Genomic DNA, 97,430 nt, shown 5'->3' on the forward strand with positions numbered 1-97,430 from the left:
GCTCCCGCTTACGCCCGGCCCAGGACTCGGCGCTGTGCTTCAGACCGTCCGCACACCGGGCCTTCAGATCCTGGGACGCGAGAGCACCCTGATGGGCGCCGATCGCCCGCAGCACGTGCTCGTCCTGCCCGGTGAGGTGCTTGAGACGGCCCCGGACCGCCACCCCCGAAGGGCCCGGGGCCACGAACGACGTAGCCAATTCGCGTACACCACTCACCGCCACACCCCACCCCGGAACCACCGAACAACCCGTCACCCATCACAACGAACCACCACGATCAAGGTCACCCATTTGATCCCGAAACATCCGTTCCCACCCTCACCCAACGCACCGCCCGACTCACACACAGGCGCTACAACTCACTCACGCACACTTTGAAGACAACGGCTCACAACCCCCACCGGCCGCCGGGTCCCGCCACGACTTACTGATCCGGCGAGGACAGGCCCCCGATGGCGGACGCAGCCGGCCGTTCCCGGTCGGTGAGCAGGAGGCGCGGGGGTTGGGACGCACCAGCCAGTAGCGGAACGGCCCCGAGCTCATCCGAACGAGGGCGGCTACTTCGTCTGGTTCGGATGGCTCGTGTGTACCTGCTCCAGGAACACCGTGCGCCCGTCCACGAAGTACCAGATGCGGGCGGTGCCCTTCGCTGTCGGCTTGTGCTGCCAGCGATCGTGGGTCGCGCTGCCGCGCTGGATCGCTCCCAGCTCTCCCTTCAGCCGGTAGTTCGTGGGCGTCGTGGACAAGGGGGTACGCGTGAGGAAGTCCCACGTCTCCGTCATCGGATTGCGGATCGTCGCGACGAGGTCCCGCCACCCCTTCAGCGCGTCGGCGGTGGCGAAGCGGATCTCGTACTCGGTCCTCCTCGGAGGCCGGGGGGCCAGTTCCCCCTTCTTTGCGGCGGCCACGGTCAGGGACGCTCCACGGTCTCGTCCTCGTCGAGCCACTCAAGGTCGGCGCTGCCCAGCCCCGCCGCCAGCGCTGTGGCCGTTTCCTTCCAGGACGTCAGTTCAGCGATCGCGAGATGCGGCTGGTTGGTGGAGAACGACGCCCGCGCGGCGTCGACGAGGTCCTGTGCGCAGGACTCTCTGTCGGACGCCGACAGCGCGAGCATCCAGGGGAAGACCTTGGCCATACGCGCGGCGAGCGTGCCGTTCTCGTCGAGGGTCACGGTGATGAGCTGCGCGGCGAAGTCCAGCAGGCGGGCGCGGCCCTCCGCCTCGCGCTGGGACATCAGGACCAGCGCTTCGCCGTCGCGGCGGGTCACCGTGACGGGGTGGTCCTCGGCCTCGGCGAAGACCTCGGCCGAGTGTTTGCTCAGGTCCGAGGAGCGCCGGGTGGCGACAGGGAGGTCAGCTGGCAAGGTCATGCGTCGATGGTATTCGGAACGTGTTCGGAAGTCCAGGGAGGGTGTCCTGACCCCTCACACCCCCGGCGCCCCCCACACCGGAAACCACCGCGACAGGTCCTGCTCCACCCGCAGGTCGTCGCCCAGCGCGGCCCTGACCTGCAACTCCAGCTGGTTGTCGCGCTTCTCGGCGCCGCCCGCGACCGGGGCGAACGGATAGAACGTGCCGCGCTTGTAGAGGTAGACCAGCGCGAGCGAACGGTCCCGGTCGTCCCGGAAGGCGACCAGGGAGCACAGCAGCTGGGGGCCGAAGCCGCCGTCCTGGAGCAGGGTGTTCACCGCGTGCAGGTCGTTGACCAGGGCGGCCGTGTCCTCGGGCGGTTGGCGGGAGAGCAGCCAGGTGTAGCCGTAGGTGTCGCGGCTGAACTCCACCGGGATGCCGCCGCGCCCGGTGTCCGCGTCGAGCAGTTCGCGTACGTCCTGCTGGACGCGGGCGAAGGTGGCGCCCTCGACGCCCGCGAAGCACACCGAGCCCAGACCGGTGGGTGTGAAGCCGGTGGCGGCCTGGAGGGTGAGGGCGGCGGAGGGGACGGCGAAGAGCTGGTCGAGGTCGGGGCGGACCGGTTTGCTGCGGCCCAGGATCGTGTCGAGCAGGCCCACGGGGTCTCCTTACGGACGGGACAGGTCGGCCGAGATACGGGCCAGCTGGTCGAGGCGCTGTTCCAGGGTCGGGTGCGAGGAGAGCAGCCGGGCGAAGCTCTCCTTGGAGGCGAAGGCCGGGACGAAGTAGAAGGCGTTGTACGGCTCCGCCTTCCGCAGGTCCTCCGTGGGAATCCGGGCCATCTGGCCGCTCACCTTGGTGAGGGCGGAGGCCAGGGCCGAGGGGCGGCCGGTGAGGAGGGCGGCCGTGCGGTCGGCGGAGAGTTCGCGGTAGCGGGAGAGCAGGCGGGTGAGCAGGAAGCTGACCGCGTAGACGACCGCGCTGATCAGCGGGATCAGCATGATCGCGATGCCGATGGGGTCGTTGTTGCGGCTGCCCCGGGAGAAGCCGCCCCACAGGGCGACGCGGGTGATGATGCCGGCGAGGACGCCGAGGAACGAGGCGATCGTCATGACGGCGACGTCCCGGTGGGCGACGTGCGACATCTCATGGGCGAGGACGCCCTCCAGCTCCTCCGGCTCCAGTCTGCGCAGCAGACCCGTCGTGGCGCAGACGAGGGCGGTCTTCTCGCTGCGGCCGGTGGCGAACGCGTTCGGCACGTCGCTCTCGGCGATGGCGACCCTCGGTTTGTCCATATCGGCAAGAGCGCAGATCCGGTCGATCGCGCCGTGCAGTTCGGGCGCCTGCTCGGGGGTGACCTCACGCGCGCCCATGCTGAACGCGGCGATCCGGTCGCTGAACCAGAACTGCGCGATGAACATGCCGCCGGTGATGATCAGGATGATCGGCCAGGCCCCGCGCAGCGCGGCCAGCAGCACGCCCACCAGGACCACGTACAGCAGCCCGATCAGGAACATCGTGGTCACCATGCGCGTGGTCAGACCACGGTCCGGCGCATACCGGCTACGGGTTCGGCTCATCGGGTCGACCTCCAGTCCTCACCTGTCCAGGCTGTCCCACCTGTCTCCCATGGTGCTCCTCACCGGCCGAAAATGGAGGAAACGGGGGCGGACGGGAGATGTGGCCGAAGACCGACTGGACCGGATAGGTGCCTGAGGCATCTAGTGAGGGTGATCGGTAAGCAGGACACACCCCCCTCGCTGCGAGGTCCGCATGACAGAGACCCAGTCCGAGACCCAGCCCGGCACCCAGTCCGAGACCATCGCCTTTCCGCAGGACCGCACCTGTCCCTACCACCCGCCCACCGGCTACCCGAGCGAGAGCCGGGGGCAGCGGTCGGTGTCCCGCGTCCGCCTCTACGACGGCCGTACGGTCTGGCTGGTCACCGGGCACGCCGAGGCGCGGGCGCTCCTGGTCGACCCCAGGCTGTCGTCCGACCGGGAGAACCCGGCGTTCCCCTTCTTCGCGCCCAGGCTGGCCACGCTCGCACAGCGGCGCGTCGAGCTGATCGGCGTCGACGACCCGGAGCACAACGCGCAGCGCCGGATGCTGATCCCCAGCTTCACGGTCCGGCGGGCGGCGGCGCTGCGGCCGCGCATCCAGGAGACCGTGGACCGGCTGCTCGACGCGATGGCCGAGCAGGGCCCGCCGGCCGAGCTGGTGAACGCCTTCGCACTCCCGGTGCCGTCCATCGTCATCTGCGCGCTGCTCGGCGTGCCCTACGCGGACCACGACTTCTTCGAGGCCCAGTCGCGCAAGTTGTTGCGCGGGCCGGCGCCGTCGGACGTCGTGGCGGCGCGGGATGAGCTGGACGAGTACTTCCGCGTCCTGATCGAGCGCAAGCGGCGCGAGCCGGGCGACGGGCTGCTCGACGAGCTGATCGCCAAGCAGCTGGAGACCGGGGTGGTGGAGCGCGACGAGCTGGTACGGCTCGCCGAGATCCTGCTCGTGGCGGGCCACGAGACGACCGCGAACATGATCTCGCTCGGCACCTTGACCCTTCTCCAGCACCCGGACCAGCTGGCCCGGCTGACGGAGGGCGACGGGAGCGGGGTACCGGCCGCCGTGGAGGAGCTGCTGCGCTTCCTGTCCATCGCGGACGGGCTCTCCCGGGTGGCGGTGGAGGACATCGAGATCGGCGGGGAGACCCTGCGGGCGGGGGACGGGGTGCTGCTGTCCACCGCCGTGGTCAACCGGGACGCGTCCGTCTACCCGGCCCCCGACGAGCTGGACCTCGGACGCGGTGCGCGCAACCATGTGGCCTTCGGCTTCGGCATCCACCAGTGCCTGGGCCAGAACCTCGCCCGCGCCGAACTGGAGATCGCCCTGCCCGCGCTCTTCCACCGCTTCCCCGGGCTGCGCCTCGCGGTCCCGCCCGAGGAGATCCCGTTCAAGCCGGGCGACACGGTGCAGGGGCTGCTCGAACTGCCGGTGACCTGGTGAAGGGGGCGCGGGGCGTCATGCGGATCGACATCGACAAGGACGTGTGCATCGGCGCGGGTCAGTGCGCGCTCGCCGCGCCGAAGGTGTTCACCCAGGACGACGACGGGCTCAGCGAGCTCCTGCCGGAGGCCGAGCCGGGCCCCATGGTCGGCGAGGCCGCCCGCGCCTGCCCGGTGCAGGCGATCACGGTGGGCTGAGGGCGGGGCGGCCGGGGCGGGGCGGGCGGCGGGCGGTCAGGGCCGGAGCAGAGGTCAGGGCCAGAGCAGTTCCCGCTCCCAGGCGCCCGCCCCCGTCCGCACGTCGGCCGTGCGGCGGTACCGCAGGCGTACGTGCCGCCGCCGCGCGTCGCCCTGGAAGAACTCGGCCTCGCGCGGCTCGACCACGTACCGGGTCCAGGTCGCCACCTCCGCGTCGGGCTCGGCGCGCGCCCGCTCCCAGGCGGCGTCGGACGCGCGGTCGAGCGTGCCGGTCGAGTCCAGGATCTCGCTCTGCCGGCCCACCAGGGCCGAGGCCAGCGCCCCGGTCGAGCGGGCCCGCAGATCGGCGGCGCTCTCGGCGGTGGAGCAGGCGGTGACGGGGCCCCGGACGCGTACCTGGCGGCCCTGCGCCGGCCAGTAGAAGCCGAGCGCGGCATACGGGCGGGCGGCCAGCTGGCGGCCCTTCGCGCTGCCGGAGTGCGTGGCGAAGTGCCAGCCGCGCTCGTCCGCGTCGTGCAGCATCAGGGTGCGTACGTCGGGCAGGCCGTCGGCGTCCGCGGTGGCCAGGGTCATCGTGTGCGGCTCGGCCTGCCCGGCGGCCACCGCCTCGGCGAACCAGGCCAGGAAGAGGCCGAGGGGGGTGGGCGGCGCGGTGTCCGGGTCGAAGGCCGGAAGCCCGGTGTCCCGGACGCGCTGGGCGTGCAGCAGATCGAGGAAGGACTGCCGGGCGGCGGGATCAGGTGCGTCGCCCGTGGGGGCGGATGCGTCGGTCATACGGCCATTGGACCGCACGGCCGGGGCCTAAGGGCTGTCCCCTCACCCCCGCCCCAGCACCACCGTCCCAGACGAGCAGAACCAGCCGCCCGTGCCCGAGGCCACCGCCAGCTCCGGGAGCCGGCCCCCCGCCTTGCGGACCTGGCGGTCCCCCGCCTCGCCGCGCAGCTGGCGTACCGCCTCCACCAGCAGGAACAGTCCGCGCATCCCCGGGTGGCAGGCGGACAGGCCGCCGCCGTCCGTGTTGACCGGGAGTTCCCCCGTGAGGCCCGTACGGCCGCCCTCCAGGTACGGGCCGCCCTCCCCCTTCGCGCAGAAGCCCAGGTCCTCCAGCGTCACCAGCGTCATGTACGTGAACGCGTCGTAGATCTCCGCCAGGTCGATGTCGGCCGGCCGCACCCCCGCCCGTTCGAACGCCAGGCGGCCGGAGACGGCGGCGGGGGAGACCGTGAAGTCGTCCCACTCGGACATCGTGGAGTGCGAGACGTGCTCGCCGGTCCCGAGGACCCAGACGGGCGCCTTCGCCGTGCCGGGGACGTACTCCTCGGCCGCCAGCAGCACCGCGCAGCCGCCGTCGCTGCGGATGCAGCAGTGCAGCTTGGTGAACGGGTCGGCGATCATCGGGCCCGACAGCACCTCGTCCACCGTGACCGGGGTGCGGAACATCGCGTCCGGGTTGGCCGCCGCGTTCGCCCGCGCCCGCACCGCCACCTCGGCCAGCTGCTCCAGGGTCGTGCCGTACTCGTGCATGTGGCGGCGGGCGGCCATCGCGTACTTGGCGATCAGCGAGTGCCCGTACGGCACCTCGAACTGGAGCGGGCCCCTCGCCCCGAACGACAGGTTCGAGGTGCGGCGGCCCGCCTTGATGTCCGCGCGGGCCGTCGACCCGTAGACCAGCAGGACGGCCTCGGCCCGGCCCGCCGCGATGGCGTCCGCCGCGTGCGCCGCCATCACCTCCCACGTCGAGCCGCCCACCGAAGTGGAGTCCACCCACGTCGGTTTCAGGCCCAGATACTCGGCGACCTCCACCGGGGCGAGCGTCCCGAGCCCCGCCGAAGCGAAGCCGTCGACCACCGAGCGCTCCAGCCCCGAGTCGGCGAGCGCGCGACGGGCGGCCTGGGCGTGCAGGGCGTACGGCGTGGCCGCGTCGACGCGCCCGCAGTCGGCGAGGGATATGCCGACGACGGCGACCCGGCGGGGCGAAGAAGGCGTAGGGGGCATGGATCTGACGGTACATCAGATAGTAGGGAGCGGGAGTGTTCGTGTGATGTGGGCACCGTCGCTCCGCGCGGCTCTGGGAATCTCGCCGCCGCACCTCTAGCATGACGGGCCGTCAGTTCAGGGGCCGTCGGCCCCTGAGGGGAAGGAGTCCCGCCGATGGATGCCGCCTTCACCGCGGAACAGGACGAGATCCGCCGCACCCTGCGCACCCTGCTCGACGCCGACGACGGGCCCGGGGACGCCTACGACCCCGGCCTGTGGGGCCGGATCGCCCGGGACCACCGGCTGCCCGGACTCACCGTCCCGCAGGAGTACGGGGGCGCCGGCCGGGGCACCGCCGAGCAGGCCGTTGTCCTGGAGGAGACCGGCCGCGCCCTGCTGCCGTCCCCGCTGCTCGCCACCGCCGTGCTCGCCGCGCCCCTGATCCTGGCCCTCGGCACCGCGGAGCAGCGCGCCGCCCTGCTGCCGGCCGTGGCCACGGGCGAGCTGACCGCTTGCCTGGCCGTGCCCGGCGGATTCCTGGCCACGGCCCTCGGCCTCGCCGGTGACCCGACCGGCGGTTCCTGGGCGGGCGGCGGCCGGGCGGGCGGGGTGCAGGCCCGGCCGGCCCGTGGCGGGGGCGGCGGGTGGCGGCTGTACGGGGAGGCCGACCGGGTGCCGGACGGGGAGCGGGCCGGGCTGCTCCTGGTCGCCGCCCACGCGGGCGGCTTCCCGCGCAGCCGGACCCTGCTCTTCCTGGTCCGCGCGGACGGGCCCGAGCCGCCCGCCGGACTCGCCCGCACCCCGCAGTCCTCGCCGGACCCCACCCGCCCGCTCGCCCGGGTCCAGCTCCGCGACACGGCGGCGGAACTCCTGGGCGCCGACGACACCGCGGACACGGGCCCGGCCCTGGCGGCGGCCGGGCGCACGGCCGCCGCCGTGCTCGCCGCCGAGGCGGTGGGGGCGGCGGCGGGCGCGCTGGAACGGACGGCCGCGTACCTGGCGGCGCGCGAACGGCCCGGCGGCCCCGCCCCCGCGCCCCACGCCTTCGAGGCCGAGAGGCACCGGATCGCGGAGCTGTACGTACGCGTAAGGGCGGCGCGCTCCGCCGCGTACTTCGCGGCCTGGGACCAGGAGAGTGCCGGGCTCGCCCTCGCCCAGGCGCTGGAGGCGCTGCGGGCCGTGACGGCGGAGGCGGTGCGGCTGCCGGGGGACGCCGGGCCGCCGGACCGGGAGCACGAGGCGCACCCGTACGCCCGGCGGGCCGCCGTGCTGGAGCGGCTCCTCGGCCCCGCCCACCGCCTGCGCGACCACGCGGCCCGGGGCTCCGGGCTCTTCGCGGCGGCCGGGGACGGGCAGGTGGCGGTCTGATGGCGGCGGCCGGGGTCCGGCTCGTCCAGAAGGTGTCGTCGACGCGGGTCTTCGCCCGGATCGCCCCGCATGTGGTGCCCGCCATGGACCGCGCGGTCCACCGGCTCACCCGGGGCCGGGTGCTGCTCAGCGCGCGGATGCTGCCGGGGCTCGTCCTGACGGTGCCGGGGGCGCGCAGCGGGCAGCCGAGGACCACCCCGCTGGCCTGCATGCCGCAGCCGGGTGACGCGGGCGCGGGGGACGGAGGCGTGGGGCGCGGGGAACCCGGCGGCGGCTGGGTGCTGGTCGGCAGCAACTTCGGCCGCCCCGGGCACCCGGCCTGGACGGCGAACCTGCTGGCGCACCCGGAGGAGGCGGTCGTCAGCTGGAACGGCCGCGACATCCCCGTACGGGCGCGGCTGCTCGCGGGGGAGGAGCGGGCGGTGGTGTGGAAGGCGGCGCTGGCGTTCTGGCCGCCCTATGCCGCGTACCAGGCGCGGATCGACCGGGAGATACGGCTGTTCCGGCTGGACCGGCGGGAGGCCTCTCCGTAGCGACCGGGCCGTAGCGACCGGGTCCCGGTCCGGGTACGCCGACGGCGGACCACCTGCGTGGTCCGCCGTCGGTGAGACAGGACCTGAGGGCGCCCGGGATCACCGCGCGTCACCCAGTGGAGGGGAGTCCGGGCGCGGGCGCTACTTCGCCGGCTTCTTGCCGGTGATGCCCAGATGCACCAACAGCGCGAGGTTCGGCTTGAGTTCGGCCTGCTTGACGCCCCAGGTGGTGAAACCCTTCTGGTGCGAGGCGACGGCGGCCAGCATCGCGACCAGCGAGCCGGCCATCGCGGCGGCGCTGACGTCCTTGTCGACCTTGCCCTTGGCCTGGAGTTCCTTCACGGACTCCGTGAGGGAGTTGGTGACCGAGTTCAGGATCTTCATGCGGATCTTGTAGAACCGCTTGTCGCCCTCGGCGGCGCCCAGGTCGACCACGCGCAGGATCGCGTCGTTGCGCCGCCAGAAGTCGAGGAAGCCCTCGACGAGTTGTTCGGCGGTCTGCCGGCCCGACTTGCCGACCCAGGAACGCCCGGCGACCAGTTCGGTCAGACCGGCGCCCTCCTTGGCCATTTCTTCGGCGATTTCGAGGACGGCGCCCTCGACGTCGGGGAAGTACTGGTAGAAGGTCGCGGGTGAAGTCCCCGCCTTCCGGGCGACGTCGATGACTTTGACGTCCCGGTACGGCGAGGAGCTGAGCATCTCGCTGAGGCAGTCGAGCAGCTTCTGCCGCGTCGCCTGTCCGCGTCGACCGGCCACGCGGCCGTCGACGGTGCGTACTTGTCCTGTCATGCCGTCAGCTTACCGACGGGTGATCGGAGCGCGATTCGGCCGAGTGCAAATGGGGAACGCGGCCGTCGGTACCGGTGGATACCCACAGTCTGATCAATGTTATTAACAGCCTGTGGATAACTTCGGTGGATAACTTTCGAAAGTGCGTTCGCTTCGGGGGGTGCGGGGCGGGTCCGGACGCGGGGGACACGCCGCGCGGTTACGTTGGATGTGACGAGCGTCACCATGATGGAGGGCCGTCACCATGAAGGACGGCCGCCACCGAGACGGACGGCCGCCACCGAGACGGACGGCCGTCACCGTGCCGACGGAAGGATTCGGGCCCATGGCCGCATTCGCGCAGTCCGCACCGTGCTGGGTGGATGTGCAGCTCCCGGACCTGGAGGCGGGCAAGCGCTTCTACGGCGAGCTGTTCGGCTGGACCTTCCGGGCGGGCGAGGGTCCCCGCGCCGACGCCCTCAGTGAAGGCAGGCTCGTCGCCGCGCTGGCCGCGAAGAAGGACGGCCGGATGCCGACCGCCTGGGGCGTCTACTTCGCCACCGACGACATCGAGGCGTCCGTCGCCCGCGTCCGCGCGGCCGGCGGCCAGGTCATCACCGAACCGGTACCGGCCGGCCGCGCCGGAGTCCTCGCCCAGGCCGCCGACCCGGGCGGCGCGGTCTTCGGCCTCTGGCAGGCCGGCGAGCGCGCGGGCTTCCAGAAGCAGAACGAGCCCGGCTCCTTCTGCTGGACCGAGGTCCACACCCGGCGCAAGGACCGCGTCGACCCCTTCTACGAGGAGGTCTTCGGCTTCCGCTCCGCCGACATCGCCGACCTGGTCACCGACACCCCGGACACGGACGAGACCCGCATCGACTTCCGCACCTGGTCCCCGCCCGGCACCGAGCCCGGCCCCGACACAGCGGTCGGCGGGCGCAGCGTCATCACCGACGCCTTCCCGGCCGAGCTGCCCAGCCACTTCCTCAGCTACTTCAACGTCACGGACTGCGACGCCACCGCGCGCACCGTCCAGCGGCTCGGCGGCCGGGTGACCGAACCCCCGCTGGACATCCCGTACGGGCGGATGGCGGTCCTCCAGGACGACCAGGGTGCCGTGTTCGCCGTACTTCAGGAACCTGCGTCCTGATAAGGGCGGAGTGACACAGGACACCCCGATCCGCCCCCGGGTTCGCAACCGGGGCCTTCGCCAGGAACAATCGGGGTGCGCACCGCCGGGTGGTGCCCAGTGATGAGACGCTGCACACGGCGGGTTTTTCGCGGACCTCTGTTCCCTGAGGTCCGTACGGGGAGGTGGCAAGTGGTGGAGCAGCTGACGCAGCACGACCCGAGGCGGATCGGCCCATTCGAGGTGCTGGGACGGCTCGGCGCCGGCGGCATGGGGCTGGTCTATCTCGCCCGGTCGGCATCCGGCCGGCGGGTGGCGATCAAGACGGTCCGTACGGAACTGGCCGAGGACCAGCTGTTCCGGGTGCGCTTCACGCGTGAGGTGGAGGCCGCGCGCGCCGTCAGCGGCTTCTACACGGCCGCGGTGGTGGACGCCGACCCGCGCGCCGCCGTGCCCTGGCTCGCCACCGCGTACGTGCCCGCCCCCTCGCTCGAAGAGATCGTGAACGAGTGCGGGCCGATGCCGACCCAGGCGGTGCGGTGGCTGGCGGCAGGCATCGCGGAGGCGTTGCAGTCCATCCACGGCGCGCAGCTCGTCCACCGCGACATGAAGCCGTCCAACGTGCTCGTCGTCGAGGACGGTCCCCGGGTCATCGACTTCGGCATCGCGTCCGGCGTCTCCAACACCCGGCTCACCATGACCAACGTGGCCGTCGGCACGCCCGCCTACATGTCGCCCGAGCAGGCCCGGGACTCGCGCAGCGTGACGGGGGCCAGCGACATCTTCTCGCTCGGCTCGACGCTCGTCTTCGCCGCGACCGGCCATGCGCCGTACCGGGGGGCCAACCCCGTCGAGACGGTGTTCATGCTGCTGCGCGAGGGTCCCGACCTCGCCGGGCTCCCCGATGACCTGCGCTCGCTCATCGACTCCTGCATGCAGATGGACGCCACGCTGCGGCCCACGCCCGCCGACCTCCAGGCGCAGCTCGCCCCGCACCTCTTCGCCTCCGGCGGCGGTGACGACAGCGGTACGGCTTCGGCCTGGCTGCCGGCCGCCGCCACCGCGATGATCGAGCAGCGCCGGGGCGGTGGCCGTGCGCCCGCCCCCGCCCCGCCCGCACCGCCGGCCCCCGTGCCGCCCGCGCCCCAGCGCCCGCCGGGCTCCGACTGGGACGGCCCCTGGCACAGCGGGGCCCCCGCCACCCGCCCGACCGCCCCGGTGCCGGACGCCGGGGGGCCGGTCCGGCTGACCGGGGCGCAGGTGCCGATCGGGCCCGGCCCGCGCGCCCAGGACGTCCGGGCCTCGGCGGCCGGTGCCGACGCCGGTCCTGCGACCGACTGGGTCCGCCCGCCCGCCGGGGTCAACGGCTCCGCCCCGGCCGCCCCGCCCGTGCCCGCCCCGGCCCCGGCCCCGGACAACGACCCGTCCGGCCCCGAGCGGTGGCGGCCCTGGCGTTTCCGCATGTCCAACGACGTGTGGGGCACCCCGGTCGTCGTCGGTGACCTCCTCTACGTGACGTCCTTCGAGGTCCACGCGCTGGACACCGGCAACGGGCGGCGCCAGTTCAAGACCCGCGACGTGGCCTGGGCGATGGCCGTGGAGGGCGGTCGCATCCACGCGTCCGACGGGCCCTCGCTCTACGCCCTGGACGCGGCGTCCGGCGCCGAGCGGTGGCGCGTGCGGACCGACGCGTGGGTGTACGCGCTCAAGGCCGACCGCGGCACGGTCGTCACCGGCACCCGGGGCGGCGGCGTCCAGGCGTGGGAGGCGGCGACCGGCGAGAAGCTGTGGGACATCAGCGGCGCGCAGACGGACTTCGAGACGCCGGAGGGCGGGCCGGCGATCCACGACGGCACGGTCTACGTGTGGCAGGACGCCCGCCTGCGCGCGCTCGACGCCCGGACCGGCGTCGAGCGCTGGAGCTATCCGGTGGGCGACGCGGCCTCCTGCGGCGGTGTTCCGGTCCGGGTGACCCCGGCGCCCGACGGCTACGCGTACGTCTCGGCCGGGACCCGGGTCCTCGCGGTGGACAACGCCTCCGGTCACGTCCGCTGGCACTTCGAGTGCCCGGCGGTCTTCCTCTCACCGCCCGCGTTCGCACCGGGCCCGGCGGTCACCGGCGGCGGGGTCTACCTCGCGGACTACCTCGGTACGGTGTACGCCCTGGACGCCGCGACCGGCAAGGACCGCTGGCGCATCGCCACGGAGGCCCGCCAGTCCACGGAACCGGTGCTCGTGGTGGCGGGCAACGTCCACGTGGGCAGCGGCAGCGCGCTCTACACCCTCGACGCGGTCACCGGCACCCCGAAGTGGCGCTTCGCCGCGGGCGGCGAGGTGGTCGGCGCGCCGGTCGTCGCCGACGGCCGCGTCCACTTCGGCTCCGCGGACCACGTCCTCTACACCCTCGACGCGGCCGGCGGCCAACTCCGCTGGAAGCTCGCGACGGGCGGCGAGATCACGGGTACGCCGGTGGCGGAGGGCGGCGTGGTGTACGCGTGCAGCAAGGACCGCTGCGTGTACGCGCTGGACGCGCTGAAGGGCACGGGCACAGGGAGCAGACCAAGGCCGTAACCGGACCGCCCCTTCCGTGCTGCCCTTCCCCGGGCTACGCCCGCCCGTGCCGCCTCGGTCCGGGCCGCCTTTCCCCGGGCTGCGCCCATCCGGGCTGCCTCCGTCCGGGCTGCGCCCGCCACTCCCAGCCCGCCGGGCGCCCGCCCCAGCCCGTCCGGCGTTTGAGGACGGAACCGTTGCCGTGGTGGGCGGCGCCCAAACCGGTGGGGCGGGGCCGTCATTCCCAGCCCGTCCGGCGTTTGAGGACGGAACCCTCCCGGTGGTGACCGGCGCACAAAGGGTTCGGGCCCGCCCGATGACGGGTTCCGTCCTCAAGCGCCGGACGGGCTTGATCGGCCGCCCTGGACGCACCCGCACCGCCCCCCCGGGCACCGGTTCCGTCCTCAATCGCCGGACGGGCTGGGTTTCCCGCCGGACGGCCCAGGCGGTTCGTCCGGTGGGTTCGAAGGCGGCCGGCCGGGGCGCCCGGCCCCAGGCGCACCATCCTCGGGCCCCACATAAGGCGCATCCCCCTCCGGTTCCGGCCACGGCGTCGTCTGGACGGACGGCCCCGGCTCCCGCGTGGGCGGCCACGTGTCGGGGTCCGCGGACCCCGGCGCCTCGTACGGCCGCCCCCGCCCCGCACCGGCACCCGCACCCGCACCCGCACCCCGCCCCCGCCCGGACATCAGCGCCGCCCCCAGCAACAGCAGCACCCCTCCGGCGGCGGCCGACGCGACACCCATCTGAAGACCGGAACCGTCGCTCGCGACGGCAAGGCTTCCGTTCACCTGCCCCTGGCGCACCATCCACAGCACCGTGAACCCGAGCACCACCACGCCCGCCAGGGCGACGAGGAGCCGGGAGCGGAGGACCACACCCACCACGGCCACCACCGCGGCGCAGAGGAACGGCAGCCAGAGGGACGTGAACAGCCCGCCGGGATGCGCACCGCTCACCCCGGTGCCGGTGAACAGGTCGCCGAGACGGTAATGCCGCCCGAGGCGGCCGTCGTACCAGTCACGGAAGGGGCTCAGTACGGCGGCCGCCGCTCCGACGAGAGCGACGATCGCACCGAGGACGTTGCGGATCATTTCCGTACCTTCCAGTACCCCCGGGTACATTTCAGCGCTCTCTCTCCGACGCTACGCCGCACGTGTGACGCCTGCGACCGGACAATGACGAGATCGTGACAGGGCCATGACCGGGCGACCGGCTCCACGGGGCCATGCTGTGCGTTACGGTGTCGCGCGCCCGGCCGCCCGGCCGGCCCGGCACCGAAACGGCAGAACACCACACAATCGGGGGCGGAATCGATGACACGGCAGCATCTGAAACTGACGGTGGTCCTGGTCGCGGTGGTACTCGCGCTCACCGGCTTCTCCAGCTCCAGCCACGGCGGCAAGAGCGGCAAGAGCCGGAAGTCCAGCAGCCACAGCGGCGGCGGCGGGTGCTCCAACTCCAAGAAGAGCAACGGCACGTACCACGACACCGACTCCGGCACCCGCTACCGCAGCTCCACCGGTACCTCGGGTTCCACCCGGTCCACCCCGTCCGCCACCGCGACGGCCGCCCCGAAGGCGTACGTGTTCCGCTGCGCCGAGCCCGCCAAGGGCGCGGTCAAGGCCGTCACCGCCTCGACCGTCCGCCTCACCGCGAACGCGAGCGGCACCCACACCTATGAGGTCGACGTCGCCTTCCTCGACGCGTCCGGCGTCACCATCGACACGGGTGAGGCGACCGTGAAGGCGGCCCGCGGCGAGACGAAGACCGTGTCCGTGCCGATGGACCGCCCGAGCGAGGTCTCCCGGGTGGACAGGTGCACGGTCACGTCCACGCTCACCTACTGAGCCCCACGGGTACCGGCCCTCACCGCAGCCGGTACCCGCCGCCCCCGCCCCGCCCCCCGAACAGCTCCGCCTGGAGCGCGGGCGCCAGGTTGCCGAGCGCGATCAGGTGCGGGGCATGGGCGAGCGCCTGCGCCCGCGCCGCCTCCCCGGCGGACCAGACGGCCCGTACCGTGCCCTGCACCGCGTCGGTCGGGTAGGAGGCGATGACCTCCGCGGCCCGCAGCGCGGCGGCCACCGCGCCGCCGGGCGGGGCGAGTTCGCTGACGAGGCCCGTCTCGTACGCCCGCCGGGCCGAGACCCGCTCGGCGGTCCCCATCAGCGCCATCCGCGCGACCTCCCCGTACGGCATCCGCTGCGCCATGAAGACCGCCTCGTACGCGCTGACCATGCCGTACGTGGTGTGCGGGTCGAAGAACGTGGCCTCATCGGAGGCGACGACGAACTCCGCCTCGCCCAGCAGGTAGAACGCCCCGCCGCAGGCCATCCCCTCCACGGCCGCGATCACCGGCTTCCACAGGTCGTTGGCCTTCGGCCCGATCGCGAGCAGCGGATCGTCGATCGTGTACGGGGACGAGGGCTGCGGCACGTCCACGTCCCGGTCGACGCCCGTGCAGAACGCCCGGCCGCCCGCCCCGGTGACGACGGCCGCCCGCATCTCGTCGTCGTAACGCAACGCCCGCCACGCGGCGGTCAGTTCGGCGGCGGTCGCGAGGTCGATCGCGTTGTGCTTCTCGGGCCGGTCGAGGGTGAGCAGCGCGACGCCGCTCTCCCGGTCCCTCTCCACGCGCAGGGCCATGTCGCCGCCTCACCGTTCCAACTGCCAGCGCACCAGCGTCACATCGGCCGATACGGGACAGAAGACCGCCTTCACCGGCGCCCCGATCCGCAGCCGCCCCGGATCGACGGAGTCCAGCGGCGCGCCCGGCCCGCTCACCACATTGCCGACCAGCCGGATGCCCGGGGCGTCGGCCAGGGCGACCACGACGACGTTGTACGGGGCCTGCGCGGCGTACGCCGGCAGCAGCGGGGGGTGCGGCAGCACGTACGACCACACGCGACCGCGCCCGCTCATCGCCCGCCACTGGCTGTCGAACGACCGGCAGTGCGGGCAGCACGGCCGGGGCGGGAAGCGGAGCCGGCCGCAGCCGGGGGCGGCGCACGCCTGGACGCGCAGTTCGCCGCGGGCCGCGTACTCCCAGAAGGGCGCCCCGTCCTCGTCCACCTCGGGCAGCAGAAGGTCGTCCATCGCGGGTCAGCTCCTCAGCAGTACGGCGGACGTGGGGACGCACTCCCCGGCGGTGACCAGGCAGGTCGAGGCGCCGGGGACCTGGGAGGTGGAGGTGCCACGCAGCTGCTTCACGCCCTCGGTGATGAGGTTGAAGCCGTGCACGTACCCCTCGCTGAGCCCGCCGCCGCCCGTGTTGAGGGGCAGCCGCCCGCCGCTCTCCAGCGTCCCGCCCTCGGTGAAGGCGCCGCCGTCGCCGCGCCCGCAGAAGCCGTAGCCCTCCAGGGTGAGCGGGACGAGCGGGGTGAACGCGTCGTAGATCTGAGCCACGTCGACGTCCTCCGGCCCGAAGTCGGCCTGCTTCCACAGCTGTCGGGCGGCGGCCCAGGAAGGCCCGGTGAGCGGGTCGTCGGTCCAGTAGTTGACCATTCCGTGGTGCTGGGCGGGCAGGCCCTGGGCGACGGAGTGGAGGTAGACGGGCTTCTGGCGCAGGTCGCGGGCGCGTTCGGCGGAGACGACGACACAGGCGAGCGCCCCGTCCGTCTCCAGGCAGTTGTCGAAGAGGCAGAGCGGCTCGCTGATCCAGCGCGAGGTCATGTACATCTCGCGGGTCAGCGGCCGGTCGTACATCACGGCGGCGGGGTTCCGGTTGGCCCGGTTGCGGCAGGCGAGGGCCACATTGAAGAGGTGGTCGCGGGTGGACCCGTACTGGTGCATATAGCGGCGGGCGAGCATTCCGATCTCGTCGGCGGGCCGCAGCAGTCCGTAGGGCCGGGTCCACTGGGCGGGGGTCGGCAGCTGCGCGGCGGCGGCCCGCCAGGGGCGCGGCCCCGAGCCCCGTTTGCGCGCCCGCCAGGCGACCCCGACGCTCGCCTGTCCGGTCGCGATGGCGGCGGCCAGGTGCGCGAGGGTCGCGCAGGAGCCGCCGCCGCCGTACCCGGCCCTGCTGAAGAAGGTGACGTCCCCGGCCCCGATCGCCTTGGCGACCTCGACCTCGTCGGTCTCCTCCATGGTGTACGAGGCGAAGGCGTCCACCTCCGAGGCGTCGAGGCCCGCGTCGTCGAGCGCCGCGACGATCGCCCGGCAGGCGAGCGTCTTCTCCGGCTCGTCCAGCCGCTTGGCGAACTCCGTCTGCCCGATGCCGGCTATCGCCGCCTTGTCCTTGAGCGTTCTGTCCGTGAGCGTCCTGTCCCTGAGCGTCGCCACCGCCACCTCCGCGGACGTCGTGACTGCTGACAGCCGAGGAGGCTACAGCTAATCTGACGGTTAGTCAGCTCCCTGACGCAGGAGGGAACGAGATGCGCGGAGACGAGGAATGGTCCACCGTCGCCCAGCTGGTCCGGGCGGCGGCCGAGCGGTACGGCGAGAGGGAGGCCGTGGTCGAGGGCCGCACGCGCCTCACGTACGCCGGACTCGGCGCCCGCGTGGAGCGGGCCGCCGCCGCGTGCATGGCCTCCGGCGTGGAGCCGGGGGACCGGGTCGCGGTCTGGGCGCCGAACACCCTGGACTGGATCGTCTCCGCGCTGGGCGCGGTGACCGCGGGCGCGGTCCTCGTCCCGCTGAACACCCGCTTCAAGGGCGCGGAGGCGGCGTACGTCCTCGACCGGTGCCGCGCGAAGCTGCTCTTCGTCACGGGCACCTTCCTCGGCACGTCGTACGTGGCGTCCCTGCGCCGCGCGGCCACCGGGCTCCCGCACCTGGAGAAGGTGGTGGTCCTCGCCGACACCGCCCCCGAGGACTACGTCACCTGGAAGGACTTCCTGGCGGCGGGGGAGGGGGTGCCGGCGGCGGCGGTCCGCGCCCGCGCGGACGCCATCTCCCCGTCCGCCCCCTCCGACCTCATCTACACCTCGGGCACCACGGGCCGGCCCAAGGGCGCGGTCATCAGCCACGCCCAGACCCTGCGCTGCTACGCGGTCTGGAGCGAGCTGGCGGGCCTGCGCGAGGGCGACCGCTACCTCATCGTGAACCCGTTCTTCCACACCTTCGGCTACAAGGCGGGCGTCCTCGCCTGCCTGATGCGCGGGGCGACGATGATCCCGCAGCCGGTGTTCAGCGTGGACACGGTCCTCGCCAACATCGCCGCCGAACGCGTCTCGGTCCTCCCCGGCCCGCCCACCCTCCACCAGTCCCTCCTGGACCACCCGGCCCGCGCCGCCCACGACCTCTCGGCCCTGCGCCTGGTGGTGACGGGCGCGGCGGTGGTCCCGCTGCAACTGGTGAACCGGCTGCGCACCGAACTCCACATCGCCACGGTCCTGACCGCGTACGGCCTCTCCGAGGCGAGCGGCATCGTGACGATGTGCCGCCGGGGCGACCCGCCGGAGACCATCGCCGCCACCTCCGGCCGCGCGATACCCGGCACGGAGATCCGCGTCCTGGCCGCCCCCGGCGAACCCGGCGAGATCCTGGTGCGCGGCTTCCACGTCATGCGCGGCTACTTCGAGGACCCCACCGCCACGGCCGCCACGATCACCCCGGACGGCTGGCTGCGCACCGGCGACGTGGGCGTCCTGGACGAGGCGGGCAACCTGCGGATCACCGACCGGATCAAGGACATGTTCATCGTGGGCGGCTTCAACGCCTACCCCGCGGAGATCGAACAGCTCCTGGGCCTGCACCCGGACGTCGCCGACGTCGCGGTCATCGGCGTCCCCGACCCCCGCCTGGGCGAGGTCGGCAAGGCGTACGCGGTGCGCCGGCCGGGCGCCACGGTGACGGCGGACGACCTGATCGCCTGGTCCCGCCGCGAAATGGCCAACTACAAGGTGCCGAGGGCGGTGGAGTTCGTGGCGGAGCTGCCGCGCAACGCGAGCGGCAAGGTGGTGAAGGGAGAGCTGCGGAGGCGCGCGGTGAGCGGCACCTGAGCGGTCAGACCTTCTCCGCCACCACTCGGCGATGGTCCGCTGTGAGCAGTTCGATGTCCTCCACGTCGGAGGTGAGGACGGTGACTCGACCCGGGTAGGTCAGTGCGGTCGCGCAGAGCATCGCGTCGATGGCGTACTTGTGGCCGTGCAGTCCGGCGTTCTGGAGCAGCGTTGCCGCAGAGTGTGCGATCGACTGGCTGAGCGGTTCGACCCGCAGGCGGGAGAGCGTCCAGTCCAGTGCGGCGCGGTTGATCCGCGGATGGATCACCTCGACGAGGACGGCGGCGGAGGTGACCACGGGAAGGTCCGCATCGCGAGCCGCCTCCAGCCACTCCTGGACCTCCCGGCCTCGCAGGACCGCTTGCGCCAGTCCCTCGCTGTCGAGGACCAGAGCCCCGCTCACGCAGCCGTCCCCGACTCGGGTGTGCTGCTGCCGGTGAGCCTGGTGCGCTTGCCGCTCACCGCACGCGGATCTGCCGGTCCGTTGACCTTCTCGAACTCGGCGAGGAGCTCATCGAGGTTGTCCCGTTCGATCTGGCGCTGCGCGGCCATTTCCAGGTACGCGGAGACACCGCGCTTCCCGACCCGCTCGCGGATCGCGTGGAGCGTTCCGGCGGTGAGGGTCACGGAGATTCCACTGCTGGGGCCGTCGCCGAGTCGGAAGTCGGAGCTGTCATCCATGAAGTCACTATAGCATTAACAATGCTATAGAGCTGGTCGGGTGTACCAGTGAGAGGCGCATGGTGGCCGGCATGGAAACGGAGGGGCACCAGGACGCGCGGCGGCCGCGACGGCTCCCCCTCCGCGCCGCCGCGGCCGTTCCCCCCGTACCCCCGTCGAGAGAGCCTGCTAGGCCTTCTCGGACCCTGCGTGGTTCTCCTGCGGCTTCAGGATGTCCTTCGGGGCGCCGCCCGCGTGGTTCTCCAGGGTGGCGATGTTCTCGGCCACGCTGCCCGCGTGGTTCTCCAGCGGAGTGACCTTCCCGTTGCCGGGGCTGCCCGCGTGGTTCTCCTGCGTGGTGGCCTCGCCGGTCTTGGGCTTAAGTGCATCGCTCATGTTTTGTCTCCCAGAGGTCTGGCGTGTTCGGTCGGCGACGCCCGTCCGGCAGCTCCCCCGTAGGTCGCCGGACGGGCGTATCGGGGCCGTTCACCCTAGCGGTGCGGTTCCCCTTGCAACCCGCCTGCCCCCCGACGCGACGGATCGATGGGGATAAGACTGACGAGTGGCGATAAACGTTCGATGAACGCCATCGGCCACGTGCCGGTGAGGGGGACCTCATGGACCCTCAGGCTGCGGCTGCCGGAGCGAGGAGCCCGCGTACCTCGTCCGCCTCGGCGGCACCGGTCTGCTCGTAGATGGACAGGGCTTCGTGCCAGCAGGCGCGGGCCCGGTCGATCTGGCCGAGGTGCCGCAGGGCGCGTCCCAGCGTGGTCAGGACATTGCCGCGCATCCACTCGCCCCCGATGACCCGCAGGGCAAGGGCCTGCTCGGCGTGCTGGGCAGCCTGCGCCGGGCGCATGGCCGCCAAGTGGGCCTCGGCGATACGGAAATGGGTGGAGCCTTCCCACAGGCGCTGTCGATTGCCCTGGAAAACGCGCAGTGCCTCCGCCAGCTGCTCCAGTGCGTCGGCGGACCTTCCGGCGCGGGTGAGTGCGATGCCAAGTGCGAATCTGCCATTGGCAGTTCGCAGGCTCAGCCCCATGCCGTCGAAGATGGCCGTCCCCTGCTGTGCCAGTTCGACGGCGCTGGCCACGCGCCCCATGTCCACATGGATTCTGGAGAGATTGCACAACGCGGAGGCCTCGCCGACCAGGTTCCTGTCCGCGCGGTAATTGTCTATCGCCGCCTGGAGGAACTTCTCACCGTCCGTGTGCCGCCCCTGGTAGAACGCGATGATGCCCCGGTCGTTCGGGGCCCAGCAGGCGGGGATCGGATCTTCGGAGGCCCTGGCGAGTTCCATCGCGTGCATGGCCTCCTCGTCGGCCAGCGCGAAGCGGCCTGACACGAGATACACCGTGGACAACGAGGCACGGGCACGCGCCTCGGAGTGAGGGTCCCGTGCCGCTCGCGCCGCGTCACGCAGCGCCGTCCCGGTCGTTTCGTACTGACGGGAGTTGGCACCCGACTCGGCCAGGTCCTTCGCCGCGCAGAGCAGGTCCACGGCACGGCGGAGCATCCCGCTCGACGCGCACTGGTGCGCGCAGGCGAGCAGGGCATTGGCCTCGCCGTACAGCCAGTCCACCGCCTCGTGCCCGTCGGTGAATTCGAGGCCGGGCCGGTCCGGCGACACCAGATGGGCGACCGCACGGTCCCCCGGCCGCTCCAGCGCGTACACCCCCGCCGCCGTCGCCAGATAGAAGTCCAGCAGCCGCGACAACGCCTCCTCCCGCTCCCCCGGCGCCTGCTCGTCCCGCTCCGCGCAGGAGCGGGCGTACAGGCGGACCAGGTCGTGGTAGCGGTAGCGGCCCGGGGCCGCCGACTCCACCAGGGACGTGTCGACCAGGGCCTCCAGGAGGTCCTCCGCCGTGTGCGGGTCCAGGTCGAGGAGGGCGGCCGCGGCGGCCAGGGAGATGTCCGGGCCGTCCGCGAGGCCCAGGAGGCGGAAGGCGCGGGCCTGGGCCGGTTCCAGCTGGCCGTAGCCGAGTTCGAAGGTGGCCTTCACCGCGAGGTCGCCCGCCTGGAGCTCGTCCAGCCGGCGGCGTTCGTCCGCGAGCTTGGCGGCCAGGACGGAGACCGTCCAGGTGCGGCGGGAGGCCAGGCGGGACGCGGCGATGCGGATCGCCAGGGGGAGGAAGCCGCAGGCGGCGACCACGTCGAGCGCGGCCTCGCGCTCGGAGGTGATGCGTTCCTCGCCGGCGATCCGGGTGAACAGCAGCAGCGCCTCCTCCGGGGACATCACGTCCAGGTCGACCAGGTGCGCGCCCGCCAGGTCGACCATCCGGACCCGGCTGGTGACCAGCGCCGCGCACCCTTCCGTGCCGGGGAGCAGCGGGCGGATCTGGGCCGCGTCGTGCGCGTTGTCCAGGAGGATCAGGACGCGGCGGCCGTCGAGCGTGGAGCGGTAGAGCGCGGCCCGCTCGTCCAGGGTGTCCGGGATGGCGTTGTCCGCGGTGCCGAGCGCCCGCAGGAACGCGCCGAGCACCGTCTCCGGTTCGGCTGCCCGTGCGCCCGCGCCCTGGAGGTCGACGTAGAGCTGCCCGTCCGGGAAGTGCTTGCGGGCCTGGTGGGCGACGTGGACGGCGAGGGTCGTCTTGCCGACGCCGCCGATGCCGGCGAGCGCGGAGACGGCCATGACGGAGCCCTCCGCACTGGCGAGCCGGTCGCTCAGCTCGTGGACGAAGGGGACCCGGCCCGTGAAGTCGGGGACGGTGGCGGGCAGCTGGGCCGGGCGGACCGGCACGGCGGCCGGTGCCGGTTCGTCCGTCGGGCGGGCCAGTTCCTCGTCGGCGCGCAGGATGCGCTGCTGGAGCCGGCCCAGCTCAGCGCACGGGTCGACGCCCAGTTCCTCGGCGAGCAGCCGGCGGGTGTCCGCGTAGACGGCGAGCGCCTCCGCCTGCCGGCCGCTGCGGTACAGGGCCACCATCAGCAGTTCCCGCAGCCGTTCGCGCAGCGGGTGCGCGGCGGTGAGCGCGGTCAGTTCGGAGACCGCTTCCGCGTGGCAGCCGGCCTCCAGGTCCAGATCGAGACGGGTCTCGGTGAGCTGGAGCCGCCACTCCTCAAGACGCGTGCGCTGGTACTCCGCGTACGGGCCAGGCACCGAGGCCAGCGCCTCGCCGTCCCACAGGCCGAGCGCCTTGTTCAGCAGGGTCCGCGCCTCGTCGCGCTCGCCCGCCGCCCGCGCCTTCTCCGCGCCGGACGCCAGCTCCTGAGCCACGGTCAGGTCCAGGGCGTCGGGCCCGGTCCGTATCGCGTAGCCGCCGGAGTCGCTGGCCAGGGTGTCGGTGCCCAGCGACTTGCGCAGCCGGGAGGCGTACGTGCGGACGGCGGCCAGCGCCTGCGACGGCGGCTCGTCGCCCCAGATCGCGTCGATGAGTTCGGCGGCCGTCGCCGTGTGCCCGCCGCGCAGCAGCAGCGCCGTCAGCAGCGCGCGCTGCTGCGGCGAACCGGGCGGCAGCATCTCGCCGCCCCGCCGGGCCCGTACCGGACCGAGTACGGAGAAGCGCAGCACGGCCTCGTCCGCCGGCCCCCGCTCCGGGGTCCGCTGCTCCGGAACACGTACCCGTGGCCCGTCGTCACGGCCCATTGCTGCCTCCTGTCCTGCCTGCGCACGGCCCGGCATGGTCGCTTCGTCCTGATCGGTCCCAGACCGTCCGGATTGCTCCATACCGTTGATATCGCCGTCAACAGTCTGCCTTGTGAAGGGTCGACGCGTCAGCAGCGGATGACTCTCTGCACAAGCCTTCGACAACGATTGTGGAACGGGGTCGCGTCCGATTAGCTGACGGTTCGTCAGATCGGCGCTACCGTGGAACGCATGGAGACCTTCCCGAAGATCATCTCGGTGGACGACCACACGGTGGAGCCCGCTCATGTCTGGCGGGACCGGCTCCCGTCCAGGTACGCGGATTCCGGGCCGCGCGTCGTCCGCGCACCGCTCAAGGAAATGACCTTCATGGGCGGCAGGTTCGCGCCCGTGATGGGTGCGAAGGGCGACGAGGGCCCGGTCGGCGACTGGTGGGTGTACGAGGACCTGCGCCGCCCGCTCACCCGGCTCGACACCGCCGTCGGCTACGACAGGGACGAGATCAAGCTCGAAGTGATCACGTACGAGCAGATGCGTCCCGGTTCGTTCTCCGTGCCGGAGCGGCTGGCCGACATGGACGTCAACCACGTGCAGTCCGCCCTCTGCTTCCCGACGTTCCCCCGCTTCTGCGGACAGACCTTCACCGAGGCGAAGGACCGCGAACTGGGCCTGCTCGGCGTGCGGGCGTACAACGACTGGATGGTCGAGGAGTGGTGCGGGCCCGACGCGCGGGGCCGGCTCATCCCGCTGACCCTGATCCCGCTGTGGGACGCGGCCCTGGCCGCCGAGGAGGTCCGGCGCAACGCGGCCCGCGGCGTGCGCGCGGTCGCCTTCTCCGAGATACCTCCACATCTCGGCCTGCCGTCCATTCATACGGACGAATGGGATCCGTTCCTGCGGGCCTGCGACGAGACCGGCACGGTCATCGCCATGCACATCGGCTCGTCGTCACGGATGCCGTCCACATCGGCCGACGCCCCGCCGGCCGTCGGCTCCACCATCACCTTCGCCAACTGCTGCTTCTCGATGGTCGACTGGCTGATGAGCGGCAGGTTCGAACGCTTCCCGAACCTGCGGATCATGTACGCGGAGGGCCAGATCGGCTGGATCCCGTACATCCTGGAACGCGCCGACGTGGTCTGGGAGGAGAACCGCGCCTGGGGTGGGGTCGCCGACAAGGTCCACCGGCCGCCGTCGGAGCTGTTCGCCGACCACGTGTACGGCTGCTTCTTCGACGACGCCTTCGGTCTGAGGAACCTGGACGCGATCGGGGTCGGCAACGTCCTGTACGAGACGGACTACCCGCACTCCGACTCCACCTGGCCCAAGTCCCGCGAGGTCGGCGAGGCGCAGATGGGCCACCTGGACGCGGACGTCGTGGACCGGATCGTCCGGGGCAACGCGATCGACCTGCTGGGACTGACCCCGGACGGGCTCTGGGCGGGGGCGTGAGCGAGACGGGCCGGGCGGGGGCGCAGGGAGGGAGAGGAGAAGGGGGCCGCGCCTCGCGAGAGGCGCGGCCCCCGTCCGTCAGGCCGACACCCGGATCACCGGCTCCTGGAGCTCCGTCACCCACTGCTCCTGGTCCGGCGGGCACTCCAGGCTGATCTCCCGGGCGTACCCCGCCGAGCGGTATCCGTTGGCGTCGATCCAGCGGGCCAGGGTCTGGGACGTCGGCAGCACGCCGTCCATCGAGCCCCGGTGCACGACGGTCGCCGCCTCGAACGGCGGCAGCTCGACCACCGTGATCCCGGTGTCACCCAGCGGCCCCACCGGGGCCGATACCGTCACCCCGGCGTGGACGACGACCTTGCCGCCGCCGTCCGGGGCGTCCTCGTAGCGGGCGATCCCGGGGCCCGTCGGGCTGATCCCCGCCTCGCCGAGGAGGGGGAACAGCCGGTCGTACAGCGGGCTGATCACCGGAGTGATGTCCCGCGGCTCGTAGCCGCCGGCCACCCCGGTCAGCTCCGCGACCCGTACCGCCGCGAGCTTCTTGATCACGACATCGTTCGTGGACATGCGTCCCTCGCTCTCGATCGACCGGAGCCTCGCCTCGACCTGGGCCAGCCGCGCGGCTGCCGCGGCCATCGCCGCCTCCAGCTCCGTCCGGCGCAGCCGCAGCATCCCCCGCAGCTCCTCCGGCCCCACCGCGTCGTCCAGGACCGCCCCCACCTGCTGGAGCGTGAAGCCGAGGTCCTTGAGCGCGATGATCCGGTTGAGCCGGGCGAGCTGGGCGGCACCGTAGTAGCGGTAGCCGGTCGAGGGGTCGGTACGGTCGGGGTGCAGCAGCCCGATCTCGTCGTAATGACGCAGCATGCGGGCCGACACCCGCCCGTACCGGGCGAAGTCTCCGATGGTGAACATGACGCCTCCCACTGCACGGCCTCACACGGTGTGAAGGTCAAGGATCGCAGCGGCCCGGTACGGCTGTGGCGTGGGTCACGGGAACCCCGCGCCGGCTGCGGACAGGACCTGATGTGGAGCATGAGCATTCCTTGAGAGCCCGGATACGGGCGGGCGACCCGGACGCGTTCGGCGCCCTCTTCGACGACTACGCGCAGACGGTGTTCCGGTACGCGGTCCGCTCGACCGGCGACTGGTCCGGCGGCGAGGACGTCGTATCGCTGACCTTCCTGGAGGCGTGGCGGCTGCGCGGGACCCTGCGGGAGTCGGACGAGGAGCTGAAGCCGTGGCTGCTCGGCATCGCGACCAACGTCCTGCGCAACACCCGCCGCGCCGCCCGCCGCCACGAAGCGGCGCTGGCCCGGATGCCGGCCGGGGCGCCGGTGCCGGACTTCGCCGACGAGCTGGTGAGCCGCATCCATGACGCGGAACAGCTCGCCGCCGCGCAGGCAGCGCTGCGGCGGCTGAAGCCCAAGGAGCGGGAGGTGTTCCTGCTCTGCGTGTGGGACGGCCTGGACTACCGGGGCGCGGCGCGGGCCCTCGGGGTCCCCGTCGGTACCGTCCGCTCCCGGCTCTCCCGGGCCCGGAAACGGCTCAGGGGCCTCACCGAGGACGAACGGGAAAAAATCTCCGGAAACATGGAACTACCGGGATCAGCCGGACAGTACCCGAGTGACCGCGCCACAGCGGTCCGGTCGAACGAGAGGGAGGGAAACCGATGAATGCCGACGCGAAGAAGGTTGCGGGGGAGCTCAGGGCGCAACTGCCCGAGCCGCACGGACCGGTCCTGCCGGGCGACCGCCAACGGCTGCTCAGGGAGTACATGATGAACGAGATCCAGCAGGTCCAGGTCCGCGCGGACCGGGCGCCCGTGGCGGCGCGGCCGCGCCGCCACCGCGCCTGGTACGCGGTCCCGGTCGGCATGGTCGCCGCCGGAGCGCTCGCCTTCACCTTCCTGGCCGGACCCGGCAGCGGCGGCGACACCGGGTACCACCTCAGCGCGGCCCCCGTGGTCAAGGTCGAGGTCGCCTCGGCGCAGGGCGTCCCGGCACTGACGGAGAAGCTCGCCCAGCGCGCCGCGCGGGGCCCCGAGATCCGCGTCGGCAAGGACCAGTTCGTCTACGTACGGTCGCACTACTCCAACATGCAGGCCCAGGTGGGCGAGCCGCTCGAACTGAAGACGTACTACCGCGAGGCGTGGACGTCGCAGAACCCCGAGAAGGTGCAGAGCCGCCTCAAGCAGGCAGGTGACGACATCATCTGGTCGGCGCCGCGCGCCGGGGACGACGCCTATCTGGAGGAGCTGCGGAACCAGACGTACGCCGCGCTCCAGGCGCTGCCCACCGACCCGGACGCGCTGCTGGACAAGCTCCGAGAGAACGCCGCGTACTCCGGCTCGTCCGACCAGTGGCTCTTCGAGTACGTCGGCGGCCTGATCCGCGAGTCGATCCTGCCGCCGGAGACGGGCGCGGCGATCTACCGCGCCGCCGCGAAGATCCCCGGCGTCGTGATGGTGGACAAGGCGCAGGACGGCGACGGCCGGCCCGGGGTGGCGCTGGCCCGTACCGACGAGCGGACCCATGAGCGCACGGAGCTGGTCTTCGACGCCGACAGCTACGACTACCTGGGCCTGCGCGCCTACCTCGTCCAGGACACCGAGCTGGGCCGGAAGGGCACCGTCACGGAATTGCAGGCCGTGCTCGACCGGGGCGTCGTGGACAGCCGGGACGCGACTCCCGGGAAGTAGCGCACGGGCAGGAGCCCCGCTCCTCCGCCGACGCGGAGGAGCGGGGCTCCTTGGTACTGCTCTTACCGGCCGCGATCGGCCGACCCGGGCAACTAGGCCGGGGTGACGTTCTCAGCCTGCGGACCCTTGGGACCCTGAGTGACGTCGAAGTTCACGACCTGGTTCTCCTCGAGGGAGCGGAACCCGGACGCGTTGATCGCGGAGTAGTGGACGAAGACATCCGGGCCGCCGCCGTCCTGGGCGATGAAGCCGAAGCCCTTTTCAGCGTTGAACCACTTGACGGTTCCGGTAGCCATAAGCCCTCCTTGGGCCAAAGGGTTGCCCTGCTCCAGAACCTGCAATGAAGTCTGAAAACTACAAAAGCCTGCGGGGTCACATGCTCCGCAGGCTCTGTACTGCAAGGGAAACCAAACTGCAACTTGGCGACGAGCCTAGCACGCAGCATGTACGGAGGGGTAGAGGGAAAGATCACTTCACCCGGATGTTTGATTGCCGTGCCGATGAACGGTCCCGGAGCCCCTTCCGGGGGTCCGGCCGGCCATTGCGGACACACCGCCGATGGGGCGGATCGGACGACGCCGTACGCCCCCGGTGAGGCCCCTGGGCGGCGACAGGTCTAGCCTCGCGATGTGGACAATTCAACCGTTTCAAACGCCGCGGTCGACGACCGTCGCCCCCGGCCGCGCGTCGGCCACATCCAGTTCCTCAACTGCCTTCCCCTCTACTGGGGGCTGGCACGGACCGGAACCCTGCTCGACCTGGAGCTGTCGAAGGACACCCCGGAGAAGCTCAGCGAGCAACTGGTCAGGGGCGACCTGGACATCGCCCCCGTCACCCTGGTGGAGTTCCTGCGCAACGCCGACGACCTGGTCGCCTTCCCCGACATCGCGGTCGGCTGCGACGGACCCGTCATGTCCTGCGTGATCGTCTCGCAGCGCCCCCTGGAGGACCTGGACCGGGCCCGGGTGGCGCTCGGCTCGACCTCCCGCACCTCCGTACGGCTGGCACGCCTGCTGCTCGCCGAGCGGTACGGCGTCAACCCGGACTACTACACCTGCCCGCCCGACCTGGGCGTCATGATGCAGGAGGCGGACGCGGCCGTCCTCATCGGCGACGCCGCGCTGCGCGCCAACCTGCACGACGCGCCCCGCCTCGGGCTCCAGGTCCACGACCTGGGCGCGATGTGGAAGGAGTGGACGGGCCTGCCGTTCGTCTTCGCCGTCTGGGCCGCGCGCAAGGACTACCTGGCGGCCGAGCCCACCGCGGTGAAGCAGGTGCACGAGGCGTTCCTCGCCTCCCGCGACCTGTCCCTCGAAGAGGTCACCAAGGTCGCCGAGCAGGCGGCGCGCTGGGAGGCCTTCGACGCGGAGGTCCTGGAGCGCTACTTCACGACGCTCGACTTCCGCTTCGGCCCGGCGCAGCTGGCGGGCGTCGAGGAGTTCGCCCGCCGGACCGGTGCCCAGGCGGGCTTCCCGGCGGACGTGAAGGTCGAGCTGCTCGGCGGATGAGCGGGCCGCCGTGCCACTGGAATCCCTTTTCGATTCGGGTGCGGGCGCGGTGAATGGCGGATAGCGGGAGACATCGGGGATACGCCCCCGATCTCTCCCGCAATCGTCCCCGCCGCCTCCCGCAATCGGCCGCCGGGGGACCGGTGCATTCACGCCTTTCGGTGCGGGGAATGACGCTGTTCGTTCCCTTGGGGGCGAAATAGGCGGATGGTTTCTCCCGTGCCCGGACGAGACTTCACGGACACGAACTAGGCTTCGGTCCAAGGCCTGGCCGGTTCACAGGGGGAGTCCTTATATGCAGCCGCTGGAAGCCGGGGAACCGCTGAGCATCGGTGCCTACCGGCTGCTCGGCAGACTCGGTGCCGGAGGCATGGGCCGCGTCTATCTCGGGCGCAGCGCGGGCGGCCGTACCGTCGCCGTGAAGGTCGTCCATCCGCACTTCGCGCTCGACGAGCAGTTCCGCGCCCGGTTCCGGCGCGAGGTGGAGGCGGCCCGGCGGATCGGCGCCCAGTGGACCGCGCCCGTCCTGGACGCCGACCCGGACGCCCCCGTCCCGTGGGTCGCCACCGGTTACGTGGCCGGGCCGCCGCTCTCCGCCGCGGTCACCGACCACGGCCCGCTGCCCGAACACGCGGTACGGGTGCTGGGCGCCGGGCTCGCCGAGGCGCTGGCCGCCGTCCACGAGCGGGGCCTGATCCACCGGGACGTGAAGCCGTCCAACGTCCTGCTCGCCCTCGACGGCCCCCGGCTGATCGACTTCGGCATCGCCCGCGCCATCGACGCGACCGCCTCGCTGACGTCCACCGGGGTCTCCGTCGGCTCGCCCGGCTACATGGCGCCCGAGCAGATCCGGGGCGCCGACATCTCGGGGGCGGTCGACATCTTCTCGCTGGGCGCGGTCCTGGCGTACGCGGCGACCGGCTCGGCCCCCTTCCTCGGCGACTCCTCCGCCGTCCTCCTCTACAAGGTGGTCCACGAGGAGCCGGAGCTGGGCGACCTGGAGGGCGGGCTGCGCGACATGGTCGCCGCCTGCCTGGAGAAGGACCCGGCCCGGCGGCCGACCCCGGCCGAGCTGGCCCGGGAGCTGACGCCCGGCGGCGCGGCGGCCGCGGTGGCGGCGGGGTGGCTGCCCGGCCCGCTGGTGCGCGAGGTCAGCCGGTCGGCGGTCGCGCTGCTCGACCTGGAACCGCAGGAGGCGCCGGTCCAGTCCGGCCCGGTGCCCTTCAGCAACCCCTCCTTCGGTACGGCCGCCCCGGCCGCCGCCCTCGGGGTCTTCGGCCCGCCGGTCGACCCGCCGCACCCGCCCACGGCCGGGGCCGAGGGGGCCGCCGGGCTGCCGGGGCAGCGCACGGGGGAGCGCAGGTTCACCCTCGGCACGGCGGCGGGGACGGGCGGGGCCCAGGGGCGCAAGGTGAGCTGCACGGTCGCGCTCGCGGTGGCCGGGGCGCTGGCCGCGGTGACCGTGGGCAGCGCCTTCCTCCTGGACCTGATGCCCGGCGGGGGCGACCGCGGCAGCGTCGGGCACGGCGACGTCGGCCGCACCCCGTCCGCCACCTCCCCCACGGCCCCCTCCGCATCGAACGAGCCCTCCCCGCCCGCGGACTCCGCCACCACGGGCCCGAAACAGGTCGCCGAGGTGCCCGAGGAGTTCGTCGGCACCTGGAAGGGACCGCTCACCGAGAAGACGACCGGCGAACCGCACGGCACGCTCACGGCGGTGTTCGAGAAGGGCCGCAAGGGTACGGACGTGGTCCACCTGACGACCTCGGTCTCCACTCTCGGCGTGGAGATCACCTGTTACAGCGTCGCCACCCTCACCTCCGGTACCGATCAGGAGCTGAAACTGCGCGAACGGGCCGACCCCGACCGGGCGAGCACGGCCGGCTTCTGCACCACCACACCCTCCGACCTCCACTTCACCCGCGCCTCCGACGGCACCCTGCGGTTCCGCTCCGACGAGAGGGGCGCCGGGCTTCCGTACGGCACGCTGACCCGGTCCGGCGGCTGACGGCCGAGGGCGCTGGCGTACGCTGAAGCGTCCGTAGATCCGTTGAAAAACCGCCGAAAGGTGACAGCCCGGTGACCGAGAAGGCCGACCTTCAGCCCATCCTCGACCGAGCCGCCGAAGGCGGCCGGATCACTCCGGAGGAGGCGCTCGACCTCTACCGTTCGGCGCCGCTGCACGCGCTGGGCGCGGCTGCCGACGCCGTGCGCCGACGCCGGTACGCGGGTACGGAGCACATCGCGACGTACATCATCGAGCGGAACATCAACTACACGAACGTGTGTGTCACGGCATGCAAGTTCTGCGCGTTCTACGCCGCTCCGAAGGACACCGCCAAGGGCTGGTCCCGGGACCTGGACGACATCCTGCGCCGCTGCGCGGAGACGGTCGAGCTGGGCGGCACGCAGATCATGTTCCAGGGCGGNCACCACCCGGACTACGGCGTCGAGTACTACGAGGAGCACTTCTCCGCGATCAAGAAGGCGTTCCCGCAGCTGGTCATCCACTCGCTCGGCGCCTCCGAGATCGAGCACATGGCCCGGATCTCCAAGGTCTCCGCCGAGGAGGCGATCAGCCGCATCCACGCCGCCGGTCTCGACTCCTTCGCGGGCGCCGGCGCCGAGCTGCTGCCGGCCCGGCCGCGTACCGCCATCGCCCCGCTCAAGGAGTCCGGCGAGCGCTGGCTGGAGATCATGGAGACCGCGCACGGGCTCGGTCTCGAATCGACCACCACCATGCTGATGGGCACGGGCGAGACGAACGCCGAGCGCATCGAGCACCTGCGCATGATCCGCGACGTGCAGGACCGCACCGGGGGCTTCCGCGCCTTCATCCCGTACACGTACCAGCCGGAGAACAACAAGCTGAAGGGGCAGACGCAGGCCACGCTCTTCGAGTACCTGCGGATGATCGCCATCGCCCGGCTCTTCCTGGACAACGTCGCCCACATCCAGGGCTCCTGGCTGACCACCGGCAAGGAGGTCGGCCAGCTGTCGCTGCACTACGGCGCGGACGACCTCGGCTCGATCATGCTGGAGGAGAACGTCGTCTCGTCGGCCGGTGCCAAGCACCGCTCCAACCGGCTGGAGATCATCGACCTGATCCGCAAGGCGGACCGGGTCCCGGCCCAGCGCGCCACCACCTACGAGCACCTCGTCGTGCACGACGACCCGGCGAACGACCCGGTCGACGAGCGCGTCGTCTCGCACATCTCGTCCGTCGCGATCGAGGGCGGCACGGCCCACCCGGAGCTCAAGCTCCTGAACGCCAACTAGGGCCTTCCGCCTTGCTGACGATCCACGCCGCCGCCCTGCTGCTGCCGGGCGGCGGCCACGCATCCGTGCCCGGCGGCGCGGTGGCCGTGCGGGACGCGGTGGTCGCCGCCTTCGGACCGTACGAGGAGCTGGCCGCCGCCCACCCCACCGCCCGGGTCCGGCGCTGGCCGGGTGTCCTGACCCCGGGCCTGGTGCAGCGGGACGCGGTCCGGCTGCTGGAGGAGTGGTACTTCCCCGACCCGCGCGAGGCGGGCGCCCTGGGCACCGAACCCCTGACCGGCGCCGCGCTCGACGCCCTCGGGCCCGAGGACACCTGGCGGGCGGGCAGCGTGCGGCGCGGGCTGCACCGGATGCTCCGGCACGGCACGACCGCGGTGACCGCGGCCCCCACCGCGCCGCCCGCCCTGCTCACGGCAGCGCGCCGGTCCGGCCTCACGGTCCTCGGCCCGCCCGTGTCCTCGTCCCTGCCCGTGTCCCCGCCCGTGCCCCCGTCGCCGTCCACGGGCGGCGAGCCCGTCATCGACCCGCTGGCCGGGGCCGGTTCGGTGGCCGACGCGATGGCGTCTCCGCTCACCGTCGGGGGCCGGGCGGATCTCGCCGCCTTCGACGCACCCGACGAGGCGGCCCTGCTGGCGGCGGGCGCGGGGAGCTGTGTGGCGACGATCGCGGCGGGCCGGCTGGTGTACCGGGGCCGCTGACGGCAGGCCCTACGGCACCGGAGGGCCGCCGAGATACTTCCCCTTCGTGTCGTACGGCCAGGCGTTCGCGACGCACCCCTTCAGGCCGTCGATCTGCTGCATCATGGCGGGGGCTGGGCGGCCCTTGCCGGGGCAGGTCTCGTGGCCGTGGCCGAGCCAGTGGCCGACTTCGTGGTTGATGATGAGGGCGCGGTATTCGGCCAGGGGTCCGTCGAATTCGGGTGAACCGGTCTGCCAGCGCTTGAGGTTGACCATCACCACCTCGCCGACGCGGCAGTTGACCTCGCCGTGTGTGTCGAGGCCGCTCCTGCCGCAGATCCGGTCGGTGGTCTCCGGGGTGGCGATCCGTATGACCAGGCCCGCGGGCCCCTCGGCGACCTGGCGGAACGTGTGCTCCCCACGGTGCGCCCAGCCACGCGGCGCGGCGAGGATGCCCGCGATCTTGGCGGCGGCCGTGTCCGGATCGACGCCCGAACCGTCCTCCACCTCGACCCGGTAGGCGTTGCCCGGACCGTTGCCGGTCGCGGCGGCCCGTGCCACGGTGAAGGCGGCCGAGGGGGAGGAGTCGCCGTGCGCGCTGTTCCAGCGGACGCCCACGGCGGCGGCGGCCACCAGCGCGAGCGGGACGACGGCCATGACGAGCGGCCGGCTCCGCCCGCTGTCCCCCCGCTTCGCCCGGCGCCCATTCTTCTCGGGCATCCGTGCCCCTCCCCAGTGATCGGCTGATTCCGTCCCCCGCTGTAGGACCGACGACGACGCCGATTGGTTCAGTCCACATGCATATGAGCTCGGGGGAGTGCCGGTGAAGAACCGTTACGGCACGGGCGGACCACCCAGGTACGTCCCGTTTTCGTCGTAGGGCCAGGCATTGGAGACGCACCCTTTGAGCCCGTATATCTGCTGCATCATGGCGGGGGCTGGGCGGCCCTTGCCGGGGCAGGTCTCGTGGCCGTGGCCGAGCCAGTGGCCGACTTCGTGGTTGATGATGAGGGCGCGGTATTCGGCCAGGGGTCCGTCGAATTCGGGTGAACCGGTCTGCCAGCGCTTGAGGTTGACCATCACCACCTCGCCGACGCGGCAGTTGACCTCGCCACGCGTGTTGAGCCCGCCCTGTCCGCAGATCCTGTCGGTGGTGGCGGCGGTCGCGATGCGCACCACGAGCCCGGCCGGCCCCGACGCGACCCGGTGGAACGTGTGCTCCCCGCCGTGCGCCCAGCCACGCGGCGCGGCGAGGATGCCCGCGATCAGGTCGGCCGCCGCGTCCGGATCGACGCCCGAACCGTCCTCCACCTCCACCCGGTAGGCGTTCTGAGCGCCCGACGTGCCGGAGGCGCCGGCCACCGTGAACGTGCCGGGGCCGGATGCGGGGACGCGCAGGGTGGAGCGGCTGGGGGAGGGGGACGGGGGCGGCTTCGCGGCGTCGCTCGGCTTCGCCGCCGGGGAGGACGGGGCGGCGGACGGGCGGACCGACCCGGCGGTGGCGGCGACGGCGTCGGGTGCGTCGTCCCCGCCCGCCCAACGGGGGCCGAGGAGCACGGCGGCACCGATCAGCGCCCCCGTGACGGCCACGGCGGCCAGCATCCGTATGCGGCCACGGCGCCGCCGCAGCCGCCGGGCCCGCCGCCGCCCCCCTCGGCCCTGCCGGCTCTGCCGGCCCCTTCTCGTCTCAGCCGCCACGGATGGCACCGCCCTTCTCCTCCATCGGACGGCTGTCCGCGTACGCCACCAGCTCCAGGAACCGGGCGTCGGCGGCGACCGCGAGCAGTTGGTCCGCGGTGACGGGGGCCGACACCATCGTGGCGTCGTCACCCGTGACCGCGAGCCTCACGGCGCTGTCGCGGTAGTCGAAGGTGACGTCGACGCCGGTGATGGTCTGCGAGCCCCGCGAGTTCCCCACAGCGGTCACCGCGCGGGCCTTGATACCGCCCGGCAGCATCGCCTGCTCGCACTGGAAACCCTTCACCGGGTTGTCGCGGCAGGGCGGCGGCTCGGGCCCCTCGCCCCCATCGCCCCGGCGGCGCACGGAGAGGACGACCGGGAAGGTGCTGCCGTCCTCGGCCGCCTGGTACCGGCTGACGGCGAGGTCGACCGGGCGGACCGTGCCGAGGCCCCGGGGCAGCAGCTCGTCGAGCAGGCGGGCCACCTTCTGCTGGAAGCTCTCCTGCCGGGCCCGTTCGGCGGCGGGCAGGTCCGCCATGGACGACTCGCCGGGGCCCGGCTCGACGTGCACGGGAGGGCGGACGGCCCGTGGGGCGTCGGTGGCGGTGGGCGGGGCGGCCTCTGTGGCGGTGGGCGGGGTGGCCTCGGTGGCCCGTGCGGCGGCGGACCAGCTCCGTGCCGGCCGCGCGGCCCCGTCCTCGTCCGCGCCCCACAGCGGCAGGGTCGCGCCGAACACGCCCAGGGCGACCACGGCGCTCGCCCCGGCCCCGATGGCCGCCCGCGCGCGGGTCCGGCGGCTGCGGCCCTGCGCCACGGCGGCGGGCACCAGGTCGGGCAGCGGGGGCGCCCCCTCGGCCGCCCGCTCCATGGCCACCCTGACCAGCGGCACCCCGTCCTCCCCGGCGGTCTCCCCGCCCGAGGAGCTGTCCGTAAACGTGTCCACGACGTATCTCCTCAGCTTCGGGTGGTGTAGAGGTGCGCGTCGCCCAGGCGGGCGCGCAGCGTCGCCAGTGAGCGCGAGCACTGGCTCTTGACGGTGGACGGGCTGCACCGCAGCAGCCCGGCGACGGTCTCCACGCTCAGGTCCTCCCAGTACCGCAGCACGACCATCGCCCTTGCCCGGGGCGGCAGTTCGGCGAGTGCGGCCAGCAGCGTGACCGTCAGCTCGGGGACCGCGGCGGGCGCGGGCGCGGCTATCGGCGTGTGGGCGAGGAGGTCGCGCAGCCGGCGGCGGCGCTCGGCGATGTAGGTGCGGGTCAGCACGGTCCGGGCGTAGGCGTCCGGATGGTCGGCGGCGCTCGCCCGGTGCCAGTGCTGGAACAGCTTCGCCAGCGTCGTCTGGGTCAGGTCGCGGGCGGCCTCGGCGTCACCGCAGAGCAGATACGCGGTGCGGTAGAGCCTGCGCTGACCGGCGCGGGCGAATTCCTCGAAGCCGTCGGCCCCCCGGCTGGCTCCTGCGGACATCTGCCTCCCTTTCCGGTCCTTCGGTGGTGTTCCCCCTTGAGTACTGAGTGCCGTCGCGCCGGAAAGGTTGAAGCCGGGCCGGCATGGGCGTCCGCCGCGAGGACGCCGGGACCGGGCTGCTTGAATGGGTGGCGTGACCCGAGCCTCCCTGGACAAGCAGCCGCACGAAGTCGCCTCGATGTTCGACGACGTGGCGGCGAACTACGACCTCACCAACGACGTGCTCTCGCTCGGCCAGGCCAGGCTGTGGCGCAAGGAGGTCGCCAGGGCGGTGGACGCGCGGCCCGCGCAGAAGGTGCTCGACCTGGCGGCCGGGACGGCGACGTCCTCGCTGCCGTTCGCCGCGACCGGTGCGTACGTCGTGCCGTGCGACTTCTCCATCGGGATGCTCCGCGAGGGCAAGAGGCGCAATTCCTGGCTGCCCTTCACCGCCGGCGACGCCACGAAACTCCCGTTCCGCGACGAGACCTTCGACGCGGTGACGATCTCCTTCGGGCTGCGCAACGTCCAGGACACGGACGCGGCGCTGCGCGAGCTGTACCGGGTGACGAAGCCGGGCGGCCGGGTCGTCATCTGTGAGTTCTCCCAGCCGGTCTGGACGCCGTTCAGGACCGTCTACACCGAGTACCTGATGCGCGCCCTGCCGCCGGTCGCGCGCGCGGTGTCGTCCAACCCCGACGCGTACGTCTACCTCGCCGAGTCGATCCGCGCCTGGCCCGACCAGCCCGGACTGGCCAGGAAGCTCCAGCGGGCCGGCTGGTCCCAGGTCGCCTGGCGCAACCTCACCGGGGGCGTGGTGGCCCTGCACCGGGGCGTGCGCGACTGACGCTCCGGGCGCGGTCGCGGGCGCCCGCGGAAGCGGTGGTACGCATTCCGCACGGGGCGCTCCGAGGAGGGCACGCGGCGCTCCGAGGAGGGCGCGGGCCGGCTCTCCGAGGGGGCGGAGGGCGGCTCTCCGAGGGGGCGCGGGGGTACCGAAAGCGGTTGCGCGTATTCCGAGTTGACGGGAACCGGTGGGCGGGGAAGATGTGTCGTTGATACGGCACGCGTCTTCCCCGTTCCCGTGTGTCACCGTTTCGCTCGCCACCGTCCCCGTTGCGGAGCCCTCATGCCGTCGTACTGCCCGTTTTGTGGAACCCAGGCGCCGGACACGGCGCTCTTCTGCATGAAATGCGGGCGCGAGCGCCCGCAGGCCCCGGCAGCGCCGCCCCCGCAGCCCGCCGCACCCCCGCCGCCGGCCGCCGCACCGCCCGCCGGCTCCCCGCCGCCCGGTGCGCCGCAGTTCGCGGCGGGGCCCGGTTCCCCACCGCCGCCCGGGTACGCGCCGGTACCGGCCGCTCCGCCGGGCCCCTCGCCGCTCGGGCTCTTCTTCGGCCGGGTGGTGCGCGGTGACTGGGCGGGGTCGGTGCGGGCCGCCCTCTGGCCGACCGGGCTGATCCTGGGCCTCGGGGTGGCGCTGGCCATTCCGAAATACGGGCAGGGCGAGGAGGACTACGTCGGCCTCGTCGACCGGCTGCGCATCGCGCTCGCCATGCTGCTCCAGGCGGTCGGCGGCGGCTTCGAGGTACGGGCCGCCACGCGGGGCGGCATGAACACCGGCGGCTACGGGGGCGGTTCGGCGTACGGCGACACCTACGGCGACTTCGACCCGGGCGGCGGCCAGGGCCACGTCACGCTCTCCCTGATCCCGCTCACCGTCACCGTCCTGTGGATCGGCGCGCTGATCCTCGGCGCCCGAGCCGTCCGAAGACAGGGCGCCGGCCTGGAAGCGGCGGTACGCATCAGCGCGGTGACCGCCGCGGCCGTCCTGGTCCTCGGGCTCTACGCCCAGCCCGAGATCGAGGGTGTCGAGGTGCACTCCTCACCGGTCCTGGCCGCCCTCGGCGCCTTCCTCATCGCCCTCGTGACAACCGCCGCCGTCCTGCAACGCGACGTCGCGGCGCGCTGGCTGGCCGCCCGCCCGGCCGCGCAGGGCCTCGTACGCGCCGCCGGAACCGCGGTCCGCGCGCTCGCCGTCGTCCTGCTGCTGTGCGCCCTGGTCGGGTTCATCAGCTACGCCAACATGGACGGCGTCCACGGCAAGGGCCTGCTGGTCGCCCTGCCGCTGCTGCCCAACATCGCGCTGCTGGTGCTCTCGGTGAGCTGGGGCGGGACCGTGGACTACGACCTGAGCGGGCAGGCGGACTACTTCGGCTCCGGCGGGGACCACGGCGCCTTCGGCCTCGGTGAACTCGGCGACGGCGTGGGCGGCTGGGCCGTGACGGGGGCCCTGGCCACCGGCCTCGTCAGCGCCCTCGTCGTCGGCCTGCTCGCCGCCCGCCGCTCGGCCGACCGGCGCGAACAGTTCACCGCGGGCGGCCTGTTCCTGCTCGGGTTCCTGGTGCTGACCGGGATGTGCGGCCTCTCGTCGGAGGTCTCCGGCGGTGTCTCCGACCTCGGCGGCCGGGGCACGATGGAGATCGCCCCGGCCGTCGCGGACGCCCTGCTGTTCGGGCTGCTGTGGGTGGGCGGCGCGGTGCTCGTCGGGCCGTACCTGCTGCGGATGACGGGGCGCGGCGGCCCGGGTGGCGGTCTCACCCAGGGCGGCGCGTACCCGAAGCCGAGCCCGTACGGCCTCCAGACCCCGTACGGCCCGCCGCCGGGCACGCCGTACACCCCGCCGCCCGGCGCCACGCCCCCTCCGGGCACGCCGTACAACCCGCCGCCCGGCGCCACGCCCCCGCCGGGCACGCCGTACAACCCGCCGCAGGGCTGACCGCGGCCCCGCTCACGTGCCGAGGTCCAGGCGGAAGCACCGCACCTCCTGGCCCGGCACGTTCGTGGTGAAGGTCTCCGCCGGTTCCATCCCGAGCCGGCGGGCCACCGCCACGGACCGCTCGTTCAGCACATCGACGGCCGCGACGACCCGTTCGACCCCCGCCGCGCGCAGCCGCTCCAGTGTGAGGCGCGCGGCCGCTGTCGCGTAACCACGGCCCCAGGCCGCCCGGGTCAGCCGCCAGCCGATCTCTATCTCGCCCACCGGGCCGTACGCGCTCTGCGCCCACGGCTGGGCCCCGGTGAAGCCGACGACCTCGCCCTCCCCGTCGAGCACGGTCCACAGGCAGTAGCCGAGTTCGGCGTCGTGTCTGCGCTGGCGGGCGGTCCACTCCTCGTACAACGACAGTTCGTCCGGCCGTCCGCCGAAGAACCGCATCACCTCCGGATCGTCGAAGGCGCGGTGCCAGGCCACCGCGTCCTCGTCGGTCGGGACACGCAGCTGTACGACGGGAGGTGCGGCAGGCGCGATCGACATCAGGCAGCCCTTCGGGAGGATGATCAGCAGGCCCCCATAGACTGCCTTGGACCTGTGCCGCGCGGCACGTGAATTCGAGTTCTTCGGGAGAGCCGACCGTGACCGAGCCCCTGTCCGAACACAGCGCGGACGTCATCGTCGTCGGGGCGGGCCCAGCCGGCTCCACGACTGCCTACTACCTCGCCAAGGCCGGGCTCGACGTCCTCCTTCTGGAGAAGACCGCGTTCCCCCGCGAGAAGGTCTGCGGCGACGGCCTCACGCCGCGCGCCACCAAGCAGCTCGTCTCCATGGGGATCGACATCTCCGAAGAGGCCGGCTGGCTGCGCAACAAGGGCCTGCGCATCATCGGCGGCGGAGTCCGGCTCCAGCTGGACTGGCCGGATCTCGCCTCCTACCCGGACTACGGACTCGTCCGCAAGCGCGACGACTTCGACGAACAGCTGGCCCGCCAGGCGCAGAAGGCCGGCGCGCGACTGCACGAGCGGTGCAACGTCGGCGCGCCGATCACCGACGAGCGCACCGGCCGGATCACCGGGGTGCACGCGAAGCTCGGCGAGGAGAAGACCCCGGTCACCTTCCACGCCCCGCTCGTCGTCGCCGCCGACGGCAACTCCACCCGGCTCTCCCTCGCGATGGGCCTGCACCGCCGCGAGGACCGCCCGATGGGCGTCGCGGTCCGCACGTACTTCACCTCGCCCCGGCACGACGACGACTACCTGGAATCCTGGCTGGAGCTGTGGGACCGCAGGGGCCCGCAGGAGAAGCTGCTGCCCGGCTACGGCTGGATCTTCGGCATGGGCGACGGCACCTCCAACGTCGGCCTCGGCATCCTCAACTCCTCGTCCGCCTTCAAGGAGCTGGACTGGCGTGAGGTCCTCAAGGCGTGGTGCGCGTCCATGCCGGCGGACTGGGGCTACACCCCGGAGAACATGACGATGCCGATCCGCGGCGCCGCCCTCCCGATGGCCTTCAACCGCCAGCCGCACTACACCAAGGGCCTGCTGCTGGTCGGCGACGCGGGCGGCATGGTCAACCCGTTCAACGGCGAGGGCATCGCGTACGCCATGGAGTCCGGCCAGATCGCGGCCGACGTCATCGTCCAGGCACACGCCCGCGCGACCCCGGCCCAGCGGGAACTGGCGCTGAGCAACTACCCGAAGGTGCTCAAGGAGACCTACGGCGGCTACTACACGATGGGCCGCGCCTTCGTGAAGCTGATCGGCAACCCGAAGGTCATGAAGGTCGCCACCCAGCGCGGCCTCACCCACCCGCTGCTGATGAAGTTCACCCTGAAGATGCTCGCCAACCTCACCGACCCGTCGGGCGGCGACGCGATGGACCGCATCATCAACGGCCTGGCGAAGGTGGCACCCAGCTCCTAACGTCCGTTCACGAGCCGACCCCGCCACCCCTGCCGGGGCGGCGGGGTCCTGCCTGATACGTGCGGCCGGTTACGTGCAGGAGTCTGGCGTGGCGTCCGTCGCCGACCGCGTGTCGGCGCGCATGCCTTCCGGGGGGAGGGGGGCTCGGTCAGACCTGGCATGCGGGAAGCCAGCCGAGTTCGCGTGCGGCTTGCAGATCCTGGTATGCCTGCGTACGCCCCACACATGTCTGGGGGCAGACGTCCTCCTCGATCACTCTGCGCATCGACTTCTCGGCCTGCGCCTCCCTTACGATGTCGGCCGTGTAGTGGATACGGGGGAGGTATTCGATACACCACTTCCTCCCGGTCCGGCGCCGAAGCTCCTTGAGCAGGGTCAGTTGATCACCGGGCAAATGGTCTCCGACCTTGAAGAGCGGAGGAGTGGACCACCCTTCCGCCGTCCACTCCCAGCCCTTTTCAGTCTTCCGAACGGCGAGGGGCACCATTGTGAGTGCAAGGGGCAGGGCCAGCTTTCGAACGGAGGTGCGGACTTGGTCCCGGTCCAGGTCGGAGGTCACCCCGTGGACCGTGGTGCCGCCTACCTGCTCCGTGAAACCCCCGTCGCAGATCTCCAGGCCAATACACAGCTCGACCTGGCTGGCGTCGCACCTTATGGAGATGCGGAAGCGGGGCGGGTACAAGTGCCCGGCTACCGTCACCATCTCGTCCTCGAACCAGGATTCGTCGCCCTCGTGCTCCCAGGTCGGTTCAACGTACATTCCTTGGTTCCAGTAGCCGGTCACTGCGCTCCCCCGTCCCCGTCGCCCTTGAGCGCGCTCATCATGAGCAGGCACAAAGTAGTGGCACCGACGAACGCAACCGCGGCCTCGCGGATGGCCGCCGTGACGGGGTTTTGGTCGAGTACTGCGAGGGTCACGGCCACGGACGTCGCGAGGAGACCCACGAGGACGGCCACCAATAGGCGGTAGTGAGTAGCGTTCACAGCGCCACTCTTACTCTCCATAGCGGAGCCGATCCAGCGTTTCGCGGTCCGCAAAAGCAGCGCCAGAAAAGTGGACAGCCTCTGAACTGGGCAGGTTCCGTCGCCCCCGGCTGATCAGGACAGAAGCTCACCGGAGTTGGATTGTTCCGGGCAGGCCGTGGGAGATCGTGCAGACCGTGCGCGCCCTGGGGAGCAACACGTGGCCCTACGGAACTGGATCCGCGCCGGCCGCACCCGCGGCGGCAGCGTCGGCCGGTCTGTCGTCTCGGCCCCGGCCGGCCGCCATGCGTGCCGTCAGGATCGCGGGCAACTTCGCGGTCCCGAAGGCGTGAGCGTCAGGTGGCGCACGGGGCGCACGTGCCACTCGATGTGGCGTCCCTTGCGGAGTAGGAGGGTGAATCCGCACGATTCGCCGCGATGGAGCGCCCCGAGAGCCTGCACCCAGCCACCCTGGCCGGCCCAGTGGAGAGCCCTTGTCGTCTCGCGAGGTGTCAGCCCCAGGACATGGCTCGTACGGAGCTGTACGCGGATGATCCGGATCGCGTCGCGGGGGCCGGGCAAGATACGGAGGTCGATGGGTTCCGGGACGAATCCGGTGGCGGGGCCGTACCGGAGCACTTCGAACCGGAAGCCGTGCGCTACGAGTGCCGATACGGGAGTGGCTCGGGGGGATGTACGCAAGGTCGACCGTCCGATCGAGGCGTGCCCATGGGGCGGGCAGCGTGAAGCCTTCAATGGGCTTGAGACAAAGGGAAGTTGCGCCGATGAAGAGCACGGCCGAGTGATGCGCCCGACTGCGTTCACGACGTACGGTGACGACAGCGTCACCGGCCTGTGCGGTGCAACAGTGGGACGTCCCTAAGTTGTGCCGCCCGATATGGACGCCCTCCGCCTGCCGTCTTCCGTGCAGGTGGAGGGCGCTCGGCGCGAGTCGGTCAGATCAAGTGGTCGAACTCACCAGCCTTGACACCCAGGACGAAGGCACGGAGTTTGGCCACGCTCGTCGTGACGACCACATCGGGGTCGTCGCTTTCGCGCATCCTGATCGAGCCGTCCACAGGGGCCAGCTCGATGCAGCTCTGGTTGTTGTCCGCTCCCGAGTACGAGGACTTCTGCCAGTTGATTGCGTCGGTCATGTCGCGTTGACTCACATTTCCTGTGCGATGAGTTGGATGAATTCAGCCGACTCCTCCGGAGTGAGGGAGATCGACTCGATGGAGCCAAGGAGTTCTCGATACCTGGCGAGCTGGGCTTCGGCATCCAGGAACCCTGCGTCGAAAGCGCTGTCGATCTGTACGGTATCGAGCGCTGGGATGCCGGCCCCGGCGTACAGCATCGAGTGCACCGAGCCGGTGATCCGTGCCGCGAACGGGATGACGCGGATCGTCACGGAAGGCCATGCGGACACGGTGTGAAGAAGACCGAGCTGTTCTCTCATGGTGTCGCCGTCGCAATACCGCATGCGCAGGGCTGCCTCGTGGATGAAGGCTTCGAACAGCGTGGGCGCGGGCCGGTCGAAAATCTCGCGGCGTCTTGCGCGGTGCTCTACGCGGGCGTTCAGCTCTGCGGTCGGGAGATCGGAAACGCCGCTTCGGATCAGATCCCGTGCGTACGCCTCTGTTTGGAAGATTCCCGGAACGTTCAGCATCTGAATGGCACGGATATAGGTGGCGTGATGCTCCAGTTCGGCCAGGTCCAGGAATCCCGGTGAGAGTATTCCTCGGTAGTCGTCCCACCAGCCCTTGGTGCGCTCCTCGGCCATACGTGCGAGCGCGTCGACCAGATGCTTGTCGCCGGCCGAGTAGTGAGCCGCGAGGCGGCGGACGCGCTGGTCGCTCACTCCGTAGCGGCCGGACTCGATGTGACTGATCTGGGCGCGCTCGCCGCCCAGGTAGGCGGCGGCTTCACTTCCGGACATTCCGGCGCGCTCGCGCAGCTTGCGAAGCTCCGCGCCCAACCGCTTCTGCCTGGCGGTCGGATAGCTCCTCGGCGGCATGGGCCCTCCCCTTCGTACGGGTACGAGTGTGCCGCGCCACCGGGTCACTGGTCCACTCGTACGAGTGCTACAGCCGTCCCATTGTTGCACCGTCCCAATGTTGTGCCCTAGCGTCCTTCGGTGTCGGCCGGAAAACGGCTCGGTGACCCGAAGTGCAGCCCTCCACAGGTGAGTTCACCTTGCCCGGGACCGGCCGATGTCACGGCTCACCGGAACGGGCCGGCGTACCGGAGACCCGCTCACGTAGGGAGACCGCGTCATGACCTCCGTAACCGTTCCGTCCCCGCCCGTCCCGTACCTTCCCCAGCGTGGCGAGCGTTACCGGCTCGTCGCACCGAACAGCCCCACGGCGCCCCGTGTCGCGCGGGACTTCGTGGGGACGCTGCTGCGGGCTACCGAGCACCCCGGGCTGGTCGACGACGCCCGGTTGTGCGTGAGCGAGGTGGTTTCCAACGCGCACTGCCATACCGGGTCGGCACGCATCCGGGTCGATGTGACGGTGAACCGGCGTCAGGTGATGGTCTATGTGACCGACGACGAGCCGAACCGGCTGCCGAAGCCGGGGACCGCGCCGGACGCGGAGAGTGGACGCGGGCTCCTCATCGTGGAGAGCCTGACCGATCGTTGGGGGACCACGACGCGCGGCGGGCGGGCAGGGCACGCCAAGACGGTCTGGTTCGTCCTGCTCGAACCGGGGCCGTGTGCCGGGGGCGCGTCACGTACGACGGGATGAACGCCTGGGCCGTCGGGCGCGTGGCTTGGCCGTCCCGCGCTCGGTGAAACGGGCGCTGTTCGCCCCGTTTCACGGCCGTACGCGGTCGGCGTCCGGCAGGTTCGCGATGTCATCGGGGCAGACTCGATCGTTCCGAGATCAGGTGCGGTGCCTGTTGGTCTGGAAAGTTGAGGTCCTCCGGAGCTGTTTATGCAATGACGCGCATAGTCGCGTTCCTGCATGGACGTACTCCCGCCCCGCTCCTACTGTCGTGACAAGTGGCCCGCAGGGGGCCGCCGGCAGGGGGTTCGTAGCCATGGCTCGCGAGGAACTGACCCGACTCACCGGCAACGCGAACGGGAACTGCAACAACGACGACTGCCCGAACGTCTACCGAGCCTCTGACGGCTCCATCGTGGTTCAGGGAGACGCTGACCCCACCTTCCGGCCTCCGGCCGGTGAAGGTCTCGTTCGCATCCCTGAGAGCGTCCTGAGGGAGGCTGTTCGTGCTCTTGGATGGTGAGGACTGGACCGCCAAGGTTCAGGGTTTCAAACAGGAAGCATGGCGGCTTGAGACGCTTCCCTGGTACCGGGTTCCGGGCGAGGACGGAGATATCCGGGACTTCCTGGCAGGGCAGCGGATCGACCCTCGGAACTATTGTTCCGGCTACACGGAGGGCTTGAAGAAGATCAGGGCGGAAGGACGGTCCAAGGGGCGCGTTCACATCGTCAGGCAGCCACTCACGGACTATCTCCGCTTCGAGTTCATGTACTACGAGGTTCACTCCCTGGCCGGGGATGACATCCGGATCCTGGACGTGACCGATCACCCCGACCCCCTTGAGGGGGTTCAGGACTTCTGGCTGTTCGATAGGTCGGAAGTGGTCCTCATGAACTACGCGGATGACGGCACGCAGATCAGTCGGGAGCTGTACGAGGGCGACCCGACTCCGTACATCGAATACCAGCGGATCGCCCTCGCGGAATCAGTGCCGTTCAGGGAGTACGTCAGCGGTGGCTATCGAGCCTGATGAGCTGGACCGGTCGGGACGTGAACTCGCGGCCATGCTCAAGCACCTTCGCAAGCAAGCCGGACTCTCAGGGGACCGGCTTGCCGCGCGTTGCAACATGTCTCAATCCAAGATCAGTCGAATTGAGAGTAACAAGGGACGCCCATCCCTCCTGGATGTCGAGCAGATCCTTCGGGGTCTCGACGCTCCCCCAGCTGTCTCGGCCGAAGCGATGGCTATAGCCCGAATCGCACAGACGGAGTGGCAGAACGGAAGGACGCTCCGAAGGAAGGGTCTGGACAAGAAACAGTTGCAGCTGGCCGGACTTGAGGAGTCCTCCAAGAGGTTCCGATACTTCCTTCTCTCCATGGTTACCGGACTCCTGGCCACGCCTGAATACGTTCGCGCCAGTCTGGCCCAGGCGCCCCCGGAGCAGCAGGCCAAAGCCGTAGCAATGAAACTGGACCGACAAAAGGTTCTGTTTGATCGCTCCAAAAAGTTCACGTTCATCCTCACCGAGCAAGCTGTTAGATACCCGCTCGTTCCCCCTCACGAGTTGGCCATGCAGATTGACCGGCTTGCATCCTTCACTCGCCAGCCAAATATTCAACTGGGCATAATCCCGATGGGAGTTCACTTCACTTCCGGATCCTTGAATACGTTCACCATCTATGACGACACCCTGGCGACGGCTGAACTGGATCTGGGTGCTATTGTTTTCCGCGACAACCGGGATGTCCAGGACCTGATTATTCGGTTCACCTCGTATGAGGAACACGCCATATTCGGGGATGACGCCAGGGAGCGTCTGCAAGCCTGGGCCGAAGACTGCCGCAGGTGATCTTTAATCAACAACATGAATATTTCGTCGGATCGCTCCGTAACTCGGGGATCATCTCTCCCACCACGAATCACCGGAGGCGCGACGGCATGGCAGCACTGGCGAGATCGCGGGAGCACGTAGCCCCCTGAGACCCGCGCCTCCATCACCCGAGCACGACCACGTGAAGGGAACCACTGATGGCAACTGCGGTACAGGTCCGAGACCCTCGGAACTGCGTCCCCACCCAGGTGTGGGACCGGGAAGTCCGACTCATCATGCGGGACCACGCCATGGAGCGTGAACTCGCTGAGCGCACCTTCGGCCAGGCCGTCGCCTACTTGGTGACCTCGGCCGAGCGCCCCGAGACCCGCATGGGCCCCTCCCCTGCCGTGGATCTGGGTGTCCACTCGTTCGTGCTCGACTCGATGAACTACATGGCGTTCTGCGACCAGCACGCGGGACGCTACATCCACCATGTTCCGCACCTGCCCGGAGAGGGTACGCAGGGGCCACCCGCACTGGGGGACACAACCAAGGCCATCAGGACCACCGGCTTCGAGATCGACCCGGAGCTGTGGACCATGGAGGACGCCGCCGACTGCTCCCAGTGTCACGCCGGGTGCACGGACAGCCCCAACAGCGGGAAGTAACACCGCACGGACTGGGACAACTCCCCTCGGAGACGAGGGGAGTTGTCACCATGAGGAAAGGTTCTGCATGGAGGTCGTCGAAGCCTGGGAGCGGTACGCCCAAGGGCGGATGCCACGAAGGGAAACCAATGCCTCCGGGGCCGCGACGTGGCTGAACTGGACGCAGTACCCCGACCACGGCCCCGACGAATCGATCCTCGGAGAGTTGCAGGGCCGGACCGTTCTGGAACTGGGCTGCGGTACGGGCTGCAACCTCGCCCACCTCACCACGCTCGGGGCCGACTGCACCGGCGTGGACATCGCACCCAGCCAGCACAGGAAGGCCGTGGCCCGATGGGGCCGCCTCCCCGGTCTGGCCTTTCACACGGCAGAGGTGACCGACTACCTGACCCACACCGAGGGCTCCTTCGATGTGGTCCTGTCCATCTTCGGGCCCGTCTGGTTCACGGACCCCGAACAACTCCTTCCTCTGATCCACAAGAGGCTTTCCCCTGGTGGCGTACTGGTCTTCTCCCACAAGCCCCCAACGGCCGGCACTCGGCCTGTCGGCACTCTGAGAGAGGCCAGGGCAGTGACGAGGTGGGACTACAGCCCGGAGGAATGGTCGAGGCTTCTGGCCTCTTCCGGATACTCGAACCTCAAAGCCGAGGTCATCCCTCCCCCTGAAGGAGAAGACGTAGGAACCCTGCTGATGAGGGCCTATGCCCATTGATCAGGGCCTCGTGAGTCTCTGATCAACGGGAGCGCCTTCACGGGAGCGGGTCGGGACGAGCGACTGGGGCCGTCGGGTGTACGGCACGGCCGTCCTGCGCTCAGTGCGTGGTACGGGGGCTGTTCGCGCCCCGGTTCACAAGCGCACGCGGACGGTGTCCGGCAGGTGTGCGATGTCCGTGGCGGCCGGCGGGGTGGTGGCGCTTTTGGGTTGTTCCGCTGGAAGCGGGCCACGGCGGCGGGTACTGCGGGAAACACCGCAGGGCCGTCGCTCCCGAGCGGGGGAGCGGCGGCCCTGCGAAGTGCGCCGAGGCGCTTGTGAATCCGTGAACGCGGCTGGTGCTTCTCAGCAGCCGGCGCTTCTCAGAGGACGCGGACCGCGCCCGTCGGCATGTCGTAGCTCAGCGGGCGCTGCACCACACCGGTCGAGGAGTTCTGCGCACCGACGAACTGGCCGCCGCCCACGTAGATCCCGACGTGGTACGCGCTGCCCGCGCTGCCCCAGTACAGGATGTCGCCCGGCTGGAGGTTGCTCAGCGAGACCTGGGTGCCGGCGGTCGACTGGCCCTGCGAGACGCGCGGCAGGTCGATGCCCACCGTGCGGAACGCGGCCTGGACGAGGCCGGAGCAGTCCCAGGAGTTGGGGCCGGTGCCGCCGGGCACGTACGCGTCGCCGACCTGCGCCTGCGCGAACGAGACGATGGAGGCGGCGGAGCCGGTGGCGTTGGAGGAGTACGACGTCGTGGTGGCGGCCGTGGAGCCGGACGACGAGGTGCTCGTGGTGGTCTGGAGCGTGGTGCGCGCGGCGGCGCGGGAGGCGCGCTCGGCGGCCTCCGCCTTGGCCTTCGCGGCGGCTTCGGCCTTCTTCTTGGCCTCGGCCTTGCGGACCGCCTCGGCCTTGGCCTTCTTGGCGTCCTTGGCGGCGGTGGTGGCCGCGGCTTCCTCGTGGGCCTGCGTCTCCAGGTCCAGGGCGACCTGCTGCGTGGCCTCGGCGGAGGCCGCGACGGTGGTGGAGAGTCCCGCCGTGATGGTGGGCATCTCGATCGTCTGGGTCACCGGCTCGGCGTTGGCCGGCCCGGCGGCACCCGCGACCGCGATGGTGCTGAGGACGCCACCGGCAACTCCGGCACGCAGCGCCGACGTGGAGGCGTTTCGGCGGGGCTTCCGGTGGCTGGGTATGAGAGCGGTGTGGGACATGGGTACTAGCGCTATCAGGGCTCCCGGGGATCCATCAAGAAACGTGTGTTGCGACACAGTTACGTCCGGAATCTGTGAATCCGCTTTCTGAGGGCCTTTATTGACGCCGTAACGGGCAAAACGGTCACTCGCGATCATGGCTGTGATCACGGGTTTTCTGCAATACGCCCGAATTGCCCGTCACTTACCATCCGTTCACACGGTTGGCCAAGCCCGCTTGTATAACGGCTGATGCCGAGTGACGCAGGTCACAGCATGGTCTCGCCGTGACGGGCATACGAGCGCCCCGCGCGAGCGGTGGGGCGCCTGCACCGAACTCGCCGCAGGCGATGGGCGATTAGCGGGATAAGCGGCGTATGTCGGAGTGCGTCCACTTCGTTCCGTGCGGACCCTCTCGCGGGTGACACCCTCGGTCCACGCTCCGGGCGCAGAGTGGGGCAGATCCCTTTATCACCCCATCGTGTCCATCTCCAATTTTGCGCGTGCCGCCGCGGCTTGATAGGGCGACACCCCTTTGACCAGCGATAACGGCAGCGGATGTCACGTCTCGTGATCACTCGGCCGCTTCGTGTACGAAGATCACCGCTCATCCGACTTCATGATCGTTCGTCAGGTGGTGGAGATCACAAAGACGTTGTCGTACCCCGTGTCGCAGATCACAGGACGGCGGGCATAGGATGCGGGGCAGTCGGGCTTGTGAACTGCCTCACATGTGCACGATCTTGGTGAGGTGGCGAGCCAGATCGCCCGATGCGGTCCAACGGTCAAGGACGACTGGAAGGAGCGAGGAGCGTGAATGCCTACGCGCCCATCCTCGTGCTCGGCGCCCTCGGGGCAGGGTTTGCGATCTTTTCCGTGGTCATGGCCACGCTTATCGGCCCCAAGCGGTACAACCGGGCAAAGCTCGAAGCGTACGAGTGCGGTATCGAACCGACACCCACTCCGGCCGGAGGCGGCCGCTTTCCGATCAAGTACTACCTGACGGCGATGCTCTTCATCGTCTTCGACATCGAGATCGTCTTCCTCTATCCCTGGGCGGTCACCTTCGACGCCCTGGGGATCTTCGGGCTCGTGGAGATGCTGCTCTTCGTGCTCACCGTCTTCGTCGCCTACGCGTATGTGTGGCGTCGCGGCGGCCTGGAATGGGACTGAGGGGCTGAGGGGCACACCATGGGACTCGAAGAGAAGCTGCCGAGCGGCTTCGTTCTGACCACTGTCGAGCAGGCGGCCGGCTGGGTGCGGAAGTCCTCCGTCTTCCCGGCCACCTTCGGCCTCGCCTGCTGCGCCATCGAGATGATGACGACCGGGGCGGGCCGCTACGACCTGGCCCGGTTCGGCATGGAGGTCTTCCGCGGCTCGCCGCGGCAGGCGGACCTGATGATCGTGGCCGGGCGGGTGAGCCAGAAGATGGCGCCCGTCCTGCGGCAGGTCTACGACCAGATGCCCAACCCCAAGTGGGTCATCTCCATGGGCGTCTGCGCGTCATCGGGCGGAATGTTCAACAATTACGCCATTGTTCAGGGTGTTGATCATATTGTCCCGGTTGATATTTATTTGCCGGGCTGCCCGCCGCGGCCCGAGATGCTGATGGACGCGATCCTCAAGCTGCACCAGAAGATCCAGGGCTCCAAGCTCGGGGTCAACGCGCAGGAGGCCGCCCGCGAGGCGGAGGAGGCGGCCCTCAACGCACTGCCCCTGATCGAGATGAAGGGGCTGCTGCGATGAGCGACGAGCACAACGGCTCCGCCGTTCCCGCCCCGCGCGACGAGCACGGCGAGGTCATCGGCGTACGCCGGGGGATGTTCGGCGCCGACAACGGCGGCGACACCTCCGGCTACGGCGGCCTCGTCCGTACCGTGGCCCTGCCCGGCTCCTCCTCGCGGCCGTACGGCGGCTGGTTCGACGAGGTCGCCGACGAACTCGAAGGCGCCCTGGAGGAACAGGGCCTCGTCCCCGAGAACACCATCGAGAAGACCGTCGTCGACCGGGGCGAACTCACCTTCCACATCGCCCGCGAGCACCTGCCGACCGTCGCCAGGACCCTGCGCGACGACCCGGCCCTGCGCTTCGAGCTCTGTACGGGGGTGAGTGGCGTCCACTTCCCCGGCGACAAGGGCCGCGAGCTGCACGCCGTCTACCACCTGCGCTCGATCACCCACGGCCGGCTCATCCGGCTGGAGGTCTCCACGCCGGACGACGACCGGCACATCCCGTCCCTGGTCGCGGTGTACCCGACCAACGACTGGCACGAGCGCGAGGCGTACGACTTCTTCGGGCTCGTCTTCGACGGGCACCCCGCCCTCACCCGGATCATGATGCCGGACGACTGGCAGGGCTTCCCGCAGCGCAAGGACTACCCGCTCGGCGGCATCCCCGTCGAGTACAAGGGCGCCCAGATCCCGGCTCCGGACCAGCGGAGGTCGTACTCCTGATGACCACTCCCCGTGCAACACCTCGTGCGACCACCGAGGGGACTGTATATACGGTCACCGGAGGCGACTGGGACGAGGTCGTCGAGACCGCGGCCAAGTCCGACGACGAGCGCATCATCGTCAACATGGGCCCCCAGCACCCGTCCACGCACGGCGTGCTCCGGCTGATCCTGGAGATCGACGGCGAGACCGTCACCGAGGCCCGCTGCGGCATCGGCTACCTCCACACCGGCATCGAGAAGAACCTCGAATACCGCAGCTGGACGCAGGGCACCACCTTCGTCACGCGCATGGACTACCTGACGCCGTTCTTCAACGAGACGGCCTACTGCCTGGGCGTCGAGAAGCTCCTCGGCATCGAGGACCAGATCCCCGACCGGGCCACCGTCCTGCGCGTGCTCCTGATGGAGCTCAACCGGCTCTCCTCGCACCTGGTGTGCATCGCCACCGGCGGCATGGAGCTCGGCGCCACCACGATCATGATCTACGGCTTCCGCGACCGGGAGCTGGTGCTCGACCTCTTCGAGCTGATCACCGGCCTGCGCATGAACCACGCGTTCGTCCGCCCCGGCGGCCTCGCCCAGGACCTGCCCCCGGGCGCGGTCGACCAGCTGCGCGAGTTCGTGAAGACCATGAAGAAGAACCTGCCGGAGTACGACAAGCTCGCCACCGGCAACCCCATCTTCAAGGCCCGCATGCAGGACGTCGGCTACCTCGACCTCACCGGCTGCATGGCGCTCGGCGCCACCGGCCCGATCCTGCGCTCCGCCGGACTCCCGCACGACCTGCGCAAGACCGATCCCTACTGCGGGTACGAGAACTACGAGTTCGACGTCCCCACGGCGGACAGCTGCGACTCCTACGGCCGCTTCCTCATCCGCCTGGAGGAGATGCGCCAGTCGCTGCGCATCATCGAGCAGTGCATCGACCGGCTCGAACCCGGTCCGGTCATGGTCGCCGACAAGAAGATCGCCTGGCCCGCGCAGCTCGCGCTCGGCCCGGACGGCCTCGGCAACTCGCTGGACCACATCAAGAAGATCATGGGTACCTCCATGGAGGCCCTGATCCACCACTTCAAGCTGGTGACCGAGGGCTTCCGGGTCCCCGCCGGACAGGCGTACACCGCCGTCGAGTCCCCCAAGGGCGAACTCGGCGTGCACGTCGTCTCCGACGGCGGGACCCGCCCCTACCGGGTCCACTTCCGCGACCCGTCCTTCACCAACCTCCAGGCCATGGCGGCGATGTGCGAGGGCGGCCAGGTCGCCGACGTCATCGTCGCCGTCGCATCCATCGACCCCGTGATGGGAGGCGTCGACCGGTGACCGAAGCACGTAGCGAAGTCAGTCTGGGGATGCCGCAGCTCCCCGCCCCCGCCTACCCGGCCGAGGTGCGCGCCAGGCTCGAAGCGGATGCGAAGGAGGTGATCGCCCGCTACCCCGGCAGCCGCTCCGCGCTCCTGCCGCTGCTGCACCTCGTGCAGTCCGAGGAGGGGTACGTCTCCCGTACGGGCATGGCGTTCTGCGCCGAGCTGCTCGGCCTCACCACCGCCGAGGTCACCGCGGTCGCCACCTTCTACACGATGTACCGGCGCAAGCCGAGCGGCGACTACCAGGTCGGCGTCTGCACCAACACGCTCTGCGCGGTGATGGGCGGCGACGCGATCTTCGACCGGCTCAAGGAGCACCTCGGCGTCGGCAACGACGAGACGACCGAGGACGGCAAGGTCACCCTCGAACACATCGAGTGCAACGCCGCCTGCGACTTCGCGCCCGTCGTGATGGTCAACTGGGAGTTCTTCGACAACCAGACGCCCGAGAGCGCCACGCGCCTCGTCGACGACCTGATCGCCGGCCGCACCGTCGAACCCACCCGTGGCGCCCCGCTCTGCACGTACAAGGAGACCGCCCGCATCCTGGCCGGCTTCCCCGACGAGCGCCCCGGCGCCGTCGCGGCGACCGGCGGCGCGGGCCCCGCCTCGCTGATCGGCCTCAAGCTCGCCAAGGGCGAGGCCGCGCCGCAGGCCCGCGTGGTCGGCCCGCGCGGCGAGGCCCCGCGCGACGAACCGCAGAAGGGCGCCGAGCACCTCAGCTCCCATGACGCGCCGCAGCAGACCTCGGCATCCGACCCGGACAACCCGGCAGGACCCGCAGCCGAGGAGGGGGAGTGATGACGTTGGCCGCCGAAATCGACCAGAACGGGACCAGCCCCGAGAAGCTTCTCGCACCTGTCCTGTCCGCCTTCTGGGACCAGCCGGATTCCTGGACCCTGGACACCTACCGCCGCCACGACGGGTACGAGGGGCTGCGCAAGGCCCTCGCCATGTCCCCGGACGACCTCATCGCGTACGTCAAGGACTCCGGTCTGCGCGGACGCGGCGGCGCCGGCTTCCCCACCGGGATGAAGTGGCAGTTCATCCCGCAGGGCGACGGCAAGCCGCACTACCTGGTGGTCAACGCCGACGAGTCGGAGCCGGGGACCTGCAAGGACATCCCGCTCCTCTTCGCCAACCCGCACAGCCTCATCGAAGGCATCGTGATCGCCAGCTACGCGATCCGCTGCTCGCACGCCTTCATCTACCTGCGCGGCGAGGTCGTCCCCGTGCTGCGCAGGCTGCACGAGGCCGTACGCGAGGCGTACGAGGCGGGCTACCTCGGCAAGGACATCCTGGGCTCCGGGCTCGATCTGGAGCTCACCGTGCACGCGGGCGCCGGCGCGTACATCTGTGGTGAGGAGACCGCACTCCTCGACTCGCTCGAAGGACGGCGCGGCCAGCCCCGGCTGCGGCCCCCCTTCCCCGCCATCGCCGGTCTCTACGCCTGCCCCACCGTGGTGAACAACGTCGAGTCCATCGCCTCGGTTCCCGCGATCCTGAACAAGGGCAAGGACTGGTTCAAGTCGATGGGCAGCGAGAAGTCCCCGGGCTTCACGCTCTACTCGCTCAGCGGCCACGTCGCGGGCCCCGGCCAGTACGAGGCCCCGCTCGGCATCACGCTGCGCCAGCTCCTCGACATGAGCGGCGGCATCCGCCCCGGCCACCGCCTGAAGTTCTGGACCCCGGGCGGCTCCTCCACCCCGATGTTCACCGAGGAGCACCTCGACGTGCCCCTCGACTACGAGGGCGTCGGCGCGGCCGGATCCATGCTCGGCACCAAGGCGCTCCAGTGCTTCGACGAGACGACCTGCGTGGTGCGGGCCGTCACCCGCTGGACCGAGTTCTACGCGCACGAGTCCTGCGGCAAGTGCACACCCTGCCGCGAAGGGACGTACTGGCTCGTCCAGTTGCTGCGCGACATCGAGGCCGGCAAGGGCCGGATGTCCGACCTCGACAAGCTGAACGACATCGCCGACAACATCAACGGCAAGTCGTTCTGCGCCCTCGGCGACGGCGCCGCCTCGCCGATCTTCTCCTCGCTGAAGTACTTCCGCGAGGAGTACGAGCAGCACATCACCGGCAAGGGCTGCCCCTTCGATCCCGCCAGGTCGACCCTCTGGGCCGACGACAAGAACGCACCCCAGGGGGTGAACGCATGACAGTCACCACGAGTGCGCCCTCCGGGGGCGGCGAAGCGGCGATCCCGCCCGAGGACCTGGTCACGCTGACCATCGACGGCATCGAGATCAGCGTGCCCAAGGGCACCCTGGTCATCCGCGCCGCCGAACTCCTCGGCATCGAGATCCCGCGCTTCTGCGACCACCCCCTCCTCGACCCGGCCGGCGCCTGCCGCCAGTGCATCGTCGAGGTCGAGGGCCAGCGCAAGCCGATGGCGTCCTGCACCATCACCTGCACCGACGGCATGGTCGTCAAGTCGCAGATCACCTCGCCGGTCGCCGACAAGGCGCAGCGCGGCGTGATGGAGCTGCTGCTCATCAACCACCCGCTGGACTGCCCGGTCTGCGACAAGGGCGGCGAGTGCCCCCTCCAGAACCAGGCGATGTCGCACGGCGACGCGACCTCCCGCTTCGACGGGAAGAAGCGGACGTACGAGAAGCCCGTCCCGATCTCCACCCAGGTGCTGCTGGACCGCGAGCGGTGCGTGCTGTGCGCGCGCTGCACCCGGTTCTCCAACCAGGTGGCGGGCGACCCGATGATCGAGCTGATCGAGCGCGGCGCGCTCCAGCAGGTCGGTACCGGCGAGGGCGACCCGTTCGAGTCGTACTTCTCCGGCAACACCATCCAGATCTGCCCGGTCGGCGCGCTGACCTCGGCGGCGTACCGATTCCGCTCCCGCCCCTTCGACCTGGTGTCGACGCCCTCGGTGTGCGAGCACTGCGCCGGCGGCTGCGCCACCCGCACCGACCACCGGCGCGGCAAGGTCATGCGGCGCCTCGCGGCCAACGACCCCGAGGTCAACGAGGAGTGGCTCTGCGACAAGGGCCGCTTCGGCTTCCGCTACGCCCAGCAGCGCGACCGGCTCACCACCCCGCTGGTGCGGGGCGAGTCGGGCGAGCTGGAACCGGCGAGCTGGCCCGAGGCGCTGACCGCGGCGGCCGAGGGGCTGGCCGGGGCGCGCGGCAGGACCGGTGTCCTGACCGGCGGCCGGCTGACCGTCGAGGACGCCTACGCGTACGCCAAGTTCGCCCGGGTCGCCCTGGACACCAACGACATCGACTTCCGGGCCCGGGTCCACAGCAGCGAGGAGGCCGACTTCCTGGCGGCCCGGGTCGCGGGGCGCGGTAAGGATCTGGACGGCAGCGGTGTCACGTACACCTCGCTGGAGAAGGCGCCGACCGTGCTGCTGGTCGGCTTCGAGTCGGAGGAGGAGGCCCCCGGCGTCTTCCTGCGGCTGCGCAAGGCCCACCGCAAGGGCGGGCAGCGCACCTTCTCCGTCGCCTCGCACGCCACCCGCGGCCTGGAGAAGGCGGGCGGCACGCTGCTGCCCGCCGCCCCCGGTACGGAGACGGAGTGGCTGGACGCCATCGCGGGCGGTGTCGGCCTGGACGGCGACGGTGCCGTGGCGGCCGAGGCGCTGCGCGGTGAGGGCGCGCTGATCGTGGTCGGTGAGCGGCTGGCCGGAGTGCCCGGCGGGCTGACCGCCGCGGTACGGGCGGCGACCGCGACCGGGGCGCGCCTGGTGTGGATTGCGCGCCGGGCGGGCGAACGCGGCGCGGTGGAGGCGGGCGCGCTCCCGTCGCTGCTGCCCGGCGGCCGCCCCGCCACCGACCCGCGGGCCCGCGACGAGGTCGCTGCCGCCTGGGGCGTCGCCGAACTCCCGTCCCGCTTCGGCCGCGACACCGGCCAGATCATCGAGGCCGCGGCCACCGGTGAGCTGGGCGCGCTGCTCGTGGGCGGCGTCGGGACCGAGGACCTGCCCGACCCGGCGCGGGCCCTGGAGGCCCTGGACCGGGTCGGCTTCCTGGTCTCGCTGGAGCTGCGGCCCAGCGAGGTCACCGACCGCGCCGACGTGGTGCTCCCGGTCGCCGCGGTCGCCGAGAAGTCCGGCACCTTCCTCAACTGGGAGGGCCGGGCGCGGATGTTCGAGGCCGCGCTGAAGCCCGAGCAGATGACCCGCAACCTCGCCCCCGGCGACGCCCGGGTGCTGCACATGCTGGCCGATGCCATGGACGTCCACTTCGCGCTGCCGGACCTGAAGGCCGCCCGCCGCGAGCTGGACCGGCTCGGCGGCTGGCAGGGCGGATACGCGGACGAGCCGCGCGCCTCGGCGCAGCCGCTGCCCCGGCCCGGTGACGGCGAGGCGGTCCTCGCGGGCCACCGGATGCTGCTCGACCTGGGCCGGCTCCAGGAGGGCGACACCGCGCTGGCCGGGACCCGGCACGAGGCGGTGGCCCGGCTCTCCGCCACCACCGCGGCCGAGACCGGCGTCAAGGACGGCGACCTGCTGGCCGTCTCCGGCCCCGCGGGCAGCGTCGAACTCCCGCTCCGGGTCACCGACATGCCGGACCGCGTGGTCTGGGTGCCGCTGAACTCCGTCGGGCGGGGCGTGCCGGCCACGACCGGGGCCCGCCCCGGCGGCCTGGTCCGGATCGGCCCCGCCGCTCCCGGTACTCCCGACGTCACACCGGAGGTGCGGGCGTGACCGCCTTCGCTCAACTGGCCGCGGAACCGCACAGCGCGGTGCTCGCCGCCGAGGACCTGTCGATGTTCGGCAACGACCCCTGGTGGCTCGTCGTCGTCAAGGCCGTCTTCTGCTTCGCGTTCCTGATGGTGACCGTGCTGTTCTCCATCGTGTGGGAGCGCAAGGTCGTCGCCTGGATGCAGCTGCGCATCGGCCCCAACCGGCACGGCCCCTGGGGCATGCTCCAGTCGCTCGCCGACGGCATCAAGCTGATGCTGAAGGAAGACGTCATCGTCAAGCGGGCGGACAAGGTCGTCTACGTCCTCGCCCCGATCATCGCCGCGATCCCGGCGTTCATGGCGATCGCGGTGATCCCCTTCGGCCCGTCCGGCAACGAGGTCTCGATCTTCGGCCACCGTACGGCGATGCAGCTCACCGACCTGCCGATCGCGATGCTGTACATCCTCGCGGTCGCCTCGGTCGGGATCTACGGCATCGTGCTGGCCGGCTGGTCCTCCGGGTCGACGTACCCGCTGCTCGGCGGACTCCGCTCCTGCGCGCAGATGATCTCGTACGAGATCGCGATGGGTGCCGCGTTCGCCTCGGTCTTCCTCTACTCCGGGTCGATGTCGACCTCGAAGATCGTGGAGGCGCAGGAGGACCGCTGGTTCGTCATCCTGCTGCCGGTCTCCTTCATCATCTACATCGTCACGATGGTCGGCGAGACCAACCGCGCCCCGTTCGACATGCCGGAGTCCGAGGGCGACCTCGTGGGCGGCTTCAACACCGAGTACTCGTCGATCAAGTTCGCGATGTTCATGCTCGCCGAGTACGTCAACATGGTGACCGTCTCGGCGGTCTCGGTGACCCTGTTCCTGGGCGGCTGGCGGGCCCCGTGGCCGGTCAGCACCTTCTGGGAGGGCGCGAACCACGGCTGGTGGCCGATGCTCTGGTTCGTCCTCAAGGTCCAGCTGCTGCTGTTCTTCTTCATCTGGCTGCGCGGCACGCTGCCCCGTGTCCGCTACGACCAGCTGATGAAGCTGGGCTGGAAGGTCCTGATCCCGGTCTCCGTCGTCTGGCTGATGCTGGTCGCGACGGTGCGGGCGCTGCGCAACGAGGGCCACGACTTCTCGAAGATCCTGCTCTATGTGGCCGGGGCCGTGATCGCGGTCCTGCTGATCTCGTTCGTGGTCGACATCTTCCGCGACAAGAAGGAGAAGGCCGCGGCCGCCGAGGCGGGCCCGGAACCGGCGTTCGACCCGATGGCGGGCGGATTCCCGGTGCCGCCGCTGCCCGGACAGACCCTGCCGCCCGTGCCGCGGCGCAGGCCGCGCCGCGAGCGGGAGCTCGTTGTCAGTGGTGGCGTGGATACTCAGAGTGACGGAAATCCGAGTGACGGAAAGGAGGCCGACGGTGTCTGAACTGCCTGATTCGCCGGGGTCCAAGAGGCCGGCGGAGTCCACCGGGCCGACGGGGTCGACGGCGTCCTCGCAGTCCTCCCAGTCCTCGGAGGACAAGTTCCTGAATCCGGTGGCCGGCTTCGGCGTGACCTTCAAGGCCATGTTCAAGAAGCGGCTCACCGAGCAGTATCCGGAGACGCCGAAGGTGACGGCGCCCCGCTTCCACGGCCGCCACCAGCTCAACCGCCATCCGGACGGCCTGGAGAAGTGCGTCGGCTGCGAGCTGTGCGCCTGGGCCTGTCCGGCGGACGCGATCTACGTGGAGGGCGCGGACAACACCGAGGAGGAGCGCTACTCCCCGGGCGAGCGCTACGGCCGCGTCTACCAGATCAACTACGCGCGCTGCATCCTCTGCGGACTGTGCATCGAGGCGTGCCCGACCAGGGCGCTCACGATGACCAATGAGTTCGAGCTCGCCAACACCACCCGCGAGAGCCTCATCTACACCAAGGACGAGCTGCTCGCGGGCCTGGAGGAAGGCATGGTCGACAGCCCGCACGCGATCTTCCCCGGCATGGACGAACAGGACTACTACCGGGGCCTGGTCACCGAGGCCGCCCCCGGTACGGAGCGCCAGCTCGCCGTCTCCAAGGGTGAGAAGCCGTCCGACGAGGCCGGCGAGAGCAACGGCGCCACGCAGGAGGTGGACGCATGACCGGCCTGGCCGCAGCGGCCTCACAGACCTCGACCGGCGAGGCCTTCCAGTTCTGGGTGCTCGGCACGGTCGCCGTGATCGGCGCCCTGTCCACCGTGCTGATGAAGAGGGCCGTGCACAGCGCGCTGAGCCTCGCCGGGACGATGATCATCCTGGCGGTGTTCTACCTCGCCAACGGCGCCTACTTCCTCGGCATCGTGCAGATCGTCGTCTACACCGGCGCGATCATGATGCTGTTCCTCTTCGTGGTCATGCTCGTCGGCGTCACGGCGGCGGACTCGCTGAAGGAGACCATCAAGGGCCAGCGCTGGCTGGCCGCCGGATGCGGCGTCGGCTTCGGCATCCTGCTGATCGCCGGAATCGGCAACGCCTCGCTGACGAGTTTCAACGGCCTGGGCACCGCCAACGCCGTGCACGGCGGAAACGTGGAGGGGCTGGCCAGCCTCATCTTCACCAAGTACGTCTTCGCCTTCGAGATCACCGGCGCCCTGCTGATCACCGCGACCGTCGGCGCGATGGTGCTCACGCACCGCGAGCGCACCGAACGGGCCAAGACCCAGCGGGAGATGTCCGAGGAGCGCGTGCGCGGACAGCACCTCCCGCCGCTGCCCGCCCCCGGCGTCTACGCCCGGCACAACGCGGTGGACATCGCGGGCCTGCTCCCCGACGGCACCCCGTCCGAACTCACCGTCATGCAGACGCTGCGCAAGCGCGGCCAGATGCGCGACGTGTCCCACGAATCACTGGCCGGCCTCAAGGCACTGGAGCAGCGCTCCGGTGAGCGGCTCGGCCGGGACACCGAAGAAGAGGAGGTCGCCAAGTGAATCCGGTCAACTACCTCTATCTCGCCGCCCTGCTGTTCACCATCGGCGCGGCCGGGGTGCTGATCCGGCGGAACGCGATCGTGGTGTTCATGTGCGTGGAGCTGATGCTCAACGCCTGCAACCTCGCGTTCGTCACCTTCTCCCGTATGCACGGCAACCTCGACGGCCAGATCATCGCTTTCTTCACGATGGTCGTCGCTGCCGCGGAGGTCGTGGTCGGGCTCGCGATCATCGTGTCGTTGTTCCGTTCCCGCCACTCGGCCTCGGTCGACGACGCCAGCCTGATGAAGCTGTAAGGGGCGCTTGAACTGTGGAGAACCTGATTGCGCTGCTTGTCGCGGCGCCCCTGCTCGGAGCGGCGGTGCTGCTGTGCGGCGGCCGGCGCCTCGACCGTGCCGGGCACTGGCTCGGCACCGTGCTCGCCGCCGCCTCGTTCGTCGTCGCCGTGGTGCTCTTCACCGACATGCTCGGCAAGGGCGCCGAGGACCGGGCGCTGCACCAGAAGCTGTTCAGCTGGATTCCGGTCGAGGGCTTCCAGGCCGATGTGGCCTTCCAGCTCGACCAGCTGTCGATGACCTTCGTCCTGCTGATCACCGGTGTGGGCACGCTGATCCACATCTACTCGATCGGCTACATGGAGCACGACGAGCGCCGGCGCCGCTTCTTCGGCTATCTGAACCTGTTCCTCGCGGCGATGCTGATCCTGGTCATCGCCGACAACTACCTGCTGCTGTACGTCGGGTGGGAGGGCGTCGGTCTGGCGTCGTACCTGCTCATCGGCTTCTGGCAGCACAAGCCCAGCGCGGCCACCGCCGCCAAGAAGGCGTTCCTGGTCAACCGCGTCGGCGACATGGGCCTGTCGATCGCGATCATGCTGATGTTCACCACGTTCGGCACGTTCGCCTTCGGCCCCGTCCTGGAGGCGACCGGCCAGACGAGCGAGGGCAAGCTGACGGCGATCGGCCTGATGCTGCTGCTGGCCGCCTGCGGCAAGTCCGCCCAGGTGCCGTTGCAGTCCTGGCTCGGTGACGCGATGGAGGGCCCGACCCCGGTCTCGGCCCTGATCCACGCCGCCACCATGGTCACCGCCGGTGTCTACCTCATCGTCCGCTCGGGCGCGATCTTCAACGCCGCCCCCGACGCCCAGCTGGTCGTCGTGGTCGTCGGCGCGGTCACGCTGATCTTCGGTGCGATCGTCGGTTGCGCGAAGGACGACATCAAGAAGGCCCTCGCCGGCTCCACGATGTCGCAGATCGGCTACATGATCCTGGCCGCCGGGCTCGGCCCCATCGGCTACGTCTTCGCGATCATGCACCTGGTGACGCACGGCTTCTTCAAGGCGGGGCTCTTCCTCGGCGCCGGTTCGGTCATGCACGGCATGAACGACGAGGTCGACATGCGGAAGTTCGGCGGCCTCCGGAAGTACATGCCGGTCACCTTCGTCACCTTCGGGCTCGGCTACCTCGCGATCATCGGCTTCCCCGGTCTGTCCGGCTTCTTCTCCAAGGACAAGATCATCGAGGCGGCCTTCGCCAAGGGCGGCACCGAGGGCTGGATCCTCGGCGCCGTGACGCTGCTGGGCGCCGCGATCACCGCGTTCTACATGACGCGAGTGATGCTGCTGACGTTCTTCGGCGAGAAGCGCTGGCAGCCCGACGGGGAGGGCCACGAGCCCCACCCGCACGAGTCCCCGAAGTCCATGACCATCCCCATGATCGTCCTGGCCTTCGGTTCGGTCTTCGCGGGCGGCTTCTTCTCCATCGGCGACCGCTTCCTGCACTGGCTGGAGCCCGTCACCGGCCACGACCACGGGGACGCCCCGGTCGGCGCGGCCACCGTCACGGCCGCCACCATGGTGGTGCTCGTCGTCGGTGTCGCCATCGCCTGGGTGATGTACGGCCGCAAGCCGGTGCCCGTGGTCGCCCCGCGCGGCTCGCTGCTCACCCGGGCCGCGCGCCGTGATCTCCTCCAGGACGACTTCAACCACGTGGTCCTGGTCCGCGGCGGCGAGCACCTGACCCGCTCCCTGGTCTACGTCGACCACACCCTGGTCGACGGCGTCGTCAACGGCACGGCCGCCTCGATGGGCGGGCTCTCCGGCCGACTGCGCAAACTGCAGAACGGCTACGCCCGCTCCTACGCGGTCTCGATGTTCGGCGGTACGGCGGTTCTCATCGCCGCGACCCTGCTGATGAGGGCGGTCTGATCACATGTCCTTTCCCCTCCTGACAGCGACGGCGGCGCTCCCGGCCATCGGCGCGATCGCCACCGCCGCGGTCCCGGCGGCCAGGCGCACCACCGCCAAATGGCTGGCGCTGGTCTTCTCGCTGGCCACGCTCGTGCTCGCGGGCATCGCGCTCGCCCGCTTCGAGCCCGGCGGCGACCGCTTCCAGCTCACCGAATCGCACGCCTGGATCAAGGACTTCGGCGTGCGCTACGAGCTGGGCGTGGACGGCATCGGGGTGGCGCTCATGGCGCTCACCGCGCTGCTGATCCCCTTCGTCATCCTGGCCGGCTGGCACGACGCCGATCCCCTGGAGACACAGTCCTCCCGCTGGCGCCCCACCCAGGGCTTCTTCGCGCTGATCCTGATGGTCGAAGCGATGGTGATCCTCTCCTTCGAGGCCACCGATGTCTTCCTCTTCTACATCCTGTTCGAAGCCATGCTCATCCCGATGTACTTCCTCATCGGCGGCTTCGGGGACCGGGCCCACGCCGGGAGCGACGAGAACGCGGCGGCACAACGCTCGTACGCCGCGGTCAAGTTCCTCCTCTACAACCTGGTCGGCGGCCTCATCATGCTGGCCGCGGTCATCGGGCTCTACGTGGTCGCGGGCTCGTTCTCGCTCTCCGAGATCGCCGAGGCCCGCGCCAACGGCTCGTTCACCATGGCGACCAGCACCGAGCGGTGGCTGTTCCTCGGGTTCTTCTTCGCCTTCGCGGTGAAGGCCCCGCTGTGGCCGCTGCACACCTGGCTGCCCAACGCCATGGGCGAGGCGACCTCCCCGGTCGCCGTGCTGCTCACCGCCGTCGTCGACAAGGTCGGCACCTTCGCGATGCTCCGCTTCTGCCTCCAGCTCTTCCCGGAGGCCAGCAAGTGGGCGACGCCGGTGATCCTGGTCCTGGCGCTGATCAGCATCGTCTACGGGGCACTGCTCGCGGTCGGCCAGCGCGACATCAAGCGGCTGATCGCCTACGCGTCCATCTCGCACTTCGGCTTCATCGTGCTGGGCATCTTCGCGATGACCAGCCAGGGCCAGTCGGGCGCGACGCTGTACATGGTCAACCACGGCATCTCGACGGCCGCGCTGATGCTGGTGGCGGGCTTCCTGATCACCCGGCGCGGCTCGCGGCTCATCTCCGACTACGGCGGAGTGCAGAAGGTGGCCCCGGTCCTGGCCGGCACCTTCCTGATCGGCGGCCTGGCCACGCTGTCGCTGCCGGGGCTCGCCCCGTTCGTCAGCGAGTTCCTGGTCCTGGTCGGCGCGTTCGCCGCGTATCCGGTGGTCGGCATCATCGCCACCACCGGCATCGTGCTCGCCGCGATCTACGTCCTGGTCCTCTACCAGCGGACCATGACCGGGCCGGTCAAGGCGGAGGTGCAGGGCATGGCGGACCTCAAGGTCCGTGAGCTCGCGGTGGTCGTCCCGCTGATCGCGCTCCTGCTCTTCCTGGGTGTCTACCCGAAGCCGCTGACGGACATCGTCAATCCGGCGGTGCGGCACACCATGTCGGACGTACAGAAGAAGGACCCCCAGCCCGAGGTGGAGGCCGCCAAGTGAGCGCAACAGCTGTCCACAGTCTGTGGACGACGGCGGGCGGGGTGACGACTGCCGCCCCGGACGAGAAGTTCAACGCCCCGGTCATCGAGTACACCCAGCTGACCCCGGTCCTGATCGTGATCGGCGTCGCCGTCCTCGGCGTGCTCGTCGAGGCCTTCGTGCCGCGCCGGGCCCGCTACTACACACAGGTCTTCCTGACCGTCGTCGCCCTGGTCGCCGCGTTCGCCGCGGTGGTCGGCCTGGCGGCCGGCGGATACGGGACGACCAAGGCGCACATCGCCGCGATGGGCGCCATCGCCGTCGACGGACCGGCCCTGTTCCTCCAGGGAGTCATCCTGCTGACGTCCCTGGTCGCGGTCTTCACCTTCGCGGAACGGCGGCTCGACCCGGAGTCGCACGGGAACAGGGTGGACTCCTTCGCGGCGCAGGCCGCGTCCGTGCCCGGCAGCGACAGCGAGAAGGCCGCGGTCCGGGCCGGCTTCACCACCACCGAGGTCTTCCCGCTCGTCCTGTTCTCGGTGGCCGGCATGCTGGTCTTCCCGGCGGCCAACGACCTGCTGACGCTGTTCGTGGCCCTGGAGGTCTTCTCCCTCCCGCTCTACCTCCTGTGCGCCGTCGCCCGCCGCAAGCGGCTGATGTCGCAGGAGGCCGCGGTGAAGTACTTCCTGCTCGGCGCGTTCTCCTCGGCGTTCCTGCTCTTCGGGATCGCCCTCCTCTACGGGTACGCGGGCTCCGTCTCGTACGCCCAGATCGCGACCGTGGTCGACGGCTCCATCCAGAAGATCGACCCGGCGCTCGCCGACACCATGGGCAACGACGCGCTGCTGCTCATCGGCGGCGCGATGATCCTGACCGGCCTGCTCTTCAAGGTCGGCGCCGTCCCGTTCCACATGTGGACCCCGGACGTCTACCAGGGCGCCCCGACCCCGGTCACCGGCTTCATGGCCGCGGCCACCAAGGTCGCCGCGTTCGGCGCGCTGCTGCGCCTGCTGTACGTGGTGCTGCCGGGCCTCACCTGGGACCTGCGGCCGGTCATGTGGGGCATCGCGATCGTCACGATGGTGGGCGGCGCGATCGTCGCGATCACCCAGACCGACATCAAGCGGCTGCTGGCCTACTCCTCGATCGCGCACGCCGGGTTCATCCTGGCCGGTGTCATCGCGGCCACCCCCGAGGGCATCTCGTCCGTCCTCTTCTACCTCGGCACGTACTCCTTCGTGACGGTCGGCGCCTTCGCCGTCGTCACGCTGGTGCGGGACGCGGGCGGCGAGGCGACGCACCTGTCGAAGTGGGCGGGGCTCGGCCGGCGCTCGCCGCTGGTCGCCGCGGTCTTCGCGGTGTTCCTGCTGGCCTTCGCCGGTATTCCGCTCACCTCGGGCTTCTCCGGGAAGTTCGCCGTGTTCAAGGCGGCGGCGGACGGCGGCGCGGGCGGTCTGGTCGTGGTCGGTGTGATCTCCTCGGCGATCGCCGCGTTCTTCTACATCCGGGTCATCGTGCTGATGTTCTTCAGCGAGCCGAAGGCGGACGGCCCCACGGTCGCCGTCCCGTCCCCGCTGACGATGACCACGATCGCCGTCGGCGTGGCCGTCACCGTGGTGCTGGGCCTGGCCCCGCAGTACTTCCTGGACCTGGCGAGCCAGGCCGGGGTGTTCGTGAGGTAGCCGGAAGCTGTTGCCGGACGCCGCCGGACGGGCTTGACTTCCAAGCCCGTCCGGCGTTGTCGTAGGCGGCGCCTATCGTGGCAGGGGAGAGCGCTGGGACGCAGCGGGACCGGTACGGGGGACAGAGCGATGAGCGGGACGGGCGTGACGGGCATGACCACGGATGTGACCACGGGCGGGGCCGCCGGGGCGACCGAGAGCGAGGCGCGGCGGACCCTGCACCGCGTCTTCGGGTACGAGGCGTTCCGCGGCGAGCAGGAAGCGGTCGTCGACCATGTGGTGGCCGGCGGGGACGCCGTCGTGCTCATGCCGACCGGTGGCGGCAAGTCCCTCTGCTACCAGATCCCGGCCCTGGTCAGGCGGGGCACCGGCATCGTGATCTCCCCGCTGATCGCCCTCATGCAGGACCAGGTGGACGCCCTGCGCGCGCTCGGTGTGCGGGCCGGCTTCATCAACTCCACGCAGGACTTCGACGAGCGCCGCTCGATGGAGGCCCAGTTCGTCGCCGGTGAGCTGGACCTGCTCTACCTGGCCCCGGAGCGGCTGCGGCTGGACGCCACGCTGGCCCTGCTCTCCCGGGGCGAGGTCTCCGTCTTCGCCATTGACGAGGCGCACTGCGTCGCCCAGTGGGGCCACGACTTCCGCCCCGACTACCTCGCCCTGTCGGTGCTCGGCGAGCGCTGGCCCGACGTGCCGCGCATCGCCCTGACGGCCACCGCGACCGATGCCACGCACCGCGAGATCACCCAGCGCCTGGGCATGCCCGACGCCAGGCACTTCGTGGCCAGCTTCGACCGGCCCAACATCCAGTACCGCATCGTGGGCAAGGCCGACCCGAAGAAGCAGCTGCTCTCCTTCCTCAAGGAGGAGCACGCCGGGGACGCGGGCATCGTCTACTGCCTCTCCCGCGCCTCCACGGAGAAGACCGCCGAGTACCTCTGCCGCAACGGCATCGAGGCCGTCCCGTACCACGCGGGGCTCGACGCGGGGACCCGCGCGGTCCACCAGTCCCGCTTCCTGCGCGAGGAGGGCCTCGTCGTCGTCGCGACGATCGCCTTCGGCATGGGCATCGACAAGCCGGACGTCCGCTTCGTCGCCCACCTGGACCTGCCGAAGTCCGTCGAGGGCTACTACCAGGAGACCGGCCGGGCGGGCCGCGACGGAGCCCCGTCCACGGCCTGGATGGCGTACGGCCTCCAGGACGTCGTCCAGCAGCGCAAGCTCATCCAGGGCGGCGAGGGCGACGAGTCCTTCCGCCGCCGGGCCGCCTCCCACCTGGACTCCATGCTGGCCCTGTGCGAGACCGCCCAGTGCCGCCGCGCCCAGCTGCTCACCTACTTCGGCCAGGAGCCCGCCGCCGCCTCCTGCGGCAACTGCGATACGTGCCTGACCCCGCCCGAGACCTGGGACGGCACGGTGGTCTCGCAGAAGCTGCTGTCCACGGTCGTACGGCTGAAGCGGGAGCGCGGGCAGAAGTTCGGCGCCGGCCAGATCATCGACATCCTGCTCGGCCGCCGCACGGCCAAGGTCATCCAGTTCGACCATGACCAGCTCTCGGTCTTCGGCATCGGCGACGAGCTGGCCGAGGCGGAGTGGCGCGGCGTCGTGCGCCAGCTCCTCGCCCAGGGCCTGCTGGCCGTCGAGGGCGAGTACGGCACGCTGGTCCTGACCGAGGAGAGCGGAGCCGTCCTCGGCCGGGAGCGCGAGGTGCAGCTGCGCAAGGAGCCGAAGAAGCCGACGGCCTCCCGCTCGTCGTCGCGGGGCGAGCGCAAGGGCAAGGCGGCCGTGGCCGCCGACCTCCCCGAGACCGCCGTCCAGGTCTTCGAGGCCCTGCGCGCCTGGCGCGCCGCCCAGGCCAAGGAGCTGGGCCTCCCGGCGTATGTGATCTTCCACGACGCGACCCTGCGCGAGATCGCGACGGTCCGCCCGGCGACGCTCGGCGAGCTGGGCGGGATCAGCGGCCTGGGCGAGAAGAAGCTCGCGACGTACGGGGAGGGCGTGCTGGAGGTGCTGGCCGAACTGCCGGCCCCGGTGGAGACCGAGGCCCCGGCGGAGACCGAGGCCCCGGAGGCCGCGACCCCGGCCTCCGCACCCCCGGCCTCCGCGCCCCCGGCCTCCGCGACCCAGACCCCCGCAGCCCCGGCCCGGGTGCCCGCCCCGGCGCCGTCCCGTGCCCCGGCGCCGTCCCGCGCCTCCGTCAGGGCGACCGCTCCGGCCCCCGCCCCCGCCGACGACTCCGAGTTCGGCTGGGACGAGGAGCCGCCGGAGTGGGAGTGAGCCCGGCGGCCTCCCCGTGCGGGCAGCGCCTCACGCCCCGCTGACCGCCCCCGCCCCGTCCGCGTCGGGCCCGGAAACGCTCCGGCCCCGACGCGCCCCGCCCCGCCCCGCCCGGGGCGCGGCCGGGCCGTCGGGGTCAGGCCGTCAGGGTCGGGCCGTCGGGGTGATGCGGCCGGTGACCTCGCCGAGGCCGACGCGGGTGCCGTCCGGGCCGGGGGCCCAGGCGGTGATGGTCACCGTGTCGCCGTCCTCCAGGAACGTCCGCTTGCCCTCGGGCAGCTCCAGCGGGTCGCGGCCGTTCCAGGTGAGTTCGAGCAGGGAGCCGCGCTGGGCCGGTTCGGCGCCGCTGATGGTGCCGGAGCCGTAGAGGTCGCCGGTGCGCAGCGAGGCGCCGTTGACCGTCATCTGCGCGAGCTGCTGGGCGGCCGTCCAGTACATCGTGGAGAACGGGGGCTCCGCGACGACCTGGCCGTTGATCGCGACGGAGAGCCGCAGGTCGTAGCCGCCGGGCTCGTCCTCCTCGGCGTCGTCCAGGTAGGGCAGCAGCGGGAAGTCGCGGGCGGGCGGGGCGGTCCGGGCGGCGTCCAGGGCCTCCAGCGGGGTCACCCACGCCGAGACGGAGGTGGCGAAGGACTTGCCGAGGAAGGGGCCGAGCGGGACGTACTCCCAGGCCTGGATGTCGCGCGCCGACCAGTCGTTGAGCAGGGACAGGCCGAAGACGTGCTCGCGGAAGTCGGCCAGCGGCACGGGCCTGCCGTGCTCGGACGGGGTGCCGACGACGAAGCCGACCTCGGCCTCGATGTCGAGCTTGACGGACGGGCCGAAGACGGGCGCCGGGTCGGCGGGGGCCTTGCGCTGGCCCGCCGGGCGCACCACGTCCGTGCCGGAGACGACGACGGTGCCGGCCCGGCCGTGGTAACCGATCGGCAGGTGCTTCCAGTTGGGGGTGAGCGCGTCGCCGTCGGGGCGGAAGATCCGGCCGACGTTGGTGGCGTGGTGCTCGCTGGCGTAGAAGTCCACGTAGTCCGCGACCCGGTACGGCAGGTGCATGGTCACCGTGTCCAGGGGATGCAGGAGCGGCTCTATGTCGGCGCGGTGGGCGGGGACCGTCACCCAGGCGGTCAGCGCGCGGCGCACATCGCGCCAGGCGGTGCGGCCGGCCGCGAGCAGGGCCGTCAGGTCCGGCTGGGCCAGCAGTTGGGCGTACGGCGAACCGAGGGCGAGCGCGGCGGCCCCGGCGTCCAGGACGTGGTCGCCGATGCGGACACCGACGCGTCGCTCCCCGGCCCGGTCGGGGGTGGAGAACACGCCGTAGGGCAGGTTGTGCGGGCCGAAGGGATCGCCCTCGGCCAGATCGAGCGGGCTGCTCTGCTCGGGCATCTGTTGCTGCCTCGCTTTCCAGGTCGCTTGGGAGACACGTTACGTCGGGCACACCACCCGGCGGCAGTGCCCCAGCCCTCCCCGATGCCTCGGAAAGTGCGGCTGCCCGCCCGCCCTAACCTGCGGTTCTGGGGATGCTCTTCTCCCAGGTCCGGTGGAAGACGACCTCGCCGCCCTCGGTGCAGACGACCTCGTTGACGGTGTGGAAGTCGTCCGCGTCGGCGGTGATCTCCGAGCGGGTGTCGATCTGCACGTCCCACGCCATCTCCGGCCGGTGCAGCCGGATCGTCCAGTCGGACCGGGTGCGCGCGGAGAGCGGGTCGGCCTCCTGGATCGTGTACGTCTCCACCGCTTCCTCGGTGAACTCCAGCCCGTCGGGGTAGACGCGCGTGCCGCCGTAGCGCGGGTCGACCTCCATCCGCCACTGGCCCTTGGCGACATCGCGGACGATCAGCCGTTCGGGGCGTGGCGGGTCGAGAGTTTCGGGGAAGACGACGCCGAGCGGCTCGGACTGTTCGGGCTCCTCGAAGCGGATCGCCGGGTCCTCGGTGTGCCGCCGCACCGGCAGCTCCACCAGGCTGTCGTCGGCCTCCAGGGTGAAACCGGCCGAGCCGGCCTGCGGCCAGATCCACGGCCAGTACGAGGAGGAGAGGGCGAGTCTGATGCGGTGGCCGGGCGGGAAGGTGTGGCCGATGCCGTTCAGTTCGAAGGTGACGTCCTCGGTGGCCCCGGCCGGCCAGTCGTCGGTGCGGTCGCGGCCGTTGCGGGCGGCGAGGTTGAGGGCGCCGCGCGTGACGAGGGTGGAGGAGCCGTCGGGGGCGACGTCGCAGAGCCGGGCGATGGCCTGGCCGCGCGGTACGTCCATCCGGATGCGCAGCTTCACCCGGGGACGGCCCAGGATCTCGATCGGCGCGTCGGCGACCGGGAATTCGAAGCAGAGCGACTTGGCGTCCTCGTCCCGCTGGTCCGGCGGCAGGTCGGCGTCGTTGCCGAAGGGGAAGAACCGGCCCGCGTCGAGCCCGGTCTGCTGCGGCGAGTGGACGATCTGCGGCCCGCCCTGGAGGGCGTACGCCACCGGGGTGACGTCCTGCGACGGCCAGCTGGTCTCCCCGACCCAGCGGCCGGGCAGCGTCTCGTAGACCGTGGCGGGCCGGTGCGACTCGCTGATCCAGGACCGCAGCAGCGGCTCCGCCATGACGCCGGTGTCCTCGTCCTTCAGGTGCTGGTCCCACCAGCGCAGCGTCTCCTGGAGGAAGCCGATCGCGGGTCCCGGCGGCAGCCCCCGGTCGGGGTACTGGTGCGACCAGGGGCCGATGATCCCGCGCACCTTCGCCGGGTCCAGGTGCTCGACGAGCCTGAGGACGGTGTCGCGGTACGGGTCGTGCCAGCCGCCGACCGCCAGGACACTGGCCTTGATCGCGGAGTAGTCCTCGCAGACGCTGCCGTGCTTCCAGTAGGCGTCGCGGGTCTGGTGCGAGAGCCAGGTGTGGATGAAGGGGTCGACGGCCTCCAGCCGGTCCAGCCACATCCGGCGCCAGTCGTCGCCGACGTCCGCCGGGTCCGGCGGCCGGCAGACGAAGGCCAGCATGGTCGCCGCCCAGGCGTGCATGTCCACGGCGAGGACCGAGCCGCCCATGTAGTGGACGTCGTTGTCGTAGCGGTCGTCGGCCGAGCACACCGTGACGATCGCCTTCAGCGGCTCCGGGGCGAGCGCGGCGATCTGGAGCGAGTTGAAGCCGCCCCAGGAGATCCCGAACATGCCGACCCGGCCCGAGCACCACTCCTGCTGGGCCAGCCAGTGGATGACGGCGACCCCGTCGGCCAGCTCCTGCGCGTCGTACTCGTCCCCCGGCATGCCCTCGCTGTTGCCGTGGCCGCGCACGTCGACCCGGACCGAGGCGTAGCCGTGGCCCGCGTACCAGGGGTGGCGCTGCCAGTCGCGCGGCGCGGTCCAGTCGCTCAGCCGGTAGGGCAGGTACTCCAGGAGCGCGGGGACGGGTTCGTCCGTGACCGGCCGCCAGATCCGGGCGTACAGCTCGGTGCTGTCCGGCAGCGGGATGTAGAGGTCCTCGCGGGTCGTCTCGTACGGGAACGCGGTCTGGATGTGCATGGGCGTACCTCAGTGGACGGGGTGCATGGTGCGCTTGAGCCAGGGGGCGGCGGCGATGACGGCCACACCGGCCGCCACCGCGACAGCGCCATTGACACCGAAGTAGGCGGGGTTGGACACCTCGCCGTACAGCTTCACGATCTGGGCCTGGATGCCGTTGGCGAGGGCCAGTGAGAGGAACCAGAGCGCCATGGTCTGGCTGGAGAACGCCCTGGGGGCGAGCTTGGTGGTCGCGGACATCCCGGAGGTCTCCAGCAGGATGTCGCCGAGCCCGAGCAGCAGGTAGGAGCCGACGATCCACCAGGCGGCCATCTTGTACGTGTCGCCCGAGTGGCCGGAGGTGGGCAGGACCATCAGCAGGAACGAGAGGCCGCCGAGGACCACCCCGATGGCGATCTTGTTGGACGCGTGCGGCTGGCGAGGCCCCATCTTCGCCCAGACGGCCGCGACCACCGGGGCGAGCGCCACCTCGAAGGCGCCGAGCGCCGATGCGTACCAGCTGGCCGGGAAGTGGAAGCCGAAGACCTCCGTACGGGCGTTGGTCGACGCGAGCAGCATCATGGTCGAGTACGCCTGGAAGAGGATGAAGTTGAAGACGACGGAGGCCAGGAACAGCACCACGTACGGGCGCAGCCTGCCGCGTTCCTCGGCGGTGACGCGGGGGCTGCGGAACATCACCACGAAGTAGACGACCGGGGCGATCACCGAGATGAGGGTGAGCACGTCCACGAACCGGTCCATGGTCAGCCAGCCGGCCAGGGCCAGCCCGGTGGCCGCCGCGGCGACCACCACGGCCCCGCCGACGATGAGCAGGACCGCGCGGCGCATGGGTGCGGGGGCCAGCGCGTATTCGGCGGCGTGCTTTCGCCCGGCCAGGTGACGTCGGCCCGCCACGTACTGGATGAGGCCGAGCGTCATGCCGAACGCGGCGGCCGAGAAGCCCCAGTGCCAGCTCGCGTGGTCACCCAGCCAGCCGGTGATCAGCGGGCCGAGGAACGCGCCGATGTTGATGCCCATGTAGTAGAGGGCGAAGCCCGCGTCCCGGCGCTCGTCCTCGGTCCGGTAGAGCTTGCCGACCATCGTGGCCACATTGGGCTTGAGCAGCCCCGTACCGGCACTGATCAGGCCGAGGCCCACCCAGGTCATGGCATCCGTGGGCACCGCCATGGCGTAGTGCCCGCAGGCGATGAGGATGCCGCCGTACAGGACGGCCCGGTACGAGCCGAGGATGCGGTCGGCGAGCCAGCCCCCGGCCACCGACACCAGATAGACGAGCGTGCCGTACGCGGCTGAGACGGAGGCGGCGGTCCCGGGCTCCATGCCCATGCCGCCGTGCGCGACCGTGTCCGCGAAATAGAGGACCAGGATCGCCTGCATGCCGAGGAACGAGAACCGCTCCCACACCTCCAGGCCGGACAGGGTCATCAGACCCCGGGGCTGGCCGAAAAAGGCATGGTCGTCAGCCGGGGGCGGCTGCTCCGGTTCGGTCTCTGCGGCTGCGTGGGACAAAGCGGCAACTCCTGATCGTATGAGCTGATCCCGAACATACCGGCGGTGGCGGGAAGGCGCCCACGGTGATCCAAAGGGGACCGGATACGCTGACTTGAGTGATGACAACGACACATCGACATTCCGTGTGATCGTCAGCAGACAGGAGATCCCCTCGTGACCGTCGTCGGGCCGTTCGGACTGAGCGTGCGGGACCAGGCTCTTGAGGCCGGTGTCCAGGCCGGTTTGGCTGCTGTCGAGTCGGGCCTGCTCGATGCCACCAAGAGCGACGTGCCCTTCATCACGGAAGCCGCCCAGCACCTGGTGCGGGCGGGCGGCAAGAGGTTCCGGCCGCTGCTGGCGATGCTGGCCGCCCAGTTCGGGGACTCCGAGGCCCCGGGCGTGGTGCCCGCCGCCGTGGTCGTGGAGCTGACCCACCTCGCGACGCTGTACCACGACGACGTCATGGACGAGGCCGATGTGCGGCGCGGGGTCCCCAGCGCCAATTCCCGCTGGGGCAACTCGGTCGCCGTGCTGACCGGCGACTTCCTCTTCGCGCGCGCGTCGCACATCCTGGCCGACCTCGGCCCGGAGGCCGTCCGCATCCAGGCGGAGGCGTTCGAGCGCCTGGTCACCGGCCAGATCCTGGAGACGGCAGGACCGCGCGACGGCCGCGACCCCGTCGAGCACTACCTCGAAGTGATGCGCGGCAAGACCGGCTCGCTGATCGCCGTCGCCTGCCGGTTCGGCGCGATGATGTCCGGTGCGGGCGAGCCCACGACCGACATCCTCACCCAGTACGGTGAACGGCTCGGCGTGGCCTTCCAGCTCGCCGACGACGTCCTCGACATCGCGTCCGACTCCCACGAGTCCGGCAAGACCCCCGGCACGGACCTGCTGGAGGGCATCCCGACCCTCCCCGTCCTCCACCTCAGGGCGCAGGCCGAGGCCGACGGCAAGCCGGACGATCTGGCCCTGGTCGAACTGCTCGACGGCGACCTCGGCGACCCGGACACGCTCGCCGAGGCGCTGCGCCTGCTGCGCGCCCACCCGGCACTCGCCCAGGCCCGGCGCGACACCGTCCGGTACGCCCAGGAGGCGCGGGCAACGCTGAAGCCGCTGCCCGAGTGCTACGCCAAGCTCGCGCTCGAAGAGATGTGCGACGCGGTGGTCCACCGCGCGGGCTGATCGGGCCCCTGGCCCAACCCCTACTGGTCGGCGGAGAAATGGCGCCCCGGGGTCATACCGAAGAGGTACGCGCAGTTGCTCCCGGGGGTTGACGCCTGTGGCCGCCCGATTTGGTCAGATGGAGAACAACCACTCCTGACCAAAACGGGTGAGAATGGCGGCACGGAGTGGACGAGTGCATCCCGACGGAAGCCGCCGACCACGGAGGTAGGGCACACATGGCACCGAACGACAGCGCGGAGACCAACGGCACGGCCGCTCGGGGGAGCGCCGGCCGCCGCAAGGCGGCGCGCTACATCGTCCCCGTAGCGGTGGCGGGGGTGGCGGCCGCGACGATCGGCCTGGTCCCGGCGCTCGCCAGCTCGGGCGACCCCGATCTGCCGAAGATCACCGCCCAGGAACTCATCGAGAAGATCGCCGCGTCGGACACGCAGCAGCTCTCCGGCACGGTGAAGATCAGCACGGACCTCGGCATCCCGTCCCTGGGCGGCCTGGCCGGCTCCCTGATCCCGGACACGGGCGGCAAGGACGGCTCCGGCGCCGACCCGCAGGCCAAGCTCACCGAGCTGGTCTCCGGCACGCACACCCTGCGGGTCGCCGTGGACGGCCCCGACAAGCAGCGCCTCGCCATCCTGGACAAGGCGTCCGAGTACAGCCTGATCCACAACGGCGACGAGGTCTGGGCGTACGACAGCGCGTCCAACGAGGCGTACCACGCCGACGCCGAGGGCAAGCAGGGCGAGTCCGCCCACGACAAGTCCGCCCGGGGCGAGGACCAGGCCCTCCCCGACGGCATGCCCACCACCCCGAAGGCCCTGGCCGAGCAGGCGCTGAAGGCCGCCGACGGCAACACGTCCGTCACGGTCGACGGCACCGCCCGGGTCGCCGGACGCGACGCGTACCGCCTGGTCCTCAAGCCCGAGCAGAGCGGCTCCACGATCGGCTCCATCACCGTCGCCGTGGACGCGGAGAACGGCGTCCCGCTCAAGTTCACGCTCCAGCCCAGCAGCGGCGGCAAGGCGGCGGTCGACGCCGGGTTCACCTCGGTGGACTTCGCGAAGCCCGCCGCCTCCTCGTTCACCTTCACCCCGCCCAAGGGCGCGAAGGTCACCGAGGCCGACGAGGCGGAGCGGGCCGCGGGCCACGAGAAGGAGGCCCACAAGGCGATCGAGGAGGCCAAGGGCGACCTGGGCGCCTTCGAGGGGCTCAACGTGATCGGCGAGGGCTGGAACAGCATCGCCGAGATCAAGACCCCCGGCGGCGCGGCCCTTCCCTCCGAGGCGTCCGACGAGCTGCCGGCCGAGGCCCAGCAGTTCATGGACGCGCTCGGCGACAAGGTCACCGGCAAGTTCGGCTCGGGCACGGTCTTCAAGACCCGCCTGGTGAACGCCCTGATGACGGACGACGGCCGGGTCTACGTGGGCGCGGTCACCAAGGACGCGCTGGTCGAGGCCGCGAACAACGCGGGCTGACACCACGCCGTACCTCACCCGCCCCGCCGTGCGCGCCCTGCGCGGCGGGGCGGGCGCGATGGGCGACCATCGCCCGTACGAGGCGGGGCCCGTGCCCGAGAGACCGTGACCGCCGCCGCCGTCCGCACCGCGACCGAGGGGGAGCACACATGACAGGGCCCGGCGCAGAGCCCGAGACCGAGGCGCCCACCGCGGAGCCACGGGTGCCCGAGCCGGCCGCGTCCGAGGCGCCCGGCACGGAGCCACGGGTGCCCGAGCCGGCCGTGATCGAGACGCGGGGGCTGACCAAGCGCTTCCGGGACGGTCAGCTCGCCGTGGACGGGCTCGACCTCACCGTTCCCGCCGGCAGCGTCTTCGGCTTCCTCGGGCCCAACGGCTCGGGCAAGACCACCACCATCCGCATGCTCATGGGCCTGATCGCCCCGACATCCGGCACCGCGAGCGTCCTCGGCCGTCCCATGCCGGACGCGTCGCGCACGGTGCTCCCGCAGGTCGGCGCGCTGATCGAGGGCCCCGCGCTGTACGGGTTCCTGAGCGGCCGGGACAACCTCGTGCGCTACGACCGGGCCGACCCCACCGCCGACCCGCGTACCCGCACCGCCCGCGTCGGCGACGCCCTGGAACGGGTCGGGCTCGCCCCGGCGGCCGGCAAGAAGGCCCGCGCCTACTCGCTGGGCATGAAGCAGCGCCTGGGCCTGGCCGCCGCCCTGCTCAGACCCCGCAGGCTCCTCGTCCTGGACGAGCCGACCAACGGCCTGGACCCGCAGGGCATGCGCGAGATCCGGGCCCTGGTCCGCGAACTGGCGGCGGACGGCACGACCGTATTCCTCTCCTCGCACCTCCTGGACGAGATCGAGCAGGTCTGCACGCACGCCGCGGTGATGGCCCGGGGCCGGCTCCTCACCCAGGGCCCCGTCACCGGCCTCGCCGCGGGCACCGGCGGCCGTCTCGCGGTCACCACCCCGGACCCGGCCGACGCCGCCCGCGTACTGAAGGAGCACGGGCTCACCGGCATCACGCTGGACGGCGACCGGGTACGCGCCGAGGCCCCGCCGGCCACGGCCGAACTCGCCGACCTCACGGCGGCATTGGTGCGGGAAGGCGTCCGGGTGCGCGCGTTCGGCGTCGAACGGGCGTCGCTGGAGGACGCGTTCGTGGCTCTGACGGGAGAGGGATTCGATGTCGCGGGCTGAAATGTCGCAGGCTGAAATGTCGCGGGCTGAAACCGTGGACGCGGGACGCAACCTCCTGTGGACGTTCGGCATCCTCCGCTCCGAGCTGACCACCACCCTGCGCCGCTGGCGCACGCTCGCCCTGCTCGGGGTACTGGCCGCCGTCCCCGTACTGATCGGGATCGCGGTGCGCATCGAGACGGCCGACGGCTCGTCGGCCGGTCCGGGCGGCGGGGAGGGCGGCCCGGCGTTCCTGTCCCAGGTGACCAACAACGGCCTCTTCCTGGTCTTCGCCTCCCTAGCCGCGACCCTGCCCGTCTTCCTGCCCATGGCGGTCGGCGTCATCGCGGGCGACGCCGTGGCGGGCGAGGCCAACGCGGGCACACTGCGCTACCTGCTGGTCGCCCCGGCCGGCCGGACGCGGCTGCTCCTCGCCAAGTACGCCGCCACACTGGGCTTCTGCCTGGTCGCGACGCTCGTCGTGGCCGCGTCAGCGCTGGCGGTCGGCGCGCTGCTGTTCCCGCTGGGCGAGGTCACGACGATCTCGGGAACGACGATCGGCTTCGGCGAGGGCCTGGCACGGGCGGGGCTCGTCGCGGTGTTCGTCGCCGCGTCCCTGACCGGTTTCGCGGCGCTCGGCCTCTTCGTCTCGACGCTCACCAACAGCGGGATCGCGGCCATGGCGGCGACGGTCGGGCTGCTCATCACCGTACAGATCGTGGACACCATTCCCCAGCTGAGCGGGGTCCACCCCTATCTCTTCCCGCACTACTGGCTGTCCTTCGCGGACCTGCTGCGCGAACCCGTCTACTGGGACGAGGTGCTGAAGAACCTGGAGCTCCAGGCGTTGTACGCGGCGGTGTTCGGCTCGGCGGCCTGGGCACGCTTCACGGCGAAGGACATCACCGCGTGAGACGGGAACAGCCTGATACGGGAACAGCCTGATACGGGAACGGCCTGATACGGGAACGGCCTGATACGGGAACGGCGGCCGTACCGTCGGCCGGCGAGCCGTCCCCCGATCGGCTCGTCGCGGCACGAACGGCACGAACGGTGCGAAAAGTGAGGGAACGAGCCGACACGGTACGTTCCGTTTCCGCTTGAGCATTGTTCGACTTCGGGCGACGGACTGTCAACAAGGATTGGCTCGAACAGACCTATGCTCACCGAATGAACACATCGCCGAGTTCATCGCCCAGCTCACTGCGCCGGAGCGAGAGCTCACGCAGAGCGACCCTGGACGCCGCCCTGGACCTGTGCACGGAGAGGGGCTACGGCCGGGTCACGATCGAGGCGATCGCGGCGCGGGCGGGTGTCAGCAAGAAGACGATCTACCGCTGGTGGCCGTCGAAGAGCGCGGTGCTGCTCGAAGCGTTCACGGAGATGCTGGTGACGGCGACCCCGTTCACCGACACCGGGGACATCGTCGAGGACCTGCGTACCCACATCTCGGGTGCGGTCGCCGTCCTCGCCGTACCCCCCTTCGGCCCGGCGTACGCGGGGATACTCTCCGAGGTCCACCACGACGACGAGCTGGCCGAAACGGTACGCACCCAGCTGATCGAACCCCGCTTCCAGGAGGCGGTCGACCGCCTGCGCGGCGCCCAGACCCAGGGCCAGATCCCCCCGGACGCGGACCTGCGCCTCGCGGTGGAGATGCTGTACGGCCCGGTGTACTACCGCCACGTGCTGCGCAAGCCGATGCAGGACGAGGCGGCGGTGGCGAAGCTGGTCGACCACGTACTGCGGTCGCTGGGGGCGGCGGAGGGCTGACGGGGCGGGGTGGTCAGCCGAAGACCCGCTCCAGGACGACCGCTATCCCGTCGTCCTCGTTGGACAGGGTCACCTCGTCGGCCGCCGCGCGCAGCGTGGGGTGGGCGTTGCCCATCGCGACGCCGTAGCCGCAGCTGCGGAACATCGGCAGGTCGTTGGGCATGTCACCGAAGGCGATCGACGCGCGCGGGTCCACCCCCAGCTCCTCGGCGGCCAGCGCGATCCCGGCGCCCTTGTCGACCCCGTACGGCTGGAGCTCGACGGTCCCGGGCCCGGAGTGCGTCACGGTGGCCAGGTCCCCGACGACCGCCCGAGCCTCGGCGGCCAGCGCCTCGTCACTCAGCTCCGGGTGCCGGATGAGCACCTTGATGACCGGCTCGGCCCACAGCTCGTCCCGGTGCCGGGTGCGCTGGGCGGGCAGCGTGGCGTGCGGCATCCGGTACCCGGGCTCGATCAGGGTCCGCCCATGGGCCCCGTCCTGATCGACGGCGGCGAAGACCTGCCCCACCTGCGCCTCGATCTTCCCGAGCGCCGCGTCGGCCGCCTCCGCGTCGAGCGTGACCGCCCGGACGGTACGCCCGGCCCCGGCGTCGTACACCTGAGTCCCCTGCCCGCAGACGGCGAGCCCCTGATACCCGAGCCCCGCCAGCAGCTCCCGTACCCCGGGCACCGGCCGCCCGGTGACCACCAGATGCCGGGCCCCGGCGTCCCGGACGAGACCGAGCGCGGCGCGGGTGCGGGGGCCGACGGTGTCGTCGCCGCGCAGCAGGGTGCCGTCCAGATCGGTGGCGACGAGCGCATATGCGGGTGGGATGGGCATGGAAACCAGCGTAGGCGGTGGCTGCCGGAGCCCCGCCGGAGTTGTGGCGGGGCGGGGAGGTCCGGTAAGGGACGAGGCCCTGTCAGTGGCGCGGTGCAGGATACGGCCATGGAACCCTCCGAGACCGTCCAACTGCTCTGGGACCGCATGCAGGACCGCGACTGGCCGGGCCTCGGCCGCCTCCTCGCGGAGGACGTGGTGGTGGAGTGGCCGGTCAGCGGCGAACGCATCCTCGGCCGCGACAACTACGTGCGCGTCAACGCGGAGTACCCGGAGGGCTGGTCGATCAAGGTCCTGCGCGTCATGGCGTCGGGAGACGAGGTGGTCAGCGAGGTGGAGGTTCCGCACGACACGATGGGCGTCCACCGGGTGGCATCCTTCTGGACCGTTCACAACGGCCTGATCACCAACGGCCGCGAATACTGGACGGAGCTGGGCGCGGACCCGTCGCCCGAGTGGCGCGCGCCGTACGGCGAGCGCGTTTGAGGCGTTCAACCTCGCGGTTCGCCGCCCTCACGGGTGCCCGCCGGCCTGCGCGGCAGGTCGGCGGGCACAGGGCCCGCTTCCGTCGCCGGTCAGACGGTGTCGAACCTGCCGCGCTTGACGCCGTTCACGAAGGTGGTGAAAGCGTCGGCGTGGAGGCCGAGGGTGGGGCCGGTGGGGTTCTTGGTGTCGCGGACGGGGACGGTGCCGGTGGTAGCGGCGAGGTTGGTGGCGACCTGGACGCACGCGCCGCCGTTGTTGCTGTACGAGGAGGTGTGCCAGCGGGGGGATTCGGTCGTCGTCACGGGTTTCCCTTCGACGGAGATCAGACGGTGTCGAACCCGCCGTGCTTGACGCCGTCCACGAAGGTGGCGAACGCGTCGGCGTGGAGGCCGAGGGTGGGGCCGGTGGGGTTCTTGGTGTCGCGGACGGGGACGGTGCCGGTGGTGGCGGCGAGGTTGGTGGCGACCTGGACGCACTGGCCGCCGTTCTCGCTGTACGAGGAGGTGTACCAACGGGGGGATTCGGTCGTCACGGGCTGCCCTTTCGTAACTTACTGATCATGGCCACGGAGGCTGCTCGGGGCAGCGATTCGGCCTGGAGTTGATGGTAGTCCGCCAGGATGGGCAGGACCGAGCTACTTTCCCGTTCAAGATGACCTCGATTCGCGGACTCCGCATAGGAGATGAGCGATCGGTCCGGCATCGTCAGCACCGTTACTGGCAACGTCATCGGACGGCGAACCCCGATGTTGAACGGGGCAACCTGGAGCACGGTGTTGGGTAGCTCCGAGAACTCCATCAGACGCGTGAGCTGTGCATCCATGAGGGTGCTGCCTCCAATGGGGCGGAGGAGGCAACTCTCGTCCAGCACCACGAAGATCATCGGAGGCGGTGTTCGCGCAAGCGTGGCCTGCCGCTGGGCGATCAGGGCGATCCGTTCGTCTGCGTGCTCACGAGATGTGACGCCGCGCTTCACAGTGCTCTCGCCGAGGGCGGACGCGTACTCGTGGGTCTGTAGCAAGCCAGGTATGACGCCCACCTCGTAGAGCCGGATCTCCACCGCTCGTGCCTCGTGGTCGACGTACTCCGGGAATCCTTCGAGCAGCGACCGGTGTTGCGCGGAGCGGCTTGCCCGCTTGAGCTGATCGCCGGTCCCCAGCGCTCTGTCAGCACTTGCCGCAAAACGCTGAGTTGATGCCCGTCGACCAGTTTCTACAGCGGAAATATGCGCGCCCGAACATCCCATTCGGTTGCCGAGTTCGTCCTGCGTCCAACCGTGCTCCTCCCGCAACCTGCGAAGTAGTGCCCCGAAGGCCGCGCGGGGCGACTGCTCGGGATCGAGTTCCTTCCGGTTCACCATCGGCCACCCAACTTGTCTGCCAGTTTCCGTAAGTTGATGACATGCCGACTCTAGGCCACGCTGAATCCCCTTGGTAGTGGAATGACTACGGAGAGGAGCGATCCGTGTGTGCAAAAGTCGAACCGGCTGGATCGGGCACCCCGCAACCGCAACCCCCCGCCCGCGGCGCACTCGTCGCGGACGTCAGTCGGCGGGACCGCGTCCGCGTCGGGGAGTTCCGAGGGGTCGCCGGCCCCTACTGGATGCTCCGGCCCGCGAAGGGCGGGGCCGAGTGGGAGGTGCTGCCCGAGTACACGCGGGCGGCGACGCCCGCCGAGCGGCTCGGGGCCAGGACCGCGCGGGAGAACGCCCGGAGCCGGGGTGAGGTGGCATGAGCGGCCAGGGGCGGGAAGACGCGCGGGCAACCGAATGCCGTACGTGTCAGGAGTTCGACCTCGAAGAGGCCGTCGCCCGGAGTGAACGGGACGGCAGCCGGGAAACGGACTGCCGGGTGCTGCGCCGACGCCACATCGCCGCGGAGCACGCGGAGCGCGCACAGCACGCGGAGCCGCAGCCGTGACGCCGTGGCGGTTGCGGATCGTACTCGCCGCAGGAGCGGCGGAGGTGCGGCTACGGGCCCGGTTTCCCCGGCTCACGTGGGCGCTCACGCGCCGACCCGCTCAGCGCCCCACCAGCCGTTCGCGGCCCTGCTCCGGATGAAATGCGGCGACCGCTCCACCCCGTCGCGCCGGCCGCCCCCGCCCGCGGGCCCGGCGCCCTCCGTCTCTGTCCGGAGCGCGGACGCGGGGCTTCAGAATTCCGCTCCGGGATGTGTCAACGCGCGTGGGGCGAGGTCACGCACATCGTCCGGCGGGGAGTAACCCGACTCCACCGTCCGCCCTGTGCCCTCGCGCCCGGCCCGGACACGAGGTGTCACGTCGACTCGACGCGTCCTTCCGTCGCCGTCAGTGCTCATCGCTGTCTGTGGCGGCGATGGCGTTGTCGATGAGGACGGCGGCGATGGTGGCGGCGGTGGGGAAGGCGTCGGCGTTGAGGACCCGGGTACGGGCCGCGGCGCCGTCGAGGAGCAGCGCGAGCTGCTCGCCGAGCTGTTCGGGGTCGGCGGCGCCGGCTTCGCGGGCGGTGTCGGCGAGTCGCGCCGCGAGGGCCTTCTTGTAGTCGCGTGCGTACTGGGACGCGGGGTGCTGGGGGTCGTGGAGTTCGACGGCAGCGGCGATGTAGGGGCACAGGGGCGTGGTGGGGGGGATCTCGAAGGCGGCGAGGAGCCGTTCGCGGGGTGTGAGGTCGGTGCGGTCGAGCACGTGGGACAGGACTGCGGGGTCGAACCGGCGCAGGTACTCGGCGACGAGTTCGTCCTTGCTGGAGAAGTGCTGGTAGGCCGTGCGCTTGGACACCTCGGCCGCCGCGCACAGCTGCTCCATGCCGGTGCGGTTGATGCCCTGCTCGCGGAACAGCCGCTGGGACGCGCCGAGGATGCGCTCGCGGGCGCCCCGGCCGCGGCGGCGACCCGTGGGGCCTTTCTCCAACTCCGTCATGGGCCCAGCGTACCGCAGGTGGGTAACGACCGGTGTACATAGTTTGCGTCCGCGCCGCGTTCCCCGTACGTTAAGTACACGAGACGGTGTACTTAACGCCGTCGTCCCAGACGCACACGGCACCACCGACCCAAGGGAATGATCATGGGAAAGCTCGACGGCAAGGTCGCGGTCATCACCGGCGGCACCTCTGGCATGGCGCTGGCAGGCGCGAAGCTGTTCGTCGACGAGGGAGCACACGTCTTCATCACCGGCCGTCGCCAGGACGCCCTGGACGAGGCCGTGAAGCAGATCGGCCGCAACGTCACCGGCGTCCAGGGCGACGCCGCCGACCTGGACGACCTGGACCGGCTGTACGACACCGTCAAGCGGGAGAAGGGGAGCCTCGACGTGCTGTGGGCCAGTGCCGGCGGAGGTGAGCCCGCCCCGCTCGGCGAGATCACCGAGGCCCAGTTCGACACCTGGTTCGGGCTCAACGCCCGCGGCACCCTGTTCACCGTCCAAAAGGCCCTGCCGCTCCTCAACGACGGCGGCTCCATCCTCATGACCGGTTCCAACGCCTCCCTCGGCGCCTTCCCCGGCTGGAGCGTCTACGCCGGCAGCAAGGCCGTCCAGCAGGCATGGGCACGCGTCTGGCTCAACGAGCTCAAGGACCGCCGCATCCGCGTCAACGTCCTGACCCCTGGCCAGGTCGCCACCGCCAAGCAGGCGGAACTCTTCGACGAGGCCACCAAGCGCCAGTTCGAATCCCTCATCCCCCGCGGCCAGATGGGCCGCCCCGATGAAATCGCCACCGCCGCCCTCTTCCTCGCCTCCGACGACTCCAGCTACGTCAACGGCATGGAACTCGTCGCAGACGGCGGCACCACCGCCCTCTGAACCGAACAACCACAACCAGGACAGGACATCTCATGAGCAGCATCAGCATCAGCGTCATCGGCACCGGGAACATGGCCCGCACCATCGGCGCGCGGGCGATAGCGGGCGGCAACACCGTCGAGATCATGGGCCGCGACCAGTCCAAGGCCGCCGAGCTGGCCAAGGCTCTCGGCGGCGGCGCCTCGCAGGGGGAATGGGGCGCCACCCCGGCCGGGGACATCGTCATCGTGGCCCTGTTGCACGACGGTGTCGTGCCGGCCGTCGCCCACTACGGAGACGCTCTCGCGGGCAAGGTCATCATTGACATCAGCAATCCCTTCAACCCCACGTTCGACGGGCTGGCCCACGGCGAGGAGACCTCGATCGCGCAGGAGGCCGCCAAGGCGGCCCCGGCCGGCGCCCACGTGGTGAAGGCGTTCAACACCGTCTTCCGCCATGTCCTGGAGAAGGGTCGGCCCGACATCTTCATCGCCGGCGACAACGCCCGGGCCAAGGCACGTGTGGAGGCGTTCGTCGAAAGCCTGGGGATGCGCCCGCTGGACGTCGGCAGCCTGAAAATGGCGCACTGGCTGGAAGGAGCGGGCCTGATCACGGTGGGCCTCGCCAACCACGGGGTGGGAGGTTTGGACTTCGCCCTCGGCGTCGCAGAACTTTCCGCCTGAGCGAAGCGCTCGAAGGTCTGCCCGGCTACGGGCCCCCCGTGGGTCTCACCACCGACCCGGGCCGCCTGTTCATCGGTCAGGAACCCGACCGCCACGATGCCCGGCGATCGGTCAGGCGACAGCCGCCCCTTGCCGGGTGAGCCAGAAGCCGAGGAGCGCGGAGGCGGCCTCGGCGGGGCGGTGGACGTTGGGGGAGTGGCCGCCGCCCTCGATCCGGACGAACGCGGCGCCCAGCCGGTGGGCCATGCGCTCGACGGCGTCGGGGGCCCAGGTCTCGTCGGGGGTACCGGAGACCACCGAGAGGGGGACGCCCGTCCCGGCCAGCGCTTCGGTGGTGTCCGTCTCGTCCAGCATGTGGCGGGCGAGGGCGGCGAGTTGGCTCGGGCTGTTGGCCAGCCACCGCAGTTCGAGGAAGCGCTCGACGTCCGGGGGAGTCGTCGCGTCCTTGGTGCGGACGAAGGGCCACATCTCGGCCAGGGGCATCGAGCCGATGACGGACAGGAGGAGGTTGAGCCGTTCCTGCTGCCAGGGGGAGACGCAGGCGGGCCCGAAGTTCATGAGCGTCGCCGACGCCCAGAGGCCCGGGTCTCCGCCGGTCGCGATGACGGCCGCGCGGACGAGGCTGCCGCCGTACGAGTGACCCAGGAGATGGACGGGGCCCGCGTCCAGCGCGCGGGTGACGGCGACAAGATCGGCGGCGAGGTCGTCACGGGCGTACGAGGGGGCGGGCGAGGCGTCGCCCGTCTCGTACTGGCCCCGGCAGTCGACGGCCACGACGCGTACGCCGCCGGCGCTGAGCGCGGGCAGCATGGGGAGGAAGTCCTCCTTGCTGCCCATGAAGCCGGGGACGAGCAGCGCGGTGCCCCGCACCGGGGACGACGGCCCGGCGGGCGGGACGTCCAGCGCGGCGAAGACGCCCCGCCCGGTCCGCAGCCGCACCGGGCGCGCGTGGTCCGGGGCTTCCAGGCTCAGCAACTGGCTCATGGACAGAATGATAGGCACGGCCATGAGGCGGTCCCGGCGCTGTTCGAACGCCGTCAGGAGCACAATCCGGCCGGTTCGAGGCGGAGTTCGAAGTGCGTTCGAAGGGCGTTCTACCCTTCGGGTTCCGTCCTCGGCTCCGGCACCCGGACCGGCTCGGCGCGATGCCAGCCGCCGAAGCGCCCGAGGGCCTTCCAGAACCCCTTCTCGCTGTTGCGTTCGGTCTGCCGGCTGGACTCCCAGGTGAGGATGGGCCGCCCGTAGACCTGGCGCGACAGATCGTTGACGTCGTCCTCGATGAGCCGCAGATGCGAGCCCAGCCGCTGGATGCCGTCGTTGCTGTCCCGCAGATACAGGTACGCGATGAGGAGGACGAGCCCGACGACCAGGACCCGCCAGAGGCCGAGGCCACTGCCGAGCGTGGCCGCGATGGCGGTGGCCGCGCCCGCGTACCCGGCCAACTGCTGCCGGGCCCCGATCCGCTGGACGACCTCGGACCGCAGGGACTCGTACTCCCTCATCCTGAGGCCGATGACCTCGATGGTCTGCTCACGCTCGCTCGTACTCCCGCTCACGGGCACCTCCTCGTCGCTGAGGATGTATGCCCATCCACGAAGCGGGCCACGCGCGGCCGGCCGGCGGCGGCCTCGGGAGGGGCGGGTCACGAGGGGTGGCGTCCTGTCGGGGGCGGGGCCGGCGCCCCAACGATCCGGCAGGCCGGCCGCCGTGCCCCGGCCCCGGAGTGCGCCGGGCTGTTACTCGCCCGGTGGCCCTCCGGACACGCCCGCACTGCCCGGCCGCGAGTGACAGGCCGCCAGGTCGCCGACCTGGTGGGCGATGTCGGTCCACAGGGCGGCGGGGAGATCGCGGCCGACGCCCGGGTAGGTCACCAGGCGGGCGCCGGCGATGGCGTGGCCCGCGCCGACGCGCAGGATCGGGCCCTGCTCACTGTGCAGGACCAGGGCGGGGCTGCGTAGCTCCTTGAGCCTGGGGCCGTGCCACTGGGCTCCGATCTGGCGGCTCTGCGCCTTGTTGTCGCGCGGTCCGCTGTCCACGTCGGCCTCGACCCAGGCGCGGGCGGCGGCCTCGTCGAAGGGGTAGCCGGAGGGGGCGACGCCGCGCCAGACGGTGAGGGCGGCCTCGATGTCGCCCTCGCGTCCCTCGGGGAACTTGGTCCGGGCGAGCTTGGCGAGCAGGCCGAAACGCAGGTAGCGCAGGCCCCCCGGACCGGAGACGTCGCTGGGCAGGGCCGCCGAGGAGGTGACGCTGAGGACCCGGTGGGGGTGTCGCAGCGGAGGCGGAGCCACCCGCGACCGGTCCGGGGGCGACCGCAACCCCCTGATGCCTCATCGGTGGGGGGGCGGTCGCCCCCGAAGGGCCTCCGGCGTCGGCCACTAGGGTTCGGCCATGTCTCCGTCCGCTGTTCCGAAGAAACGCACACTCGCCGAGGAGTTGTCGCTGCTGCGACAGCGGCAGCGCGACCGCAGGCGGCGGTCGGCCACGGCTGCCGGGGCCGGACTCGCCGTGATCGTCGGAGGGGTGTGGCCCCTTCTGGGCGTGGGGCTCCAACCGGGCGGCCACGCGCCCATGCCCATATGCGCCATCGGCAGCACCGCGCTGCGCGCGGACGTGGACGCGGACGGGCGCCCGGACGAGATTCGCGGCCTGAACCGCGAGGGCGCCGGCTCGGTGGTCTTCCGGAGGGGCGGTGACCTCACCACTGTCCACGTTGACGACGCCCGCGGGTTCTGGCCGAAACTGCGGGGCGCACCGAAGGAGGACATGGCGACGCGGGGGACCTTCGGCGACTTCGACGGTGACGGGTACCTCGATCTGGCGCTCTTCTACAGCCAGCGCGACGAGGGCGACAGCCCGCGGGACAGCATGCTGGTGCACGAGGTGCGCTACGGGCCCCTCGCCCGTGACCTGAGCAGCGACCGGACCGGCCCCATCCGCATAGGGCGGTCGGCGTTCGTGTACGGGGTGTGGACCACCGACACCGACCACGACGGCCGCGCCGAGCTTCAGGTCTCCCAGTCGGAAGGGGACGGCATGGCTGCCCGCCATGTCGGCCGTCAGCGTGGTGACGGGATCTCCGTGAGCGACGACGAGGCCGACTTGTACGCGGGGGCGGACTGGCCCGAGCCGGAGCTCGGGCGGCTCGGCTTCCCCGCCTGCGGGGCCCGCCAGTAGGCGGGACCGTCCCCGCGCGGGCAGGCGGCCCGGCTTCCCCGCGTGCGCGGACCCCGGGCCGTGTCCGCGCAGTCCCGAGCGGGAGGCACTGCGTACGCGTCCCGCACGCGTACGGGATCGGCGCCCATCCGGGCCGGTGGTACGTAACGGGCGGGGACGCCCGGATCGGCGAGGAGCGGACCTTCTGGCTCGAACGCGTCGCGGACGCGCGGACCCTGCCCTCGCCGACCGCCTCGCGGCCCGCGCCCGACGAGCCCGACCGTGAACCCTGCGGGCCAAGACGCTTCAGCGCGGGACGGCCAGCGCGTCGACCAGTTGCCGGGCGCGTGTCCCCTCGCCGAGGAGCGCCTCCACCAGCGGGCCCGTGCCCGGATCGGCGGTGGCCTGCTCCTTCGTCCGGTCCGGGGTGCTCGTCTCGTCGGTGTACTGCTCGACGGGGCGGGGGTCGGCCGTCAGGTGGAGCCGGTCATCGGCGGTCAGGGCCCTGTGGACCGAGGCGTAGTCGATGCCCAGGCCGGCCAGTCGCTCGCCGCCCGCGTACCGGGAACCGGTGTCCGGGGCGTTCTCCCGCGCCAGGTGCGGGTACCGGAGCGCGACCTCGTGCGTGGCGAGCACCGCGAGCAGCACGTGTTCGGTGCCCACCGCGGTGCCGCCGAGGCGGTGCGCCTGCTCGTAGGTCTCCATGCGCACCCACCAGGCCGGTCGCGCCGCCCAGTTGACTCCGCTGAGCTTGAAGAGCAACCGCATCCACAGGGGTGTCCGGCGACGGTAGGTGCTGTGTCCGAGCAGGATGTCGCGGGTCGGGTGCAGGAGCGGATCGAGGCCGTCGTCCAGGCCGTCCCGCGCGGTCCCCGCGCTCTCGGCTGTTGCGGTGTCCGCGTCGAGGCGGGCCAGCACGGCTTGCGGTGAGACCTCGCACGCACCCAGCATCTCCACCGCGCGGTTGTCCTCCCGCAGCAGCCCGCGCAGCAGGTGGCCGGCGCCGAACTTTCCGGCGCCCTCCCGTCCGGCCTCCTCCCGTGCGGCGGTCAGGGCTCGGGCCGCCGCGCCGGTGTAGAGCCTGTGCGGCTCGCCCTCCTCGCCCAGGACGTCCCTCTCGGTGACGGCCTGGGCCGCGCCGTCGTCCGTGCTCCACGCGGTGTCGTGGTCCGGCCGGGCCCGGAGCGCCGACAGCAGCGCGACCTTGGTCAGCCCCTCGGCCGCCAGTGCCTTCCGGGCGGCGCCTCTGGCCGTGGCGATCCCGGCCAGCAGGTGCTGGCTGCCTATGGGCCCGTCGGTGTCCGTCCGGGCACCGCGCGCGGCCCCCAGGATTCCCGTGACGGCCCAGTCCGGCGACGTGGTCGCTTCCATGCGGTGTTCCTCTTCTCGGTGGTCCTGCGCACCACTCTTCCCGCCGGACGGCGGCGCTTCGTCAGCCCCCCGAAGGATCTCCGTCCTCCGCCTTTGGGATGCCCCCGGCGCGGACCGAGCCGGAATGACCAGCCGTCAGTGAGGCTCGTCAGCAGGCGTCCTGGCGTCCGACGCGGTCCGCGGCGGCCTCCGCGAACGCCTTCAGGGCGTCGTCAATGCACGCAGAACTCGTTCCCTTCCGGGTCCGTGAGCACCGTCCACCTGCCGCCCGGCTCGTCCACCTCGCGCTCGGCCCTCGCGCCCAGGGCCTCCAGCCGGGCCACCTCGGCCTCGCGGCGGGCCGGGCCCGCGTGGAGGTCGAGGTGGAGGCGGTTCTTCACCGTTTTGGGTTCCGGGACGCGCTGGAAGAGGAGCCGGCGGCCGTGGCCGGTGCCGCTCTCCTCGTCGTACGGGTCGTCGGGGTGGCGTACGGCCGCCAGGTCGAGCCAGGCGCGGCGGTCGTGGGCGGTCGTGGTGAGCGCTTCCGGCACGGCGCCGGCGCTCAGGAGGCGTTCGATCAGGGGGCTGTTGTCCTCGATCTCGTAGCCGAGGGCCTCGGACCAGAAGCCGGCCTGCGCGTGCGGGTCGGCGGCGTCGACGACGACTTTCCACTCAAGAGTCATGATCGGCATTCTGTCCCGGAATGGTAGGTTCCGGGGCCTGGACCGAGGACAGGCGGGCGAAGGCGACCACATTGGCCTGGTAGCCGCCCGCGTCCGGGTCGTAGGCGCCGCCGCAGGTGAGCAGGCGGAGTTCGGCGCCCTTGGTCGGGCCGTAGACGCGGTCGCTCGGGAAGTCGCTCTTCTCGAACTCCTCGACCGCGTACAGGCGGAACACCGCCACCCTCCCGTCCGCGCGCCGCACTTCCACCCGCGCGCCCGGCCGCAGCGTGTCGAGTCCGGCGAAGGCCGCGGGGCCGGCGGGTGTGTCGACGTGGGCGACCACGATCGCGTTGCCCGGGGAGCCCGGCGTCACCCCGTCCCGGTACCAGCCGGCGAGGTTGCGGGCGTTCGGGTCGGGTACGCCGAGCCTGCCCGAGGCGTCCAGGGTCAGGTCGACCAGGGGCGCGCTGACGTCGAGTGCGGGGATCTCGACGCGTACGGGGCGGGACGGGGCGAGCGGGGCCGTCGCGGACGAGGGGCCGGGCAGCGGGCCGGGTGCCGGCGCCGCTTCCCGGACCGGGGAGCCCAGAAACATGGCGAGGGCCGCCGCGATGGCCGGAACGAGACCGGCCACCGCGATCAGGCGCGGGAAGGGCCGCCGGGGCGACGGCCCTTCCCGCCGGGCGCGGGTGCTCAAACCCGTCGGCGCCGGGCCGCGCGCAGGCCGCCGAGCGCCGCGCCCGCCACGGCCAGCAGTCCGGCCGCTCCGGCGGCTGCCAGGAGGCCCGGACCGGACGGGCTCGTGCCGGACAGTGCGGTGGAGCCGTCACCCGCGTCGACCGGGCCGTCCGGGACGGGGCCGTTGCCGTGACCGCCGTCCCAGTGGCCGCCACCGCCACCGGGGTGCGACGGCTTCGGGGTCGGCCTGGGGTGGTGGGTGTGGGTGGGCGAGGGGCTCGGCTCCACGTCCGCGGTGATCGTGGTGTGGCCCGTCGCCAGGACGCCGGTGCGCAGCGGGCCTTCCACGCCCGCGATCTCCACGGTCAGCTCGGTCGTCACGTCGAGCCGGCCCGTGGGGGCGCCCTCGGCCGCCGCCAGGGTGAACGCCGCCCCGGCCGAACCGCCCGGCTCCAGCGTGCCGCCCGCGCGGAGGCTGGTCGGCAGCCGGCCGGTGAGTGTGCCGTCCGGCTCCTGGGCCAGGGGGACCTCGGCGCCCTCGGAGGTGACGGTCAGCTGGTCCGCCCGCAGGCCGTCCGGGCCCTTGAGGGTGAGGCGCGTACCGATGCCCGGGTACTGCGGGCCGTCCGCCGGGTCGGTGTAGGAGACGTCGGCGGGGCGGGGTCCGTCGCCCGCCTCGATCTCCTCGGGGAGGGTCAGCGCGGCCGAGGCCCGCCCGTCCACGGCGAAGTCCCAGACCGTGCCCTGGGCCGTGATGTTGTCGACGTACGTGTTGAGCGTGCCGTTCGTGTCGCCGAGGCGGCCGATGTTGGCGATCACGCCGTACGCCCCCTCGCACTGGGCGACGAAGTGCGACAGCGGGGCGTCGCCGCCCGCCGGGATGCCGGCGACCGCCCGCGAGGTGCGGACCACCGAGTCCCCGGTGAAGCGGTACTTCTGCCAGGTGTCCGGTTGCAGCGACTGGCCGTTCACGTCCGGGTTGCTGCCCGGCTCGAACGACAGGGTGGTGAAGCCGCCGCAGGAGGCGGGGAGTTGGAGGTTCGCGCCGATGCTGGTGTTCGAGGAGCCTTCGGTCGCGGTGTACGCCCAGTAGGAGATGCCCGCGTCCAGCAGCGGCTGCATCGGCACGGGGGTCCACGTCGCGTTGAAGTAGTGCGCGGCCTGGGCCTGTTCGCCGGCGCCGATGGACAGGTGCAGGCTGCCGTTCAGGTGGACCGGGTCCGGCTTGGGGGAGACCTCCTGGATGCCCGGGTCCCGGTCGGGAGTGGTTTCCTGGAGCCGGAACCAGGGGCCCGCCGGGCCGAGGCCCGACGGGCCGACCGTCTGTACGGTGTCGTCCGCGCTCGCGGAGGGGGCGATTCCGCAGGCGAGGACGGACAGGGTGGACAGAGCGGCGGTGGCGGTCGCGGTGCGCAGAAGCGTGCGGGACGAGCCGGACGCGCGCAGAGATCGAATCATAAGTGTGAGGAAAATATAAGCAGCGCGTTATGGCCGCATTGCTCCCCGTGACACGCGCTCGCTCGCTCCAATGCCGCAGCGGTCAGACCCGTTGCGCCATGGCACCGTTCAGCCCTGTTGTGCCACGGCACGGTTCAGCCCCGTTGTGCCACGGCACGGTTCAGCCCCGTTGTGCCACGGCACCGTTCAGATAGGCCGTGATCGCCCGGCTGTCGTCGCCCGGGGCGATCAGGGCCACATGGTTGTCGGGGCGGACCAGGATCAGCAGCTCGTCGTCCGGTCCGACGCCGTACGCCGAGTGCGCGTGCCCCTCGTGGTCGGCCAGGCCACCCGGGCAGCCCGCGTCCACCCCGTACGCCCGCAGGTGCTCGCCGTGGGCCTCGGTCGCGTCGGCGAGCGCCCGAGCCGTGCCCGCACCGAAGCCGAGCAGGGTGAAGTGCGGTCCGGCGAAGACCTCGAAGAGGCGGAGCGGGGCGCCGGTGGCCGCTTCGCGGCAGGGCGCGTCGGGGGCGCGGTCGCCCGCCCGGAGGCGGGGCGTGGCGAGCGGGGACACGGCGAGCGAGCTCCAGCGGTAGCCGCCGCCCAGGCCGTTGGTGCCGGGGCCGACCGCCGAGTCGAGCCCGCCGCCCGGCTTCTTGATCGCTTCGAGCGTGGCCCGCAGCCGTTCCGCGCTGATGTCCAGGACCTCGGCGGCGACGGGCAGCCGCTCCTCCTCGTAGGTGTCGAGCAGGGCGGGGTCCGCGAGCCCGGAGGCGACCCGGGCGAGCTTCCAGCCCAGGTTGTACGCGTCCTGGATGCCGGTGTTCATGCCGAGGCCGCCCGCGATCGAGTGGACGTGCGCCGCGTCCCCGGCGAGGAGGACCCGGCCCGCCCGGTAGCGCGCGGCCAGCCGTTCGTTGACCCGGTACGTGGAGAGCAGGGCCGCCCGCGAGAGCCGGTCGCCCGGCAGGCCGGTGTGCTTGGCGAAGAGGCGGCGGAAGCTGTCGAGCGACGGGGGCACGGGGGCGCCCGAGGCGTCGGTCTCGGGGCCGGCCTGGAACCACCAGCCCGACCGGGTACCGGGGATCGGGCAGAGCATCACGGCGCCGTCCTCGTCGAACCACTGGTGCCAGAACCCCCGGTCGAGCCCCTCGGCCTCGACGTCCCCGCACACCATCTGCTGCGTCTCGTCGGTCTTCCCCTCGAACGGGATGCCGAGGAGCTTGCGCACCGCGCTGTGGCCGCCGTCGCACCCGGCCACGTACGACGCCTCGATCCGCGCGCCGCCGGCCAGGGTGGCGGTCACGGACGCCTCGCCCTCGGCCAGCGCCACCAGCTCGGAGCCGAGTTCGACGCGCACGCCGTACTCCGCGAGGCGGGCCCGCAGCACCTCCTCCAGCTGCCACTGGGCGATCATCAGGGGGCGGTCGTAGGGCGCGTCCGGGGTCGGCCGCAGGTCTGCGAACGGCTCGGCGTCGGCGATCACGGCCCCGCCCCGGTACTTGCGCATCGGCAGCGGCGCGGCCCCCGCGGCCAGTACCGCATCGACGACCCCGAGGTCCTCCAGGACCTCCAGGGAGCGCGGGTTGGGGCCCTTGGCGCGCGAGCTGCGGGGGAAGTCCGCGGACTTCTCGATGATCCGTACGCCGACGCCCCGGCGGGCGAGATCGATGGCCAGGGTCAGTCCGGTCGGGCCTGAGCCGACGACGAGGACGGAGGTCGTGGAAGCGGGGGAGTCGGGCATGCGTGCTCCTGGGGTCGGTCGGTGCCGTGAACCCCAAGAGAAACGCAACTGAGTAAAAAAAGCAACTAGGTTACGGTCGTGCTGGTCTCTGTCCGGTCCGGACCGGCGGGTGCGGCCGTCGCCACCGCGGCCAGCCGCGCCGCCTGCGCCCGCGCCCTGGTGCGCCGGGCCGTCCGCAGCGCGTCCCACGTCAGCACGATGAGCGCCACCCACACCAGCGCGAACCCGGCCCACCGCTCCGGCGGCATCTCCTCGTGGAAGTAGGCGATCCCCAGGACGAACTGGAAGACCGGGGTCAGATACTGGAGCAGCCCGATCGTCGAGAGCGGTACGCGGATCGCGGCGGCCCCGAACAGGATCAGCGGCACCGCCGTGACGACGCCGGTCGACGCGAGCAGCGCCGTGTGCCCGGCGCCCTCGGAGGTGAGGGTCGACGTGCCCCGGGCGCCCAGCCACAGCAGATAGCCGAGCGCGGGCAGGAAGAGCACGGCGGTCTCGACGGTGAGCGATTCGAGGCCGCCCATGGCGACCTTCTTCTTGACCAGGCCGTACGTCGCGAACGAGAACGCCAGGCCCAGCGAGATCCACGGCGGCTTGCCGTAGCCGATCGCCAGCACGAGGACCGACGCGACACCGGTGCCGACCGCGGCCCATTGCGCGGGGCGCAGCCGTTCGCCCAGGAGCAGGACGCCCATGGCGATGGTGACCAGCGGATTGATGAAGTAGCCGAGCGACGCCTCGACCACGTGGCCGCTGTTCACGGCCCAGATGTACAGGCCCCAGTTGATGGTGATCACCAGGGCCGCGACGGTGAGCAGCCCCAGCTTGCGCGGCTGCCGCAGCAGCGGGCCGATCCAGGACCAGCGGCGCAGCACGAGCAGCAGGACCGCCACCACGCCCAGCGACCACACCATGCGGTGGGCCAGGATCTCGACCGCGCCGGTCGGCTTCAGCAGCGGCCAGTACAGCGGGACGACTCCCCACATGCCGTACGCGGCGAACCCGGACAGGAGCCCGGCCCGTTGGTCATTCGTCCCCTTCACGGGCCCCTCCTGGCGGATGTCTGTCGTACGACCGTCGACCAGATGAAGGTAACGCCGACGGGACCCGGTGTCATACCCGTATCGTCAGACGGTCATGACACCGGGCCCCGCTCGTGCGGGCGCGGCCTACAGTGCGGCGACCGCGGCGGCGAGGGTGTCGGCCAGCGGGGTCGTCGGGCGGCCGATCAGGCGGGCCAGGTCGCCGCTGGTGCCGGCCAGCCGCCCGCGCCGGACCGCCTCGTCCACGTCGACCAGGATCGCCGCGAAGGCCTCCGGCACCCCGGCGCCGGTCAGGATCTCCTGGTGCACGGCGGCCGGGACGTCGTTGTGGGCGATCTCCTTGCCGGTGGCCTTCGCGACCTGCGCCGCGTATTCGGCGTACGACCAGGCGGTGTCCCCGCTCAGCTCGTACGCGCGGTTCAGGTGGCCCTCGCCGGTCAGGACGGCGGCTGCCGCGGCCGCGTAGTCGTCGCGGGTGGCGAAGGCGATCCGGCCCTCGCCCGCGTTGGCGACGACCGCGCCGTGCGCGAGTACGGGCGCCAGGTTCTCGGTGAGGTTCTCCGTGTACCAGCCGTTGCGCAGGAAGGTGTACGGCAGGCCCGAGTCGAGGATCAGCTGCTCGGTCGCCCGGTGCTCGTCGGCCAGCACGAAGTCCGCGTCGGGCCCGCCGAGGATGCCGGTGTACGCCAGCTGCGCCACGCCCGCCGCCTTCGCCGCTTCGATGACCGCGGTGTGCTGGGCGACGCGGCTGCCGACCGCGTTGCCGGAGATGAGGAGCACCCGGTCGCCGGGCCGGAACGCCCCGGTCAGCGTCTCGGGCCGGTCGTAGTCGGCGATGCGCAGCTCGACGCCCCGGGCGGCCAGGCCGGCGGCCTTCTCCTTGTCGCGCACGACGGCGGCGATGTCGCCCGCGGGGACGGCTTCGGTGGTCAGCAGGTGCTCGACGACGAGGCGGCCGAGTGCTCCGGTGGCTCCGGTGACGACGATGCTCATGGGGATGTCTCCTCTTTGTTCGCTTCTCTCTTACACCACCCTACGGAATGCGCTAACTAAAAGAAAGCGTAACGGGGTGCGGGAACGAAGAAGCGCGCCGGACCCGCCCCTCACGGGCGGAACCGGCGCGCTCCCGCGTGCCAGGGGCAGACGGTCAGCCGACGACCGTCCAGTTGTCGTTGCCCGCGAGTAGTGCGGCCAGGTCGCCCTTGCCGTTCTGTTCCACGGCGGTGTCCAGTTGCTCGGCCATCTTCGTGTCGTACACCGGCCGTTCCACGCTGCGCAGTACCCCGATGGGGGTGTGGTGGAGGGTGTCGGTGTCGGCGAGCCGGGACAGGGCGAACGCCGTCGTGGGGCTCGGGGCGTGGGCGTCGTGGATGAGGATCTGTGATTTGTTGTCCTCGGTGACCGTGACCACGTTCAGGTCGCCGGTCAGTGGGTCCCGTACGACGCCCTTGGTCCCGTCGGTGCCGAAGAGGATGGGCTGTCCGTGTTCGAGGCGGATCACCGCTTCCTGGGCCTGCTCCTTGTCCTTCAGGACCTCGAACGCGCCGTCGTTGAAGATGTTGCAGTTCTGGTAGATCTCCACCAGTGCTGTGCCCGGGTGGTCGGCGGCGGCGCGCAGCACGCTGGTGAGGTGTTTGCGGTCGGAGTCGATGGTGCGGGCGACGAATGATGCTTCTGCGCCGATGGCCAGGGATACCGGGTTGAATGGGGCGTCCAGGGAGCCCATCGGGGTCGACTTGGTGATTTTGCCGAGTTCGGAGGTGGGGGAGTACTGGCCTTTGGTGAGTCCGTAGATCCGGTTGTTGAACAGCAGGATTTTCAGGTTCACGTTGCGGCGCAGTGCGTGGATGAGGTGGTTGCCGCCGATGGAGAGTGCGTCGCCGTCTCCGGTGACGACCCAGACCGACAGGTCGCGGCGTGAGGTGGCCAGGCCTGTGGCGATGGAGGGGGCGCGGCCGTGGATGGAGTGCATTCCGTAGGTGTTCATGTAGTACGGGAAGCGGGAGGAGCAGCCGATGCCGGAGATGAAGGCGATGTTTTCTTTTGCCAGGCCGAGGTCGGGCATGAAGCCCTGGACGGCGGCGAGGACGGCGTAGTCTCCGCATCCGGGGCACCAGCGTACTTCCTGGTCGGATTTGAAGTCCTTCATGGACTGTTTCGCTTCGGCCTTGGGGACGAGCTGGAGGAGTTCGTTGGTCTCAGGCATCGATGGCCTCCTCAAGGGCGGTGGCGAGCTGCTCGGCCTTGAACGGCATGCCGTTGACCTGGTTGTAGCTGTGGGCGTCCACCAGGTATTTGGCGCGGATGAGTGTGGCGAGCTGGCCGAGGTTCATCTCGGGGACGACGACCTTGTCGTAACGTTTCAGGACTTCGCCGAGATTCCGTGGGAAGGGGTTGAGGTGGCGCAGGTGGGCCTGGGCGATGGGGCGTCCGGCGGTGCGCAGCCGGCGTACGGCGGCGGTGATGGGGCCGTAGGTCGAGCCCCAGCCCAGTACGAGGGTCTTCGCCTGGGCGGGGTCGTCGACCTCCACGTCCGGGATCTGGATGCCGTCGATCTTGGCCTGGCGGGTGCGGACCATGAAGTCGTGGTTGGCGGGGTCGTAGGAGATGTTGCCCGTGCCGTCCTGTTTTTCGATGCCGCCGATGCGGTGTTCGAGACCGGGTGTGCCGGGGACGGCCCAGGGGCGGGCGAGTGTCTGCGGGTCGCGTTTGTAGGGCCAGAACACTTCGGTGCCGTCGGCCAGTTCGTGGTTGGGGCCGGCTGCGAACTGGACGCGCAGGTCCGGGAGCTGGTCGAGTTCCGGGATGCGCCAGGGTTCGGAGCCGTTGGCGAGGTAGCCGTCGGAGAGCAGGAAGACCGGGGTGCGGTAGGTGAGGGCGATCCTCGCGGCGTCCAGGGCCGCGTCGAAGCAGTCCGCCGGGGTGCGCGGTGCGACGATCGGTACCGGGGCCTCGCCGTTGCGCCCGTACATCGCCTGGAGCAGGTCGGCCTGCTCGGTTTTGGTGGGCAGTCCGGTGGAGGGGCCGCCGCGCTGGATGTCGATGATGAGGAGCGGCAGTTCCAGGGAGACCGCGAGGCCGATGGTCTCCGACTTCAGGGCGACTCCGGGCCCGGACGTGGTCGTCACGGCGAGTGACCCGCCGAACGCGGCGCCCAGCGCCGCGCCGATGCCCGCGATCTCGTCCTCGGCCTGGAAGGTGCGTACGCCGAAGTTCTTGTGCCGGGACAGCTCGTGCAGGATGTCGGAGGCCGGGGTGATCGGGTACGAGCCGAGGTACAGCGGCAGGTCGGCCTGCCGGCCCGCGGCGATCAGCCCGTAGGCCAGGGCGAGGTTCCCCGAGATGTTGCGGTACGTGCCGGT

97 protein-coding genes and 1 pseudogene are annotated in these 97,430 nt (G+C 71.2%); 50 read left to right on the forward strand and 48 right to left on the reverse strand.

All coding sequences use genetic code 11. The features are described 5' to 3' along the window. The 5 genes and pseudogenes from B082_RS39935 to htpX all read right to left on the reverse strand — a co-directional run. A pseudogene (locus tag B082_RS39935) lies at window positions 1-223 on the reverse strand (IS200/IS605 family accessory protein TnpB-related protein); the annotation flags it as partial. 335 nt (window positions 224-558) lie between these two features. Continuing rightward, on the reverse strand, window positions 559-909 hold the full coding sequence (locus B082_RS0119290; protein ID WP_018553458.1) for a hypothetical protein: 351 nt from the start codon (window positions 907-909) through the stop codon (window positions 559-561). Window positions 910-911: 2 nt separating this feature from the next. Further along, complete coding sequence (locus B082_RS0119295) at window positions 912-1,370, reverse strand: type II toxin-antitoxin system Phd/YefM family antitoxin (RefSeq protein ID WP_018553459.1); 459 nt, start codon at window positions 1,368-1,370, stop codon at window positions 912-914. A 54-nt stretch (window positions 1,371-1,424) separates the two neighbouring features. Next, a complete protein-coding gene (gene pspAB, locus B082_RS0119300) occupies window positions 1,425-2,009 on the reverse strand; it encodes a PspA-associated protein PspAB (protein ID WP_018553460.1) in 585 nt (194 codons plus the stop codon). Window positions 2,010-2,018: 9 nt separating this feature from the next. After that, window positions 2,019-2,930 carry a zinc metalloprotease HtpX gene (gene htpX, locus B082_RS0119305; protein ID WP_026249957.1) on the reverse strand — a complete coding sequence of 304 codons (912 nt, stop codon included), beginning with the start codon at window positions 2,928-2,930 and terminating at the stop codon, window positions 2,019-2,021. A 193-nt stretch (window positions 2,931-3,123) separates the two neighbouring features. On the opposite strand from htpX, the gene B082_RS0119310 reads away from it, so the two are divergent. Both B082_RS0119310 and B082_RS0119315 read left to right on the forward strand, forming a co-directional pair. Continuing rightward, window positions 3,124-4,353 carry a cytochrome P450 gene (locus tag B082_RS0119310; protein WP_018553462.1) on the forward strand — a complete coding sequence of 410 codons (1,230 nt, stop codon included), beginning with the start codon at window positions 3,124-3,126 and terminating at the stop codon, window positions 4,351-4,353. Window positions 4,354-4,370: 17 nt separating this feature from the next. Further along, window positions 4,371-4,550 carry a ferredoxin gene (locus B082_RS0119315; RefSeq protein WP_026249958.1) on the forward strand — a complete coding sequence of 60 codons (180 nt, stop codon included), beginning with the start codon at window positions 4,371-4,373 and terminating at the stop codon, window positions 4,548-4,550. 54 nt (window positions 4,551-4,604) lie between these two features. Here the strand turns inward: B082_RS0119315 and B082_RS0119320 are convergent, their stop codons facing one another. Together B082_RS0119320 and B082_RS0119325 are read right to left on the reverse strand one after the other, a co-directional pair. Beyond that, window positions 4,605-5,324, reverse strand: a complete 720-nt coding sequence (locus B082_RS0119320) for a pyridoxine/pyridoxamine 5'-phosphate oxidase (protein ID WP_018553464.1) — start codon at window positions 5,322-5,324, stop codon at window positions 4,605-4,607. A 42-nt stretch (window positions 5,325-5,366) separates the two neighbouring features. Further along, window positions 5,367-6,545 (reverse strand): thiolase C-terminal domain-containing protein, encoded by a 1,179-nt coding sequence (locus tag B082_RS0119325; RefSeq protein WP_018553465.1) that lies wholly within the window; start codon window positions 6,543-6,545, stop codon window positions 5,367-5,369. A gap of 156 nt (window positions 6,546-6,701) precedes the next feature. Here B082_RS0119325 and B082_RS0119330 point away from each other — a divergent pair, with 156 nt between their 5' ends. Both B082_RS0119330 and B082_RS0119335 read left to right on the forward strand, forming a co-directional pair. Then, window positions 6,702-7,895: an acyl-CoA dehydrogenase family protein gene (locus B082_RS0119330; protein WP_018553466.1), complete on the forward strand. Its 1,194-nt coding sequence runs from the start codon at window positions 6,702-6,704 to the stop codon at window positions 7,893-7,895. After that, on the forward strand, window positions 7,895-8,428 hold the full coding sequence (locus tag B082_RS0119335) for a nitroreductase/quinone reductase family protein (protein ID WP_018553467.1): 534 nt from the start codon (window positions 7,895-7,897) through the stop codon (window positions 8,426-8,428). The genes B082_RS0119330 and B082_RS0119335 overlap by 1 nt, the downstream gene beginning before the upstream one ends. A gap of 141 nt (window positions 8,429-8,569) precedes the next feature. Here B082_RS0119335 and B082_RS0119340 read toward each other — a convergent pair whose 3' ends face one another. Next, on the reverse strand, window positions 8,570-9,217 hold the full coding sequence (locus tag B082_RS0119340; RefSeq protein WP_026249959.1) for a TetR family transcriptional regulator: 648 nt from the start codon (window positions 9,215-9,217) through the stop codon (window positions 8,570-8,572). A 325-nt stretch (window positions 9,218-9,542) separates the two neighbouring features. Here B082_RS0119340 and B082_RS0119345 point away from each other — a divergent pair, with 325 nt between their 5' ends. Beyond that, window positions 9,543-10,343, forward strand: coding sequence for a VOC family protein (locus B082_RS0119345; RefSeq protein ID WP_018553469.1), 801 nt, complete (start codon window positions 9,543-9,545; stop codon window positions 10,341-10,343). Between the two features lie 174 nt (window positions 10,344-10,517). Beyond that, on the forward strand, window positions 10,518-12,893 hold the full coding sequence (locus tag B082_RS0119350; protein ID WP_026249960.1) for a serine/threonine-protein kinase: 2,376 nt from the start codon (window positions 10,518-10,520) through the stop codon (window positions 12,891-12,893). Between the two features lie 383 nt (window positions 12,894-13,276). On the opposite strand, the gene B082_RS0119355 is transcribed toward B082_RS0119350, so the two are convergent. Next, the gene (locus B082_RS0119355; RefSeq protein ID WP_018553471.1) at window positions 13,277-13,966 is read right to left on the reverse strand and encodes a hypothetical protein; all 690 of its coding nucleotides are present in this window, start codon (window positions 13,964-13,966) and stop codon (window positions 13,277-13,279) included. A 222-nt stretch (window positions 13,967-14,188) separates the two neighbouring features. Between B082_RS0119355 and B082_RS0119360 the strand changes: the two genes are divergently transcribed. Beyond that, on the forward strand, window positions 14,189-14,722 hold the full coding sequence (locus B082_RS0119360; RefSeq protein WP_018553472.1) for a hypothetical protein: 534 nt from the start codon (window positions 14,189-14,191) through the stop codon (window positions 14,720-14,722). Between the two features lie 19 nt (window positions 14,723-14,741). Here the strand turns inward: B082_RS0119360 and B082_RS0119365 are convergent, their stop codons facing one another. Genes B082_RS0119365 through B082_RS0119375 form a run of 3 tightly spaced genes read right to left on the reverse strand, consistent with a single transcriptional unit; the run spans window position 14,742 to window position 17,153 of the window. Beyond that, the gene (locus B082_RS0119365) at window positions 14,742-15,518 is read right to left on the reverse strand and encodes an enoyl-CoA hydratase/isomerase family protein (protein ID WP_018553473.1); all 777 of its coding nucleotides are present in this window, start codon (window positions 15,516-15,518) and stop codon (window positions 14,742-14,744) included. Window positions 15,519-15,527: 9 nt separating this feature from the next. Next, window positions 15,528-15,968 (reverse strand): Zn-ribbon domain-containing OB-fold protein, encoded by a 441-nt coding sequence (locus B082_RS0119370; RefSeq protein ID WP_018553474.1) that lies wholly within the window; start codon window positions 15,966-15,968, stop codon window positions 15,528-15,530. Between the two features lie 6 nt (window positions 15,969-15,974). Next, window positions 15,975-17,153, reverse strand: coding sequence for a lipid-transfer protein (locus B082_RS0119375; RefSeq protein ID WP_018553475.1), 1,179 nt, complete (start codon window positions 17,151-17,153; stop codon window positions 15,975-15,977). A gap of 92 nt (window positions 17,154-17,245) precedes the next feature. Here B082_RS0119375 and B082_RS0119380 point away from each other — a divergent pair, with 92 nt between their 5' ends. Next, the gene (locus tag B082_RS0119380; RefSeq protein ID WP_018553476.1) at window positions 17,246-18,814 is read left to right on the forward strand and encodes a FadD3 family acyl-CoA ligase; all 1,569 of its coding nucleotides are present in this window, start codon (window positions 17,246-17,248) and stop codon (window positions 18,812-18,814) included. Window positions 18,815-18,818: 4 nt separating this feature from the next. On the opposite strand, the gene B082_RS0119385 is transcribed toward B082_RS0119380, so the two are convergent. The 4 genes from B082_RS0119385 to B082_RS0119400 all read right to left on the reverse strand — a co-directional run bounded on the left by B082_RS0119385 (window position 18,819) and on the right by B082_RS0119400 (window position 23,057). Further along, complete coding sequence (locus tag B082_RS0119385; RefSeq protein WP_018553477.1) at window positions 18,819-19,217, reverse strand: type II toxin-antitoxin system VapC family toxin; 399 nt, start codon at window positions 19,215-19,217, stop codon at window positions 18,819-18,821. Beyond that, window positions 19,214-19,495: a hypothetical protein gene (locus B082_RS0119390; protein WP_018553478.1), complete on the reverse strand. Its 282-nt coding sequence runs from the start codon at window positions 19,493-19,495 to the stop codon at window positions 19,214-19,216. The genes B082_RS0119385 and B082_RS0119390 overlap by 4 nt, the downstream gene beginning before the upstream one ends. 168 nt (window positions 19,496-19,663) lie before the next feature. Continuing rightward, the gene (locus tag B082_RS36310) at window positions 19,664-19,870 is read right to left on the reverse strand and encodes a hypothetical protein (protein WP_018553479.1); all 207 of its coding nucleotides are present in this window, start codon (window positions 19,868-19,870) and stop codon (window positions 19,664-19,666) included. A gap of 229 nt (window positions 19,871-20,099) precedes the next feature. After that, window positions 20,100-23,057 carry an AfsR/SARP family transcriptional regulator gene (locus tag B082_RS0119400; protein WP_018553480.1) on the reverse strand — a complete coding sequence of 986 codons (2,958 nt, stop codon included), beginning with the start codon at window positions 23,055-23,057 and terminating at the stop codon, window positions 20,100-20,102. A gap of 231 nt (window positions 23,058-23,288) precedes the next feature. Between B082_RS0119400 and B082_RS0119405 the strand changes: the two genes are divergently transcribed. After that, window positions 23,289-24,509: an amidohydrolase family protein gene (locus tag B082_RS0119405; protein WP_018553481.1), complete on the forward strand. Its 1,221-nt coding sequence runs from the start codon at window positions 23,289-23,291 to the stop codon at window positions 24,507-24,509. A 78-nt stretch (window positions 24,510-24,587) separates the two neighbouring features. On the opposite strand, the gene B082_RS0119410 is transcribed toward B082_RS0119405, so the two are convergent. Beyond that, window positions 24,588-25,421 carry a MerR family transcriptional regulator gene (locus tag B082_RS0119410; RefSeq protein ID WP_018553482.1) on the reverse strand — a complete coding sequence of 278 codons (834 nt, stop codon included), beginning with the start codon at window positions 25,419-25,421 and terminating at the stop codon, window positions 24,588-24,590. Between the two features lie 113 nt (window positions 25,422-25,534). Between B082_RS0119410 and B082_RS0119415 the strand changes: the two genes are divergently transcribed. After that, on the forward strand, window positions 25,535-26,182 hold the full coding sequence (locus tag B082_RS0119415) for an RNA polymerase sigma factor (RefSeq protein ID WP_234018186.1): 648 nt from the start codon (window positions 25,535-25,537) through the stop codon (window positions 26,180-26,182). Next, window positions 26,179-27,207, forward strand: coding sequence for a CU044_5270 family protein (locus tag B082_RS36315; protein WP_018553484.1), 1,029 nt, complete (start codon window positions 26,179-26,181; stop codon window positions 27,205-27,207). Before B082_RS0119415 ends, B082_RS36315 begins: the two co-directional genes overlap by 4 nt. A 92-nt stretch (window positions 27,208-27,299) precedes the next feature. On the opposite strand, the gene B082_RS0119425 is transcribed toward B082_RS36315, so the two are convergent. Next, window positions 27,300-27,503, reverse strand: a complete 204-nt coding sequence (locus tag B082_RS0119425) for a cold-shock protein (protein WP_003967102.1) — start codon at window positions 27,501-27,503, stop codon at window positions 27,300-27,302. 333 nt (window positions 27,504-27,836) lie between these two features. Here B082_RS0119425 and B082_RS0119430 point away from each other — a divergent pair, with 333 nt between their 5' ends. The 4 genes from B082_RS0119430 (at window position 27,837) to B082_RS0119445 (ending at window position 32,692) form a co-directional block, all read left to right on the forward strand. Continuing rightward, entirely contained in the window at window positions 27,837-28,715 is an 879-nt protein-coding gene (locus tag B082_RS0119430; RefSeq protein ID WP_018553485.1) for a menaquinone biosynthetic enzyme MqnA/MqnD family protein, read from the forward strand. A 295-nt stretch (window positions 28,716-29,010) separates the two neighbouring features. Further along, on the forward strand, window positions 29,011-30,723 hold the full coding sequence (locus tag B082_RS0119435) for a serine/threonine-protein kinase (protein ID WP_018553486.1): 1,713 nt from the start codon (window positions 29,011-29,013) through the stop codon (window positions 30,721-30,723). Window positions 30,724-30,794: 71 nt separating this feature from the next. Beyond that, window positions 30,795-31,994: a cyclic dehypoxanthinyl futalosine synthase gene (mqnC, locus tag B082_RS0119440; protein WP_018553487.1), complete on the forward strand. Its 1,200-nt coding sequence runs from the start codon at window positions 30,795-30,797 to the stop codon at window positions 31,992-31,994. A gap of 11 nt (window positions 31,995-32,005) precedes the next feature. Next, window positions 32,006-32,692, forward strand: coding sequence for an imidazolonepropionase-like domain-containing protein (locus B082_RS0119445; protein WP_018553488.1), 687 nt, complete (start codon window positions 32,006-32,008; stop codon window positions 32,690-32,692). Window positions 32,693-32,701: 9 nt separating this feature from the next. Here B082_RS0119445 and B082_RS0119450 read toward each other — a convergent pair whose 3' ends face one another. The 4 genes from B082_RS0119450 to B082_RS0119465 form a co-directional block, all read right to left on the reverse strand. Then, window positions 32,702-33,391, reverse strand: coding sequence for a DUF3152 domain-containing protein (locus B082_RS0119450; RefSeq protein WP_234018187.1), 690 nt, complete (start codon window positions 33,389-33,391; stop codon window positions 32,702-32,704). Between the two features lie 114 nt (window positions 33,392-33,505). Next, window positions 33,506-34,273 (reverse strand): DUF3152 domain-containing protein, encoded by a 768-nt coding sequence (locus tag B082_RS0119455; RefSeq protein WP_018553490.1) that lies wholly within the window; start codon window positions 34,271-34,273, stop codon window positions 33,506-33,508. Window positions 34,274-34,358: 85 nt separating this feature from the next. After that, on the reverse strand, window positions 34,359-35,294 hold the full coding sequence (locus tag B082_RS0119460; protein WP_037710499.1) for a hypothetical protein: 936 nt from the start codon (window positions 35,292-35,294) through the stop codon (window positions 34,359-34,361). A gap of 11 nt (window positions 35,295-35,305) precedes the next feature. Then, on the reverse strand, window positions 35,306-35,815 hold the full coding sequence (locus tag B082_RS0119465; protein ID WP_018553491.1) for a SigE family RNA polymerase sigma factor: 510 nt from the start codon (window positions 35,813-35,815) through the stop codon (window positions 35,306-35,308). A 133-nt stretch (window positions 35,816-35,948) separates the two neighbouring features. Here B082_RS0119465 and B082_RS0119470 point away from each other — a divergent pair, with 133 nt between their 5' ends. Continuing rightward, window positions 35,949-36,641, forward strand: coding sequence for a demethylmenaquinone methyltransferase (locus tag B082_RS0119470; RefSeq protein ID WP_018553492.1), 693 nt, complete (start codon window positions 35,949-35,951; stop codon window positions 36,639-36,641). A gap of 282 nt (window positions 36,642-36,923) precedes the next feature. Continuing rightward, the gene (locus B082_RS39220; RefSeq protein ID WP_267885837.1) at window positions 36,924-38,570 is read left to right on the forward strand and encodes a zinc ribbon domain-containing protein; all 1,647 of its coding nucleotides are present in this window, start codon (window positions 36,924-36,926) and stop codon (window positions 38,568-38,570) included. Between the two features lie 12 nt (window positions 38,571-38,582). Here the strand turns inward: B082_RS39220 and B082_RS0119480 are convergent, their stop codons facing one another. Then, window positions 38,583-39,107, reverse strand: coding sequence for a GNAT family N-acetyltransferase (locus B082_RS0119480; RefSeq protein ID WP_018553494.1), 525 nt, complete (start codon window positions 39,105-39,107; stop codon window positions 38,583-38,585). Window positions 39,108-39,205: 98 nt separating this feature from the next. Here B082_RS0119480 and B082_RS0119485 point away from each other — a divergent pair, with 98 nt between their 5' ends. Then, on the forward strand, window positions 39,206-40,489 hold the full coding sequence (locus B082_RS0119485; RefSeq protein WP_018553495.1) for a geranylgeranyl reductase family protein: 1,284 nt from the start codon (window positions 39,206-39,208) through the stop codon (window positions 40,487-40,489). Between the two features lie 148 nt (window positions 40,490-40,637). Here the strand turns inward: B082_RS0119485 and B082_RS0119490 are convergent, their stop codons facing one another. The 4 genes from B082_RS0119490 to B082_RS0119505 form a co-directional block, all read right to left on the reverse strand. Next, a complete protein-coding gene (locus tag B082_RS0119490) occupies window positions 40,638-41,249 on the reverse strand; it encodes a hypothetical protein (RefSeq protein ID WP_018553496.1) in 612 nt (203 codons plus the stop codon). Between the two features lie 20 nt (window positions 41,250-41,269). Beyond that, the gene (locus B082_RS0119495) at window positions 41,270-41,473 is read right to left on the reverse strand and encodes a hypothetical protein (RefSeq protein WP_158688884.1); all 204 of its coding nucleotides are present in this window, start codon (window positions 41,471-41,473) and stop codon (window positions 41,270-41,272) included. A gap of 935 nt (window positions 41,474-42,408) precedes the next feature. After that, window positions 42,409-42,609, reverse strand: a complete 201-nt coding sequence (locus B082_RS0119500; RefSeq protein ID WP_018553498.1) for a DUF397 domain-containing protein — start codon at window positions 42,607-42,609, stop codon at window positions 42,409-42,411. A gap of 11 nt (window positions 42,610-42,620) precedes the next feature. Further along, entirely contained in the window at window positions 42,621-43,469 is an 849-nt protein-coding gene (locus B082_RS0119505; RefSeq protein WP_018553499.1) for a helix-turn-helix domain-containing protein, read from the reverse strand. A 259-nt stretch (window positions 43,470-43,728) separates the two neighbouring features. Here B082_RS0119505 and B082_RS0119510 point away from each other — a divergent pair, with 259 nt between their 5' ends. From B082_RS0119510 to B082_RS0119530, 6 genes are all read left to right on the forward strand, one after another. After that, window positions 43,729-44,202 carry an ATP-binding protein gene (locus B082_RS0119510; RefSeq protein WP_018553500.1) on the forward strand — a complete coding sequence of 158 codons (474 nt, stop codon included), beginning with the start codon at window positions 43,729-43,731 and terminating at the stop codon, window positions 44,200-44,202. A gap of 295 nt (window positions 44,203-44,497) precedes the next feature. Beyond that, window positions 44,498-44,704 (forward strand): hypothetical protein, encoded by a 207-nt coding sequence (locus B082_RS39940; RefSeq protein ID WP_078622608.1) that lies wholly within the window; start codon window positions 44,498-44,500, stop codon window positions 44,702-44,704. Then, window positions 44,688-45,212, forward strand: a complete 525-nt coding sequence (locus tag B082_RS0119515) for a DUF6879 family protein (protein WP_018553501.1) — start codon at window positions 44,688-44,690, stop codon at window positions 45,210-45,212. The genes B082_RS39940 and B082_RS0119515 overlap by 17 nt, the downstream gene beginning before the upstream one ends. After that, on the forward strand, window positions 45,196-46,032 hold the full coding sequence (locus tag B082_RS0119520; protein WP_026249965.1) for a Scr1 family TA system antitoxin-like transcriptional regulator: 837 nt from the start codon (window positions 45,196-45,198) through the stop codon (window positions 46,030-46,032). Before B082_RS0119515 ends, B082_RS0119520 begins: the two co-directional genes overlap by 17 nt. Before the next feature lie 179 nt (window positions 46,033-46,211). Then, entirely contained in the window at window positions 46,212-46,664 is a 453-nt protein-coding gene (locus B082_RS0119525) for a glycine-rich domain-containing protein (RefSeq protein ID WP_018553503.1), read from the forward strand. Between the two features lie 67 nt (window positions 46,665-46,731). Further along, a complete protein-coding gene (locus B082_RS0119530; RefSeq protein WP_018553504.1) occupies window positions 46,732-47,376 on the forward strand; it encodes a class I SAM-dependent methyltransferase in 645 nt (214 codons plus the stop codon). 362 nt (window positions 47,377-47,738) lie between these two features. Here B082_RS0119530 and B082_RS0119535 read toward each other — a convergent pair whose 3' ends face one another. After that, on the reverse strand, window positions 47,739-48,572 hold the full coding sequence (locus tag B082_RS0119535) for a C40 family peptidase (RefSeq protein WP_018553505.1): 834 nt from the start codon (window positions 48,570-48,572) through the stop codon (window positions 47,739-47,741). A gap of 792 nt (window positions 48,573-49,364) precedes the next feature. Between B082_RS0119535 and B082_RS0119540 the strand changes: the two genes are divergently transcribed. The 15 genes from B082_RS0119540 (at window position 49,365) to recQ (ending at window position 67,677) form a co-directional block, all read left to right on the forward strand. After that, window positions 49,365-49,724: an NADH-quinone oxidoreductase subunit A gene (locus tag B082_RS0119540; RefSeq protein ID WP_003992243.1), complete on the forward strand. Its 360-nt coding sequence runs from the start codon at window positions 49,365-49,367 to the stop codon at window positions 49,722-49,724. Window positions 49,725-49,742: 18 nt separating this feature from the next. Then, window positions 49,743-50,297, forward strand: a complete 555-nt coding sequence (locus tag B082_RS0119545) for a NuoB/complex I 20 kDa subunit family protein (protein WP_018553506.1) — start codon at window positions 49,743-49,745, stop codon at window positions 50,295-50,297. Continuing rightward, the gene (locus tag B082_RS0119550; RefSeq protein ID WP_018553507.1) at window positions 50,294-51,004 is read left to right on the forward strand and encodes an NADH-quinone oxidoreductase subunit C; all 711 of its coding nucleotides are present in this window, start codon (window positions 50,294-50,296) and stop codon (window positions 51,002-51,004) included. Before B082_RS0119545 ends, B082_RS0119550 begins: the two co-directional genes overlap by 4 nt. Further along, window positions 51,004-52,326: an NADH-quinone oxidoreductase subunit D gene (locus B082_RS0119555; protein ID WP_018553508.1), complete on the forward strand. Its 1,323-nt coding sequence runs from the start codon at window positions 51,004-51,006 to the stop codon at window positions 52,324-52,326. Before B082_RS0119550 ends, B082_RS0119555 begins: the two co-directional genes overlap by 1 nt. 29 nt (window positions 52,327-52,355) lie before the next feature. Further along, window positions 52,356-53,171, forward strand: a complete 816-nt coding sequence (gene nuoE, locus B082_RS0119560) for an NADH-quinone oxidoreductase subunit NuoE (protein ID WP_018553509.1) — start codon at window positions 52,356-52,358, stop codon at window positions 53,169-53,171. Next, window positions 53,171-54,535: an NADH-quinone oxidoreductase subunit NuoF gene (gene nuoF, locus B082_RS0119565; RefSeq protein WP_018553510.1), complete on the forward strand. Its 1,365-nt coding sequence runs from the start codon at window positions 53,171-53,173 to the stop codon at window positions 54,533-54,535. The genes nuoE and nuoF overlap by 1 nt, the downstream gene beginning before the upstream one ends. Beyond that, window positions 54,532-57,039 carry an NADH-quinone oxidoreductase subunit G gene (locus B082_RS0119570; RefSeq protein ID WP_018553511.1) on the forward strand — a complete coding sequence of 836 codons (2,508 nt, stop codon included), beginning with the start codon at window positions 54,532-54,534 and terminating at the stop codon, window positions 57,037-57,039. Before nuoF ends, B082_RS0119570 begins: the two co-directional genes overlap by 4 nt. Next, the gene (gene nuoH / locus B082_RS0119575) at window positions 57,036-58,439 is read left to right on the forward strand and encodes an NADH-quinone oxidoreductase subunit NuoH (RefSeq protein ID WP_018553512.1); all 1,404 of its coding nucleotides are present in this window, start codon (window positions 57,036-57,038) and stop codon (window positions 58,437-58,439) included. Before B082_RS0119570 ends, nuoH begins: the two co-directional genes overlap by 4 nt. Beyond that, a complete protein-coding gene (gene nuoI, locus B082_RS0119580) occupies window positions 58,432-59,133 on the forward strand; it encodes an NADH-quinone oxidoreductase subunit NuoI (RefSeq protein WP_018553513.1) in 702 nt (233 codons plus the stop codon). Before nuoH ends, nuoI begins: the two co-directional genes overlap by 8 nt. Continuing rightward, complete coding sequence (locus B082_RS0119585) at window positions 59,130-59,957, forward strand: NADH-quinone oxidoreductase subunit J (RefSeq protein ID WP_018553514.1); 828 nt, start codon at window positions 59,130-59,132, stop codon at window positions 59,955-59,957. The genes nuoI and B082_RS0119585 overlap by 4 nt, the downstream gene beginning before the upstream one ends. Next, on the forward strand, window positions 59,954-60,253 hold the full coding sequence (gene nuoK / locus B082_RS0119590; RefSeq protein WP_018101339.1) for an NADH-quinone oxidoreductase subunit NuoK: 300 nt from the start codon (window positions 59,954-59,956) through the stop codon (window positions 60,251-60,253). Before B082_RS0119585 ends, nuoK begins: the two co-directional genes overlap by 4 nt. A 14-nt stretch (window positions 60,254-60,267) precedes the next feature. Beyond that, window positions 60,268-62,163, forward strand: coding sequence for an NADH-quinone oxidoreductase subunit L (nuoL, locus tag B082_RS0119595; RefSeq protein ID WP_018553515.1), 1,896 nt, complete (start codon window positions 60,268-60,270; stop codon window positions 62,161-62,163). A 4-nt stretch (window positions 62,164-62,167) separates the two neighbouring features. After that, window positions 62,168-63,739: an NADH-quinone oxidoreductase subunit M gene (locus B082_RS0119600; protein ID WP_018553516.1), complete on the forward strand. Its 1,572-nt coding sequence runs from the start codon at window positions 62,168-62,170 to the stop codon at window positions 63,737-63,739. Beyond that, the gene (nuoN, locus tag B082_RS0119605; protein WP_086023931.1) at window positions 63,736-65,400 is read left to right on the forward strand and encodes an NADH-quinone oxidoreductase subunit NuoN; all 1,665 of its coding nucleotides are present in this window, start codon (window positions 63,736-63,738) and stop codon (window positions 65,398-65,400) included. Before B082_RS0119600 ends, nuoN begins: the two co-directional genes overlap by 4 nt. Before the next feature lie 129 nt (window positions 65,401-65,529). Next, on the forward strand, window positions 65,530-67,677 hold the full coding sequence (gene recQ / locus B082_RS0119610) for a DNA helicase RecQ (RefSeq protein WP_420707688.1): 2,148 nt from the start codon (window positions 65,530-65,532) through the stop codon (window positions 67,675-67,677). A 144-nt stretch (window positions 67,678-67,821) separates the two neighbouring features. On the opposite strand, the gene fahA is transcribed toward recQ, so the two are convergent. The 3 genes from fahA to B082_RS0119625 form a co-directional block, all read right to left on the reverse strand. Then, on the reverse strand, window positions 67,822-69,057 hold the full coding sequence (gene fahA, locus B082_RS0119615; protein WP_018553519.1) for a fumarylacetoacetase: 1,236 nt from the start codon (window positions 69,055-69,057) through the stop codon (window positions 67,822-67,824). Window positions 69,058-69,172: 115 nt separating this feature from the next. Then, window positions 69,173-71,167, reverse strand: coding sequence for a CocE/NonD family hydrolase (locus B082_RS0119620; protein ID WP_018553520.1), 1,995 nt, complete (start codon window positions 71,165-71,167; stop codon window positions 69,173-69,175). A gap of 9 nt (window positions 71,168-71,176) precedes the next feature. Further along, window positions 71,177-72,676, reverse strand: a complete 1,500-nt coding sequence (locus B082_RS0119625; protein WP_026249966.1) for a peptide MFS transporter — start codon at window positions 72,674-72,676, stop codon at window positions 71,177-71,179. Window positions 72,677-72,832: 156 nt separating this feature from the next. On the opposite strand from B082_RS0119625, the gene B082_RS0119630 reads away from it, so the two are divergent. The 5 genes from B082_RS0119630 (at window position 72,833) to B082_RS0119650 (ending at window position 78,260) form a co-directional block, all read left to right on the forward strand. Then, a complete protein-coding gene (locus B082_RS0119630) occupies window positions 72,833-73,843 on the forward strand; it encodes a polyprenyl synthetase family protein (protein WP_018553522.1) in 1,011 nt (336 codons plus the stop codon). A 218-nt stretch (window positions 73,844-74,061) separates the two neighbouring features. Beyond that, on the forward strand, window positions 74,062-75,315 hold the full coding sequence (locus B082_RS0119635) for a LolA family protein (RefSeq protein WP_018553523.1): 1,254 nt from the start codon (window positions 74,062-74,064) through the stop codon (window positions 75,313-75,315). 149 nt (window positions 75,316-75,464) lie between these two features. Next, complete coding sequence (locus B082_RS0119640) at window positions 75,465-76,508, forward strand: ABC transporter ATP-binding protein (RefSeq protein WP_234018188.1); 1,044 nt, start codon at window positions 75,465-75,467, stop codon at window positions 76,506-76,508. 16 nt (window positions 76,509-76,524) lie between these two features. Then, on the forward strand, window positions 76,525-77,400 hold the full coding sequence (locus tag B082_RS0119645) for an ABC transporter permease (RefSeq protein ID WP_018553525.1): 876 nt from the start codon (window positions 76,525-76,527) through the stop codon (window positions 77,398-77,400). 257 nt (window positions 77,401-77,657) lie between these two features. Further along, window positions 77,658-78,260 carry a TetR/AcrR family transcriptional regulator gene (locus tag B082_RS0119650; RefSeq protein WP_018553526.1) on the forward strand — a complete coding sequence of 201 codons (603 nt, stop codon included), beginning with the start codon at window positions 77,658-77,660 and terminating at the stop codon, window positions 78,258-78,260. 13 nt (window positions 78,261-78,273) lie between these two features. Here the strand turns inward: B082_RS0119650 and B082_RS0119655 are convergent, their stop codons facing one another. Beyond that, the gene (locus tag B082_RS0119655; RefSeq protein ID WP_018553527.1) at window positions 78,274-79,080 is read right to left on the reverse strand and encodes an HAD family hydrolase; all 807 of its coding nucleotides are present in this window, start codon (window positions 79,078-79,080) and stop codon (window positions 78,274-78,276) included. Window positions 79,081-79,188: 108 nt separating this feature from the next. Here B082_RS0119655 and B082_RS0119660 point away from each other — a divergent pair, with 108 nt between their 5' ends. Beyond that, entirely contained in the window at window positions 79,189-79,566 is a 378-nt protein-coding gene (locus tag B082_RS0119660) for a nuclear transport factor 2 family protein (protein ID WP_018553528.1), read from the forward strand. Between the two features lie 89 nt (window positions 79,567-79,655). Here the strand turns inward: B082_RS0119660 and B082_RS0119665 are convergent, their stop codons facing one another. From B082_RS0119665 to B082_RS0119675, 3 genes are read right to left on the reverse strand one after another with little or no spacing between them, the layout of a single operon-like run. Further along, complete coding sequence (locus B082_RS0119665) at window positions 79,656-79,868, reverse strand: DUF397 domain-containing protein (RefSeq protein ID WP_018553529.1); 213 nt, start codon at window positions 79,866-79,868, stop codon at window positions 79,656-79,658. Window positions 79,869-79,888: 20 nt separating this feature from the next. Next, the gene (locus B082_RS0119670; RefSeq protein WP_018553530.1) at window positions 79,889-80,098 is read right to left on the reverse strand and encodes a DUF397 domain-containing protein; all 210 of its coding nucleotides are present in this window, start codon (window positions 80,096-80,098) and stop codon (window positions 79,889-79,891) included. Continuing rightward, window positions 80,095-80,925: a helix-turn-helix domain-containing protein gene (locus B082_RS0119675; protein WP_037710509.1), complete on the reverse strand. Its 831-nt coding sequence runs from the start codon at window positions 80,923-80,925 to the stop codon at window positions 80,095-80,097. The genes B082_RS0119670 and B082_RS0119675 overlap by 4 nt, the downstream gene beginning before the upstream one ends. 104 nt (window positions 80,926-81,029) lie before the next feature. On the opposite strand from B082_RS0119675, the gene B082_RS0119680 reads away from it, so the two are divergent. Beyond that, window positions 81,030-81,299: a hypothetical protein gene (locus B082_RS0119680; protein WP_026249969.1), complete on the forward strand. Its 270-nt coding sequence runs from the start codon at window positions 81,030-81,032 to the stop codon at window positions 81,297-81,299. Beyond that, window positions 81,296-81,484, forward strand: coding sequence for a hypothetical protein (locus B082_RS0119685; protein WP_018553533.1), 189 nt, complete (start codon window positions 81,296-81,298; stop codon window positions 81,482-81,484). The genes B082_RS0119680 and B082_RS0119685 overlap by 4 nt, the downstream gene beginning before the upstream one ends. 385 nt (window positions 81,485-81,869) lie before the next feature. Here B082_RS0119685 and B082_RS0119690 read toward each other — a convergent pair whose 3' ends face one another. After that, entirely contained in the window at window positions 81,870-82,460 is a 591-nt protein-coding gene (locus tag B082_RS0119690; protein ID WP_018553534.1) for a TetR/AcrR family transcriptional regulator, read from the reverse strand. Between the two features lie 144 nt (window positions 82,461-82,604). On the opposite strand from B082_RS0119690, the gene B082_RS0119695 reads away from it, so the two are divergent. Both B082_RS0119695 and B082_RS0119700 read left to right on the forward strand, forming a co-directional pair. Beyond that, complete coding sequence (locus B082_RS0119695) at window positions 82,605-83,339, forward strand: SDR family NAD(P)-dependent oxidoreductase (protein WP_018553535.1); 735 nt, start codon at window positions 82,605-82,607, stop codon at window positions 83,337-83,339. 32 nt (window positions 83,340-83,371) lie between these two features. Continuing rightward, on the forward strand, window positions 83,372-84,001 hold the full coding sequence (locus B082_RS0119700; RefSeq protein WP_018553536.1) for an NADPH-dependent F420 reductase: 630 nt from the start codon (window positions 83,372-83,374) through the stop codon (window positions 83,999-84,001). Window positions 84,002-84,112: 111 nt separating this feature from the next. On the opposite strand, the gene B082_RS0119705 is transcribed toward B082_RS0119700, so the two are convergent. The 3 genes from B082_RS0119705 to B082_RS36325 all read right to left on the reverse strand — a co-directional run bounded on the left by B082_RS0119705 (window position 84,113) and on the right by B082_RS36325 (window position 86,289). Next, window positions 84,113-84,985 (reverse strand): alpha/beta fold hydrolase, encoded by an 873-nt coding sequence (locus B082_RS0119705; RefSeq protein ID WP_026249970.1) that lies wholly within the window; start codon window positions 84,983-84,985, stop codon window positions 84,113-84,115. 110 nt (window positions 84,986-85,095) lie between these two features. Next, window positions 85,096-85,557, reverse strand: a complete 462-nt coding sequence (locus B082_RS0119710) for a hypothetical protein (protein ID WP_018553538.1) — start codon at window positions 85,555-85,557, stop codon at window positions 85,096-85,098. A 180-nt stretch (window positions 85,558-85,737) separates the two neighbouring features. Then, on the reverse strand, window positions 85,738-86,289 hold the full coding sequence (locus B082_RS36325) for a hypothetical protein (RefSeq protein WP_018553539.1): 552 nt from the start codon (window positions 86,287-86,289) through the stop codon (window positions 85,738-85,740). Window positions 86,290-86,389: 100 nt separating this feature from the next. Between B082_RS36325 and B082_RS0119720 the strand changes: the two genes are divergently transcribed. Further along, window positions 86,390-87,175, forward strand: a complete 786-nt coding sequence (locus B082_RS0119720; RefSeq protein WP_158688885.1) for a hypothetical protein — start codon at window positions 86,390-86,392, stop codon at window positions 87,173-87,175. A gap of 285 nt (window positions 87,176-87,460) precedes the next feature. Here B082_RS0119720 and B082_RS0119725 read toward each other — a convergent pair whose 3' ends face one another. From B082_RS0119725 to B082_RS0119765, 9 genes are all read right to left on the reverse strand, one after another. After that, entirely contained in the window at window positions 87,461-88,525 is a 1,065-nt protein-coding gene (locus B082_RS0119725; RefSeq protein WP_018553541.1) for a Clp protease N-terminal domain-containing protein, read from the reverse strand. Between the two features lie 212 nt (window positions 88,526-88,737). Then, window positions 88,738-89,196: a VOC family protein gene (locus tag B082_RS0119730; RefSeq protein ID WP_018553542.1), complete on the reverse strand. Its 459-nt coding sequence runs from the start codon at window positions 89,194-89,196 to the stop codon at window positions 88,738-88,740. Then, window positions 89,177-89,863 (reverse strand): class F sortase, encoded by a 687-nt coding sequence (locus B082_RS36330; protein ID WP_234018189.1) that lies wholly within the window; start codon window positions 89,861-89,863, stop codon window positions 89,177-89,179. Before B082_RS36330 ends, B082_RS0119730 begins: the two co-directional genes overlap by 20 nt. Then, window positions 89,860-91,302 (reverse strand): hypothetical protein, encoded by a 1,443-nt coding sequence (locus B082_RS0119740; protein WP_026249971.1) that lies wholly within the window; start codon window positions 91,300-91,302, stop codon window positions 89,860-89,862. Before B082_RS0119740 ends, B082_RS36330 begins: the two co-directional genes overlap by 4 nt. Window positions 91,303-91,462: 160 nt before the next feature. After that, window positions 91,463-93,025, reverse strand: a complete 1,563-nt coding sequence (locus B082_RS0119745) for an FAD-dependent monooxygenase (RefSeq protein ID WP_018553544.1) — start codon at window positions 93,023-93,025, stop codon at window positions 91,463-91,465. 65 nt (window positions 93,026-93,090) lie between these two features. Further along, window positions 93,091-94,068 carry an EamA family transporter RarD gene (gene rarD / locus B082_RS0119750; protein WP_018553545.1) on the reverse strand — a complete coding sequence of 326 codons (978 nt, stop codon included), beginning with the start codon at window positions 94,066-94,068 and terminating at the stop codon, window positions 93,091-93,093. Between the two features lie 126 nt (window positions 94,069-94,194). Continuing rightward, window positions 94,195-95,061 (reverse strand): SDR family oxidoreductase, encoded by an 867-nt coding sequence (locus tag B082_RS0119755; RefSeq protein WP_018553546.1) that lies wholly within the window; start codon window positions 95,059-95,061, stop codon window positions 94,195-94,197. Between the two features lie 154 nt (window positions 95,062-95,215). After that, entirely contained in the window at window positions 95,216-96,274 is a 1,059-nt protein-coding gene (locus B082_RS0119760; protein WP_018553547.1) for a 2-oxoacid:ferredoxin oxidoreductase subunit beta, read from the reverse strand. Then, window positions 96,267-97,430: 2-oxoacid:acceptor oxidoreductase subunit alpha (locus B082_RS0119765; RefSeq protein ID WP_018553548.1), on the reverse strand; the 1,164-nt coding region annotated here is incomplete at its 5' end. The genes B082_RS0119760 and B082_RS0119765, both read right to left, overlap by 8 nt.

The organism is Streptomyces sp. ATexAB-D23 (assembly GCF_000373645.1).
In the GTDB taxonomy this organism is placed as follows: Bacteria; Actinomycetota; Actinomycetes; order Streptomycetales; family Streptomycetaceae; genus Streptomyces; species Streptomyces castrisilvae.

Coding starts and splice junctions, on each gene's coding strand:
- B082_RS0119295 (WP_018553459.1), bottom strand. CDS start 1,370: ATGACCTTGCCAGCTGACCTCCCTGTCGCCACCCGGCGCTCCTCGGAC.
- htpX (WP_026249957.1), bottom strand. CDS start 2,930: ATGAGCCGAACCCGTAGCCGGTATGCGCCGGACCGTGGTCTGACCACG.
- B082_RS0119310 (WP_018553462.1), top strand. CDS start 3,124: ATGACAGAGACCCAGTCCGAGACCCAGCCCGGCACCCAGTCCGAGACC.
- B082_RS0119315 (WP_026249958.1), top strand. CDS start 4,371: ATGCGGATCGACATCGACAAGGACGTGTGCATCGGCGCGGGTCAGTGC.
- B082_RS0119320 (WP_018553464.1), bottom strand. CDS start 5,324: ATGACCGACGCATCCGCCCCCACGGGCGACGCACCTGATCCCGCCGCC.
- B082_RS0119325 (WP_018553465.1), bottom strand. CDS start 6,545: ATGCCCCCTACGCCTTCTTCGCCCCGCCGGGTCGCCGTCGTCGGCATA.
- B082_RS0119330 (WP_018553466.1), top strand. CDS start 6,702: ATGGATGCCGCCTTCACCGCGGAACAGGACGAGATCCGCCGCACCCTG.
- B082_RS0119335 (WP_018553467.1), top strand. CDS start 7,895: ATGGCGGCGGCCGGGGTCCGGCTCGTCCAGAAGGTGTCGTCGACGCGG.
- B082_RS0119340 (WP_026249959.1), bottom strand. CDS start 9,217: ATGACAGGACAAGTACGCACCGTCGACGGCCGCGTGGCCGGTCGACGC.
- B082_RS0119345 (WP_018553469.1), top strand. CDS start 9,543: ATGGCCGCATTCGCGCAGTCCGCACCGTGCTGGGTGGATGTGCAGCTC.
- B082_RS0119355 (WP_018553471.1), bottom strand. CDS start 13,966: ATGATCCGCAACGTCCTCGGTGCGATCGTCGCTCTCGTCGGAGCGGCG.
- B082_RS0119360 (WP_018553472.1), top strand. CDS start 14,189: ATGACACGGCAGCATCTGAAACTGACGGTGGTCCTGGTCGCGGTGGTA.
- B082_RS0119365 (WP_018553473.1), bottom strand. CDS start 15,518: ATGGCCCTGCGCGTGGAGAGGGACCGGGAGAGCGGCGTCGCGCTGCTC.
- B082_RS0119370 (WP_018553474.1), bottom strand. CDS start 15,968: ATGGACGACCTTCTGCTGCCCGAGGTGGACGAGGACGGGGCGCCCTTC.
- B082_RS0119380 (WP_018553476.1), top strand. CDS start 17,246: ATGCGCGGAGACGAGGAATGGTCCACCGTCGCCCAGCTGGTCCGGGCG.
- B082_RS0119390 (WP_018553478.1), bottom strand. CDS start 19,495: ATGGATGACAGCTCCGACTTCCGACTCGGCGACGGCCCCAGCAGTGGA.
- B082_RS36310 (WP_018553479.1), bottom strand. CDS start 19,870: ATGAGCGATGCACTTAAGCCCAAGACCGGCGAGGCCACCACGCAGGAG.
- B082_RS0119400 (WP_018553480.1), bottom strand. CDS start 23,057: ATGGGCCGTGACGACGGGCCACGGGTACGTGTTCCGGAGCAGCGGACC.
- B082_RS0119405 (WP_018553481.1), top strand. CDS start 23,289: ATGGAGACCTTCCCGAAGATCATCTCGGTGGACGACCACACGGTGGAG.
- B082_RS0119410 (WP_018553482.1), bottom strand. CDS start 25,421: ATGTTCACCATCGGAGACTTCGCCCGGTACGGGCGGGTGTCGGCCCGC.
- B082_RS36315 (WP_018553484.1), top strand. CDS start 26,179: ATGAATGCCGACGCGAAGAAGGTTGCGGGGGAGCTCAGGGCGCAACTG.
- B082_RS0119425 (WP_003967102.1), bottom strand. CDS start 27,503: ATGGCTACCGGAACCGTCAAGTGGTTCAACGCTGAAAAGGGCTTCGGC.
- B082_RS0119435 (WP_018553486.1), top strand. CDS start 29,011: ATGCAGCCGCTGGAAGCCGGGGAACCGCTGAGCATCGGTGCCTACCGG.
- B082_RS0119450 (WP_234018187.1), bottom strand. CDS start 33,391: ATGCCCGAGAAGAATGGGCGCCGGGCGAAGCGGGGGGACAGCGGGCGG.
- B082_RS0119455 (WP_018553490.1), bottom strand. CDS start 34,273: ATGCTGGCCGCCGTGGCCGTCACGGGGGCGCTGATCGGTGCCGCCGTG.
- B082_RS0119465 (WP_018553491.1), bottom strand. CDS start 35,815: ATGTCCGCAGGAGCCAGCCGGGGGGCCGACGGCTTCGAGGAATTCGCC.
- B082_RS39220 (WP_267885837.1), top strand. CDS start 36,924: ATGCCGTCGTACTGCCCGTTTTGTGGAACCCAGGCGCCGGACACGGCG.
- B082_RS0119480 (WP_018553494.1), bottom strand. CDS start 39,107: ATGTCGATCGCGCCTGCCGCACCTCCCGTCGTACAGCTGCGTGTCCCG.
- B082_RS0119490 (WP_018553496.1), bottom strand. CDS start 41,249: ATGTACGTTGAACCGACCTGGGAGCACGAGGGCGACGAATCCTGGTTC.
- B082_RS0119500 (WP_018553498.1), bottom strand. CDS start 42,609: ATGACCGACGCAATCAACTGGCAGAAGTCCTCGTACTCGGGAGCGGAC.
- B082_RS0119505 (WP_018553499.1), bottom strand. CDS start 43,469: ATGCCGCCGAGGAGCTATCCGACCGCCAGGCAGAAGCGGTTGGGCGCG.
- B082_RS0119510 (WP_018553500.1), top strand. CDS start 43,729: ATGACCTCCGTAACCGTTCCGTCCCCGCCCGTCCCGTACCTTCCCCAG.
- B082_RS39940 (WP_078622608.1), top strand. CDS start 44,498: ATGGCTCGCGAGGAACTGACCCGACTCACCGGCAACGCGAACGGGAAC.
- B082_RS0119525 (WP_018553503.1), top strand. CDS start 46,212: ATGGCAACTGCGGTACAGGTCCGAGACCCTCGGAACTGCGTCCCCACC.
- B082_RS0119530 (WP_018553504.1), top strand. CDS start 46,732: ATGGAGGTCGTCGAAGCCTGGGAGCGGTACGCCCAAGGGCGGATGCCA.
- B082_RS0119535 (WP_018553505.1), bottom strand. CDS start 48,572: ATGTCCCACACCGCTCTCATACCCAGCCACCGGAAGCCCCGCCGAAAC.
- B082_RS0119545 (WP_018553506.1), top strand. CDS start 49,743: ATGGGACTCGAAGAGAAGCTGCCGAGCGGCTTCGTTCTGACCACTGTC.
- B082_RS0119550 (WP_018553507.1), top strand. CDS start 50,294: ATGAGCGACGAGCACAACGGCTCCGCCGTTCCCGCCCCGCGCGACGAG.
- B082_RS0119555 (WP_018553508.1), top strand. CDS start 51,004: ATGACCACTCCCCGTGCAACACCTCGTGCGACCACCGAGGGGACTGTA.
- nuoE (WP_018553509.1), top strand. CDS start 52,356: ATGCCGCAGCTCCCCGCCCCCGCCTACCCGGCCGAGGTGCGCGCCAGG.
- nuoF (WP_018553510.1), top strand. CDS start 53,171: ATGACGTTGGCCGCCGAAATCGACCAGAACGGGACCAGCCCCGAGAAG.
- B082_RS0119570 (WP_018553511.1), top strand. CDS start 54,532: ATGACAGTCACCACGAGTGCGCCCTCCGGGGGCGGCGAAGCGGCGATC.
- B082_RS0119585 (WP_018553514.1), top strand. CDS start 59,130: ATGACCGGCCTGGCCGCAGCGGCCTCACAGACCTCGACCGGCGAGGCC.
- B082_RS0119600 (WP_018553516.1), top strand. CDS start 62,168: ATGTCCTTTCCCCTCCTGACAGCGACGGCGGCGCTCCCGGCCATCGGC.
- recQ (WP_420707688.1), top strand. CDS start 65,530: ATGAGCGGGACGGGCGTGACGGGCATGACCACGGATGTGACCACGGGC.
- fahA (WP_018553519.1), bottom strand. CDS start 69,057: ATGCCCGAGCAGAGCAGCCCGCTCGATCTGGCCGAGGGCGATCCCTTC.
- B082_RS0119620 (WP_018553520.1), bottom strand. CDS start 71,167: ATGCACATCCAGACCGCGTTCCCGTACGAGACGACCCGCGAGGACCTC.
- B082_RS0119635 (WP_018553523.1), top strand. CDS start 74,062: ATGGCACCGAACGACAGCGCGGAGACCAACGGCACGGCCGCTCGGGGG.
- B082_RS0119640 (WP_234018188.1), top strand. CDS start 75,465: ATGACAGGGCCCGGCGCAGAGCCCGAGACCGAGGCGCCCACCGCGGAG.
- B082_RS0119645 (WP_018553525.1), top strand. CDS start 76,525: ATGTCGCGGGCTGAAACCGTGGACGCGGGACGCAACCTCCTGTGGACG.
- B082_RS0119650 (WP_018553526.1), top strand. CDS start 77,658: ATGAACACATCGCCGAGTTCATCGCCCAGCTCACTGCGCCGGAGCGAG.
- B082_RS0119655 (WP_018553527.1), bottom strand. CDS start 79,080: ATGCCCATCCCACCCGCATATGCGCTCGTCGCCACCGATCTGGACGGC.
- B082_RS0119660 (WP_018553528.1), top strand. CDS start 79,189: ATGGAACCCTCCGAGACCGTCCAACTGCTCTGGGACCGCATGCAGGAC.
- B082_RS0119675 (WP_037710509.1), bottom strand. CDS start 80,925: ATGGTGAACCGGAAGGAACTCGATCCCGAGCAGTCGCCCCGCGCGGCC.
- B082_RS0119685 (WP_018553533.1), top strand. CDS start 81,296: ATGAGCGGCCAGGGGCGGGAAGACGCGCGGGCAACCGAATGCCGTACG.
- B082_RS0119690 (WP_018553534.1), bottom strand. CDS start 82,460: ATGACGGAGTTGGAGAAAGGCCCCACGGGTCGCCGCCGCGGCCGGGGC.
- B082_RS0119695 (WP_018553535.1), top strand. CDS start 82,605: ATGGGAAAGCTCGACGGCAAGGTCGCGGTCATCACCGGCGGCACCTCT.
- B082_RS0119700 (WP_018553536.1), top strand. CDS start 83,372: ATGAGCAGCATCAGCATCAGCGTCATCGGCACCGGGAACATGGCCCGC.
- B082_RS0119705 (WP_026249970.1), bottom strand. CDS start 84,985: ATGAGCCAGTTGCTGAGCCTGGAAGCCCCGGACCACGCGCGCCCGGTG.
- B082_RS0119720 (WP_158688885.1), top strand. CDS start 86,390: ATGTCTCCGTCCGCTGTTCCGAAGAAACGCACACTCGCCGAGGAGTTG.
- B082_RS0119725 (WP_018553541.1), bottom strand. CDS start 88,525: ATGGAAGCGACCACGTCGCCGGACTGGGCCGTCACGGGAATCCTGGGG.
- B082_RS0119730 (WP_018553542.1), bottom strand. CDS start 89,196: ATGCCGATCATGACTCTTGAGTGGAAAGTCGTCGTCGACGCCGCCGAC.
- B082_RS0119740 (WP_026249971.1), bottom strand. CDS start 91,302: ATGATTCGATCTCTGCGCGCGTCCGGCTCGTCCCGCACGCTTCTGCGC.
- B082_RS0119745 (WP_018553544.1), bottom strand. CDS start 93,025: ATGCCCGACTCCCCCGCTTCCACGACCTCCGTCCTCGTCGTCGGCTCA.
- B082_RS0119755 (WP_018553546.1), bottom strand. CDS start 95,061: ATGAGCATCGTCGTCACCGGAGCCACCGGAGCACTCGGCCGCCTCGTC.
- B082_RS0119760 (WP_018553547.1), bottom strand. CDS start 96,274: ATGCCTGAGACCAACGAACTCCTCCAGCTCGTCCCCAAGGCCGAAGCG.